A 113,466-nucleotide genomic window follows, 5' to 3' on the forward strand; every position below is an offset into this window, starting at 1 on the left:
CTGTTCACCTCCGGTTCCACCGGCAAGCCCAAGGGCGTCGAGGTGCCGCACCGCGCCGCCATGAACACCATCGACGACCTCAACGAGCGTTTCGACCTCGGCCCGGCCGACCGCGCGCTGGCCCTGTCGGCCCTCGAGTTCGACCTCTCCGTCTACGACATCTTCGGCCTGCTCGCCGTGGGTGGTGCGGTGGTCACCGTCGACGACGCGCAGCGCACAGACCCTGCCGTGTGGGTGGAACTCATTCGCCGCCACCAGATTTCGATGCTCAACTGCGTTCCGAGCTTGCTGGACATGCTGCTCACCGCCGCGTCGACCACCGCCACCGTGTCCGAGCCGCTGACATCGCTTCGTGCGGTGATCCTCGGCGGCGACTGGGTAGATGTCGCGCTCCCCGCACGCCTGGCCGCAGTGGCCCCGAACAGCCGTTTCGCCGGGCTCGGTGGCGCCACCGAGACCGCGATCCACTCCACCATCTGCGAGGTCGTCGACGCGCGGGTCCCCGCCGAGTGGACCGCCGTGCCCTATGGCACCCCCTTGCGCAATGTGCGGTGCCGCGTTGTCGGCCCGGCGGGCAACGACTGTCCCGATTGGGTGAGCGGCGAACTCTGGATCGGCGGTGACGGCGTGGCCGCCGGCTACCGCAACGACCCGGAGCGCACCGCCGACCGTTTCGTCGCCCACGAGGGTCTGCGCTGGTACCGCACCGGTGACCTGGCCCGCTACCTGCCCGACGGCGGTCTGGAATTCCTCGGACGCGCCGACCATCAGGTCAAGATCCGTGGCTACCGCGTCGAACTCGGCGAGGTGGAGAGCGCCCTGCGCGCGGTCCCCGGTGTCCGCCACGCCGTGGCCGCGGTGGTCGGGACGGCGGCGCCGAAGCTGGTCGCCCTGGTGGTGCCGAGCCCGGGCGAAACCCTGCACGTGGAGGCGGTGCTCGCCGCGACCGCTGACCTCGTCCCGTCCTACATGGTGCCGACGCGCCTGGAACTGCTCCCCGAACTGCCCCTCACCCCGAATGCCAAGCCGGACCGCAAGGCCATCCGCGCGGTGCTCGAAAAGCACGAGGGCGCGGATGAATTCGTCGAGCCGCGAACCGATCTCGAACGGGCGCTCGTCGCGGTCGTCGCGGAGGTGCTCGCCACCGAGCGGATCGGTGTCACCGACGACTTCTTCGCCCTCGGCGGCGATTCGGTGCTCGCCACCACCGCCGTGGCCCGCATCCGCGAATGGCTCGACGCCCCCGACACCGTCGTGGCCGACCTGTTCACCGCCCGCACCATCGAGGGGCTCGCGGCGCGCATGTCGGAGCGGGAAAAGGACTCCGGCGACACCGGCCGACTCGAACTGGTCGCCGCGATGTATCTCGAAGTCGCCGCGATGACCGACGAAGAGGTACTGGCCCAGTCGTGACGACGGCAGCCGCGAACTACGCACCGGCTCTTGCCGATTCGCGTATTTCCCCTGCGTCGCTAGACTTTCGCCAGTGAGTAAGTGGACTGTCGCCGACCTGCCCGACCAGACCGGTCGCACGATCATCGTCACCGGTGCCAACAGCGGTCTCGGCGCCGCCACCGCGCGGGCGTTGGCGGCGGCGGGTGCGCGAGTGATCCTGGCCTGTCGTGATACGGCCAAGGCCGAGCAGGTAGCCACGGGGATGCGCGGCGTGACCGAAGTCCGTGAACTCGACTTGGCGAACCTCAATTCGGTGCGCGCCTTCACTGATTCGATCGAACGCGTCGACGTGCTGATCAACAACGCGGGTGTGATGGCGCTACCGCTGCGCCGCACCGCCGACGGCTTCGAGATGCAGTTCGGCACCAACCATCTCGGTCACTTCGCGCTCACCAATCTGCTACTCGACCGCATCACCGATCGTGTGGTGACGGTGTCGAGCGTGGCGCACCGCATCGGCAAGATCGATCTGATCGACCCCAACTGGGAACAGCGTCACTACGACCGCTGGCTCGCCTACTGTCAATCCAAACTGGCCAACCTGATGTTCGCCTTCGAGCTGCAACGTCGCCTGGCCGGTGAGGGCGCCTCGGTGATCTCGGTGGCCGCCCACCCCGGCTACGCCGCGACCGAACTCATGTCGCACACCGAGACCGTCCAGGACGCGGTGATGTGGCTGGGCAATCGGATGCTCGCCCAGGATGTCGACCAGGGCGCGCTGCCCACTCTGTTCGCCGCCACCGCCGAGGTGAAGGCGGGCACGTTCTACGGCCCCGACGGTTTCCTCGGCCTGCGCGGCTACCCCGCCCGTGCGGGCAGCGCGCCTACGGCGCGCGATCGCAAGGTGGCGGCCGAACTGTGGGAGCTCTCCGAGAAGCTCTGCGGCCTCCTCTGATTGCGTGATCGTCGTCACAACACGTCACACCGCGAACGGCTACCTCGTCCACTGAAGTGAACCCACGACGAAGGAGTCATCATGGAAGCGCGCTTCAACCTCTACGGCAACGCCATCGCCGCGAGCTTCAGCAAGCGAATGATCATGGCGGGCAAGGTCATCGACGATTCGCCGCTGCCCGAGTCCACGCATGAACTGGTGAAGATCCGGGCCTCGCAGATCAACGGGTGCAGCTACTGCGTCGACATGCACACCAAGGACGCCGCCCACGCGGGCGAAACCGCGGTGCGGATCAACCTGGTCGCCGCCTGGCGGGAGGCCAATGTCTTCACCGAGCCGGAACGGGCCGCCCTCGCCCTCACCGAGGAAGCGACCCGCACCGCCGACGGCGGCCACGTCAGCGACGACACCTTCGCCCAGGTCCGCAAGCACTACGACGACGACCAGATCGCCGCCCTGATCGCCGCCATCGCGTTGATCAACGCCTGGAACCGCCTCAACGCCATCGCCCACACCCCCGCCGGTGACTATGTCCCCGGTCAGTGGGGCTGATCAGCCGAATCGGTGCCCGTGCTCGGCCGCCCACTGCGCGAAGGTCCGCGCGGGTCGGCCGAGCACCTGCTCCGCCGTCGGCTCGGCGGGCGCCGCGATGTGACGGTCCACACTCCCGGTAACCGTGGCAGACCTTTCGGCGTTTTACCGGTGGTACAGTCCACGGCATGCAGCGCGCATATTTCTGGTTTAGCTATCCGGCCCTGGGTGGGCCGGTCTGCGACCCTGCGCGCTGACTTCTTCCACCTCGAGCCGGATAACGCCCGGCTCGACGGTAGCGATTTCCGTGGGTCGGCCTCTTAACGCAAAGGACCCACATCCATGACCACCGCAGCCGATGTTGACTCGCGGCATTCTGACCTCGACGACCAGCGCACCCTCAGCGTGAGCCCCCTGCGCTCGCCCGCCGAGGTCCGCATGGTTCACCAGATCACCGATGCCCTCGCCGACGTCGTACGTTCGGGCCGCAAGGCCACCGTCGACGTGCTCAACGGCGACGACGACCGCCTCATGGTGATCGTCGGCCCGTGCTCGGTGCACGACCCCGCCGCCGCGCTGGAATACGCTCGCAAGCTGGCCGAGAAGGCCGCCGAGCTCAGTGACCGGCTGCACATCGTGATGCGCGTGTACTTCGAGAAGCCGCGCACCACGCTGGGCTGGAAGGGTCTGATCAACGATCCGCACCTGGACGGCTCGTTCGACGTGAACACCGGCCTCGGCATCGGCCGCAAGGTGCTCGTCGACATCACCGCCCTCGGCCTGCCGGTCGCGTGCGAGTTCCTCGACCCCATCACCCCGCAGTACATCGCCGACCTGGTCTCCTACGGCGCGATCGGTGCCCGCACCGCCGCCAGCCAGGTGCACCGGCAGCTGTCCTCGGCGCTGTCGATGCCGGTGGGCATCAAGAACGGCACCGACGGTGACGTGCAGGTCGCGGTCGACGGTGTGCGTGCCGCCGCCGCCAGCCACGTCTTCCCCGGCACCGATCTCGACGGCCGCTCCGCGCTGATCCGCACCTCGGGCAACCCCGACTGCCACGTCATCCTGCGCGGCGGCAGCAACGGCACCAACTTCGACGCCACCTCCTGCGCCGAGGCCAAGTTGCGGCTGGAGAAGTCCTCGCTGGCTCAGCGCCTGGTCGTCGACGCCAGCCACGGCAACAGCAACAAGGACCACAACAAGCAGGTCGACGTCGTCACCGATATCGCCGACCGGATCGCCGCGGGCGAGCAGGGCGTGGTCGGCGTGATGCTGGAGTCGTTCCTCGTCGCGGGCCGCCAGGATCTGACCCTCGGCAAGGCCGACGAGCTGACCTACGGCCAGTCCATCACCGACGCGTGCATCGACTGGAACACCACCGCCACCCAGCTCGACCGGTTGGCCGACGCGGTGGCCGCGCGCCGCGGCTAGTTCTTTCGATCGACAGTGCGGGCCTCGAATTCGGGGCCCGCACTGCTGTTTCTACTGGTTCTGCACCGCGAGTCGCCCCGCGAGAGCGACGAAGGAGACACCGAACACCCGCCGCATCCACCGGACCACCACCGGGCGTGACAGCACATAGGTGCGCATCGCGGCGGCGACCGCTCCGTAGCCCGCGAACACCACGAAGGTCGCCAGCATGAACAGCCCGCTGAGCTCGAGCATGCGGCCCAGCGCGTTCGGTGCTCCGGTCGGCACGAACTGCGGTAGGAACGCGAAGAAGAAGATCGTCAGCTTCGGGTTCAGGATGTTCAGCAGCACCGCCGAGGTGACGACCTGTCGCGCCGACGGCTCCACCACGACGCGCTCCTCCGGAATCGCCAGCGCGCCCTTGTCCCGCAATGTGTTCCACGCCATGTAGAGCAGATAAGCGACGCCGAGATACTTCAATGTCTGGAACGCGACCGCACTGGTGTTCAACAGCGCGGCCAGCCCCGTAACCGCCGCGACCATGTGCGGAACGATCCCCAACGTGCACCCGAAGGCGGCGATCACACTCGCCCTCGTTCCCCGGGAAAGCCCCGCCGCCAAGGTGAACAAGACCCCGGTCCCCGGCGTGGCGACGATGACAAGCGTGGTCAACGCGAACTCGATGCTCATCTCCCGCAGCGTAACTGCCGATCGACCGCCGGGAAATACCTCGCGGCGTCGGTTCGTCACGGGGCCGTCGTACCGCGTCGCACCTCGATGACATGGTCGGCCGCGTGATGACGGGTCGTCAGTCGGTGGAAGCGCCGGGCCGGTGGCGCGGCAGACTGGTCGGTGATGAAGCTTCCCGAACTTCCCGACCTTCCGGTGCGACCGGAGCTGGAGCGGATCACCGCGACGTTGGCTGATCGCGGGGTCGCGGTGCTGGTCGCGCCGCCGGGTACCGGTAAGACCACGTTGGTGCCGTTGGCGCTGGCGGCGGGGTCGTCGGGGCGCATCGTGGTGGCAGAGCCTCGGCGGTTGGCGGCGCGAGCGGCGGCGGCGCGGATGGCGGCGTTGTTGGGGGAGCGGGTGGGGGAGACCGTGGGGTACGCGGTGCGGGGGGATCGGAAGGTGGGGGCGCGGACGCGGGTCGAGGTGGTGACCTCGGGGTTGTTGGTGCGGCGGTTGCAGCAGGATCCCGAGTTGGGTGGGGTGGGGACGGTGGTGCTCGACGAGTGTCACGAGCGGCATCTGGACGCGGATCTGTTGTTGGCGCTGTTGCTCGACGCGCGGTCGGGGTTGCGGCCGGATCTGCGGGTACTCGCCACTTCGGCGACCGTCGCGGCTGATCGGCTCGCGGACCTGCTCGGCGGGGACGAGGAGCCCGCGCCGGTGGTCGAGGTTCGTGGCCGCGTGTATCCCGTGGAGATCGGGTACGTGCCGTCGCTGCCACGTGAGCGGATCGAGGGGCAGGTGGCGCGGGCGACGCGTGGTGCGCTGGCCGGAACAGACGGTGACGTCCTGGTTTTCCTGCCCGGCGTCGGCGAGATCAATCGGACGGCGGGTTTACTGCGTGACCTCGATGGGGTCGATGTGGTCCCGCTGCATGGCAGGCTCGCCGGCGCTGCCCAAGACCTCGCGCTGCGGCCGGGATCGCGGCAACGGGTCGTCTTGTCCACCGCGGTAGCCGAATCCAGCCTCACCGTCCCTGGCGTGCGCGCGGTCGTCGACTCCGGCCTGTCCCGCGTCTCCCGTGTCGATCACCGCCGTGGCCTGTCCGGCCTTGCGACAGTGCGTGTTTCGGCCGCGGTCGCCGAACAGCGCGCGGGCCGCGCCGGCCGCGAAGCCCCCGGCCACGCCTGGCGCTGCTGGCCCGAATACGAGCATCAAACCCTGCCCGCCTATCCCGAACCGGAGATCCGCACCGCCGAACTCACCCGTCTCGCACTGGAGTTGGCCTGCTGGGGCACGCCCGACGGAACCGGCCTCGCCTGGTGGGACGCCCCGCCGGAAGGCGGCCTCGCCGCAGCTCGATCCGTTCTACGCGCGCTCGGCGCTCTCGATGATTCCGACCGCATCACCGCACGCGGCAAGGCCATGGCCACCCTCGGCCTGCACCCGCGGCTGGCCCGCGCCCTCCTCGATGGCACCGCCCGAGTCGGCGCGAAAGCCGCCGCCGAAATGGTGGTCCTGATGGACGACGACTCGCTCGCCCACACCGTCGACGCCACGGCAGCCCTGCGCGCCCTGCGCACCGAACGCCCACCCCGTTGGTCCCGCGAAGTCCAACGCCTGACGCGACTCGTCGCGACCACGTCGAGCGATCGTGTCGTCGGCGAGGTCGGAAACGAGAGTGGTGGCTCGGGAACGGATGACGCGGCCCTGTTGATCGCGTTGGCACAGCCGGAGCGGTTGGCTCGTCGGCGGTCGAGTGGGTCGTCGACCTATCTCATGGCCGGCGGCACCGCCGTGACACTGCCGTCGGGTTCCGGGCTGGCAGCGGCGGAATGGCTCGCGGTGGCCATCGCCGATCGTGATCCGGGGCGGGCCGAGGGGCGAATTCGGCTGGCGGCCATCGCCGATGAAGACCTCGCTCGGGAAGCGGCGCCGGGGTTGGTGGTTGTCGCCGATGAGGTGCGATGGGACGGCGGGGAGGTGGTGGCCCGCCGGGTGGAGCGATTGGGCGCGATTCTCCTGTCGGAGAAGGCGATACGCCAGCCGGACCGACTGTTGGTGGAACAGGCTGTGCGGCAGGGACTTCAGTCGGAAGGTCTCGGTCTGCTGCGATGGAGCGATGACGCCCGTGGTCTGCGTCAACGGCTGGACTTCCTGCACCGGACCCTCGGCGCACCGTGGCCCGCTGTCGACGACGACGCGCTCCTCGCCGACCTCGACTCCTGGCTCGGCCCCGAACTGTCCACTGCCCGACGCCGTTCCGACCTCGCCCGCATCGACGCGGGCACCGCGCTACGCCGTCTGCTCCCGTGGCCCACCGCCGCCCGCCTCGACGAGTTGGCCCCCGAACGGCTGGAAGTCCCCTCCGGCAGCCGAGTCCGCCTCGACTACTCCACCGACCAGCCCGTCCTCGCGGTCAAAGTTCAGGAGATCTTCGGCTGGACCGACCCGCCCACTCTCGCCGACGGCCGCGCCCCCATCCTGCTGCACCTACTCTCGCCGGCCCAGCGGCCCGTCGCCGTCACCGCGGACCTGCCCTCCTTCTGGAAGAACGGCTGGCCCCAGGTCCGCGCCGACCTGCGCGGGCGCTACCCCAAGCACGCCTGGCCCGAAGACCCCACCACCGTCGTCGCCCACCGAGGCACCGCGCGCCGAGCCCCCCACCGCCCGAACTGACGCCTAAGCCGGCCACCCGTTTACCGGCCCTGCCGGGTCGGTGGGGAGGCGGGCCGCGAGCCACTCGTCGACCCGGGCGCCGCGCTGCACCCCGCCCGAGCGGGCCAGTCCTTCGTAGTGGAAGCCGTTGCGTCGGACGACGGTGGCCGAAGGAACGTTGCCGACTATCGCGCGCCAGGTGATCCGGTCCAGCGCGAGACCGTCGGGGGCGAAACCGAAATCACACACCAGGGTGATGGTGCGTGACATCAGGCCGCGCCCGCGGTGGTCCGGGGTGAGCCAGAAGCCGATCTCGCAGGTGCCCGGCCCGCGCGTGTGCAGGCCGACCATCCCCTCGACCTGCCCGTCCTCGGCGGTACGGATCGCCCAGACCGGCACATTGCCCGCCCAGCCGGGAGCGACGACGCGGTCGAGGAACTCCTCGGCGTCGCCGCGCTGATACGGCACGGGAACAGTGGTCCAGCGCTGCACGTCAGGGTCCTGACAGCACTCCACGATGCGGTCGATATCGGCCCCGGTCGGACGGGTGAGCCAGACGGTGCCGTCGGTGAGCGTGTGCTCGTACATTCGGCCATCTTGACAGTCGGCGCCGAAATTCTCGCCGGATTTTCACGGCCTTCCCGCGCCCGGTGCGGGGGCGGGAAAGGCAACGACCTGTCCCGTCGGTCCGGTCGTCTCGGCGTCGCCCCAGGACTGTCCGACGACGTACAACCGCGGATCCGCGCCTCGGCTGAGCGTGCACGAGAACGCACCACGGTCGAGCCGGACCCGCGCCGACACCTCGCCGCCTTCCCCGACCCGGACGCAATGCTGGTTGCCCACATCCGCGTACCAGATCTGACCGTCGGCATCGAGGCAGATGCCGTCGGGGTGATCGCCCGGGGTCGCCGCCCACACGCGCCGATCGCTCAGTCCACCGTCGGTCGCGATGTCGTAGGCGGTGAGCTGCTCGGCGTAGGACTCGGCCACGATCAGCGTCGAACCGTCGGGGGTGATCGCCATGCCGTTCGGAAACGCCAGTCCGTCGGCCACGCGGCGCACCGCACCGGTGGGCGTGATGCACGCGATGAAGCCGGGCACGAACTCCCCACCGGGGAAATCGAAGCCGATGCTGTTGACATAGGCATTGCCGCGCTCGTCGATGACGATGTCGTTCCACGGCTTGTCCGACAAGGGCGAGAGGTCGGCGTAGGCCACCAGCGACCCGTCGGGGTCGCGCCGAAGCAGCCGCTTGGCGGCGGAGTCGACGATCACCAAGCGTCCATCGGGGAGAAAGTCGATGCACATCGGAAACGACGGAACCTGGGCGACGACCTCTGGACGGTGATCGTCGTCGAGAACGATCACCTGGTTCGCGCCCCAGTCCGAGAACCACAGTCGACCGTCGTGCCAGCGCGGTGACTCGCCGAACACGATTCCCTCCAGCACGATCTCGGGTGTACTCATCAGCGCCGTCCTCCGTAGTTGGCAGTAGTAGTACAGACGAGATGAAGTGTGCGGAATCACCGGTGTCCGACCCATGAGGCCGCGCGCGGAGGGGTACTCCGTAGGATCTTCCTCGATGGTTTCCCCGTTTCTCGCAGACTTGTTCGAATCGCATCGAACGCACTTGCTTTCGGTCGCCTATCGGCTCACCGGAAGCGTCGGCGACGCCGAGGACGCGGTCCAGGAGAGCTGGCTGCGCATGGCCGGGGTGCACCAGTCCGAGATCGACGATCTGCGCGCCTGGCTGACGACGGTAGTCAGCCGAATCTGTCTCGACCACTTGCGCAGTGCCGCGGCGCGCCGTGAAAACTATGTGGGGCAATGGCTTCCGGAGCCGATCGTGTCGGCGGCGATGTCGTCACGCACCCCGGATCCCCTGGATGTCGTGGTGCGCGATCAGGACAGCCGGATGGCAGCGATGGTGGTGCTCGACGCGTTGACGCCGCAGCAGCGGGTCGCGTTGGTGCTGCACGAGGGACTTGGTGTGCCGTTCGACGAGATCGCCGAGATCCTCGGCGTCTCCGGCGATGCCGCACGGCAATTGGCGGTGCGTGCGCGCCGCGCGGTGGCAAAGGCGCCGGAACCGGTCGCCGACGATGTGCACGATCAGGCGGTGCAACGGTTCCTGGCCGCGCTGGCCACCGGCGATGTCGCCGCGGTAGCCGCCACGCTGCACCCGGACACGACCTTCACGGCCGATGCCGGTGGTACCACCAAGACGGCGCTGAATATCGTTGCCGGACAGGACAAGGTCGCCCGGCTTGCGCTCGGCCTGTGGCGCAAACATCAGGAAGAACCCGGCCTGGAGATGAGCGCAGCCGCGGTGAACGGGCAATCGGGCCTGGTATTCACCGACCCGAACTCGCCGTTCGGGCGCCCGGTGCGAGTACTCGCGTTTTCGGTACGAGACGGAAAGATTTGGGCGACTTACGATTTCGCCAACGTGGTCAAACTATCCGGCGCCCGTCCCCGCTGACCCCACAGCACCGTAAAGGCCTGCGGGGGTCAGCGGTTCGCTTCACAGCGCCGGGCTGATCTGCACAGCGACACGGACTAATTGCATCTCTGATGGTTAGGGGTAGGTGGAGCCCCAGTTGTGATCGCCGGTAGACGATCCGAGGTTGAAGTCCCCGGTCGAGGAACCCATGTTGTTGTCCGGCGTCGCCGAACCCGTGAACCAGTCGACGATAGGACTGGCGACGTGGTCGTGGATGAATCGCAGGGCCGAACCGGCTACCTCCGACGCAGCCGGTTGCAGGATGAAGTCGAGCAGAGGTGAGGCCATGTGAGCCCCTTTCGATATACCACCACGCAGTGGTGTGTGAGGTAGAACACGGCGAGGCTAGCTGAGGTTGGGGAAACGCACAATAGCCCAGGTCAACCCAGGAAAACGTTTGTGAAACATGCGTGTTCGCTATCGTTCGGCAACGTGGCGGATTGGTGGGATACGCTGCGAAGATGCCGCCTGTGCCGCCCACCGTCGCCCGCCTGCGCCCCTTCGGATCGACCATCTTCGCCGAAATGACCGAGCTGGCCGTCCGTCACGACGCGGTGAATCTGGGCCAAGGCTTTCCCGATACCGACGGGCCTGCGGGCATGCTCGACGTCGCGCGCGCGGCCATCGCCGACGGGCTCAATCAGTACCCGCCCGGCCGCGGAATGCCGGTGCTGCGCCAAGCGATCGCCGACGACCGAGCCCGCCGCTACGGCACCGCCTACGACCCGGCAACCGAGATCCTGGTGACTGTCGGCGCGACCGAGGCGATCAGCGCCGCCGTGCTCGGTCTGGTGGAGCCCGGCCAGGAGGTGGTGCTGATCGAGCCGTATTACGACTCCTACGCCGCCGCGATCGCCCTCGCCGGCGCGCAGCGACGGACCGCTCGGCTGGTGCCCGACGGCGACCGATTCGTGCTCGACCTGGACAGTCTGCGGGCCGCGATCACACCGGAAACCCGCATGCTGGTGGTCAATTCGCCGCACAACCCCACCGGTGCCGTGCTCGACCGAGCCGACCTCACCGCGATCGCCGAACTGGCTGTCGAACACGATCTGCTGGTGCTGACCGACGAGGTGTACGAGCATCTCGTCTACGACGGCGCCGAGCACATCAGCATCTCCACGCTGCCCGGGATGCGCGAGCGGACCATCGTGGTGTCCAGCGCGGCGAAGACTTTCAATGTCACCGGGTGGAAGATCGGTTGGGCGTGCGCGCCCGCACCACTGCTCGACGGCGTACTCGCGGCAAAGCAGTTCATGACCTTCGTCGGTGGAGGGCCGTTCCAGCCTGCCGTCGCGCACGCGATCAACGAGGAATCGGACTGGGTGCTCGCCCAGCGTGACGGGCTGGGCGACAAGCGAACGCGGCTTTCGCAGGCGTTGCGCGACACCGGTTTCACGGTCTCGGCCAGCGACGGCGGCTACTTCGTCTGCGCCGATATCCGGCCGCTCGGCGCCGAGGACGGACTGGCGTTCTGCCGTGAACTCCCCGCGCGACTCGGCGTCGCCGCCGTACCGGTCAGCGCCTTCGCCGACCATCCAGCGGAGTGGAAACACCTGGTGCGCTTCACCTTCAGCAAGCGCGACGAGACGATCGACGAAGGAATCCGCCGACTCCGAACCGGCACCACAGTGCACTGACCCGAGCCGGATGCCCCCGACGCGAATCAGTCACGCGCGTGGCGAGCCAGCGGCGCATGCCACTGATAGTGCCGAGCCAGCAGCCGGAACCCCACCGCCCCCGCAGCGGCGAGTAGTCCCGTCCAGGCTTGGTACAGGTCGAACGACAGCAGCGCGGCGGTAGCGGCAGCCCCGAACAGGGCCGGGATCGCGTAGAGGTCCTGGTCCGGGCGTAGGACGGTGGGCACCTCGCCACTGAGTACATCGCGAATCACCCCGCCGCCGATGGCGGTCGTCATGCCGAGCAGGGCGGCGGTGGGTGCTCCGAGCCCGGCCGAGTCGGCGATCACGGTCCCGGTGACACAGAACAGCCCGAGCCCGATCGCGTCGGCGATTTCGAGCGGCCCCTTGGTGAGGCGGCGCGACGGCGCGATGAAGTACAGGACCAGCGCGGTCAGTATCGACGCGGACAGATAGGTCAGGTCGGTGAACGCGGCCGGGGGCGTTCGCCCGATCAGCAGGTCACGCACGATGCCGCCGCCGAGCGCGGTCGCGCACGCCATCACCACCATCCCGAACAGATCGAGCCGCTTGCGTACCGCGACCAGCGCCCCCGACGCGGCGAAGGAGATGACCCCCATCATCTCGCCGCCCCGATGCACCGCGTTCACCGCCGAATCCAGCTCGCTGACCGAAGGCCCGGCCAACGCCGCCACCAGCACACCCACGCTCACCACGCACTCCATTCGCCTCGCTGCTCCGAAGCAGCGTGACACGCAGGAGCGAGGCGACGGCGACCGGTCCCCGGCGACGGAGACATGAATCTCAGGCGGGGGTGGGACGGGCCTTGTCGGTGGCGAGCAGGACGGCGATGGCGCCGAGGGCGGTGCCCATGAGGTAGCGCTGGGTGCGCAGCCACAGCGGGCGTGCGGCGAGGAAGGTGGCCAGGCCCGCGGCGCCGAGGACGATCATGGCGTTCACCGTGAGGGCCACCGTGATCTGGATCGCTCCCAGCGACAGGCTCTGCAACCAGAGAGCCCCACGAGCGGGGTCGATGAACTGGGGGATCAGCGCCATGTACATGATCGCGATCTTCGGATTGAGCAGGTTGGTGGCCAATCCCATCGTGAACAGTCGCCGCGCGGGGTCGTGTGGCAGGTCGGCCGGCGCGAACACCGAGACCCCGCCCGGCCGGATCGCCTGCCAGGCCAGCCACAGCAGGTATGCCGCCCCCGCCAGCTTCACCGCCAGATACAACCCGGGAACAACCGCGAACACCGCCGTGATCCCCGCCGCGGCCGCCATCAGATAGACCCCGAACCCCGCCGCGACTCCCATCAGCGAGATCATCCCCGCCCGACGCCCCTGCGCGACGGTGCGCGAGACCAGATACATCATGTTCGGCCCCGGCGTCAGCACCATGCCGAGCGCCGCCGCCGCAACCCCGAGAACCGCCGTTGTCTGAAGCATGCACTGAGTTTGACCTGGTCAGGCCTCGGTTGTCGCGGTCCAGTCGGCACCCGCTGGACCGGTGCTCACCGCTCGCACGCCATCGCCGCACGAGCCATGTCGGACCAGGTCAGTACAATCGAACGAGCCGCCCACCAGGGCATGGCACATCAACTCAGAGCATCTAGGCCGAACGCAACCCCGCACAGGGCGAGTCTTACGAACCCGCGGCCCCGGCCGCAAAGGAGCCCAGTGACCGACGGTCCGCTGATCGTGCAAAGCGACAAGACCCTGCTGCTCGAGGTCGACCACGAGCTGGCAGGCAACGCTCGGCAGGCCATTGCCCCGTTCGCGGAGCTGGAGCGTGCGCCCGAGCATGTGCACACCTATCGGATCACGCCGCTGGCGCTCTGGAATGCCCGCGCGGCAGGCCACGATGCCGAGCAGGTCGTGGACGCGCTGGTGAACTTCTCGCGCTACGCCGTGCCGCAGCCGCTGCTCGTCGACATCGTCGACACGATGGGTCGCTACGGGCGATTGCAACTGGTCAAGCATCCCACGCACGGCCTGTGCCTGATCAGCCTGGATCGCGCGGTGCTCGCGGAAGTGTTGCGGCACAAGAAGATCGCACCGATGCTGGGCGCTCGCATCGATGACGACACCGTGATCGTGCACCCGTCCGAGCGCGGTCACATCAAGCAGATGCTGTTGAAGATCGGCTGGCCCGCGGAGGACCTGGCCGGTTATGTCGACGGCGAGGCGCACGACATCGGCCTCGACTACACCGAGGGCAAGTGGCACCTGCGCGACTACCAGGAGATGGCCGCCGACTCCTTCTGGGCGGGCGGTTCCGGTGTGGTCGTGCTGCCGTGTGGCGCGGGCAAGACAATGGTCGGCGCGGCCGCGATGGCCAAGGCGAAGGCGACCACCTTGATCCTGGTCACCAATACCGTGGCGGGCAGGCAGTGGCGGCGCGAACTGCTGGCGCGCACCACGCTCACCGAGGAGGAGATCGGCGAATACTCCGGCGAGCGCAAGGAGATCCGCCCGGTCACCATCGCCACCTACCAGGTCATCACGCGTAAATCGAAGGGTGAGTACAAGCACCTCGAGCTGTTCGACAGCCGCGACTGGGGCCTGGTGATCTACGACGAGGTGCACCTGCTGCCCGCGCCGGTCTTCCGGATGACCGCCGACCTCCAGTCGCGCCGCAGGCTCGGTCTCACCGCCACGCTGGTGCGTGAGGACGGCCGCGAGGGCGACGTGTTCTCGCTGATCGGCCCGAAGCGCTACGACGCCCCGTGGAAGGACATCGAGGCGCAGGGCTGGATCGCGCCTGCCGACTGTGTCGAGGTGCGGGTGACGCTCACCGACGCGGAGCGGATGGCCTACGCCGTCGCCGAGCCGGAGGAACGCTACAAGCTGTGCTCCACCGCGCGCACCAAGATCCCGGTGGTCGAGTCCATTCTCGCCCGCCACAAGGGCGCACCGACCCTGGTGATCGGCGCCTACCTGGATCAGCTCGACGAGCTGGGAGTCGACCTGAACGCTCCGGTCATCACCGGCGCGACCAAGAACCGGGAACGCGAGGCGCTGTTCGACGCCTTCCGCTCCGGCGAGGTCCCGGTGCTGGTGGTGAGCAAGGTCGCCAACTTCTCCATCGACCTACCGGAAGCGTCTGTGGCGGTGCAGGTTTCGGGTACCTTCGGCTCCCGTCAGGAAGAGGCCCAGCGCCTCGGTCGACTGCTGCGGCCGAAACAGGATGGGGGGCAGGCGCATTTCTATTCGGTGGTCGCGCGCGACACGCTCGACGCCGAATACGCCGCACACCGGCAGCGCTTCCTCGCCGAGCAGGGCTACGCCTACCGCATCGTCGACGCCGACGACCTGCTCGGTCCGCCCATCGGTGACGGCGTGTAGCACTGTTCGCCAGGTCAAAGGGGGGTAACGTGCGATGTGCGAACCCTCGGCAGATAAGTGGAGGCAATTCCTCCGCAGCTTGTGCTAGGAAGGAAGGCGTGCGCCGCTTCGAATTCGTGGTCGACCGTGAACACGCTCATGCGGTCAATGAGACGTTCACCGGGTTGCGTAGGTTGCGCCTGGTAGCACTGCTGGTCGCCGGTCTCGCCGTGGCGGCCACGGTGGCGCTGGTGTGGAGCGGGCAGGCGTGGGGTTTTCTGCTCGCGGTGGTGTGCGTGCTCGTCGCGGGCATCGCGCTGTGGGTGGCCTTGTGGACGCCGCACCGTTCCAGCATCGAAAAGCTCTACCACGACGGTGTTCTCGTACCCGCCGTCGTCAGCGATGCCGAGCCGGGTGGCATCGTGTTGCTCGCCCTGGTCGATATCGCCGAACCCGCCGCCTCGGAGCGCAGTTGGGCGCTGATCACCCGCAAGGTGCGCGCGCTGCCCGGCCACACGCCGCAGCGGGGTGAGCGAGTGCCCGCCGTCGCGGTGCGCACCGATCGCGCCCCTCGCCAGGTCGGCGAACGTTGGCAGCTGGTCACGGCCATGCCGATCGCCTGGGGCACGCGTGACGACGCGGTGATCGAGCGGGCCTGCGACGCCATCAACGAGGTCGAATGGCGGCTGCTCACGCAGAACCTGGCGCTGGCCGCACGGGTGAAGCGCACGGCGACCAAACGCCTGCTGCTCGACCCGCAGCAACTGCCCACCGACCTCGGCTAGGCGTACCTCGGCCTATTAGGGTCCGTGGCGTGCGCCTGCGACGATGGTCGGGTCCGCGCGATCCGCCTCGGCGAAAGGTGTCTTCGGCATGCGTTGGTCGGCCGGGTTGTGCGTGGTGTTCGCGCTGGTGGCGCTGGGAATTCCGCCGGTAGCGGCGGATTCGGCGTTGATCGGGGCGCCCGGGCTCGGTGATCCGTATTATCCGCTCGACGGGAACGGTGGCTACGACGTCACCCACTACGACGTGTCGATCGACTACGAACCAAGTGATCACCACCTGCGCGGCACGGCCCGCGTCGATGCTCGCGCGACCCAACCGCTGGCTCAGTTCAACCTCGACTACAGCGGGCCCGAGATACTGATGGTGACGGTCAACGGTCAGCCCGCGGGCTTCGCGCACGACGGCGAGCACGAACTGGTGGTCACGCCACTGCTTCCCCTGCCACCCGGACTTCCGATGCGGATCATCGTCGACTACGCGGGCGAAGCCGCCGATACCGAGGGCGAAGGCTGGACCTACGCGCCCAGCGGTGGCGCGTTCGCCGTCGGCGAGCCGCACAGCGCGAGCACCTGGTACCCGCTCAACGACACCCCCATGGACAAGGCGACTTTCACCCTGCACGCCACGGTGCCCGCCGAGTGGGAGGTCATGTCGACCGGTGAGCGCACCGAGCATGTGGTGCGCGACGGTCGACTGGTCACCACATGGGAGACGCGACAGCCCACGATCGGCTACCTGACCACGGTCGCGGTGGACCATTTCACCTTTCTCGAGCAGCGGCGGGCGAACGGGACCGCGGTGCTGAGCGCGTTCGCGCCGGAATCGGAGGGCAATCGCGAGGACGAACAGCGGCTGCCCGAGATCCTCGACTTCCTCGAAAATCTCTACGGTCCTTACCCGTTCGACGTGGCCGGTGGGATCTATGTGGACACGGAGCTGCCGTTCTCACTGGAGACCCAGACCCGGCCGATCTACGCGCCGTGGACCGACCTGAACACGGTGGTGCACGAGCTGGCCCATCAGTGGTGGGGCGACACGATGTCGGTGCGGCAGTGGTCCGATATCTGCCTCAATGAATGCTTCGCCAGCTATACCGCCGACTATCTGTGGCCGGAACGGGTCGACCACGCCGATGTCGACACCGAGTACCGCGAGACGATCGCGAAATACCTCGACGAGCCCAAGTTCTGGAAGATCGCGCTGGCCGCTCCCGGTGTCGGCGACGAGTTCACCTCCGTCTACTACCGGGGCCCACTGTTCCTGCACGCGCTGCGCAAATTGATCGGTGAGGACGTGTTCTTCACGGCGATCAAGGATTTCGTGAACGCGCATCGCGACGGCCACGCCTCGATGCCGGAGTTCCGGCAGTTCTTGCAGAGCCGGACCTCGATGCCGCTGGGTGAGTTCCTGGCCGAATGGCTCGATGGGACAAGGGCACCGCGTGACGCGTTCCTCTACCCGGGAACCTTGGGTCGCTAGTCCTCGCTCAGTCGAGCTCGGGCTCGCTCGACCCAGCGCTGCATCCGGTCGAATTGACTACGCGCGGCAGTGAATTCACCACGCGCGCGATGTTCGGCGGTGTGGGCGAAATGGCGTTGCTGTTCGGCGTGTTCGAGCTCGTCGCGGAGGTCGGCGATGCGGGTTTCGATCTCGTCGAGGTCGGATTTCGCTTGTGCGGCAGCGGCTTCGGCTTCCTCTCGATCGACGCGGGCCGCTGCCAACCCGGATTCGGCGTCGTCGAGTTCCTGTTGGGCCTCGGCTCGCCGATCGGCGTCGGTGTTCTTCGGGGTGGGTTTGCTCGCGCGCTTCGGCGTGGCTTTCCCGCCGGTGATCGCGACCAGACCGGCCGGGCCGAAACCGTCGTAGGTGACGGTGCTCGGCAGCACACCGGCACGAACCAGGTCGGCGACATCGGGGTCGGCCAGTGCCGCGGTGAGGGTCTGGCCGACCTCGCGCAGTACCTGTTCGCTCGCCGGACGGTCGTGTTCGGCGGCCAGTTCGGCGGCGCGCTTGGTCATCGCGTTCACGACCTGTTGGCGCTGGGTGCCGAGGGCGCGCAGCTTGTCGCCGGAGAGTTGTCGTTGGGCCGACCGGAGGGCATCGCCGAGATCGAGGAGGGTGGCGATCTCCCGCGGTGCGTGGTGGGCCAGCAGGTTGACCGTCCAGGCGGCGACCGTGGGTTTGCGCAGGGCGGTGATGGCCTTGGCCAGGTCGCGGTCGCCGTCGGTGCGGGCCTGGGCGGCGCGCTCGGCGCGGGTCGACACGAAGTCGCCGGGGTCGAGGGTGTACAGCTCGCCTGCGACGTCGTCGAGGGTCATCTTGTGATGGTAGACAGGTTGCTCGACGGGGGAGCGCGGGCTCGGGGCACTTGGGTATCGTCACCGACGTCGTGTTCACCCTGAACCGTTCGGTGAGTGAGGTTTTCAGTGATTTTCCCGGAAAAGCGGCTGTTGGCGCGGATCGTGCTCGGACCGGTGGCCGCGATTGCCCTGGTCGGTGCGGTGGTTTCGTGCTCGTCCGATGATTCGTCGTCGGCCGGTGCTGTCGCGGTGGGGTCGTGCGTGGAGGTCAGTGACAACGCCGCCGACGCGATGAAGGCGACGGTGGGCGACTGCTCGTCGGCGAAGTCCGGCTACCGGATCGTGAAGGTCGGCACGGCGGACTGCGCGGCCGACAACGTCGCCTTCAACGGCACGGTCGGGGACGCGAAGAACACCCTGTGCCTGGCGCCCAACTTCGCCGAGGGCAGCTGCTACGCGGATGCGGGCAAGCGGCCGGCGAAGTCTGTCGCCTGTACCGTGCCCGAGGCCACGTTCAAGGTGGTCAAGCGGATCGACGGGCAGACCGATGAACTGCTGTGCGGGGTGGACGCCACGCAGTTCCGGACGGTTCCCGATCCGAAGACGACCTTCTGCATGGCCAAGCCCTAATCGAGCAGGGCCACCGACGCGATTCGGTGGAGGGTGAAGTGGCGGGTGGCCCCGCTGACCGGGTCCACCGCGTCCAGTTGGCCGTTGCCTACGCGCAGCGGCTCGACCACGCGTTGGGTGGCTACGCCCTGGGCGTCCACGTAGCCGATGTTCACCGGGCGGCCCACCCTCGCTGCCAGTTGGAGCAGGGCGAGGGTGGCCGCGGTGCCGGTGCGGCTGCCGTCGGTGCGGACCGAGCGGCCGGTGCGGGCGCCCGCCGCGCGTTCGCCCGCGCGGAGTTCGGTGACCAGTTGGGAGAGTTGGTCGTCGTTCGGCGGGGTCGGGCGGTACGGCCTGCGGGCCAGCGGGCGGACCGAAATCCTCGCGCCTCGGGGGCGAAGGTCGACGATGGTGCCGCCGGAATCCTCTCCCGCGGGAGCGAAGCCCGCTTTGCGGAGTTGGTCGAGCATTTCGCTCAGCGGAGCCAGGGCTATCGCCACGGTGGGGGCGATCGCGCGTAGCGCCAGGGTTTCGGCTACCGGGGCGGCGAGGACCTGGGCCAGCAGCGCGGGGTCGTCGCTGCGGAGGAAGGACTGGGCCATGCCGACCCGGAGTTGGCCGTGGCGGCGGGCCACATCGTCGATGAGATAGGTCAGCGACTGCGGCACGGGGGTGCGGGAGTGGGTGGCGAACAGGGCGTGGAGTTCGGCGGCGGTGAGACCGGCGTCGAGGGCGCGCCGGACCGTGGCGTCGCTGACCCGGTACACCGTCGCGGCGCCCGCCGATTCGACGTTTGCCACCAGGGCGATCTTGCCGCGGAGTTCCGGGACCAGCGGGCCGGGCGCGATCACGGTCAGGTCGGCCTGGACCAGGACGTGGTCGACCGGTTTCGGCAACGCCGCGGCCATCTCCGATTCGGCGTCGGCGACGGAACCGTGCAGCAGGGCCCTGGCGGCGGAGTCGAGAGCGCCGCGGCCCAGCAGTCCGACGACCGCTGCCTCGGCGAGCGTCGCGGTGACGGCTTCGAGGCGGAAATGCCTGCGGCGGCGCGGCATTCGCCAGGCCAGCAGCTTGCCGATGTCGGCGGGCGTCACGGCGGTGCCGGTCGGGTACTCGGCGAGCAGGCCGAGGATCGCCGCGCGGTCACGCACCGCGTGGGGGACGCGCAGCTCCGCCGACAGGGCCGCGATCGGCTTGTCGGCGGCGTCGCGCAGGCCGATCATCCACGGCATCCGATCCAATTCCAGCCACGCTTGCGCCAGCGTCACCCAGCGGGTCGAGGGCGGGGCGTCGAGCCAGGCATCCGCGGCGGGCGTCGGTGCCCAGAAGTCATCGGTGGAGTCGTGGTCGGGCGTCGGCTCCGGCAGGCCCTTTTCGACGAGTTTCGCGGCGGCCAGCAATTCGAGCAGCAGGCCGGTGCGTTGTTCGTCGATGCCGGTCTGTTTGGCCAGTCTGCGCAATTCGCGCACGCCGAGTCCGCCTGCGCGCAGGGAAGGGGCGGGCAGGTTGCCGAGGGCATCGATCAGGTCGCCTGCGTCGCGCAGCAGTTCGCCGACCTCGCCCGCGCCCACGGCATTCACCTCGGTGGCGGCGTTCTTGACGAGTGCGGGTTTGGGCGGGGCGAGTGCGTGCGGGTCGGTGACGGGTTCGCCGCGCAGGACCTGACCGACGGTGACGGGCAACTCCACGGTCTCGTCGTCGATCCAGTGCAGCAGCCGCGCGGCGAGCAGGCGCGGCACCGGACGATCGGGGTCGGTGCCCGACGCGGCATCCCTGGTGCGACCGCGCGGGCCGGTGGTCGCGAGTTTGTCCAGCAGCGCGCGTTCGGGCGGGCTCGCCGTGGCCAGCGCGGCGGTGATCTCTGGCTCGGTGAGGGCGTCTGGGAGCGCTGTCGTCGCGCCGAGCGGCCAGGGGAGGGCTTCGGCGGCGCTGGGGGTGAGGTCGAGGTCGTCGCCGACCTGCCAGACGAGTGCGCGGTCCAACAGACGGGTCAGCGCGGCGGTGAGCGCGGTCTTGGTGACGCGATCTTTGAGTTGCGCGTGCAGGGTGGTGCGGTTCAGCGGGGCGAGTTCGGCACCGATGGTGCGGGCGTCCTCATTGGCCGTGAGCGCCTCGATGATCGCGAACTCGAGGGTGTCGAGGTCGTCGGCGGCCCGCAACACCGACGCGCGCTGCTGGGCGCGCACCGCGAGCACCGACATCGACGCGGGCAGCGGCACCGCCAGGTCGGGCCGCAACTGCAGCAATTTCACCAGCTGGGCATCGGTGCGCGCACCGAGCCAATCGGCGAGAGAGTCTGTCGCGATCACCGATCGAGCCTACAGTTCTCGGCCGCCTTGATCTGGACTGAGCCGAGGGTGCGACGAAGGAGTGTCCGGAGGGAGGAAGATCGAGGCCTCGGGGCCGAGAACTGCGGCGCCAGCCGCTGATGGGCACTGTGTTGGGTATGCCAGAATGAGCCGGTGGTGAACAAATCGAAGAAACCCTACGTCGACAACGGCTGGCCCGAGGTGGCCGACGGCGAGCACGCCGTGACCGAATTGTCGTCGACCCGTGCCGGTAATCTCTCGCCTTTCGGTGAGGACACCGAGTTTCCCGTCCCGGCCGCAACGCTGCCGTACGTGCACCCCCAGACCACCATCAACCGGGTGTAATACGGACGAGAAAGACAAGAGCCCGCATCCTCGAGGATGCGGGCTCTTGTTATGTGTGCGGGCGATCAGGAGGGCAGCAGACCCTTGTTCGCCTGGAAGAAGTCGATCACGGCCGGGTCCAGCGGAGCACCCTTGGCGGAATTGACGAAGTCGAGAGCCTGCTGCGGCACGGCGATGCCCTGCTGCTGCACGACGGTGAGTGCGCGGTCGACGGCCGAGAACACTTCCTGGCTCGGATCCTGGACCTGCGGCACGTTGACCTGCGGGGCCCAGCTCGGCGCCGAGGGAGCGACACGCTCGGACGGTCCGCTGCTCAGACCCAGCTGCGAGGAGCACGAGGGCCAAGCACCCCAACCCTGGGAAGCGAGAACCTTTTCGGCTACCACGATCTGCTGTTCGCGGGTGGCGTTGTTGGCGGAGGCGGCGTATTCGCCACCACCGTGCGCGGTCCAGGTGGAGGGCGAGAACTGCAGCCCACCCTGGTAACCGTTGCCGGTGTTGATGCCCCAGTTGCCGCCGGCTTCACACTGTGCGAGGCGATCCCAGTCGGAGTCAGGGGCCGCGCTGGCGTTTCCGGCGAGGGCTGCGGCTGCGGTGCCGAAGATCGCGCCGGTGACGGCGACCTTGGCAGCAGCGCGCCCGGTGGAAGTCGGCTTGCGGTGGCGTCCACTCATATCGGGTTTCTTCCTCTCGTTCGCACCTGCATGTGGCCCGGACTGAGAGGTCTCCCGGTCCGCCCTCACCCCTTGTTTCCAATCGGGGTCCGGTACCCGCGGGGTGAGGTTCGATGCGGCGGGCCGGTGGTTCCGGGGGTTACCCCGGCTGAGAGAAACGGTACGACGGTCAGCGGCGAATGTCACTATTTGGTAACCGGCGGGTCCCGGTGGGTCTCGGGGTCGTCTCAGGGTGATCCCTGATGCGTCCGCGCAGGTAATCGCCGTGGCGAATGTGCGCAACGGCTGTGCTCTCACTTCGTAACCGGACCGTTATGTGATGAAGATCACATGTTTGGCCTGGAAGGTATCTGGCGGGGTAATCGGTTGACGCATCAGCGTGCGCGTCGGCCCGACCACAGCGCGAATATCAGCGCGAGCAGGAAGCCGACCGGCGCGAGCATCGCCAGGCCGTACAGCCACAGACCCGGATCGCTGTCGGACACGATCGGCGTCACGAAGATCCCGATCACCGCCAGGATTCCGATGCCGAACAGTGCGAGAGCCACGTGCAGGAGGCGATCGCCGGAGCGTCGCGGACCGGGCGAGGCCGGATCTGGTGAGTTCGTCACCGGTGAACCGTAAAACTGGTGTGCTCGCGTTATAGCCACCGGGGTAGACTCGCACCACATCGCGTCCCGCCTTGTTGGGGGGCGCGTTCTTTTCGCGACAAGCAAAAGTGTGTAACCCGGGCCACAAGGGTTCGGGTGCCGAATGATGAACGGGTGAGCGCAGTGCCGACCGGCCGGGTGAAGTGGTACGACGTCGAGAAGGGCTTCGGCTTCCTGTCTCAAGACGAGGGCGAGGACGTTTATGTGCGCTCGTCCGCACTGCCCGAGGGCGTCGAGGGACTCAAGCCCGGACAGCGTGTCGAATTCGGCATGGCCGCCGGTCGCCGTGGGCCGCAGGCCCTCAGCGTGACGGTGCTCGAGGCGCCGCCGACCGTCGCGCGCGATCGTGACCGTGGGCAGATGCCCGCGCGCAAGGACGCCGGGCCGCGCAAGTCGCCCGACGAACTGCACGGCCTGGTCGAGGACATGATCACGCTGCTCGAGAGCACCGTGCAGCCGGACCTGCGGCGGGGCAAGTACCCGGATCGCAAGATGTCCCAGCGGATTTCCGAGGTTGTGCGAGCCGTGGCTCGCGAACTCGATCACTGAGTCTCGACGAGAACGGCCCCGAACGTCATGCGTTCGGGGCCGTTCTCGTTTTCCGGCTCAGGGTTCGCGCGGCTCCGGTTCAGGAGTGACGATCGACCAGGCGGCGTGTGGGACATAGGTTTCCCGGCCGGTGGCGATATCGCGGGCCAGGATCGGCAGCTGTACTTCGATGCCGATCAGGCGAAGGCCCGGTTCCGGATTCGACTCGATGGTCAATGCCCTTGCGCGGTCGGGGTAATCGGCGAAACTGAGTACCCGGTCCAGCTGTTCGCCGCTGGGGCGCTGGTAGATCAGCTGGATGAGCCAGGGCGATTCGGAGACCGCGTCGGGCAGCGAGAGCTGCACGGGTTCACCGGCGGGGACGACGAGCGGCGCGGTTTCGCCGTAGCGGCAGTCCTCCATCCTGACCGTGCAGTACATGAACGGGTCGACGGTGACGGTCGTGCCGTGCGCGTACGCGGTGAGCTGCGGATTGTGCGCGGGCGCCTTCGACACCGCGAAGGCAACCAGCCCCGCGGTCACCGCGACGACGGCGAACAGTCCGGCCGCGACCAGCGCGACGATCGTTCGAGCGTTGAGCTTGCTCACCTGGTGGGGTCTCCTGTCCCTCTCGGATGGGTGTTGGGCACTTCCTGCTCGACGTGCTGGGGGCGATTGCCGCCCAGACCCGGCAGCAGCGAGTGCCCGGTATAGCTGACGAACGTCTGCAGCAGACCGGCCAGCAGGATCACGCTGATCAAGGCGAAACCCTTCCAGTATTCGATCGGCATCAACACACCGGCCGCCCCGCCGATGACCCAGCTCAGTTGCAGCACGGTCTCCGAGCGGCCGAAGCCGGATGCGATCGACTCCGGTGGGAGGTCGTCCTGGATGGCGGCGTCGAGGGATACCTTCGCGAGCGCGCTGGCCGCCGAGGCCACCAGCGCGGCCACGGCGGCGCCGAACAGGTTCCCGGTGAACGCCGCGAACAGCGCCACCACCGCGCACGCGCCGGTGCAGCCGAGTACCACCGGTGACGGTCTGCCCAGTTGCAGTCGGGCGCCGGTCGCATTGCCGCTGAAGTTGCCGAGGGCCGCCGCAGCGCCGACCAGGCCGAGCATCGCCGCCTGCTCGGTGGGGCTGCCGCCGGAACCCTTGGCCACGAAGGCGATGTAGAAGGTGAGGAATCCGGTGAGCACACGAATCGAACTGTTGCCCCACAGGCCGGTGACCACGGCTCGGCCCAGCGGCTGACGCCGTTTCCGGGCAGGCACCGAGGAATCCTGGCCGCGTTCGATGACCTCGGTGTGGGCATCGGGGCCGTGATAGGTCAGCGTCGCGGGGACCTCGCCCTCGGTCACCTCGACCCAGCTCGGAATGCGCAGACTGAGATACGCGCCCGCGATGGCGATGCCGGTGGCGAAGAGCAACGCACCGGTGGAACCGGCGATCAGGGCGGCGAGGGCGGCCAACGCACCCGCGCCGATGGTGCCGCCGACCAGGCCGAAGACGGTGAGCCGGGAATTGGTGCGGACCAGGTCGATATCCGGTGGCAGCACGCGCGGAGTCACCGCGCTCTTGAGGACCGCGAAGGATTTCGAGCCGACCATCATGCACAGGGCGAGGGGATACAGGCCCCAGGTGTCGATGTTGAAAATCAACAGCAGCGCGAAACCCGCGCGCAGGCCGAAGGTCGTCGCCAGCGCCAGCCTGCGACCGCGTTGCAGGCGGTCGAGCAGCGGACCGATCAGGGGCGCGATCAGCGCGAACGGGGCGATGGTGATCAGCAGGTACAGGGCCACCTTGGTTTTGGATTCGGCGGTGGCGCTGGCGAAGAACAGGGTGTTGGCCAGGGCGACGGCGATCGCGGCGTCGAGCGCGAAGTTCGCCATGGTGGCGTAGGTGAGCGCGGTCAGGCCGGACTGATCGGCGCCGTCGGCCTTCGCGGCGCGCTGGAAGGTGGCGATGCCGCGTTCGGTGAGTTCACGGCTGCGCATGGCGGCGACGCGGGTGACGGTGAGTTTGCGCGGGACGCGCTGGTTGACCGGGTCGTCGACGCCTTCGTCGCGGGGGAAGGGACGGGTGCCGTCCGGGCCGGTGTCCTCGTGATCCGGGATCGGCCGACGCTGCTCGTCACGCGGCGGGTCGGCGTGCCAACGATCGTCGCGCGGTGCGGCCGGTCGGCCCCGCTCGTCGGCAGGCGGACTCGGATGCTCGCTGCGCGGCGGAGCTGGTCGGCTCTTCGGATACTCCGCTGGTGCGCGTGCGGCTTTTCCCGCTGTCGGCACAGGGGTGGTCGGGGCGGCGGGGTCGACGGGGCGGTTGCGGCGGAACAGGCTCTTCGACCGGACCGTGGGCGGCTCGGCGGGCAGCGGCCGTTCGGGCCGGGGGAAGACCTTGCGCGGTGCGCGCGGCGGGTACTGCCCGTAGCCGGGGTGCGGGTCGGCGGCGGTACCGTCCCGGCGACCACGGTCGGGACCGGATGGATCGCGGGGAGTAGTCACAAGTCCAATTCTGTCGCACTCGGGCTGTGCGTGTTCACTCGCGCCGCGGCAATGTCGGCCACATCGGTTTGATTCGCCCGGTTACACAGCCGATCCTCAGCCTGCGCATGGCCGAGGTTTGTCTATTTTTCGACGAAACGTACTTCGAACATGCGCGGCCAGTACTTCCCGGTCAGCAGGAAACGATCGGTGCCGGGCAGGTGAGCGATGCCGTTGAGCACATCGGTGCCCGCTCGTTCGGTGGGGGTGAGCAGCCCGGCCGCCTCGATGACGGCGAGAATCCGGCCGGTCTCGGGATCGATGTGCAGTATTTCGTCCGACGGGTAGTTGTTCGCGTAGACCGTGCCGTCTTCGGCGCAGTCCAACTCGTTCGGCTTCGGATCGCGATAGCCGGACAGGGTCACCGAACCGGTCTGCGCGAAGGTCACCGGGTCGCGGAAGGTGAGCGTGCCGGTGCCGTCGCTCATCACCAGCCGGTGTGGCTGCGCGCACAGTCCCCAGCCCTCACCCTCGTAGTCGGCGCGACCGGTTTCGGCGAGGGTCACCGGGTCGCGGGCGATGGCGAAGCCGTCCTGCCAGGTCAACTGCCAGACGATCGCGCCCGCCCGGGTCATGCCCTCGCCGAACACCCGGCCGGGCAGGTCGACGCGGGCTGTTTCGGTGCCCGTGCGCTGGTCGGTGGCCCGCGCGGTCGACACGCCCCACATGCCGGTGCTCTCGTAGCGAATGCCGTCGACCACTTCCAGGCCCTGGGTGAAGGCCTGTGGATCGTGCGGTGACGAGCCGATCACCTCGACGCGCAACCGCGCCGGACCTGGCTCCTCAGGTCCGCCACAAGCCCCCGCGCCGAGCACACTGACCAGCACTGCGACGGCCAACGAACTGCGATTGCACTTCATACGGCAAAATGTATGCCGTGAGCGCAGTATCTGTTTCGGAGTCCGGCGTGCGTCCCGTTCTGGCCGACGCGGCCGAGGTCGCACGTCGTGCGCTCGTCGCGTTGGAACCTGACGGGGTAGGAGTCCATCTGGGGGTGAGCGCCGAGGACGACACCGCGGCTACCCACCGGTTCGAGGCGACCCTGCCCGGCTACCGCGGCTGGCAGTGGGCCGTCGTTGTCGCCGCGCCCCCCGGGGCCGACCACGCGACGGTGAGCGAGTCCGCGTTGTTGCCTGCCCTCGATGCCCTGATCGCCCCCGATTTCATCCCGTGGGACCAGCGTGTGCGCCCCGGCGACCTCGGCCCCGGCGACCTGCTCGCCACGTCCGCCGACGACCCCCGCCTCGTCCCCGGCTACGTGGCCACCGGTGATCCGGTGATCGACGAGGTGGCCCGCGAGGTCGGTCTCGGCCGCGTGCAGGTTCTCAGCGTCGAAGGACGCGCCGATGCCGCCGAGCGGTGGTTCACCGAGTTCGGCCCCGATACCGAGATGGCCAAGGCCGCTCCGGCGACCTGCGGCATGTGCGGCTTCTACCTGCCGCTGGCCGGCGCCCTGCGCGAGTCCTTCGGCGTCTGTGGCAATGCGATGGGCGCCGACGGCCACGTCGTCCACATCGCCTACGGCTGTGGCGCCCACTCCGACGTGGTCGCCCCCAGCGGCAACGGATCGCCGCTGTACGAGGCGTTCGACGACCACGCGGTGGACTTCGTCGAGATCGTCCGCCCGGCTGTGGAGAAGGCGATCGACGAGGCCGAGGCTCAGGTGGCTGCCGAAGACCCGGCAACGACGGTCGAGGATGCCGTGCCCGCCGACGCCGCGACCGCGGTAGTGGAGGTTGTCGCCGAGACGACCGCCGACCCGGCGATCGAGGTAGTCGAGATCGCGGCTGAAACGATTACCGCCGACCCGGCAACCCCGGTCTCCGCGGCTGACCAGAGTTCCGCTGACGCGTTGACCGCGGTCGGCGAGGCCGCGGCCGAGCAGGCGGGCGATCAGCAGGAAACCGCCGAGGCCGCGGCAGTGGCCGCGGTGGACGCCGAGCGTTCGGCCCTCGCCGAGGGTGCGCTGCCGGAGTCGGCCGAAGAGGTCATCACGGCCGAGGCCGCACCGGTCACCGAGGTCGCGGAGTCTGCTGACGCCAGTGAGCACGGATCGTCGGTGTCGCGCTGAACGGAGCGGGGGACCCGTTCGGTACTGCGCAGCTGCGGGCCGGAGTACTCGCGGCGTGGCGGGATTCGCCGACGCGGTTGCGGGAGGACAGTGCCAGTGAGGCGGATCTGGTGGCCGCGGGCTACCGGGATCGGTTGCTCACCGAGCTCGCGCAGAACGCGGCCGACGCCGCGGCGAAGGCCGGAGTCGCGGGCGCGCTGACCGTGCGGGTGCTCGACGGCCGTTTGCACGTCGCGAATACCGGTGCGCCGTTGAGCGTTGCCGGTGTGCACGCGCTGACGGCACTGCGTGCCTCCGGAAAGGCCGACACCACCCAGGTGGGCCGCTTCGGCGTCGGCTTCACCGCCGTGCGGTCCGTCGGCGACGAGATCGAGGTCCGGTCGACGACCGGATCCATCCGCTTCTCCCGCGTCGCGACGCTGAACGCCTTGCACGACACCGGCATCGGCATCCCCGACGACCTGGCGGCCATCGCGCCCCCGGTCCTCCGGCTCGCCTGGCCGGTGCCGACCACCCCACTCGCGGGCGCCGACACCGAGATCGTCGTCCACCTCCGCGACGACATCGACGCCACGGCCCTTCTCGACGCCATGCGAGCCGAGGCCCCCGACCTCCTCCTGGAACTGCCCGCCCTACAGCGCATCCGAATCGAATCCGACGAATTCACCAGCGCAATAACAATTCTCGCCACCAACCCCCGACCCGCTGATGTCATCCGCTCCGACGCCACACGGTCGAGCGTCACCGCCACCATCGCCGCTACGACTAGCACTACCGCCGCCTCGGCTGGCACTACCACCGGTCCGGCTAGCACTAGCGCCTCCTCGGCTGGCACCGCCGCCGCTACGGTCGGCACAGCCGCTGCCACGGATGACGCCGCCATGGTCGACGCCACCACCGTCGCCGACGAGACCGGCACCCTCTCCCAGCTGACGATCACCCTCCCGTCCGGCAAGCGCCGAACATGGTGGCAGTACCGCACTCCCAGGGCCCGCTGGCTGCTCCCACTGCGCGAGGGCCGCCCCGTCGCGACCGCCCCGGACGTCCTGCGCGCCCCCACCCGCTCCGACGAGGAACTCTCCCTCCCCGCGATCCTGGTCGCCGACATCCCCATGCAACCCGACCGCCGCCGCCTCCTCCCCGGCGCCCGCGTCACCGAATTGGCAATGGGCTACGCGGATTTCGCCCGCGCGCTCCCGCCACGAGACCGCCTCGTCCTGGTCCCCACCCCCGGCTTCGCCCGCAGTGAAGCCGACGCTCTCCTCCGCGAAGCCGTGATCACAGAGCTTCGCACCAACCCCTGGCTCCCGGTCTGTGCCGCCCGCACCGTGGAACCGGCGGACTCGTGGGACCCCATGGATCCCGCACCGGACCTTGCCGAAACCAGCGGCACGACTGGCGAATCGGCAGCGCCCGGCGGCATCGCAGCCTCCATCGGTCCCGATGAATCCACGCCGGTCGGCAAGGCTGTTCCAGACCTCATGGATCTGTTCGCGGCTGACGAAGACGGAGCCGTCGGTAGCGACGGCTATCACCTCACAACGACGTTCGGACCGGGCGAATCCGCACCGTACAGCGACCCTTTCGCGTCGGCGGAGTCGTCCACGTACCGCCCGGCCGCAGCGGACTCGCCGTGTAGCACGCCCACCCGGGCGAGTGTATTTCCCGATCTCACAACGGAATTGGCCGCGATCCTGGCCGAGATCACCGGTCCGCTGGTGATTCCGGAGCTGTCCGGCCGCGCCGGACAGGACAAGCTGGCGGTCCTCGACGTCCATCGGCTCGGGCCTGCCGCGCTGGCCGAGCTGTCTAGCGGTTTGCACCGTGAACCACGCTGGTGGCGGCGGTTTTACGCGACCCTCGAACCGTTCGTGGTCGATACCAGGACCGCCGAGGAATTCGGCGCGCTGGCCGTGCCGCTGACCGACGGACGGTTGGTCACCGGCCCGCGGACCGTCGTGCTCGATGATCAGCTCACGGTGGCCGTGCCGGTGCACTGGGCTCGCCTTGTCCACCCGGACGCCACGCACCCGCTCCTCGGTCGCCTGGGTGCCCGCAGTGCGAGTTCGGACGACCTGCTCACCGATCCCGCTCTGCACGACCTGCTCGAGCACGATCCGGCCGACCCGGACACGGTCGCCGCCGTGCTCCAGCTGGCGCCCTACGCTTCTGCCGGCTCGCTGCCGGACTGGCTCGGCCTGCTCGAATTGCCCGACGACACAGGCGAACTGAGCCCCGCCGACGAGCTGCTGCTCCCCGGTGCGCCGCTCGCCGAAGTCCTGACCCCCGACGCCCCTTTCGGCACCATCGCCGACACCGTCGTCGCCGAGTACGGCGAACAAGCGTTGCGCGCGATCGGTGTCGGCTGGGGCTTCGCGGTACTCACCGATCCCGAGCCGATCGGCCCCGACCACGACCTCGACGACGAACAGTCCTGGTGGAACAGCCTTTCCGAAGACCCCCGTGAGCTCACCGCGGTACGCGACCTCGACCTGGTCGACGAAGACCGCTGGCCGCAAGCCCTGCGCCACTTGCTGTCCGAGCCACGCACCCGCGCGCTGCTCGCCGATCGTGACGGCTACACCACCTGGTGGCTGCACCGCCACGCCCACATCGACGGCATCCCGCTCGGCCGACTCCACCACCCCGACGACAACGAATTCGCCGGGCTCCTACCGGTGTTCGCGGCAATCGGCATCGACGGCACCGACCTCGACGCGCTGCGCCCCGCGCTCGTCCGCCCCGACGTCATGTCCGCCGAGCTGGCCGAGGAACTTCTCGACGCACTCGCCGATCCGTCGAAATCCCCTGCCCCCGAGGTGATCGCCCGAACCAACGCCCGCCTTGCCGCGGCGGTTGCGGCCGGGGTCCTCGATCCGCGCGAACTCGATCTCCCCGAGCAGATCCGCGCCCTGTCCGGCGACGTCGTCGACGCGAGCACCGCCATGGTTCTCGACCAGCCCTGCTTCGGCTTGGTCGTCCCGCCGCAACGCCTCGTCGTCGGCGACACGGCACACGCCGAAGCGCTGGCCACCTTGCTCGATCTGCCGCTGGTCTCGGAGGAGATCAGCGCCGAGGTGCTCGGGACCGGCCGCCGGAGCACCTGGGCCGCAGAACCTTTGGGCGTAGTGCTGCGCCAACTGTGGTCCCCGCGCGACACCACCGGCGAACTGGTCCTGCACGAGACTCTCGAAGTGCATCTGCGCGGCGCGCTCTCGGGCACCGTTCGCGTCCCGTGGTGGTGCGAAGGCGATGTCGTCCACGTGCAGGTGCAGGTGCCGCGAGGATAGCTCCGCGTCGACCTATGCCGCGTGGGCGGTGATCATCTCGGCGAGCAGATCGAGCTGAACCTGCACGGATTCGCTGTCGTCATCGACCAGCCACCGCAGCACGATCCCGTCGATCACATTGAGCATGAACCGGCTCAGCGTCGGCACCGGTGTGTTCCATCGCGTTTCGGTCGTCTCGCTGCAATGGTTGATGATATCGGCGATGGTGCTGTCGTTGAACCCGTACTGCTCGCGGGCGATCGCCAGCTTGGCCGGTGTCGACTCACCCTCGCGCAGCGCGTAGGTGGTGGTCTCGTAGGTCAGCAACTGTCGTTCGGGAGTGGCTTCGATGTTGCGCCACATCAGTTCCAAACCGCGGCGCACCAATTTCTGAAGTGCTTCTTTTCCTGTTCCGGCGTCTTCCCATACCGATTCATCGGCATCGACGGAATCGCGCAATTCCATTGCGAGCGCTTTGACCAGCTCGGTCATCAGCGCGTCCTTGTTTTCGAAACAGTAATGCACCACACCTAACGAGACGCCGGCCGCTTGGGCGACATCGCGCGTGGTCACGCCCGCTACGCCCTTTTTCTCGGCGAGACCGATCGCTGCCTCGATCAGGTGGGCTCGTCGTTCTTCGACGCTCAATCGGGAGGACACTGTGCGAGTTAAGCGCCCACGCCACGAACAGTCAATTCGCCGGTCCGCCAGAAATTTCTGGACATTTGACCAGTTGATGTGGTTGTCTCCGAAATGGAAGTTGTGAAGGAGTCGCCCGATGTCCCTGTCCCGCCGCACGATGCTTGCCGCCTCGGCACTGAGTGCCACCGCCCTGCCCGTCATCTCCACCATGGGAATGCCGGTCGCACACGCGAATCCGGATGGATTCGAATTCGGACTCGGTATCGCCGACCTCACGGGCCCGGCCGCGGAATGCGGCATGATGGGCTACTCACAGTTCGAACAGGCCACAGCGGGAATTCATCTGCGCCCGCGCGCTCGCGCGTTCGTGATCGGGGCGCGCGGAAATCGGATCGCACTCGTCGCGGTGGAGAACGGTGCGGTGTTCGGCTCGGTCCACGGCGCGGTGCTACTGGCGCTCGCACGCCGTTTCGGTGATCGATATTCCGAACGAAATGTCGTCCTCACCTCCACGCACACCCACGCCAGTTGTGGTGGTTCCGCACACGACTACGCCTACACGCTGGCGACGATGGGATTTCAGCAGCAGGTCTTCGATGCCGAGGTCGACGGGATCGTGGAGGCGATCGTCGCGGCCGACGCGGATTTCGCGCCGGGTTCCATCACCCTGGGTCGCGCACAGTTGCACGACGCCAGCGTGAACCGCTCGCGCGTGGCCTTCGACCGCAATCCGGCCGCCGATCGCGCGGCCTTCCCCGACGCGATCGACCCGGCGGTGACCACGTTGGAGTTCGCCAGAAATGGTCGTCAGGTCGGTGCGCTCACCTGGTTCGCCACCCATAACACCTCGATGACCAACGCGAACCGCCTGATCAGCTCCGACAACAAGGGCTACGCCAGCTACGCCGCCGAACACCTCGAACACGGCGTCCGCCACCTCGACGGCGCCGACTTCATCGCCGCCTTCGCGCAGACCAATGCCGGTGACATGTCGCCCAACCTCGGCCTCACGCCCGGCAACGGACCGACCACCGACGAGTTCGCCAACACCAGGATCCTCGGCGAACGCCAGCATCACGCGGCGAAACAGGCCGCGGCGCGGGGCACCGCGCAGCAGGCCGAGGTCGCCTCGATGCTCTGCTACATCGACCTCGCCGCGCTCACGATCGACGGCCGCTTCACCCCCGACGGCGCCCCGCGGCGCACCTCCCCGGCCGCGGCGGGCGTCTCCCTGGCGGCGGGCAGTGTCGAGGACGGCCCCGGCCTGCCCGGCGGCCCGATTCCCGAAGGCGTGCGCAACCCGATGGTCGACTTCCTCGGCGGCATCGACCATCCGCACCCCGCCTGGCTCGCCGACGCCCAGGCCCCCAAAGCGATCTTCGCCCCACTCGGGTTGATGCCGCCGGTACCGTGGGTGCCCAATGTGGTGCCGATCCAGCTGGTTCGCATCGGCGACCTGTATCTGGCCGCGGCCGGCGGGGAATTCACGATCGTCGCGGGGTTGCGCGTGCGGCGCGCGGTGGCGGCGGTACTCGGCGTCGAGCTGGAACAGGTGCTGCTACAGGGCTATTCGAACAGCTACCACGAATATGTCACCACGCCGGAGGAGTACGACGCGCAACAGTACGAGGGCGCCTCCACACTGTTCGGCCGCTACACGCTGTGCGGGTATGTGCAGGAATTCACGAGACTGGCAGAGGCGTTCGCGGCGGGGCAGACGGTCGGCCGCGGCCCGGCGCCGCGCGATGTCTCCGCGCTGCAGCCGAACTTCGCCAGCGTGCCGGGCCCCGACGCGACCCCGCAGGGTCGTGGTTTCGGCGACGTTCTGGTCCAGCCCGCGTCCTGTCGACGGGGCGAACAGGCGGTGGTCGAATTCGTCTCGGCCCACCCGAAGCACAATCCGCGCCGGGGCGACACCTTCCTGCACGTGCAGCGACAGACCGCGGCGGGCTGGGCGCGGGTAGCCAACGAGGGCGAGTGGGACGTCCGTTTCCACTGGCGCAAAGAGGGCGCCGCGGTCTCGATCGCCCGCTTCACCTGGGATATCCCCGCGGCGGCCGAACCGGGCACGCACCGATTCGTGCACTATGCCGACGTATTGGGCGCCGACGGCACGCTCCGTCCCCTCACCGGTACCAGTGACGAATTCGAGGTGGCCTAGTCGGTGTCGAGTCCCACCTGGGCGCCCTTGTCACCGCGTCGCGCGGAACGCCGCTGCGCGAGGAAGATCGATGACCCCAGCACGCCCACCACGAGCCCCATGAGGCACACCGGGAGGGCATCGGCCCAGCTCGCGTTCATCCATACGACCACCGTCGCGATGGCCCACAGGGCGAAGCCACCCAGCACAACGGGGCGCGGGTCGACCAGGATTCGGGGCAGTTGAGGTATCTCGGGACTGACAGGTCCGGCATCCATACCCAAACAGTAGCGGTGTGAAACCCGTCAGCCCAGCCGGATTTACCGTAGAGTTCTGCACTGTGACAACGCCATCGGACGTCCGCTCCCTGGCCGGTGACCTTTCACTGGCTGTCGTGCGGCTCACGAGACATCTGCGCGGACGCCGTTCCGACGCGCAGATCTCGCTTACTCAGCTGTCGGCTTTGGCGACGCTGGCTCGCGATGGCGCGATGACGCCCGGCGCGCTGGCAGGCAAAGAACGCGTGCAACCACCCTCGATGACCCGCGTCATCGCCTCGCTTTCCGACCTCGACCTGGTCCAACGCCGCCCGCATCCGACCGACGGCAGGCAGATCATCGTCTCGCTCTCGCCCGCCGGCCGCGCGCTGATCGCCGACGAGACCAATGCCCGCGAGGTATGGATGACCGGTCAGCTCGCCGGACTGCGCCCCGAGCAGATCGCGGTGCTCGGGGAAGCCGTCGGCATCATGAACCAGATCGTCGCCGAATCGGAGTGATCAGTTCGCCTACCGCACCGCGTCGGCCGACACCACGTCATGGCCGAGCGGGAACAATGACAGCGGCACCAGCTTGAGATTCGCCCAGGCGAACGGCAGCCCGATGATCGTCACCGCGAGCGCGATGCTGGTGAACACATGGCCCAACGCGAGCCACCAGCCCGCGAAGATGAACCAGATCACATTGCCGATCAGCGAGCCCGCACCCGCGCTCGGTTTGTCGACCACCGTGCGTCCGAACGGCCACAGCACGTACCCGGCCAGGCGTAGCGAGGCGATCCCGAACGGGATGGTGATGATCAGGATGAAACAGATCAGTGCCGCGAGCAGGTACCCCAGTGCCATCCAGAATCCGCACAGCACCACCCAGAGCACGTTCAAGATCAACTGGACAATCTTCATGCTTCCAGCATGCCAGGATTAGTCGGTGGCCGAAGTGATCGATATCGACGACCCCACCGACCCGCGCGTCGACGACTTCCGTGACCTGTCCGATGCCGACCGCAGGCCGGACCTGCCGGGCCGCAAAGGCCTGGTCATCGCCGAGGGCGTCGTGGTCGTGCAGCGGATGCTCGACTCGCGTTTCACGCCGAACGCGCTGCTCGGGGTCGGGAAACGCTTCGAGACCCTCGCCGATGATCTCGCCGATCGGGATCTGCCGTACTACCGCGCGAGTGCGGAGGTGATGGCCGAGGTGGTCGGATTCCATCTCAATCGCGGTGTGCTCGCCGTCGCGCCGCGTCCAGCGGACTTGACGGTTGACGAGGTGCTCGACGGTGCGCGGACGGTGGCGGTGCTGGAAGGCGTCAACGATCACGAGAACCTGGGTTCGATGTTCCGCAATGCCGCGGGCCTCGGCGCGGATGCGGTGCTGTTCGGCGACCGGTGCGCCGACCCGCTCTATCGACGGGCGGTCCGGGTATCGATGGGGCATGTGCTCCGGGTGCCGTTCGCGCGATTGCCGCAGTGGCCCGAAGGTCTCGACCTCGTGCGGAACAAGGGTTTCCAGATCATCGCTTTGACGCCGAATCCCGAAGCGGTGAATCTGGCGACGGCGATGACGGGGGAGCGGGTGGCGCTACTGCTCGGCGCCGAAGGCCCCGGCTTGACCGAAGAGGCCATGCGCGCCACCGATATTCGTGCGCGGATCCCGATGTCACCCGGCACCGATTCGCTCAATGTCGCGACCGCGGCGGCGATGGCGTTCTACGAACGAGTGCGCAGGTCATGAGCCAGGAATGCGACGGCCCGTATCGGGCGCAAGCGGATTCGGTGCCGTGGGTGGCGGGCGGCACCGTTGTCGTGCTGGTCGCGTTGCTCGGCGGGGTCGCGGTGTATGCCTTCGGCTGTGCGCTCGCCGCGGTCAATCCGCTGCTGGCGATCGGGGTGAATGTGGTGGCGGCGGGTGGGGTGGCACCCACGGCGTGGCGATGGCGGTTCACGCCGGTGGTGCGGTGGGTGCTGGCCGGTGCGGCCGCGGCGGTGGTGCTGGGCTGGATCGCCGCGATCGTCGCTGTGACCAGCTGAGGTTCACACCACTCGATCGGCGCCGTGCAGCCACCCGAAGATTCCGCGCTTACGCCGCGTCGCCGCACCGGGGCGACCCATCGGCAATTGCTTCTGTTCGGGCGCCTGGCCTTTCGGGTACAGCGTGAAACCGCAGACCGCCAGGTCGACGGGGGAGGGCTGCCCGGGAGCCGCCGGGGCAAGGTAGCGGAAACCGAGCCATTCGTCATTGGCGGCGTCGGCGAAATCCGGCGGATCGAACGGCAGCGACTGCGGTTCGGGATGGTCCTCACCCCGCCATGGCACCGGATGCTCACCCGCCCAGAACGTTCGCTCCCACACCATCGGGAGCCCTTCGTTCTCGAGGATGTCCACCCGGGTGGAACTGAACGACCGCCGGAATTCGCCGCGCTCCCAATGCGCGAACGCGCCCCAGTGCAGTTTCGCGTCGTAGGACACGAGATAGGTGTGCTCGGAAGCGAGCGGTCGCACCAGCAGATCAGGCAGTTTCGTCGGCCGAACCAGCGCGGCCTCGGCCGTGCACACCACGGTCAGTCCCGGATAACACCCGATGTAGACCTCGTCCCGATCCGGTGCGGCGCACCCGGCCAGCGTCCCGACCATGTGCGGCCGAACATCGTGGTCGGCATACAACTGCCCGGCCAGCGCCGCTGCCGCGACAGGATCCGCCTCGGCCTGACCTTTCAGGACGGCAACAGGATCAGCGGTATCGACGTACCAGAGCGTAGAAGCCACTGTGCCGCCTCCTTGTCCGCCACTGGGCGTAGTCGAAGCCAGACCGAGGTGGGTAGCACGACGGCGTCGGCGGCTGACGGAGGTGCGCGTGTTACGTCAGCTCGTACCCGATGAGAGTTCGTTAGTTTCCGGAGCTGCGGACGCCCAGCAGGACGTCCTCCCACGACGGCATGGGCGCCTTACCGCGCTTGGTGCGTGCGGGCTTCGGGGCGGGCTTCTCGGCCGCAGGCTCCTCAGCGGGCTTCTCCTGTTGTGCCGCGGGCTGACTCGGCGCGGCGGGCACGGCAGGAATCGGGGCAGCGGGCTTCGGAGTGGCAGCGGGAATCGGCGCCGTGGGGATGGGTGCGGCCGGAATCGCCGCCGTCCCACCGCCTGCCGCGACCTGACGCTGCTCGTAGTACTCGTCCACGTTCGGCGCGGGCCGACTCTGCGGCCGGGCCGCCGGTGCGGCGATCTGCTCGCGCGGACGCGGCTCCACCGCAGTCGGCGGCTCCGGCACCGGCGAGGCGGCCGGAACCGGCGTTGGCAGGATCGTCGCCAGCCCACGCAGCGCGCGGCCGAAGTCGGGATCGATCAGATCGTTGGCCGGATCGTCGAGCGGGGACACCGAGCCACCGTGCGCGTCGGGCTGGTAGCGCCAGTGCGCGGCGATCTCGGAGTGACCGTGGCGCCACTGCAATTGGGCGACCCAGAACCCCTTTTCGTCTTTCCAGGCATCCCACTCGGCCTGTTCGATGGTGTGCCCGCGCTCGGTGAAGGCCGCGGTGACGATCTCGTGCAGCGTTTCCACCGCGGGGCCGTCGGGGCGCACCGGGTGCGCCTTCTGCGCCAGTTCGGCGGCGCGGGCGCGCTCGAGCAGTACGGGGTAGGCGAATCGTTCGACTTTGGATTCCGGCATCCCGGACTCCGCCGTGACCTGCTCGACGGACGCTCCAGCGCGAATACGGGCCTGAATATCTTTAGGACGCATAGTCGCCTCCGTTTCGATCTCGATCTGGCCGAATCGTGCGAGGTCGCCGCGCGCCGCCGCGCGGAGCTTGTCGTCGGCGGGCAACCGGAACTTGGTACCGGACTCGGTGTCGCTGCACACGATGTGCGTGGAGTCGGGCGTCACCCCGATCACTCGAAGTTCACGCACCGTTACCTCCCTATCGCGTCGGCTACGACACCGCCCACTTTCCTAGACAGTAGTGCACATTACTTGGCCGTGGCAGCAGACACGCACGACTTAAATCGCGCGCCAAGGCTGCCCAGGGGGCTAATCTGAGCGGCTCACCGTACGAATTCGGCTTGTGTACAGGGGTTTTGGTGATAGATCAACATCAAATCTCGGTACCGAGATCTGTCGAAACTCGGCGAATATTGCGAATGTGTGCAGTCATGACAAAGAAGGGCCGGTGCGCTGCGAACCGAAAGAGTTCGCCGCACACCGGCCCGATGTCGGTCTTATCTCAGAGCTGACCGACGACCCAGTCGATCGAACGGGTCAGCTGCGAAACATCTTCCGGGTCGATAGCCGGGAACATGCCCACACGCAGCTGGTTACGGCCCAGCTTGCGGTAGGGCTCGGTGTCGACGATGCCGTTGGCGCGCAGGATCTTGGCGACCTGGGCCGCGTCGACCGCGTCGTCGAAGTCGATGGTGCCCACGACCTGCGAGCGGTGCGCCGGGTTCGACACGTACGGGGTGGCGAACGAGCTCGACTCGGCCCACGAGTACAGGCGCGAGGACGAATCCAGGGTGCGCTTCACGGTCCAGTCGAGGCCGCCGTTGGCGTTCATCCACTCGATCTGATCGGCGAACAGCAGCAGGGTGGCCAGCGCCGGGGTGTTATAGGTCTGGTCCTTGGAGGAGTTGTCGACCGCGATCGGCAGCGACAGGAACTCCGGGGTCCAGCGACCCGATTCCTTGATCTCGGCGACGCGGGCCAGCGCGGCCGGGCTCATGATCGCGATCCACAGGCCACCGTCGGCGGCGAAGCACTTCTGCGGGGCGAAGTAGTACACGTCGGAGTCGGCGATGTTCACCGGCAGACCGCCCGCGCCGGAGGTGGCGTCGATGGCGATCAGGGCGTTCTCCGAGCCGACCGGACGCGACACCGGGATGGACACACCGGTGGAGGTCTCGTTGTGGGCCCAGCCGATGAGGTCGACCGAGGGGTCGGACACGGGCTCGGGCGCGCTGCCCGGCTCGGCCTTGACGACGATCGGGTCGCCGATGAAGGGGTTGCCCTTGGCCACCGAGGCGAACTTCGAGGAGAACTCGCCGTTGGTCAGGTGCAGCGAACGCTCGCGGATGAGGCCGAAGGCGGCGGCATCCCAGAACGCGGTGGTGCCGCCGTTGCCCAGCACGACCTCGTAGCCGTCGGGCAGGGAGAACAGCTCACGCAGGCCGTTGCGAACGCGGGCGACCACGTCCTTGACCGGCTTCTGGCGATGCGAGGTGCCGAAGACCGAGGCGCCGACAGTCACCAGGGACTGCAGCTGCTCCGGGCGGACCTTGGAGGGGCCGCAGCCGAACCGTCCGTCGGCGGGCTTGAGGTCAGCGGGAATTGTCGGGAACGCACTGGTCATGGGGGCGAGTTTAGTGGTCCGCCGAAGCTCGTACGCGCACGGGGGCGGGTCGGGAAGAGGCTGTGAGGCGGCCCACTCGCGTTCGTCACGGTTGTTCAGGAAACGCCGGTCATGAAGTCGACCAATCCGAACGGCGCGCTGTCGCCGACGCACAGGTCGAGGATCTGGTGCGCGTCCTCGGCCGCCCTCGCGCTACGGGGGAACAGCGCCGCTTCGTAGGCGGTGAGCGCGGCTTCGACGTCACCGGGGTGCGCGGCGATCGCCATGGCGAGTTCGGCGCCGTCGAGCATGGCGAGGTTGGCGCCCTCGCCGGCCGGGGGCGCCAGGTGCGCGGCGTCGCCGAGCAGGGTCACGCCGGGGACGCGATCCCAGCGGTGGCCGGTGGGCAGCGTGTTGATCGTGCGCGGGACCGGCGGGGTGTCGCCGTCGGTGAGCAGCGCGGTGAGTTCGCGCGCCCACCCGGCGAATTCGGCTGCCACCCGGGCGAGCGCGGCGGTGGGGTCGGTGAAGTCGATGCCGTCGAGCCAGTCGGCGGGGCGGGCGAGCTCGGCATAGGTGTGGATGACATCGCCCGCCTCGCGGTGCGCGGAGATGCCATTGCCCGGTGCGAGCGCGAACATGCCACCGTCGCCTACCACCGCTGCCGCCATCGGGTGCCGGCTGTCGACGTCGTAGAGGTAGGTCTCGACGAAGACGGCGCCCGCGTATTCGGGTCGCGCCGCCGAGAGCAGTGGGCGGATCCGCGACCAGGCGCCGTCGGCGCCGACGAGGAGCTCGGTGCGCACGATCGAACCGTCGGCGAACGTCAACTCGTGATGACCGTCGCCGACGGCGGTGACTTCGTTCAGTTTCTTGCCCCACTGGACCGTGCCCGCGGGCAGGGCGTCGAGCAGGATGCGTCGCAGGTCGCCACGCAGGACTTCGGGCCGCCCGGTGCTGCCGTCGTCGGGCTCGTCGAGGAGCAGCTCGCCGTGCCGGTCGAGGATCCGGGAGGCCGCGCCGCCCTCGTGGATGATCGCGTGGAACTCGGCGGTGAGGCCCGCCGCGGCGAGGGCGAATTGGCCGTCGTGTTCGTGGATGTCGAGCTGGCCGCCCTGGGTGCGAGCGCCCGCTGACGGCTCGGCTTCGTAGACCGTCGCGGCGATGCCGTGCACATGGAGGACTCGGGCGAGCGTGAGGCCGCCGAGGCCGGCGCCGATGATCGTGACCGCTGTCGTCATAGCGATTCCCTTTCCGCATTCTGGAACGGCGTTCCATTGATCTAGTTTGGAACGGTGTTCCAGAAGTGTCAAGATGGTGTGCATGGTGACACGTCCCCCACGGACCACTCGACGCTCCGACGCGCTGTCGAAGCAGCGGATCGTGGACGCCGCGATCGAGATCCTCGACGCCGACGGCGAGCGCGCGCTCACGTTCCGCGCCCTGGCTTCGCGTCTGGAGACCGGCAGCGGGGCGATCTACTGGCATGTCGAGAACAAGGGCGATCTGCTCGTCGCCGCGTCCGACGACGTCATCGCCCGCGTCCTCGCCAGCTCGGACGACACTGCGGAGCCCTTCGCCGCGATCCGTGCCGTCGCGCTCGGGATGTTCGACGCGATCGACGCCCATCCGTGGGTGGGCGCCCAGCTCGTCCGGGTGCCGTGGCAGCTGGCGATGCTGCGGATCTACGAGCGCGTCGGCGCGCAGTTGCGGATACTCGATGTCCCCGAGCGGTCCCTGTTCTATGCCGCGTCCGCGCTGGTGAACTACATCCTCGGCGTCGCGGGGCAGAACGCGGCGAACGCTCGACTCGATGTGCCCGAGGGTGACCGCTCGGCCTTCCTCGCGGCCGTGGCCGCCCGCTGGACTCAGCACGATCCGGCGGAATTCCCGTTCGCCCATCAGATCGCCGAGCAGCTGCGCGAGCACGACGACCGCGAACAATTCCTCGCCGGAATCGATTTCATCCTCGCCGGAATCGCCGCCCTCGGCTGACCGCGCGGGTGCGGGGGATTTGCCCTTGCGCGAAGGGCGTTCGCATTACTCTTCTGCCATGAGCCTCGTTGTGGCCGACTCGGGTCGGACCCTGCTCGACCGGTGTGCCTGGGCGTTCGGGAGGCGGCCGGGGTTGCTGTCGGAGAGCGGCAGGCGGGAACTGCTGATCAGGGGGCTGCCCGCGATGGCGAGTGTGTTGTCGGTGCGGACTCGGCGCGGGGAGGGCGGGTACCGATTCAGCGTGCGGGTTTCGGTGTCGGGGGAGTTGGCCTACGACGCGCGGGTCCGGCAGCGGGTGCGTAGCCAGGATCTGGAGTGGATGCAGACCGGCGACGTGGTCGGCTGTCGAGTAGACCCCGGGGACCGGGAGCGAGTGGTGCTGTTCGTGCCCGAGGTGCCGGAGTCGGGGCGTAAGGCGGCGGCCAAGATCTTGGCGAATGGGCGGCGGGCCGAGGCGACGGTGCTCGCGGTGGCGCCGATCGCGGCCGATTACACGGGGCGCGATGATCCGGTGCTCCGGCTCGATCTGGAGATGCGGGCCTGGGACGAGCCGCTGCCGTGGCGGGTGCGGTTGATTCAGCCGGTGCCGCTGTCGGTGGTCGGGCAGATCGAACTCGGGACCCGGTTGGCGGCCGCGTTTTTCACCGTCGATCGGGGAGCTTCGGTCGCGCTCGACTTCGAGGCGCTGACTCGCTAGCGCCTCGCCCGGTGGAGGCGTGCCGACTCGTCAGAGGTGGACGAAGGTGAAGCCCGCGGCGCGCAGGGCCGGGAGTGCGGCGGCCATGCCCGCGGCGGTACCCGAGCGCGGGCGGTGCATGTGGGCCAGGGCGATACCACCGGGAGCTGCCGCGCTCATGGCGCGCGTGACCTGGGCTGATGACGCAGTCGCGCCGAAGTCGACATTCACGGTGAAACCCAGTGGGATCTCACCCAATTCGTTGACGATCGCGACCGCCACCTCGTCGTAGTGGGCGGTGCCCGCGCGGAAGAATCGGGGCGCGCGGCCGGTGAGTTCGGTGAGCCGCTGATGGTTGTCCCACACCTCGTACGCGGCCTCCTCGGCCGAACCCGTGCCCGCGATCCTGTAGGCCGAGCGCCCCGAAACCGACAGTGGTTTGTGCGCGGACCCATGATTGGCCAGCTCGAACAGTGGATTCGCGGCGAGCCGCTGCACCCGACCCGGATCGGCATCGACCCACCGTTTGTTGAGGAACAGGGTGGCAGGCACCTGCTCGGCGATCAGCAGGTCGATCAGCGCCTGGTCGATATCACTGTTGCCGGGCCCGCCGCACGCGTCGAGAGTGAGCGCGAACTGTTTGCCGCCCGCGGGGAAGCTGCTGGTGATGCCAGGCAGGTCGACGCCCCACTGATGCGGGATCGTGCCTGCGTGCCGGGCCGCTACCTGGGCAGGAGAATGAGGCAGCACAGCCTGGGGAGTGGCGATCGCGTGTGCGGCAGGCGGTGGAACGGTGCGGCTCGTCACCTCGGAAGCAACGGAATCGCCTTGTGCGACAGCGCATCCCGTGGCGAAACCGGCGGTCAGAGCGGCGCAGGCGCCGAACAGTCGACGCCGCGACAAACCGTTGCTGTCCACAATCCACCCCTAACGAACATATTCGCTGGGATGTTATCGCTGACCCGACCCCTGCGCGCGTTGGGTGCATGTGCGCAGGTCAATCGTTAGATATAGCAAGTAGCTGAGAGTGAACCGGGCGTCGATGATCCGGCGCCCGGTTCAGCCGACTCAGTGCTGCGAGATGGTGGACCAGCCCGGAACTTCGTTCGGGGTGCGCGGGCCGGGCCCGGTGTAGATCGCTGCGGGGCGGACCAGCTTGCCCAGCTGCTTCTGCTCGAGGATGTGCGCGCACCAGCCAGCGGTCCGACCACAGGTGAACATCGCGGGCATCATGTGCGCCGGGACCTCGGCGAAGTCGAGGATCACCGCGGCCCAGAATTCGACGTTGGTCTCGATGGCGCGATCCGGGCGACGCTCACGCAGCTCGGCCAGTGCGGCCTGCTCCAGCGCGGCGGCCACCTCGAAGCGGGGAGCGTCGAGGCGCTGGGCGGTGGCGCGGAGCACGCGGGCGCGCGGGTCTTCGGCGCGGTACACGCGGTGGCCGAAGCCCATCAGCTTCTCTTTGCGGTCGAGGATGCCCTTGACCAGCGCACGCGCGTCACCGGACTTCTCGACGGCCTCGATCATCGGCAGCACGCGAGCCGGGGCGCCGCCGTGCAGCGGGCCGGACATGGCGCCGATCGCACCGGACAGCGACGCCGCCACGTCGGCGCCGGTGGAGGCGATCACGCGGGCGGTGAAGGTAGAGGCGTTCATGCCGTGCTCGGCCGCCGACACCCAGTAGGCGTCGATCGCCTCGGTGTGGCGTGGGTCCGGGTCACCCTTCCAGCGAGTCATGAACCGCTCGGTGACGGTGTCGCACTCGTCGATCTTGCGCTGCGGAACGGCGGGCTGATAGATGCCGCGGGCGGACTGCGCCACATACGACAGCGCCATCACCGAGGCGCGGGCGAGGTTCTCGCGGGCGGTCTCGTCGTCGATGTCGAGCAGCGGCTCGTAGCCCCAGATCGGGGCGAGCATGGCCAGGCCGGCCTGCACGTCGACGCGCACATCGCCGGTGTGCACCGGCAGCGGGAACGGCTCGGCGGGCGGCAGGCCGCGGCCGAACTCACCGTCGACGAGCAAGGCCCACACATCGCCGAAAGTCACCTGGTCAGTGACCAGATCCTGGATGTCGACGCCGCGATATCGCAGCGCGCCGCCGTCCTTGTCCGGCTCGGCGATGTCGGTGGTGAAGGCCACCACGCCTTCCAATCCGCTGACGAAATCCTGTGGTACCGAGCTGGTAGTCATGGTGACTCTCCTTGCAGGGGCATGCCGATATTTCTGAACCCTAGACCCGGACGTACCGCGGAGTAATCTCGCCCCTATGCGTGACCTGGACCCCGCCGCGACCACCGCGCCCGACCTCGCCGCGATGCGTGTCGACTACGGCAATCCCCTGATCGTCGCGGCCACCGAACCCGATCTCGACGAGACCTGGGTGGCCGGTGGCTGGGAACCGTTGCTGCGCAGCTGGATCGAGCAGGCGCGAGGCGCCGGAGTCGCCGAACCCAACGCGATGGTGCTGGCCACCGTCTCGCTGACCGGTCCCGCGCCGCGACCGGTGGCGCGCACGGTCCTGTGCAAAGGACTCTCGCCCGAGGGCGTCACCTTCTATACGAACTACGACTCGGCCAAGGGCGCCCAGCTCGCCGCCGATCCGTACGCGGCGGCGAGCTTCGTCTGGCCCGCGCTGGCCAGGCAGGTGCATGTGCGCGGCGTGACCGAGCGAGTGTCGGCCGAGGTGACCGCGGCCTATTGGGCGGCGCGGCCACGGGAGTCACGGCTGGGTGCGTGGGCTTCACAGCAGTCGCGGCCGGTGTCCTCGCGGGCCGAACTCGATCGCGTGCTGGCCGAGACGACGGCGCGTTTCGCCGAGGTCGACGACATCCCCGTGCCCCCGTTCTGGGGCGGTTACCTGCTGCGCCCCGACGAGGTGGAGTTCTGGCAGGGCAGGCACGGCAGATTGCACAACCGGATCGTCGTGCGGATCGACGGGCAGACCACAACGATCGAACGCTTGCAGCCGTAACCGGTGGTGGCCGATGTCACTGCGCGCAAACATGGGATGACCGTGTCGCAGTAGCTAATCTGCGCCGAGTGAAGCTGCTCGCCGACACCGAACCCCTGCGTAATCGCGACTATCGCAGGTTGTGGACGACCAATATCGTCACCGTCATCGGCGCGCAGCTCTCGGTGGTCGCGGTACCGCAGCAGCTGTTCCAGATCACCGGCAGCTCCGGCTACGTGGGCCTGGCCGGTTTGTTCGGCCTGGTCCCGCTGGTGGTGTTCGGACTCTGGGGTGGTGCGCTCGCTGATGTGATGGACCGGCGCACCCTGCTCGTCTTCACCACAGCGGGCACCGGTCTGACCGCGGTCGCGTTCTGGGTGCAGGCCGCGCTCGGCCTGAACAATGTGTGGCTGGTGCTCGGGTTGTTCGCCACCCAGCAGGCGTTCTTCGCGGTCAACCAGCCCACCCGCAGCGCCCTCATCGCCCGATTGCTGCCGCCGGAGCAGATGGCCTCGGCCAGTTCGCTGAGCATGACCGTGCAGAACGTCGGCATGATCGCGGGACCGGTGCTGGCCGGTGTACTGATCCCCGTGATCGGCCTGCCGATGCTGTATCTCATCGACTCGATCGCCCTGCTCGCGACGCTGTGGGCGGTGTGGCGGCTGCCCGCCTTCCCGCCGACCGGTGAGCAGCGCCGGGCCGGGCTGCGCGCCGTACTCGACGGTTTCCGCTATCTCGGGGGCCAGCGGATCCTGCTCGCGTCGTTCGTCGTCGACATCATCGCCATGGTGTTCGGCATGCCGCGCGCGCTGTTCCCGCAGATCGCGCACGAGACCTTCCACGATCCGGCCGAGGGCGGGGTGGCGCTCGGCCTGCTGTTCGCGGCCATCGCGGCGGGTTCGGTGATCGGCGGCGTGTTCTCCGGGTGGATACCCCGGGTGCGCAGGCAGGGGCTGGCGGTGATCGTGTGCATCGCGCTGTGGGGTGTGGCGATGGTCGGCTTCGGGCTCGCGGTGGGTTTGGCCGGGCACTGGTTCGGACTGGGCGTGTGGCTGTGGATCGCGGTGGCCTTCCTGGCGTTCGGCGGCGCGGTCGACATGGTCTCGGCGGCGTTCCGCACGGCCATGTTGCTCACTGTGTCCACCGACGAGATGCGCGGGCGACTGCAGGGCGTGTTCATCGTGGTCGTCGCAGGTGGGCCGCGGATCGGTGACGTTGCCCACGGTTTCGCCGCAGCCAGCATGGGTACTGCTGTAGCGGCTGCCGGCGGCGGCGTCCTGGTGGTGATCGGAGTAGTGCTCGCCGCGCTGGCGTTCCCCGCCTTCGTTCGCTACCGCGTCACTCGTGCACCGTCGACCGTGGCCGCGAATTGACTTGTGCGGCAATCGGATTCAAGCATCGGCTCCGCACGCCGGGCAATCGTTCGACACCGCCGCGTCGAGGGTGCGGAAAACGGGATCGGCGCAGGTCCCCGGCCCTGCGTCGACCTCACCGCCACACGTGGCCGGTGTGAGAACAGGACAGGGCAACCCTGATTGCTCGTCCTGACCGAACAACAGCTAGCGTTAGCGCAAGCGCACCTGTGCCGACCGCATCGGTGCCTACGGTTCTAGCCTGAGAGGGATCCTTCCGTGCCCGCTGAGAACATCACCAACGTCACCGAAGACGCCAAGGCGGTACTCCAGTACCCCGGTGGCGAGTTCCCGATCTCGGTCACCAAGGCCGCGGAGGGTAACGACGGGCTCGACTTGGGCAAGCTGCTGGCCAGCACCGGTTACGTCACCTATGACCCCGGTTTCATGAACACCGCGTCGACCAAGTCGGCCATCACCTACATCGACGGTGAAGCGGGCATCCTGCGCTACCGCGGTTACCCGATCGACCAGCTGGCGGGCCGCTCGACCTTCATCGAGGTCAGCTACCTGCTCATCTACGGCGAGCTGCCGACCCAGGCACAGCTCGACGACTTCACCGATCGCATCCGTCGCCACACCCTGCTGCACGAGGACCTGAAGCGGTTCTTCGACGGCTTCCCGCGCAACGCGCACCCCATGCCGGTGCTGTCGTCCGCGGTGAACGCGCTGTCGGCGTACTACCAGGACTCGCTGGATCCGCGCGATCCCGAGCAGGTCGAGCTGTCGACCATCCGCCTGCTGGCGAAGCTGCCGACCATCGCGGCGTACTCGTACAAGAAGTCGGTCGGTCAGCCGTTCCTCTACCCCGACAACTCGCTGTCGCTGGTCGAGAACTTCCTGCGGATGACCTTCGGCTTCCCGGCTGAGCCCTACGAGGTCGACCCCGAGGTCGCCGCCGCGCTCGACATGCTGCTGATCCTGCATGCCGACCACGAGCAGAACTGCTCCACCTCGACCGTGCGCCTCGTCGGCTCCTCCGACGCCAACCTGTTCACCTCGGTGTCCGGTGGCATCAACGCACTCTGGGGCCCGCTGCACGGCGGCGCCAACCAGGCCGTGCTCGAGATGCTCGACGAGATCAAGGCCAGCGGCGGCGACGTCAAGGAATTCATCCGCAAGGTCAAGAACAAGGAAGACGGCGTGAAGCTCATGGGCTTCGGGCACCGCGTCTACCGCAACTACGACCCGCGCGCGACACTGGTCAAGCAGGCCGCCGACAAGATCCTGTCGAAGATCGGTGGCGACGACCAGCTGCTCGATATCGCCAAGCAGCTCGAAGAGGCCGCCCTCACCGACGACTACTTCGTCTCGCGTCGCCTGTACCCGAACGTCGACTTCTACACCGGCGTCATCTACCGCGCCATGGGCTTCCCCACCCGCATGTTCACCGTGCTGTTCGCGATGGGCCGCCTGCCGGGCTGGATCGCGCACTGGCGTGAGATGCACTCCGAGCCGCTGAAGATCGGCCGCCCGCGTCAGATCTACACCGGCTACGGTGAACGCGACTATCGTGCGATCGACAACCGCTAGTTTCGAACCAGCTGTTGTCGTCAAACTTGTTGGGTACAGCAATCTATCGAAGGGGATAGCCCGCATGACCAAGCCGGAGATCGAATTCCAGGAGGGCCCCGCGCCCACCGAGCTCATCATCACCGACCTCATCGAGGGCGAAGGCAAGGAAGCGGTGCCCGGTGGCACCGTTGAGGTGCACTACGTCGGCGTCGAGTTCGATAACGGTGAGCAGTTCGACTCCTCCTGGGATCGCGGCGAATCCATCACCTTCCCGTTGCGCGGCCTGATCCAGGGCTGGCAGGACGGCATCCCCGGCATGAAGGTCGGCGGCCGTCGTCAGCTGGTCATCCCGCCGGAGCTCGCCTACGGCGGCGCCGGCTCGGGCCACGCCCTCTCCGGCAAGACCCTGGTCTTCGTGATCGACCTGCTCAACGCGAACTGATACCGGTTTCTCGGCCCGTGTCTCCCCAGGGAGACACGGGCCGTTGCCGTTTCAGGGGCAAGAGCTCGGCCTCTCGAGCCGCCGGGTAATGTGCCCCGCGTATGACGGAGCCCCTATGGCTCCCGTGTGATTCGTTTCCAATGCGTTGTCCATGACAGTGACTTGTTCGATTCGCCCGGGGCCGGGTTCTTCGGGAGTTTCGGGAGGGAGATTCTCGATCATGTTCCAACACAAGGTTGTTCGCCGCGCGCTGGCTGCGGCGCTGCCCGTCGCGGTGGCGGTGAGTCTGGCCGGCGTCTCGTCTGCGGAGGTCGATCAGCAGACGCAGTACGCGGCGGGATTGTCGAGTGCGGGGGAGGGCTATCGCACCGCGGTCGCGCCGGACCTGCGCACCGTTTCCGCCTCGGTGGACGAGGGCCGGTTCCTGCTCGCACCCGACCGGGGCCGGGTCATCGTCGAGTCGGCGACCGGCGATCCGATCGGGGAGGTCCCCACCTCGTTCACCACGGTCAGCGGCAATGTGATCGCCATGGCGACCGAGATCGCGGCCGACGGGCGAAGCATGACGGTGACACCGCGGCCCACCTCTGAGGCGAGCGACGAACTGAAGAACATCGCGACCACCCCCACCGCGCAATTCCCCGACCCGATCCAGAACGCCGCCGCCGTCGGCGCCGGCGTCGGCGCGCTCATTGCCGCCGTCGTCTGTATCCCGATGATCACCACGATGATCCTCTACCTGCCGTGCGTCGGCCTGGTGGGTCTCCCGAACGCGTTGATCGGCGCGTTGATCGGCGCGGTGGTCGGCATGGCCGCGCCGAACATCATCCCGCAGGTCCTGCCCTAGGCATGAAAACCATTGCGGCCCGGTCAGATCCACCGACCGGGCCGCAGCTTTTTCACTCCCGGACGACTTCGACGGGGTCGGTGAGGGCAAGGGCCAGGGCGGATTGTTGGGACTGGCCTCGTGGGGGGAGGGCTTCGAGGGCCTTGCCGGTTTGGGTGTTGAGGTTGCCGACGATGTTCTGTAGGGCGCCTACGCCGCCGGTGAGTTGTTCCACGGCCGAGAGGAGTTGGGCGCCGCCCTGTTCGGCGAGGGTGGGCAGGCCCTTGGCGAGTTCGGCGCCCTGGGTGAGTTGGTCGCGGGCGCTGTTGAGGCGGGCGACGACGGTGCGCAGGAGGGTGCCCAGGTCGGTGTTGGGATCGACTGCGGCGCCCGTCAATTCGCTGAGGCCGTCCAGTTGTGTGCCTGCCTGGTTCGACACTCCTCGTAGTGCTTCGAGTTTGGTGATGATGTCGGCGAGTTGGGGGTCGCCCGCGAAGGGGAGGGCCTTCAGCAGCGGCAGGATCTGGTCGAGGCCGGAGCCCATGGCCGCCGCGCCGGCTTGGACGCCGGCGATGGTGACGCCGGTGGCGCCGAGGGCATCGGCGAGCTGGGTGGCCTGCTTGGCGGCGCCGTCGACGGTTTGGTTCAGCAGCTCGATGGCCGAAGTGAGTTGGCCCGCGCCCTCTTTCGCGTAGTCGAGGAACCCGAGCATCTGTTCCGCACCGCCGCTGAACTGGCTCGCACCGTCGGCGGCGGCGTTCACGCCCGCACTGAGCAGTTGGGCGGTGAACTGGACGGAGGTCATCTGGTTGCGTGCCTGCGAGACCGCGGCCAGCGCGGCGTCGACGCCGGACGCGCCGATCCGGTGGGTCACCACGTCCACCGCGCCGTTCACGGTGTTCGTGTCGGCATCGTCGTGGGTGGTGACGGTGACCTTGGCGCGCTTGGGTTCCGGGGTGGCGAGGGTGGCCATCGACGCGGTGAGATCGGCGGGCAGGGTGATCACGGCGGCGAAATCGTCTTCGTCGATCTCCCCGGGCTTCGCGACCGTCCATTCGTAGCCGCCCGCGTCCTGCACGGCCTTGGCCACGCGCTCGCCGGTGGGCCCGGAATCGGCGTTGACGAGCGCCATCCCGGTCGGCATCGCCTCCTTGCCCGTGCAGGCGACGGCACCGCCCGCCAGCGCGAGAGTGGTGGCAAGGCAGAGCAGACGCGCACGTTTGTCGATCACATCGGTGAAGGTATCCCCGGATTTCGGTGCCGGAGGTGGGAGATGTCTGAGAGTTCTTTGAGGAAGGGCCGGTCGCGGGTAGCTGTCGGTGTGCTGGCCGAATAGGGTGAGCGGTCGCTCATCGATAGCTGACTTTTCAAACTATGTCTTGTGTCACAACGGGTTACGCAATCCTGTGGTGGTTGGTACAACTCTCGAGTCAATCGACATCGAGATTTTTTCGATTCGTCCGGGGGGTTCGGGGATTCTTCGGAAGCATCGGGAGGGAGCACCGAATATGTTCAACCACAACATCACTCGCGCCGGTCGCCGCGCGGTCTTCGCCGCACTGCCGCTGGCCGTCGCCGCCTCGCTCGTCACCACGGGCACCGCGGCCGCCGACGTCACCGTCGAGCGTCAGGGCGAGATCGCGACCGCGCTCGGTAGCGAGGGCGTTTCCGAGGGCGTCGGCTACAAGACCGTCGTCTCGCCGGACCTGCGCACCATCTCCGCGACCGTCGACAACGGCACCTTCGTGCTCTCGCCCGACTCCACCAACGTCGCCGTCGTCTCCGCCACGGGCGCCAAGGTCAGCGAGTTTCCGCTGACGCTGGCCACCGCGGGCGGCAACAACGTCGCGCTGGCTTCGGTCATCTCCGAGGACGGTCGCACCCTGCAGATCGCCCCGCAGCTGTCCGCCGCCACCACCGACGAGCTGAAGAGCATCGCCACCAACCCCGAGGCCGGCAACCACGACCCCGTCCAGAACGGTGCGGCCGCCGGTGCCACCGTCGGCTTCCTGACCGCGGCGATCCTGTGCATTCCCGCACTGGCCGCGTTCATCATCGGCTACTTCGTCTGCGCGTTCACCTCGGGCGTCTCCATGGCGATCACCGGCGCGGTGCTCGGCGCGGTCATCGGTCTGGTCATCCCGGACGCGATCCCGCAGGTTCTGCCCTGATAACAGCTTCAGTCGCTGCGCGTTAACTGTGCGGTAGTCTCGCGAGTATCTTCACCCGTGCCGATCAGGCGCGGAACTCACGAGAGTGGAGGTTCGATGTCCGACACCGACGATGCCAAAGCCAAGGCCAAGGCCGAGGGCGAGAAGATCGAGGCGGAAGCGAAGAAGGCAGCGGCCAACGTGAAGGCTGCTGCCGAGCGCGCGGCGGGCAGAGTGAAGGACGCTTTCAAGAGCGACAAGTAGTAGCGAGCTCGGCCCCGCACCCACCGTCAGCACGGGTGCGGGGCTTTCGTGTTTCTACCGGGCCGAGCGAGCGGGCAGGTCGATGACGAGGCGGGCGCCGCCGAGCGGACTGTCCTCGAAGTACGCCAGCCCGCCGTGCAACTGGGCCTGTTGGGCGACCAGCGCGAGGCCGAGACCCGAACCGCCCTTGGCGGCGTTGATGCCACGGGCGAACCGCGCGAAGACCGCCGCGCGTTCTCCCGGCGCCACGCCGGTGCCGTTGTCGTCGACGGCGATGACGATCCGACCGTGCGGAGTGCGGTGCGCCGAGACGACGGCGGCGGTGGCGCCGCCGTGCTTCACCGAGTTGGTGAGCGCGTTGTCGACGGCGAGGCGCAGGCCGGCGGGCAGGCCGCGGGTCACCAGTTCGGCGTCGGTGTCGATGCGCACCGACAGGCCGGGGTTGTGGCGCATGGCGTCGTGGGCGGCCTGGTCGCACAGGTCGGCGACATCGGTGGGCACGTGATCGGTTTCGGCGGTGAGATCGCCGCGGGCGAGCCGTTCCAGCGCCGACAGGGTGGTTTCCACCCTGGTCTCGTTGCGGGCGAGGTCGTCGAGGATCTCGCGGCGCTGTTCGTCGGTGAGGTCGAGGGTGCGCAGGACCTCGAGGTCGGTGCGGATCGCGGTGAGTGGGGTACGCAGTTCGTGGGCGGAGACGGCGGCGAAATCGCGGGCCGTCTCCAGCGCGGCGGCGGTCTCGGCCTGCGCCTGGTCGACGCGGGCCAGCATGGTGTTCACCGCGTCGGCCAGCTTCACCGCCTCGTCGACACCGGAACCGTCGACCGGTCGATCGTGCTCGTCCGGCTCGCCGCCTGCGCTGCGGGCCGACACCTGCCTGGTCAGCTTCACGATCGGGCCGACCGCGCGCCCGGCGAGCAACCAGCCCAGCGCCGCCGCGGCCGCCACCGCGATCGCCGCACCCGCGAGGACCCAGCGCTGCTGGTCGTCGGTCGCCTTGGTCGCCTCGGTGGTCGGAATCGCCAGCGAGACAGTGCGGCCCGCGGGCTGGTTCTCGGTGGTGGTGAGCACCCGGTAGGGCTGGTCGTGCAGCTCGACGGTCTGCGAGCCGGGGGGCAGGTCCGGCAGTTGGGTCGAACTCGACGCGGTCACCTGGCCGTCGTCGCGCACCGTGAGCGCCATGGTGTTCTGCAGGCCGGTCAGGTTGACGAAACCGGTTGCCAGTACAGGCTCGATCAGCACGATGCGCGAAGCGATTTCCAGTTGCTGATCGGTTTGGGTGACATTATTGCGTTCGATTGCTTGAAAACCCACGAAAGCGGCGATCGTGACGATGATGACCGCACCTGCCGCAGCCGCTCCCGCGACTCTTGTCCGGAGCGAAAACGATTGTCTGCGACGATGTTTCAGCGTTGGATCGGGGATCATTTCGATTCCCGGAGTACGAAACCCACCCCGCGAATCGTGTGCAAAATCCTTGGCGTGTCATCTATTTCGAGTTTCCTGCGCAGGTATCCGACGAACACATCGACCACATTCGTATCTGCTATGAAATCGTAACCCCACACCAATTCCAGCAGTCGCTCGCGCGTCAACACCACACCGGCATTCCGGGCGAGCGTGGACAGCAATTCGAATTCCCTTTTGGTGAGCTCGATTTCGCGTCCGTGCAGGAGCGCGCGATAACCCGCGACATCGACCAGCAACGGGCCGACGGTCAGCGCACCGGGCGCCACCGGGTCGGGTGTGTCGGTGCGACGGCGCAGCAGGGCCTTGATCCTGGCCACCAGTTCGGCGAGCTCGAACGGCTTCACCAGATAGTCGTCGGCGCCCGATTCGAGGCCCGCGATCCGGTCGTCCACCGAGGCGCGGGCACTGAGCACGCAGATGGGCACGTCGTTGCCCATCGCCCGCAGGGCGGTGACGACGCCCGCACCGTCGAGGACCGGCATGTTCATGTCGAGGACCACCGCGTCGGGTGCCTGCTCGGCGACGGCGCGCAGCGCGGCACCGCCGTCGCGCGCGACCAGCACCCGGAACCCGGACAATCGCAGGCCACGTTCGACCGAGGCGAGAACGTCCTCGTCGTCATCGACGACGAGGACCGTAGAGGAAGTCACGAGGGTGATCTTAGGTGGTCACGGGGCCGGGGAAACCGGGTCGTTGTCCTGTTCAGGGGTGGCGGTCGTGGTGATGCTGCCGAGTGGGGGGTTGGCGAGGATGCGGTCGGCGAGGGCCGTCAGGACGTGGGGATCCTCGATGGTCGCCGGGGTTTCGACGTGTTCGCCCGCGGTGAGCTGACGGATCGTCTTGCGCAGGATCTTGCCGGAACGGGTCTTGGGCAGGCCGGTGACGATGATCGAGTCGTGCAGGGTGGCGATCGCACCGATCTGGGCGCGCACCCGGTCGTCGAGCTCGGCGCGCAGTTGCTGCTGGTCGATGTCGACGCCCTGCTTGAGCACCACATACGCCAGCGGCAGGCTGCCTTTGAGCTCGTCGGGCATGCCGATCACCGCGCATTCGGCGACGGCCTCGTGCCCGGCGATGGCGGCCTCGATGCTGCCCGCCGAGAGGCGGTGCCCGGCGATGTTGATCACGTCGTCGCTGCGGCCGAGGACGTAGAGGTAGCCGTCCTCGTCGAAGTAGCCGGAGTCGCCGGTGAGGTAGTGGCCGGGGAAGGCCGACAGGTACGAGCGGATGAAGCGTTCCCGGTCGCGCCACAATCCGGTCAGGCAGCCAGGGGGAAGCGGCAGTCCGATGACGATGTTGCCCTCGGTGCCGGTGGGCACCGCGTTGCCGTTCGCGTCGAGTACCCGCAGCCGATAGCCGGGCACCGGCACACTCGCCGAACCGGGCTTGACGGGCAGTTCCTGCAGGCCGAGCGGGTCGGCGCAGATCGGCCAGCCGGTCTCGGTCTGCCACCAGTGATCGATCACCGGGGTGTCGGGATGCTCGGCGAGCAGGGTGTTCGTCGCCCACTCGAGGGTGGTCGGATCGAGGCGCTCGCCCGCGCAGAACAGCGCGCGCAGCCGGGACAGGTCGGAGCGGTTGGCCGCGGTGGCTTCGGGGTCGGCACGGCGGATCGCGCGCAACGCGGTCGGCGCGGTGAACAGCACCCGCACGTCGTGCTCGTCGACGATCCGCCAGAACGCGCCCGCGTCGGGGGTGCCGACGGGCTTGCCCTCGTAGAGCACCGTCGTCGCGCCGACCAGCAAGGGCGCGTAGACGATGTAGGAGTGGCCGACCACCCAGCCCACATCGGAGGCGGCCCAGAACACCTGACCAGGGCCGACGTCGTAGATATTGCGCATCGACCAGGCCAGCGCCACCGCGTGTCCGCCGTTGTCGCGCACCACGCCCTTCGGCTTTCCGGTGGTGCCCGAGGTGTAGAGGATGTAGAGCGGATCGGTGGCGGCCACCGAGACCGGATCGGCGGGCGCGACGCCGTCGACGCAGGCATTCCAATCGACCCAGCGGGCGGCGACGGTCTGCTCCGAGGACGGCAGCACGTCGGTGGCTGGCAGGGCGGCGGGGAACTCGATCGTCGTGAACTCGGGTCGCTGCTTGACGATCACCGTGCGCACCGACGCGGTCTCGGCGAGGTCGAGCGCGGCCATCACGATCGGCGGGTAGTCGATGCGGCGATGGGGTTCGAGCCCGCCCGAGGCGGTGACGATCAGGACCGGCTCGGCGTCGTCGATGCGGGCGGCCAGTTCGGGCGCGGCGAACCCGCCGAACACCACCGAGTGCACCGCGCCGATGCGGGCACACGCCAGCATCGAGATCACCGCTTCGGGGATCATCGGCAGATAGATCACCACTCGATCACCGGCCACCACACCGAGATCGCGCATGGCCCCGGCGAACTCGGCCACTTTGTCGAGCAATTCGGCGTAGGTGTAAATCGTGGTGGTGTCCGTCATAGCGGAGACATATATGAGGGCGGGTCGATCAGCGTGTCCACCCTCGTCGACAGTGCCCGCTCGGACGTGGCGGTCGAGGGCGTTCACACAGGTATTGAGGCGGGCGTCGGGGAACCATCGGGACGATCGCTTATCGGCGGCATCGACGATCTGCTGGGGTTCGACATCCCACTCGATGCTCTGAGCTGCGGCGGACCAGAAGTCGGCTGGGTCGACCAGGCTGGTCTGATAGACCGGCCGGTACTCGTGTTCGGTGTCCAACCCCGTGACTCCCTAGCCTCGCTTCGATGCCCGCTCGATAGATCCAGATGATTGTGGCAGACTTCACGCGACACCCGAGGGGGTGCCGCGACCTTTGGTTTTGCCTACAACAGGCTGGTCATGGAGCGGACCTCGACCGGGAGTCAGCCAAGAAGTTATTGATCCGTTAGAATCCGATGTCACTTATTCGGGCAGTCGTAGACGCAATTTCTCGGCCAGCCGTAGTTCTCGGCCAGCAGCCACTGGCGAGCCACCATCGCGCCTGTGGAGGTTCGCCTCAGGCGTACGGTACGAGGCCAGTTTGGAAAGTGAGTGGGAGATGCGTGACGCCGCTAGGTCCGGCAGTAAACGCTGGGCGCTCGGCAACTGGGACCTGCGTTGGAAGGTTACGGCCGTACTTGCCGTGCCACTCGCGGTCGCGGTCGGGCTCGGCGTGTCGAGAATTACCTCGGAGTTCTCGGAAGCCAACCGGCTGTCGAGCATCAATGAGCAGATCGACACGATTCCTTCGGTCACCGCGCTGAGCGCGAGCACCGCGAAGGTCGCCGGCAGCCAGATGGTGCCCGCAGGCCCCGGAGTCAGCCTGGTCACCGAGAAGGACCTCACCGAGCTCGACGCCGCCATCGCTGCGGCCGAAGTCGCCCGCGGCAGGTTGGTCGATCTGCCGAAGGCACACTCCGCGCTGGAGCGGATGGTCACTCAGGCCAAGACGGTGCGTGGGCAGGGCACGGCGTTGACTACGTCGGCAGAGCCCGCGCTGGCCTCGGTCGAGCAGATGCGTAAAGAAAGTGTCGACATCGTCGAGACGACCGTCGCGCAGGTGAGCGATCCGGTGATGGACACGGCCAAGCTGCGCCTGGTCGACTCTCTCAACACCCGCTCGCTCCTCGTAGACGAGCTCGCTGGTCTCTCCGAGATGCTTCGTGGTCTGCCGACCGGATCGCAGAATTTTCTCACCGGCGTCAGCACCGAGAACCACCTGCTCGAAGTGCTCGCCATCCGCTTCCCGGCCGGCGACCGGGTCATCGCCGACCTGAAGGCGCAGGCCGACACCCGGAAGAACCTGATCAGCAGTCCCGAAGTGCAGGCAGGCAAGTTGCCCGTCAGCGACCTGCGCACTTCGCTCTACACCAGCCTCATCGGCTACGAGGGTGTCGTCAACGAGGCCACCAAGGCGATCGAGTCCTCGATGGACGAGCTGGCAGGCGCGGCCGCCACCGGCGCCTGGACCTATACCGCGGTCGTCATCGCGACGATCCTGGCCGCGTTGCTGCTGGCCGTGTTCGTCGCCCGCTCGATGATCGTGCCGCTGCACCGCCTTCGACTTGCCGCGCTGCGCGTCGCCGAGTCCGATCTTCCGCACGAGGTCGCCCAGCTCCGCAACGGTGCCGCGCCCGAAGACGTGCCGCTCGAGCCGATGCCGGTGCGCTCCGACGAGGAGATCGGCCAGCTCGCCCGCGCCGTCGACGATATCCACGGTCAGGCGCTGCGACTGGCCAGTGACCAGGCGCAGATGCGTTCGCAGGTCAACGACATGTTCGAGACCCTGGCCCGGCGCTCCAAGTCGCTCGTCGACCATCAGCTCACCCTCATCGAGGCGATGGAATACGACGAGAAGGACCCGCGCCTGCTCGAGAACCTCTTCCGTCTCGACCACCTCGCCGCGCGCATGCGCCGTAACGGTGACAACCTGCTGATTCTGGCCGGCACCAAGCAGCGCCGCACGAAGTCGGCCCCGGTCGAGATCGCCGACGTGTTGCGCGCCGCGATCTCCGAGGTCGAGGACTACGAGCGGGTCAAGCTCGGCGCCACGCCGCGCGGCTCGCTGGTCGAACCGGCCGCCTCCGACATGGCACACCTGTTCGCCGAGTTGCTCGACAACGCGCTGCGGGCCTCCCCGCCCGAGACCGACGTCAAGTTCACCTTCGCCCAGGCGCACGACCAGGGTCTGCTGATCGAGGTCGCCGACCGCGGCATCGGTATGCCGCCCGCGGAGATGTCGGAGATCAACCACCGGCTCGGGCAGACCGCCGAGCCAGGTCCCGACACCGCGCGCCACATGGGTCTGTTCGTGGTGGGCCGACTAGCCGAGCGCCACGGTCTCACCGTGCGACTGCGCCCGACCTTCGACACCGCCCGCGATCCCGGCGTCACCGTCACCGTGCACGTGCCGGTCGGCCTGATCGTCGCGGTGGCAGGCGGAACGGTGATCCCGCCGCAGCAGTTGCAGAAGCAGCAGCCGAGCCCGCAGACACCGCCGCAGCAGCAACAGCCGAACCCGCAACAGCAGCCGAGCACCATGCAGACCCGCGCGATCACCCGGACCCCGGGTGGCAACGTGATGGTCACCGTGGATCCCGGCGTCAGCGGGCCGACCCCGGCGGGTGCCGGTGGTGGGTTGCCGCAGCGTCAGCCGGGTAACTCGATGGCTTCGGGCGTGGCCCAGGACGCGACCGAGCAGTCGTCGCCGTCGCTGCGTCCGCCCGCGCCGGGACAAGCGAACGTGCCGCAGCGCGGCAAGCTCGCCGCGGCGAATATGCCCAAACGCAATCTGGCACCGGGTGGGCCGCAGCGTCCGCCCGCCGGGCCGGGTCAGCAGGGTCCGGGTGAGCAGAAGCCCGGTGGGTTGCCGCAGGCCGGTGGTGGGTTGCCGCAGCGTCAGCCGGGTGCCAACGGTGCGCCGTCGCGCGATTCCGCGCAGGCTCAGCCGCCGCGTGACTCGGCACCGCCGCAGCGCGACCAGGCACAGACGCAGCGGGGGAGCACCCCCGGTGGTCTGCCGCAGCGTTCGCCGGGCGCCAACGGTGCCCCGCAGCGTGATCCTTCGGTCGGCCTGCCGCAGCGCGACCAGGCACCGCGGCCGCCGCAGCGTGAGCAGACCGGTGGTCTGCCCCAACGTGACCCGTCGACCGGCCTCCCGCAGCGTGAGCAGACCGGTGGTCTGCCGCAGCGTGATCCGGCAACGGGTCTGCCGCAGCGTGACCCCGCGAGTGCGCAGCGTGATCCGTCGCAGTCGACCGGACTGCCGCAGCGTGGTCAGGCAAGCGCCGCACCGCAGCGTGATTCCACGCCGCCGCAGCGTGATCCGTCGACCGGCCTTCCGCAGCGAGGCAATCCCGCGGGCGGTCTGCCGCAGCGCGATCCCGCGCCGCGTCTGCCGAGTCGGGATCAGTCCGGTGGGTTGCCCAGGCTCGATCAGACCGGTGGTCTGCCCCAACGTGATCCGGCCGGCGGACTCCCGCAACGTGAGCCGACCGGTGGTCTCCCGCAGCGTGATCCGGCCAATGGCCTGCCGCAGCGTGAGCAGACCGGTGGTCTGCCCCAACGCGATCCGGCCAACGGACTCCCGCAGCGGGCTCAGCCCGCCCGTCCGGCCAACGGCCTGCCGCAGCGCGCAGCCCCTGCGCCGCAGCAGGATCCGGCCGACAACGGTCTGCCGCAGCGCGCCCCGGCCGCGGGTCAACCGCAGCGGGACGCGCCCAACGGACTGCCTCAACGTGCGGCTGCGCCGATTGGGCTGCCGCAGCGCGATCCCGGGGCTAGTGTTGTACCGCAGGCGAACGCTGGGCCAGGAGTGGCTCTGCCGCAACGGGATCGGGACCCTGCGGGGCCGGATAACGCTGCGTCGGCAGGGCGTGATCCGGGTCGGCACAGCTTCCGGTCCAATCCGGTCAAGGCTGCGTCGTTCTTCCAGACCAGGTTGCAGCCGGCGCCGGAAGGTGATTCCGTGATGGGCGGAACACCGATCTTCGCGGAGATGATGTCGTCGTGGCTTACGGACGAGAATTCCGACCGGAACCAGATGGCCGCGTCCTTCGAATCACCCGGTGATGACGGCTGGGAGGCTGCTCGCGCGGCGAGCGAGGCCCAGTCCGAGGTGCGTACCGCCGCCGGCTTGCCTCAGCGCAGTCCGGGCGGGAGGCTTGTGCCGGGTGGTGTGAGCGGCACCGCCGATCGCACTCCGCAGCAACGCGATCCCGCCACGATCCGCAACAGCCTGAGTCGTCACCAGCAGGGCGTCCGGGATGGCCGCGCAATGAAGGCAATGAACCTAACCGGAGATAAAGGAGACCGATGAACCCCGATCTAGGTGGTACGAACCGTCAGCTGGATTGGCTGGTTTCGAACTTCGCCAACGAGGTTCCTGGCGTAGCCCATGCCGTCCTGGTCTCGGCTGACGGACTGTTGATGGCCGCGAGCGCTCAGCTCCCGGTCGACCGAGCCGAGCAGCTCTCCGCTGTGACCGCCGGACTGGCAAGCCTTTCCGTCGGCGTGTCGAATCTGTTCGAAGGCGGTACGGTACTCCAGTCCGTCGTCGAGATGGAGCACGGATACCTGCTGCTCATGGCAGTCGGCGACGGCTCATATCTGGCGGTCCTGACCAACACCTCGTGTGACATCGGTCAGGTCGGCTACGAAATGGCACTTCTGGTCGAGCGCGTTGGCCAGACGGTCCAGGCCACGCCTCGCGTCACGATGGGTTCCTGATGGTGGGATGGACATAGACGATCACCGCATGGGGAGCGCCGAGCCCAGCCTCGTTCGCCCGTACTCCTTGACTGCCGGCCGCACCAGGCCGGCGGTCGAGTTGGCGCTGGAGGCACTCGTCGCATCGCATCCGGTCGCCATGGAGCGGCAGTACGAACTGAACAACCTCGAAACGTCCATCGTGGAGTTGTGCAGGCAATCGCCGTCCGTTGCCGAGATAGCTGCCCAGCTGTACATCCCGATCGGGGTGGCCCGGGTACTCGTAGCCGACCTGATCGAGGCCGGTCATGTCCGGGTTTCGGCAACTTTGAAAGACGATTCCAGCGACGATGAACGTCGCGAGCTGATCGAAAGGGTTCTCAGTGGACTCCGGCGTATATGATTCGACGGCGCAGGTCGACACCCGCACGGCCAAGCCGACTTCGGCGAAGATTGTGGTCGCCGGCGGCTTCGGCGTGGGTAAGACCACGATGGTCGGCGCGGTGTCGGAGATCGTTCCGCTGCGCACCGAGGCGTTGGTCACCAACGCCAGTACCGGAATCGACAACCTGACCGGTATTCCGCAGAAATCGACCACCACGGTGGCGATGGACTTCGGTCGCATCAGCCTCGCCGACGACCTGGTCCTGTACCTGTTCGGTACGCCGGGCCAGTACCGGTTCTGGTTCATGTGGGACGACCTGATCCGCGGCGCCATCGGCGCCGTGGTGTTGGTCGACACCCGCAGGCTCGAAGACAGCTTCGCCGCTGTCGACTACTTCGAGGCCCGCGGGCTGCCGTTCCTGGTGGCGCTCAACGAGTTCGACGACGCGCCGAAGTACCCGCTCGAGGACATCCGCCAGGCCCTCGCGGTTCCCGCCGACGTGCCGATCATGTCGATCGACGCCCGTCGCCGGGAACCGGCCAAGCAGGCCCTGGTCGCCTTGACCGAGTACGCGTTGCGCAAGGTCATGCAGGGCTACTGACGTGAGACGGGGCTGCCGCGATGAAGGCAGCAGCCCCGCCCTCGTTCGGGCCGTGCTCGTTCAGGACTCCGGTTCGGGATCGGGCCGGGTCCAGCCGAGGATCATCGCCGGTGCACAGCCGCCTGCCATGATCGTGGCCAGCATCATCAGTCCGCCCGCGTAGGCGATGTTGTCTGCCTCCGGCGCGAATGTGCTGCCGAAGATCAGGTACGCCAGCGGCGGCATGGTCAGCGCCTGGGTGAGCGCGAGCCCCGCCGAACGCGCCTTGTTGCGTTCGGCGATCTCCAGTTCGTCGAGCATCTGGTCGGGTGCGTAGTCTTGCCCGCCCGACGCGATCCGCAACATCGTCCAGCTGGGTAGGAACAGCAGCGCCGAGACGAGCGCGACCACGCGCGCGCCGGACAAGTCCAGCGCGTGGATCACCCCCGCGACCGCGAGTCCGAGCAGTGCGATCGTCACGACGACGACGAGAATCCGCCGCCGACGCTGCGGTCGCCAGTTTTTCAGCATCCCCGCGGTTTGCTGCTCATGGGCCAGCCAGCGCCGGACGCGGTAATTCTGGTAGCGGTCGATGAGTGTGCTGGTCATGGCATCTCGCCTTTCGTGCGTGGGTAGAGCTCGGCCGACAACGCCCCGAATTCCTTGCGGGAGAACACGACTTCGACCGGCAGTGCGAACACATCGCAGATGCGCATCGCCAGATCGAGGCTCGGATAGTGATCGCCACGCTCGAGCGCGCCGATCGTCTGGACATTGACGTTGACGGCCTCGGCAAGCGCCGCCCTGCTCATCCGATGCTCCGCGCGCAACACGGCGATGCGATTGAAGATCGGCAGGGTTTCCCCTCGTCTGACTGGGCTCACCTAACAGAGTGTTGTAAAAACACAACATAAAGTCAAGGTGTTGCAACGCTTCGCCACGATTGTGTGATCCACTCGAACCCGGTCCGGCTACGCTCACAGCGTGCGGATGTCGGCGGATGACCTGCTCGAACAGTTGCTCGACGCGGACTCTTTCGTGAGCTGGGATCGTGCGCCGATCGAGCCCGCGATGTCGCCGCGTTATCGGCAGGAGCTCGTCGCCGCGGCCGAACGGGCGGGTACTGATGAGGCGGTGTTGACGGGGGAGGGGTTGTTGCGGGGGCGCCGGGTCGCGGTGATCGCCTGCGAGTTCGCGTTTCTCGCCGGGTCGATCGGGGTAGCCGCGTCGGAGCGAATCGTGCGTGCGGTCGAGCGCGCTACCGAACTCGGGCTGCCGTTGATCGCCTCGCCGACCTCCGGTGGCACTCGGATGCAGGAGGGGACAGTCGCTTTCGTGCAGATGGTGAAGATCGCGGGTGCGGTGGCCGTGCACAAGGCGGCGGGGCATCCGTATCTGGTGTACCTGCGCGATCCGACGATGGGCGGGGTGTTCGCCTCGTGGGGGTCGTTGGGACACATCACCTTTGCCGCGCCCGGCGCGCTCATCGGGTTTCTCGGGCCGCGCGTGTACGAGGCGTTGTACGGCAGGGCTTTTCCGCCCGGCGTGCAGACCGCGGAGAACCTCTATCGCAACGGTGTGATCGACGGCGTGGTGACGGTGGAGATCTTTCGCCGCATCGCGCACCGGGCGATGAGCGTCGCGGGGGGAGCCGTTGTTCCGGTGACTACCGAGCCGGGTTGGGCTGCGCCGGTGCGTAGTCCGGCAACGTCGGCGAATCCGACTGCGAGCGCCTGGGATTCGGTGCTCAGCTCGCGCAGGCCCGGAAGGCCCGGTATTCGGGACCTGCTTCGCCATACGACGCAACGGGTTCCACTCAGCGGCACCGGTCGGGGCGAGTCCGATCGCACGGTGCTGCTGGCCCTCGCCCGCTTCGCCGGACAACCGTGCGTCGTCTTCGGACACGACCGGTCCGGCCAGGAGGGCGAGCACACTATGGGCCCGGCCGCCCTGCGCGAGGCCCGGCGCGCGATGGTCTTGGCGCGTGAATTGCGGTTGCCGCTGGTGCTTGTCATCGACACCGTCGGCGCTGCCCTGTCCAAAGAAGCCGAGGAACGCGGCCTCGCTCCCGAAATCGCCCGCTGCCTGGCCGATCTCGTCACCCTCGACACTCCGACGGTCTCCGTGCTGCTCGGTCAGGGCACCGGCGGCGGCGCGCTCGCGCTGTTGCCCGCCGACCGGGTGCTCGCCGCCAGGCACGGCTGGCTCGCCCCGCTGCCGCCCGAAGGCGCCAGCGCCATCGTGTTCCGTGACACCACGCACGCGCCGGAAATGGCTGCGGCGCAAGGCATCAGATCGGCGGACCTGCTCGAAGACGGTGTGGTGGACCAGATCGTCGAGGAGTACCCCGACGCCGCCGACGAACCCGTCGCCTTCGCCCGCCGCACGGTCCTCGCGATCGCCGCCGAACTGGCAGCGCTGCGCACCTACGAGCCCGCCGAACTGCGCACGATGCGGCAGGCCCGATACCGGCGAATCGGACTTGCCGGAGCCGTGTACTGAACCGGGGGCGATCCCCTGACCAGCGCCCTGCTTCGAACAAAGGGGGAAACACGCGACGCGCCGTCGTTGACGCCACACCGAACCACTTCTACCTTCGAGGGGGTGACCTTCCGCAGCGAGAGCAGCCCAGTCCCCACCATCGTGCTCAATGACGGGAACGTGATCCCACAGCTCGGCTTCGGTGTGTTCCAGGTGCCCGCGGAAGACGTCACCGGGGTGGTGGCCGAGGCGTTGAAGGTCGGCTACCGCAGCATCGATACGGCCGCGGTCTACGGAAACGAGGAAGGCGTAGGCCGCGCCGTCGGTGAATCGGGGATTCCCCGCGACGAACTCTTCATCACCACCAAGCTATGGAACGCCGACCAGGGCTACGACAGCACCCTGCGCGCCTTCGATACCAGCATGCAGCGCCTCGGCCTGGACTATCTCGACCTGTATCTGATCCACTGGCCGGTTCCGTCCGCCGGCCGCTACGTCGACACGTTCCGCGCGTTCCAGGCACTGAAGGCGCAGGGCCGGATCGGTTCGATCGGTGTCTCCAACTTCCGGGTGATCGACCTGGAGACCCTGATCGCCGACGCGGGCGAGGTCCCCACGGTGAACCAGATCGAATTGCATCCCACGCTTTCCCAGCGTGACCTGCGTAAGTACCACGCCAATCACGCGATCGCCACCGAGGCGTGGAGCCCGCTCGGGCAGGGCACGCTGCTCGACAACCCGACCATCGTCGGCATCGCCAAGGAACTCGACCGCACGCCCGCACAGGTCATCATCCGGTGGCACCTACAGCTGGGCAATATCGTCATCCCGAAGTCGGTCACGCCGTCGCGGATCGCCGAGAACTTCGACGTGTTCACCTTCGAGCTCGATGCCGAGGCGATGGAGTCGATCAGCCGCCTCGACACGGGCAAGCGGGTCGGCGGCGATCCGGCGACGTTCAGCGTCGGTCTGGACTGATCCCGAGGTAGTCGGTCAGTTCGCGCGCCGCTGCCCGGCCCGCCCGGTTGGCGCCGATCGTGCTGGCCGACGGTCCGTAGCCGATGAGATGGATGCGCGGGTCGACGGCCACCTGGGTCGCCAATCGCCCGGTCATGGTGATCCCGCCGCCGGGTCCGCGCAGCCGCAGCGGTGCCAAGTGATCCAGTGAGCTGCGGAAACCGGTCGCCCACAGGATGACGTCGGCGGCCTGGAAACTGCCGTCGGCCCATCGCACGCCGGTGGGCTCGATCCGCTCGAACATCGGCAACCGCCGCAGCGCACCCCGCTCGCGCGCGGCCCGTAATCGCTCGTCGAGCGGCAGTCCGGTCACCGACACGACCGAGCCGGGCGGTAGGCCCGCGCGCACACGGTCCTCCACCAGGGCAACCGCGTCGCGCCCGTCCTGCTCGGCGAACGGCGTCTCCCGCCACCGAGGCTCCGACCTGGTCACCCATGTGGTGGAACTCACGAGCGAGATTTCGTCGAGCAACTGCACCGCTGAGATCCCCCCACCGACGACGACCACATGTTTGCCCGCGAACTCGTCGGCCGTGCGGTAATCGCGGGTGTGCAGTTGGCGGCCCGCGAAGGTATCGGCGCCCGGATAGCGGGGGATGAACGGATGCTCCCAGGTGCCGGTGCCGTTGATCAGCCCCCGCACGCGCAGGGTGCCCGCCCCCTCGGTTTCGACCTGTAGTACCTCGCCGCGGCCCGCGCAGCTCTCGCCGTCAGCGGTCCGATCGCACACGACTTTCACCGTCACCTGTCGTTGAACCCGCAGGTCGAAGCGCTTTTCGTAGAGCTCGTAATAGTGCGGCACCGCTGTGGCCGCTCGCGCCGACTCCGACCCGGCGGGCAGTGTCTCGGCGAACGACATCCCCGGCAGATCGTGCACTCGGTTCACCGTCGTCAGGGTCAGCGACGGCCACCGGAACTGCCAGGCGCCCCCTGGTCCCGGTGCGTGGTCGACGATGCGGAAATCGCGTTCGGGCGCCAGCCCCAGCTTGCGCAGGTGGTAACCGGCGGACAGTCCCGCCTGACCCGCACCGATCACCAGGATGCCTGGGGCAGAATAGTCATCGACCACAGCGTTCGATGCTATCGCCTTGCGGGGCGTTGTCGGCGGGCTGTGGCAGAGTGTGAACATCCACGAAATCCGGTGATTCTGGGGAGGACGCATGCTCGGCGTGACTCGCGATGGTGATGTGATCACCATCGAACTACAGCGCGAGGAACGGCGCAACGCGCTCAACGAGGACCTGGTCGGCCAGTTGCGCGCCGCGGTACTCGACGCGGTGGCCCAAGGTGCGCGCGCCATCGTGCTCACCGGCCGCGGGCCGATCTTCAGCGCGGGCGCCGATCTGTCGGGGGTGTACTCGGAGTCGTTCCTCGGCGGCCTGCTCGACATGCTGCACACCATCGAATCCGTTCCGGTTCCGGTGATCTCGGCGATCAACGGCGGCGCGCTCGGCGCGGGTGTGCAGCTGGCGCTGGCCTCGGACCTGCGGGTGATCGAGCCCGACGCGTACATCGCGGTGCCCGCGGCCAAGCTCGGCATCTCGGTGGATCGCTGGACGGTGTCGCGGCTGGCCGCCCTGATCGGTGGCGGCCCCGCCCGCACCATCCTGCTCGGCGCCGAATCCGTCTCCGCCGCAGACGCTTACGCCTACGGCTTCGCCAATAAGCTCGGCACGCTCGCCGATGCCAAGGACTGGGCCAAGTCCATCGCGGCGCTCGCGCCGCTGTCGCTGCAAGCCATGAAACTGATGCTCAACGACGATGGCACCGGCGATCCGGCGAGCGATCAGCAGCGGGCCGCGTTGGAAGCCGCGTGGAGCAGCGACGATGCCAAAGAGGGCCGCCTGGCCCGACAAGAGAAGCGTCCGGCGAAGTTCGTGGGCCGCTGATGCGCATCACACGCCTGGCGGGTTCGGTGGCGAGCACCTTCGGTCTCGCCTGGGTGGCACGCGCGGTCTGGGGTCTGCCCACCTCGATCGGTGCGGGTCCGTCGGCGATCGCGCCGACCGCGATCGGCAAGTCCTCCTACCGCGACGGCCGTTTCCACAACACCGAGCCGAGCTCCATGCTCGCCGCGGGCGCCGCGCCGTCGCTGATCTGGTCGGGGCTCACCAAGGGCAGTATCGGTCGCCCGGCGAACCCTGTCCCGCTGGTCACCCCCGCCGTTCCGGAGCAGGCCGCCGACCTCGCGGTCACCTGGTACGGGCACGCGAGTGCGCTGGTCGAACTCGACGGCTATCGCGTGCTGGCCGACCCGGTGTGGAGCGAACGGGTCTCCCCGTCCCCGGTGGTCGGCCCAGCCCGTCTGCACCCGGTCCCCGGCGAGTTGTCGCAGGTGCCACAGGTCGACGCGGTGATCATCTCCCACGATCACTACGACCACCTCGACAAAGCCACCGTCGACGAACTCGTCCGCACCCAGCTCGCGCCGTTCGTCGTGCCCACCGGCATCGGCGCGCACCTGCGCCAGTGGGGCGTGCCCGAGTACCGGATCATCGAGCTCGACTGGGGTGGCTCGGTCTCGCTCGGCCATGACGCCGACGACCGCGGGCTCACCATCACCTGCGCCGAGGCCAGGCATTTCTCCGGCCGCGGCCTGGTCCGCAACACCACGCTGTGGGCATCGTGGGCGCTGTCGGGCCCGACCAAGCGGGTCTACTTCGGCGGCGACACCGGCTACACGAAGGCGTTTTCCCAGGCGGGCGCGGTACTCGGCCCCTTCGATCTCACACTGCTGCCCATCGGCGCCTACGACGAGCGCTGGACCGATGTGCACATGAACCCCGAAGAGGCGGTGCGCGCGCACGCCGACCTGTGCCTGGGCGACGCTTCCTACGGACTGCTGGTCCCGATCCACTGGGCCACGTTCAATCTGGCTTTCCACGGTTGGTCCGAACCGGTCCGGCGCTTTGTGTCGGCTGCCGCCGATGCGGGTACTCCGGTGGTAGTGCCCAAGCCGGGCCAGAGGGTGGTTCCGAATGACCTCCCACCACGGGATTCCTGGTGGGAAGATGTGGAGTGACTGTTGCCCGTGGTGAGCGACGTGAGTGATGCTCCATCAGGCAGCCTCACCTTGCGGTGAAGCGGTCCCCGCCGAACCCGGCTCACGCGGCGTCGGGGTTGACGTTTCACAGCCTCCTGCCTCGCCCGCTGGCGCAGGCTCGGACTTGCGGATGGCTCCACGTCCTGGCACCGACCCACTGTCGGCACAACCCTGTTTACCCACCGTCAAGGGGTGGGTCTCGCCGAGTCGGGCGAGGTTGATCGCGGCATTGCGATCACGATCAATCGACAGACCACAAGACTCACAGCGATAGACGCGATCGGCGAGGGTCAGGTTTGGCTTTCGCCCACCGCACCCCGAACACGTCTTCGAACTCGGAAACCACCGGTCAGCTTCGATCAGAACCGACCCGTACCAGCGAGTTTTATAGGCCAGCATCTGCCGGACCTGCGCTAGGGCCGCGTCAGCGAGTGCCCGGTTCAATCCCTTCCGAGCACCGCCCGTGGACCGCATCCCGGCCGCGTTCAGAGTTTCCACGGTGATCACCTGGTACTGCTGGGCCAGTTCAGTGGTGGTCTTGTGGATAACATCGCGGCGAACTGCGGCGGCCCTCCCATGCGTGCGGGCGATCTGTGCCGTGGGCCCGCCACCGCTTCGATGGCTTCCGTCGGGTTTTCGAAATCGGATCATAAGAGCCCTGCTGACGCGCCGCCCGCCGTTGCAATACCCGCAGCCGGGCCTGCGCGGCAGTCAGGGGTTTCGGCGCTCGAACACGAGCGACCTCACAACAGTCAGGGGTCGCGATCACCAGCAGTGCGTCCGCTTTGACCCCGACATCGACCCCGACTACTGGGTGCGGTGACCGGCGGGCATGCCCGGGACGGGTTTTGGTCGTGACGAGGGTTTGGAATGAGACGTACCAGCGGCGACGCGAATCCTGGGCGAGGGTGGCGGAGAGAATGCGTGCGGTTCCCGTCTCGACCCGGCGTGCGAGTTTGCGGGTCGACTCATGTGTTTTGAGCCGCCCGACCCGGGGGAGGACGATGTGATGGCGGTCGGGCTCGACTCGGATCGTCCCCGTGGTGAATCGAACGGACAGCCGAGACCGGGTTACGGTTTTGAATCTCGGGAATCCGACCGGTTTACCGGCTCGCAGACCGGCCCGGGCGGCAGCCCAGTTATCCAGCGACCGGGCGAGGCCATCGAGTCCGGTGTTAGGCCTCCTTCGAGTTCTCCGCCCACCACGGCGCGTGCTCGTGCTTACGCCTATTCCAGATTTTGCGGAGCCCGGGTAGTGACCAGCCGATCGACGGGGTCAGTTCCGTCTCCGAGATCCCGTAGCTGCGTTCAGCGGTGCGTTGATCGATCACCGCTTTGACGAAGGCGAGCATGTGGTTGAACGCGAACCTGGATGCACCGCAATGTGATCGGAGTCCCGGTTGTTGTTGCGGGGTGGGGTCGAGCGCGAATCGGTAGGCCTGCATCGTCCATCCGTCAGGGATGTCGAACCTCGACATCAGCGATCAACTCCTTCCCGCGGGGTCTCGTTGCTGCTCACCTATAGCGGTTACGATGTCATAGCGGTGAGACATATTTCGATCCATGTCGGCGGTCGGGCCGCGACAGTGCTGATGTGTGCTTACGTTCGATCAGATTTGCTGATGAAACACCGAGCGGCACAGAATCTCCTCTTGAAAGGAACACGGTCAGATGAGTCTCGTGGATACGCTGAAGGGCTTGCTCGGTAAGGGCAAGGTAGCGGTCGAACAGAACGCCGACAAGATCAATGAGGCGGTCGACAAGGCCGGCACCTTCATCGATGACAAAACCAAGGGCAAGTACAGCGACAAGATCGAGAAGGGCAAGGACGCGGCCAAGAAGGTCGTGCCCCCGCAGGCAGGCCCCGGCACTACCAACGGCGGCCCCGCTCCGACAGATCCCGGACCCAAGGCCTGATTCGGTGCGCGGGGACCGGTAGCGGTCCCCGCCACTGGCGATCACGTCGATGGTCCGCCGCGAATTTCGGGGTGCACCGGGTGAACCGGACATCGAGGTTGAGCTCAGCAACCTCGACAAGGTGCTGTACCCGGAGACCGGGACCACGAAAGGCGAAGTGATCGCCTACTATTCGGCGATCACCGAGGCGGCGCTGCCCCATCTCGTGGGACGTCCGGTCACCAGGAAACGGTGGCCGAACGGCGTCGACCATTCCGATTTCTTCGAGAAGAACCTGCCCGAGCACGCGCCCGCGTGGATCCACCGCGCCGCGATCGAGCATTCCAGCCGCCGGGTGGTGTACCCGCTGATCGATTCCGAGGCGGGCATGGCCTGGCTCGCACAGCAGGCGGCGCTGGAAATCCATGTGCCGCAATGGCGTTTCGACGCGAACGACCGTGGTCCGGCCACCAGGATCGTGTTCGATCTCGACCCTGGTTCCGGCGCCGGGCTGGCCGAATGCGCGCGGGTCGCGCTGGCCGTGCGTGAGATGGTCGCCGATATCGGCATGCGGGCGTTCCCGGTGACCAGCGGTAGCAAGGGCATTCACGTCTATGTGCCGCTGGATCGGCCGCTGAGTTCGCGTGGCGCGTCCACCGTCGCCAAGCAGGTGGCCGCCAATCTCGAAGCGCTGCACCCGGATCTGGTGACGGCGACCATGGCGAAGGTGGCCCGTCGAGGCAAGGTGTTCCTGGACTGGAGCCAGAACAACGCCGCCAAGACCACGATCGCCCCCTACTCGCTACGCGGTCGCGCCGAACCCAATGCCGCCGCCCCGCGCGCCTGGGCCGAGATCGAAGACGCGGATACATTGCGTCAGTTACGTTTCGACGAGGTACTCGCCCGCTGGAAAGTCGACGGTGACCTGCTGGCTGATCTCGATCCGCCACTGCCCGCCCGCCCTGACTCGCTGACCAAGTACCGCAGCATGCGCGACCCGAAGCGCACGCCCGAGCCGGTCCCCGAGGCCACGCCGGAACCCGGCCCCGGCAATCGCTTCGTCATCCAGGAACATCACGCCCGTCGCCTGCACTGGGATGTGCGCCTCGAGCACGACGGCGTCCTCGCCTCCTGGGCGGTGCCGAAGGGCCCGCCGACCGAACCGAAACACAATCGCCTGGCCGTGCGTACCGAGGACCATCCGCTCGAGTACCTGCACTTCCACGGCGCGATTCCCCGAGGTGAATACGGCGCGGGGGAGATGACGATCTGGGATTCGGGCACCTATGTCACCGAGAAGTGGCGCACCGACGAGGTGATCGTCGAACTCGACGGAGAGCGTGTGTCCGGCCGCTACGCGTTCATCCAGACCAAGGGCGACCAGTGGCTCATGCACCTGATGCGCGATCAAGTACGTCGGGAACCCCTGGTGGACAAAGGTTTCCCACGCGGCTTGTCGCCGATGCTGGCCACCGCGGGGGATGTCGAATCGCTGACCCCCAAGGACTGGGCCTTCGAAACCAAGTGGGACGGCTTCCGGGTGATCGTCGAGATCGACGACGGCACGGTCACTGTCCGCAGTCGCGCGGGCAATACGGTGACCGCTCGGTATCCGCGCCTGGCCGTTCTCGGCGAGGAACTGGCCGGGCACCAGGTGGTGCTGGACGGCGAAGCGGTGGTGCTCGATGACGCCGGACTCTCGGATATCGCGGCGCTGCAAGCGGATTCGGCCCGTGCGGTGTTCGTCGCGTTCGACGTGCTCTACCTCGACGGCACCTCCCTGCTACGCAAGAAGTACACCGACCGCCGCGCCGTGCTCGAGGCGCTGGGCAGGCTGTCGCCGTCGATGAATGTCAGTGCGCTGCTCGGTGGTTCGGGGGCAGAGGCGATTAAGGCCAGTCGCGAGCAGGGGCAGGAAGGGGTCGTCGCCAAGCGGCTGGAATCGGTGTACCAGCCGGGCAAGCGCAGCCAGACCTGGCTCAAACAGCGTAACTGGCGCTCGCGCGAGGTGGTGGTCGGTGGGTGGCGGCGTAGCGACAAGCGGCCGTTCAAGTCGCTGCTGCTCGGTATGCCGCACGAGGACGGCCTCATCTACGTCGGCCGGGTGGGTACCGGATTCGGTGACGAACAGGCGCGTCGGATCGCCGCCGAGCTGGCCGGGCTGCGGTGCGCGACTTCACCGTTCATCAACGAGATGACCGCCGACGAACGGCATGACGCGCAATGGGTCACCCCCGAGCTCACCGGCACGGTCCGCTTCCAAGCTTGGACCGACACCGGACGCCTGTGGCACCCCGTGTGGGACGGTGTGACGAGTTCGCCACGATGATGCTCACCGCGAAATCTGCGATGTTGCTACGGTGATCGCGTTGTACCCGGTGTCGAATCAACGAGGAGTACGCGGTGGATTTCAAGAACCTGGCCGGCAAGGCGATGGACCTGGCCGCCCAGCATGCGGACAAGGTCGACGGCGTGATCGACAAGGCCGGTGACGTGGTGGACGAGAAGACCGGCGGCAAGTTCAGCGGCCAGGTGGATTCCGCCCAGGACGCGGCCAAGAACGCCCTGCGCGAGAAGGCCTGATCGTCTCGGCGGGCCGATGATCACCGGCCCGCCGAATCCGCGCGCTGACTATTTGCCGTGCTGTCAGTTCCCGGTCATCAGGCCGGAGATCGTGTCGATATCGGTGACCAGAGCGTTGCCCTGGAACGCGAAGTCGTCGTAGGCCCGCGCTATCGCTTCCTTGTCGCGACCGCCGCAGGCGTCAGCGATCACCACGGGCACGAAGCCCAGATCGGTGGAGTGGGTGACGGTGGGCGCGATCCCGATTTCGAGCGCGACACCGGCGATGGCGTAGGAGCCGATCTTCAGATCGCGTAGCAGAGTGGCAAGCGGTGTGCCCTCGAACGCCGACATCGACATCTTGTCGAAGACCAGCTCGTCCTCGCGCGGCACCAGCTCGGGCACCAGCTCGAACGCGGGCGTATCGCGTTGCAGAATGAAGGCCACATCGTCGACGGATTCGGCGTTCTGCCAGCTCATCAGTAGCCGCATCCCGTACACGCCGGTCAGTCGCCGCGGCGGGAAGAAGTGCCGCAGGAAGATCACCGGATAGCCGCCGCGCCGGGCGGCTTCGACTACTCGCACGACTCGATCGGTGATCTCCTGCCCGTCAGGCAGCTGGCCGAGGACACCGACCTGCATGTCGTAGACGATCAGCGCCATCCGGTCGGGCGCGCACAGATCGCCGAGGGTTTCGGGAATGTCGAGTCCGTTTCCTTGTCGCACCGACGCCAGTGTAGGCGTCGGTGCGACGGAGGAATCAGACTGTTGCGCAGACTATTTGGTCTGCGTTGCCCACTGGGTGGTGCCTGCCGGCGCCTGGAGGGTGTTGATCAGATCCATACCGGCGATGACCAGCGCGGGTCCACCGACAACGAGCGTGCCGATGATGCCGCCGACGGAGGCGCCGGTGACGAAGCCCGGAATCGCGCCGACACCGGGGATGAGAACACCGCCGACGACCAGGCCGATCACCGCGCCGAGGCCCATACCGACGAAGCTGCCGACGGCGGTGGCCAGGCCGAAGGTCGACGCGAAATTCGACTGAGCCGCGTAGTTCTCGGCGGGCGAGGCGACCGGCGTGAGGTTGGGCTTCGCCGCGGCGACGTCCTTCACCGCGGTCAGCTCGAGTACGCGGCCTTCTTCGCGAACTGTATGCGGCAGTGGATATTCGAACTTGCCGTCGCGGACCGACAGCGGCATCGAGACCAGGGTGGCGCCTGCTTCGTCGCGGATGTCGACCGCACCGCCGGTGACGGTGAAGGTGCCGTGCGTCAAGGTGGTGATGAGGGTGTTGCCGACGACCTCGGTGCGGTACTCGACGTTCGGCGTCACCGGGTCGGCACCGGCTACTCCGGTTCCCACCAGAGCGGCAGCGAGCATCGGGATGGCGGCCGCAGCGATCTTGCGGATGATCATATGAACATTTCCCATCTGGAGTTCATCAGGTGTGAGTGTTCGAACGAGCGCCGTGGCGGTGATTTTCCCCGAGAAAGCTCGTGACCGGCGCGTGAAGCTGCCTAGCTCGATTTTCGTGACGAACCATATCTCGCCATAGGGTTTCGGGGCAGTGAATTCGGGGTATTGCGAATGGCCTCAGCCGATTACGTTGCTGAGCAGCACCGCGCCCGCGCAGACCGCGACCACGACCGTGAGGGCGATCGCGTCCCGACGGTGCGGTGCGCTCGGGTGCGCTGTCAGCATCCCCGTGCCGCCCCGTGCGGTGATCGCCTCGCCGAGTTCGCCCGCGCGCCGCGACGACACCGCCATGCACGCGGTGAGGATGTCGATGAGCGGGTTGTCGGCGGCGCGGTGCAGCAGGTTGTCCTTGGGCCGCAGCTTGCGTGCGGCGCGTAGTACCCGGATCTCGTCGAGCAGCAGCGGCAATCCGCGCAGCGTCAGTGCCACCACGACGGCCCACTCGTCGATAGGTAGCCGCAATCTACGCAGCGGCGCACCGAGTTTCGCGAGTGCGGGGGCGATCTCGCCCATCGGGGTGGTGAAGGCGATCAGGAACGAGGCGGCCACCAGGACCAGTCCGAACACGAAGATCTGTATGTAGCCGAGCACCGCCTTCATTCCGATCGGCGCGTTGATCAGACCGCCCAGCACGACAAGTCCCCAGAACCACCACGGCAGTCGGGGAATCGCGCCGAGCGGCAGCCGCGCGAGCACCCAGATGAGTACCAGGAAAGCCGTGATCACGCCGAGTACCGGCCAGGACGGCAGGAACATCAGCAGCAGGCTGATCAGGAACGCCGCGATCATCTTCGTGCCTGCCCACAGGCGGTGCACGACGCTGTCGACCGGTACTTCGCGCAGCAGCACTGTGCTCATGGGGTCGTGCCTTTCGGTGCGCTGGTGTGTGCCGTCGCGCCTTCGTCGCCGCGACGGCCAAGGGGCAGACCGGCCACGAAAGCCGATTTCTCCAGTGTGCGTTCGGTTCTCGGGATCGCGTGGCCGTCCGGCGAGACCACGACGCCGCCGTCCAGGTGCACCGTGCGGTCGCAGACCATGGCCATCTCGGCGACGTCGTGGGAGATGATGACCAACGTCAGACCCGAATCCCGCAGTCGGGCAAGCAGTTCCACGATCTCGGCGCGACCCTGTGGATCCAGGCCCGCCAGTGGTTCGTCGAGGACGACCACCTGCGGACGACTCGCCACCATGGCGGCCAGGACCACCCGCTTGGCCTGCCCGCCGCTGAGTTCCTCGACGGAACGAGCGGCGAGGCGGCGATCCAGGCCCACCGCGTCCAGCGCCTGCCCGACCGCGCCCGATCCGGTCGCCCGTCCACCCCAGTCGGCGATCTCTGCGCCGACGGTCTGCTTCTGTAGTTGCAACCGGGAGTGCTGGAAGGCCAGCGCGACCCCGCCGACCTGCTTGTCGACCGCGGTGCCGCGCAGTTCACAGCGTCCCGAGCTCGGTGCGATCAGCCCCGCGATGATCCAGGCCAGCGTCGACTTGCCCGATCCGTTGCCGCCGACGATCAGGAGTGCCTCGCCCTTGTGGACCGACAGGTCGACGCCGTGCAGGGCCGGTGCCTCCCACGGCGTGCCGCGGTTGTAGGTGTGGTGCACGTCGGCGAGTTCGAGCACGGGGGCGCCCATCGGCCTGCGGCGCTGGTCGCGGACGGGGTGTGGCCAGCTCGCGAGGTGGTCGACCATGCGCCCGTCGGCGAGGTGGATCACCCGGTCGGCGGCGGTCGCGTCGGCTTCGTGATGGGTCACCAGGACCACGGCGGTGCCGTGTCGGCGCGGGAGTTCGGCCAGCAACGCGACGAGTTCGCGGCGGCCGTCGGGGTCGATCATCGAGGTGGCTTCGTCGGCGATGAGCAGGGCCGGGCGGCGGGCGAGCGCGGCGGCCACGGCCAGACGCTGTTGCTGACCGCCGGAGAGGGTGGCGGTTTCGCGGGCGCCCATGTCGGCGAGGCCGACCTCGGCGAGCAGCGCGTCGACGTCGACCTCGGCGGCCGATTCCGCCGACAGTCCCCACACGACATCGTCGGCGACCGAGACGCCGAGAGTTTGGCTTTCGGGACGTTGCAGGACCAGCGCGGTCCCACCGAGCGCGCCGAGGCCCGCCGAACCCGGACGGTCCACCGCGCCCGATGTCGGCGGCCTGCCTGCCAGGACTCTGGTCAGAGTCGACTTGCCGGATCCGTTGTGACCGACGACGGCGACGAACTCGGCCGGCCGGATGGTGAGATCGATATCGGCCAACGCATCGATGTTGGTGCCCTCGTACCGGTAGCCGACCCCGTGCAGCGACACCGGCAGCGGTCCCACCGGCCGATCGTCCGGCGGCGCGTCGAGCCGATCGCTGCCCGGCAGCCATGCGAGTCGATCGAGTACTGCCCCGAGAACGAACCAGGAGATCACCGTGCTGACCAGCACGCCGAGCGCCACCGTGGTACCGATGTAGATCCACCACCAGCGCAGCACCACGTCGACGGCCTCGGCGGCCATGCGGCCGAGCGGCTCCAGCGCAGACGTCCGGCCCGCCAAATTCTCGATGCCCTTGGCGGTGTTGCGGAACGCGTCGAAGAACAGGTCCCTGGTTCGCGAGAAGACCAGGAGGCTGCCGACGGAGAACACTCCCCAGCCCACGCCCGCGACGACTCCGAGAGCGAGCACCGCGGGGAATCCGCCGCCACGACGTTTCACCGTTCCGATGATTCCGGCCATGGTGGCCGCGCCCATGACGCCGAGTGCCGGCATCACGCCTGCGGCCACGAAGGTGACCAGCGTCGCCGCGATAGTGGCGGTGACCAGCGCTCGCAATCGATACCGCTGGGCGAGCAGGCCCAAGGGCACTGCCGCGACGAGTTGGAGGGCGGCAGCCATGGGAACCAGTGAGCCGACGGTGATGAGGCCGACGGTGAGTCCGGCCATCACCGCGCCGCTTGCCAGTTCGATCGGGCGCAGGGGACCGCTGGGCAGACCCGCGGGCTTGTCTCTCACGTGTCCAGTCTGCCAGGGGGTTGTGGTTGCGGGTGTGGGGCTGATGTGGAGATTGTGTGGGTTTGCCGGTAGATGGCAGCGGTGGCTAGCGATATACCGGGGCCGCGCCGTCGGGGTTCATCGGTGCGGTCTGTGGGCGTCGGTGGAACATACTCGGCCGCAAACGGGCGATCGCGACGCCGGTCAGGCACAGTGTGCCACCGAGCAGTGCGGTGAGGGTGGGGACCTCGGCGAGGAAGATCCACGACATCACGATGGCGAGCGCGGGGACGGCGTAGCTCGATGAAGCAGTCACTCCGGCAGGGGTATGGGCCAGGGCGTAGGCCCACAGCAGGAAGGCGAGGGCGGTCGAAACCAGGCCCAGGTAGACCACGCCGACGGTGGCGGAGAGGGGCGCTTCGGCCAGTTCGTGTGCCATTTGCGGTGCCCACGGCAGCAAGACGACGGCACCGGCCACCGCGCCGAGGGCCGTCGCGGTCAGCGGGTCGGTGGAGCGCAGCACGAGTTTTTGCGCCACCACGCTGATCCCGTAGAGCAGGGCGGCCGCCACCGCGAGCAGCACGCCGACGCGGTCGCGCTGCCCCGGTCCGGTGAACGCGATGATCGCGGCGCCGCTGAAGCTGACGGCGATTCCCACGACGAGCAGCGGCGGGAAGCCTTCGTTCAAGAACAACCCCGCAAGCACCGCGACCACGATGGGCGCGATATTCACCAGGAGTGCGGTGGTGCCCGCGTCGAGATGCTGTTCGGCGGCGTTCACCAGCACCGTGTACAGCCCGAACCACAGTGCGCCGTAGGCCATCGTGAGCCACAGCGCCAGGCCGCGCGGCATCCGGCCGCCGCGAAACACCAGCACCAGCACCAGCACGATCGCACCGACGAGCAGTCGCCCCGACGCCATCGCCGCGGGCGAGACATAGGGCGCGATGCCGCGGATGATCACGAACGACGATGCCCAGGCCAGCATCACAGCGACCAGGGCGAGAGCGGGCAGGCGTGACTTCATGCCTCTACGGTGGACTCATAAAGAGGTAAGCACAAGCGGGTATTCGCCATCTAATATTCAGTAGAACTGAATCGAGGAGTTCCCATGATCGACACGCACCGCTTGATGATCTTCCGCTCGGTGGTCGCGACCGGCTCGGTGGCCGCGGCGGCGGCCACGCTGGGCTATTCCCCGTCGGCGATCTCCCAGCACCTCACCGCGCTCCAGCGGGAAACCGGTTTGCGGTTGCTGGAACGAGTGGGTCGCGGCGTGGAACCGACCCCGGCGGGGCGGGTGATCGCGGGCGAGGCCGCCAAGGTGCTCGACGAGTTGACCGCGCTCGGGTCGACGGTGTCGGACCTGCGGGCGGGCAAGGCCGGCCGAATCACCATCAACACGTTCAGCTCGGCAGGTACCAACTGGATGCCGGACGTGGTGGCCACGCTCACCCACGAATTCCCAGATACCCGAGTTCGGCTTCGGATCGTCGACGAGCTGGCCGAGGTGTCGGTCAACCGCCCCGATATCGCCCTCACGGTGCGTCTCGACCAACCGATTCAGGTCTCCGGCTATACCCACCACGACCTGATGACCGAGCCGTATGTCGCTGTGGTGCCTGTCGGTCACGAGCTCGCGGGGCGCGCCACGGTGGACATGGCCGAGCTGGAGCGCTATCGGTGGATCGACAGTGACATCAGTCGCGGGCCTTGTCGGCAGGCGATGCTGAATGCCTGTGCGGCAGCGGGTTTCACGCCGCGGTTCGAGGTGGAAACCACCGACTATCCGTCGGCGTTGCGCTTCGTGGCTCGTGGGATCGGCATCACGGTGATCCCACGCCTCGGCGCCACCGAGCTGCCGCCCGGCGCCTGCGCGCTCGATCTCACCAATCCGACGCCGCGGCGCACCGTCTGCGCGTACATCAGAAACTACGAGTCCTACAATCCAGTCGTCATCCGAACGATGGAGTTGCTCGATGAACTCGCTGTTCAACCTCATGGCGGCCACGTGACACCGTCGGCCGACAGGGGTGAATCCCCGATCGCCTCCCCGCCCCGGCGCGCGGCCGAGGGCGCACAGTCGAGCTCCCGGACGACGCGCTGAAGTCGCGGAAAGGCGGAACAGTGTCCGGTGGTGTTCGGTCCGAGCGGTATCGGTGCACTGTGCTCGGGCCGTTGCGAGTGTGGGGGCCCGATGGCGGCGAGGTGACGCCCAGTGGGGTGCTGCCTCGACGGTTGCTCTCGTTGTTGGTGTTGCGCCGTGGGGCGGTGGTGTCGGTGGATGCGGCGATCGAGTTGTTGTGGCCGGAAGGTAGGCCGAACAATCCGTCGGCGGCATTGCACAGTCATATGTCGCGCCTGCGTCGGGTGATGCCGGAGGTGATCGGGTCGGCGGGGAACGGGTACCGGCTGGATCCGGATCGGATCGTGGTCGACGTCGACGAGTTGGGGGAGATTCTCGACGGTGGCGGGTCGCCCGTGACGATCCTGCGGCGTTGGGTCGGACCCGCGTATCCGGAACTCGACATGGTGGACGAGGCACGGGCAGAATCGGCGCGGCTGGAAGAACTTCGGGTCAGAGCGGGGCAGGTCGAGGCGGCTCAGCGGCTCGCCGACGGTCGGACCGATGGGTTGGCCGCTGAGCTGCGTGCGGTGGTCGATGAGTATCCGTTGCGAGAACACCCGCGCGCCTTGCTGATCGAGGCGTTGGTCGCGACCGGCCGACCGGCCGACGCGCTCCGGGTCTACGACGAGTTCCGCCGGCTCCTCGCCGACGAACTCGGCACCGAACCCTCGGAATTGCTCCAGCGGCGCTACCAGCAGCTGCTCGCCGGTGACCGGGGTACCGAAGCGTCCCAGCAACTTCCGATGTCGGTGACCTCCCTGGTCGGGCGCGACGAACTGCTGGCCGAGACCGAGGCCCTGCTCACTGATACCCGCCTGGTGACCCTCGTCGGTCCCGGTGGCGTCGGCAAGACGCGGATGTTGCTCGAACTGGGACGTCGGCACACCGATACCTCGGTGGTGTGGTGTGAACTGGCCGGGACCGATGCCGAAGGAGCCGTCGGAGCGGTCGCCGCCGCACTGGCCATCGACGTACGCCCTGGAATCCCACTCGGCGAGCGCATCGTAGGCGTCATCAGCACCACGGAAATGCTTGTGCTCCTGGACAATTGCGAGCACGTTATCGAACCGATCGCCGCACTCGTCGACCTGCTGCTGAGCCGCTGCCCCCGTGTGCGGGTGGCCGCCACCAGCCGTGAACGCCTCCGCGTAGCCGGCGAACAAGTGCGCCGAGTGCCCCCGCTCCAGGTCGGAGGCGATACGTCCCCCGCGGTCGAACTCTTCCTCGAACGTGCCGCATCGGCGACCGGCGAACTCGCCCTCGACCCCGCTGCTGTCGACCAGGTCCGCGCGATCGTCTCCCGCCTGGACGGACTGCCGCTCGCTATCGAATTGGCTGCGGCACGGATGTATTCGCACGAAGTCGACGAGATAGCGGCAGGGCTGGACCGCCAATTCGACTTCCTGTCAGCCGGTTATCGCACCGCGACCCGACACGGTTCGCTCGCCGCTGCGGTGGCCTGGTCGGTAGATCTGCTCGACCCGCCTCTGCGGGAAGCTTTTACGAGCCTGTCGGTATTTTCCGGACCTTTCGATGTCGCCGCCGCGGCAGCGGTCTGTGGCACCGACCTGGGCCCGACCGCCGACCGCCTGACCGAACTCACCGAACGATCACTGGTCTCGCGCGCGCCCGGCCGCCGCTATGCCCTGCTCGAAACTCTGCGCACGTTCGGCCGAACCGAACGCGCGACCGCCGATGACCACCCCGGTGCCCGGCACGCTCACTACTTCGTCGACTGGGTCGAGCGCACCGGTGGCGAACTCGCGCATTCGGCTACCGTCATCCCCCGAATCGACGACGCGATCGCCGAGCTCCAACGCGCCCTGCACTGGTTACTCGAACACGGCGACACCGCGAACGCCGCCCGTCTCGTCGCGGCCCTGATGGACTACGGCCTGCTCAGACTGCGTCCTGATGTTCTCGGCTGGGCCGAACTCGTGATCGCGGCCGATCCCGACGCCACTGGCCGCCTCGCCGCCGAGGTCTCGGCGGCGGCGGCGTACGCGCGTTGGATGGCAGGCGACCTGTCGGGTGCCTACGAACGAGCGGGTCACGCGCTCACGGTCTGCGACGACCCGCCCTACAACGCCTACGGCGCCTATGGCGTCTGTGATCTATTCTCGGGCCGCTTCGACGAATCCGCCGACTGGTATCGCCGCGCCGGGGTCATCCCGGATCGGCCGTCGCCGAACATGGATATGGCGACCTGGATCATGCTGCTCGGCTACGCGGGTGATCCGACAGCAGAACGACGCTCGGCCGAGCTGGTCGCCGAAATCGGCCCCGTCACGTCCCCTTACGCGGCTTACGTGCTCTATTGCGCAGGCGAGGCCGTTTTGGATATCGACCAGGACCGGGCGCGCGAATTGCTCGACCGGGCACTACGGATGGCAGAAGCCACCGGCACCACCTTCGTGACCGGTGTCGCCGGGGCCTCGCGCGCTTCCCTGGATGTCCGTTCGGGCCGAACGGCCGAGGCCGCAGCGGCCTATCCCGCACTGATTCGCGGCTGGCAGCGCGCCGGAATGTGGTCCACCCAGTGGGTGATGCTGCGCTCGATCGCGCTGCTGCTCGACCAGCTGGGCCGGGCGGAACAGGCGGCGGTCCTCGACGGCGCCATCCGCGCTGCCACCGCCGATCAGCCCCTCGGATCCGATCGCGAGGTTCTCGACCAGTTGTCACACCGCTTGCGAACAGCTCTGGGCGCCAACGATTTCGACCGCGCTCGGCGTCGCGGAACCGACCTCGACAACGACGAGATCCTCGACTACACCCTCACAGCCCTCGGCCCGCAGGCGTGAATCCGCCTGCGGGCCAACGGTGTCACCAGCGCGGCTGCTCGCCCAGAATCCCGAGCACCGCCTTGCCGACCATCTCATGGGTCAGCGCGTCGTTGCCAGGATGGAAACCGCCGCACCGCACATCGCGGTAGAGCCGCTCTAGCTCGTTGCCGGAGAGCATCGCCGCTCCGCCCACCACATCGAGTGCGATATCGACCACCCGCTTGGCGGCTTCCACGGCCCGCCACTTCATCGAATACACCTTCGGTGCCCAGTCGGCCCCGTGATCGGCACCGGTCACCCAGTCCGTTGTGAACTTGGTCAGCACCGCGTCGGCGGCATCGAGTTCCAGATACATCGACGCGATCTGGTGCTGCACGAACGGGTTGTAGGCGTACGCGCCACGCTCGATCGCCATCGACTTCTTGCGCCGCGCGTTCTCGACCGCCAATTCCAGTGCCCGGTCGCCGATTCCGAGGTACACGGCCCCGATCAGCGACAGCGGCCACATCGTCATCCCCATCAGGAACGGATGTTCGGCATCACCGGCAGGCATCACGCAGCCGACTCGAACGTCGGGCACGAATACGTCGGTGAGTTGGGTGTCGTGACTCTGGGTCGGACGCATGCCGAGCGTGTCCCAGTTCTCGACCACCGTCGCACCTTCGGATCCGCGTTTCACGAAGGCATGCACCACCCTCGGTCCGCCCTCGGCGTCGGCATCGAGAGCGTGCGCGCCCAACCACTTCCACGCGGGCCCGTTGGACCCGAACTGCTTGCGCCCGGTGAGCCGGTACCCGCCGTCGACGCGACGGGCCCGGCAGGTCGAGAGCAGTACCGGAATGTCGTTGCCCGGCTCGGCATGGCCTGCCGCGAAGACTTCACCCGCCAGCGCCTCGTCGTAGATCCAGTCGAGCGAATCGTCACCGGCCCGTGCCATTTCGTTGGCGATGCCGATCCAGTACGAATGCATCGACATCGCCAGCGCGGTGGCGGGGGCGTAGGCGGCCAGGCGGCGCTGACTTGCGGCGAGCTGGGCCAGGTCCAGACCCCAGCCACCACGCTCGGCGGAAACAGCGGCGGCCAGATAGCCGATGCCGCGCAGCTCTGCGAGGTCCTCGGTGAAGTAGGTGTTGTCACGGTCGTGTGCGGCCGCGCGAGACCGGAACCGTTCCAGCATGTCGGTCGGGATGGTGCGGGATGCGATGATCGTCTGAGTCATGGGAGTCACTGTTCGGTGGCGTGCTGTTACGGCGCTGTCGTGCGCTGTCACAGACCGCGCGGCGCCTGACAGCCCGCTGACAGGGCGTCCTCGCACGCTGAACCCATGATCGCAATCGAAGAACTGGGCACGATCCTGTCGATCTGGGCCCACCCCGACGACGAAACCTACCTGGCCGCCGGAATCATGGCGGCCGCGCGCGACAACGGTCAACGAGTGGTGTGCGCCACCGCGTCGGCCGGCGAGAAGGGCACCGAAGACTCGGTGAACTGGCCGCCACAACGCCTCGGCCGGGTTCGTCGCTGGGAAGCCGCTGCCGCGATGGCGGTGCTCGGCGTCACCGAACACCGCGTCGACGACTTCCCCGACGGGGAGTTTCCGATGCACGATCTTGCCGGAAAGGCTTGGGCCGCTGACCTGCTCGCCGAAGTCAGGCCCGACACCGTTCTCACCTTCGGACCGGAGGGCATGACCTTCCACCTCGACCACATCGCCGTCCATCGCTGGGTGACCCGCGCCTGGCAATCCGCAGGGCGCCCCGGCCGACTGCTGTACGCGGTGCCGTCCACCGAGAAACTCGCGCGCTTCATGCCGCTCTACGAGGAGTGGAACATGTATATGAGCCCGCTTCGCCCCCTCGGCGTGCCCCAGGCCGAGATCCCGCTGAACCACACGCTGAGCGGCGCCGCGCTCGACCGCAAGATCGCCGCCCTGCGTGCGATGTCCACCCAGACCGGCGCGCTCACCGCCTCGGTCGACGAAGCGCTGCTGCACGAGCTGGTCGCCGAGGAGACCTTCGTTGTCGCCGCCGAAGTGCGTGAATCCGTGGCGGTGGACCATGGTTGCTGATCGGTGTGGCCGCGCGCGAGCGTCACCGACCTCGGCTGGGTGAGCCACCGGGTCGTCGTGCACGCCGCGTGCCCGAGACCGTCGATGCTCAGCCGGGCGGTGGCTCGGCCAGCCAGCCGCCCATCGCCACGGTGCGGAAATGTGTGGTGAGTCCGAAGTTCTCGTCGATCACATGCAGCGCGATGCCGGGGTCGGGGGCGTAGTCCATGATGCGGTGGGGTGGCGTCAGTTCCCATTCGCCGCCGAGGACCGAGGCGGTGCTGGGGCCGGTGATCATGGGCTTGCCCGCGAAAATCGTGGCGATGGGGGAGTGAGCGTGGCCGGTGAGGATGCCGACGACGCGTGGGTCGCCCGCGACGACGGCGGCCAGCCTGCCGGGGTCGGCGAGCGCGATGACGTCGACGACGGGACTGAAGACTCGTTTCGGCGGGTGGTGCAGCGCCACCAGAATCGGCCCGTCGGCCGGCGCTTCGGCGAGCCTCGCGCGCAGCCAGTCGAAGGTGTCCTCGCCCAGCAGACCAGCCGGTTCACCGGGGATGCTCGAGTCGAGCATGATGACGGTGAGCGGGCCGACACGGTGGACGCTGTTGACGGGAGTGGTCGAGGCGGGCTCGCCGAGCAAGACGGTGCGGAAGTTCACGCGGTCGTCGTGGTTGCCCGGCAGCAGGTACACAGGGATGTCACCGCCCTGCAGCGCCAGGTGTGCTTGCGCGTACTGCTCCGGCGTGCCGGAATCGGTGATATCGCCGGTCACGAGGATGACGTCGGGCCTGCGTGGCAGGTCCGCCAGATAGCCCATCACCGCCTCCACCCGTTCGGTGTTACGCGCGCTGAGGTCGAAGTGGGTGTCGCTGAGCTGAGCCGCCAGGATCATCGGCAGTCGCTTTCTTCTCCGGGATCGCTCCGTTGCGTCAGAGTGCGCCGGTATGACTCATCGGCACCTCTCCAGGCTAGATGACCTGCGCTTTTTCGTCTTCATGAGCCGTACCACGGCCGAAAACCTGTTCAGTGGTCTGTGTCACCTTTCACGCCCGCGGATCCGGCCGTTCCGGCGTGCGTCGCGCGCCGGTGTACTAGCGGAAAACCCGCGCGAGCATTCTCGTACTCTCGAGGCTCGATGTTGCGTAACTTTGTCTATGTGTCCAACACTGATGCTGTGCGTCGTCCCAGTACCCGAGTCGTACTGTGTGCCTTGTCGATTCCGTTGACGCTCGCGCTATTCGGGTGCAACGCGTCGGTCTCGATCGGCGGCCCGGATTACGGGGAGCTGGAGAAGAACATCACCACCGAGCTGGACAACGCCTACGCGTCGATGTCGCGCAAGGTCTCCTCGGTCAAATGTCCACGACTGGCCGACGATCCGAAGGCAGGCGACACCTTCGTCTGCGTCGCCGACCTCAACGGCAACGACGTGCGCGTCGATGTGACGGTCGAAAACGACGAGGGCGCGGTGAAGTTCACGACCCGTGACGTCGTGTTCGACCTCGCCGCGACCGCGAACGGACTCACCACCGATGTCGCGAGCCAGGTGGGCTTTCCGGTGACGGTGGACTGTGGGCAGGGACTGAAGATCGTCGAGGTCGGCAGCACCTTCACCTGTACTGCGCTCGATGCGCAGGGCGACTCGGGGACGATCGAAGTGACCGCCCGCAACGCGGGTGACAGCGACTGGCGACTCGTGGAATAGCACCCGGTGGCCGCCGATCGCGGTCAGCCGCCGATGAGCTGCCGCGCGGTGTCGAGTAGTCGCGCGGCCTCGTCGGGGTCGCACGTCACCGGCTCCCAGAAGTCGGGTCCGGGTGTGGCCTCGAGGTCGAGGACCGGTGGGGTCAGCCAGGCGGCGTCGAGGCCGAGTCTCCAGGAATGCAGGTGGGTGCGGGGGAGCGCGGCGGTGCGGTCGAACAGCGGGTCACCCAGGATCGAATGACCGATCCAGGCCAGCTGCACGCGAATCTGATGGCGTCGCCCGGTCACCGGCCGCACGGCGAGCAGCGCGTGATCGCCGCTTCGGGCGACGGTACTGAACAAGGTCCGCGACGGATAGTTCTTCGCCGGCAGCAGGTCGGCCTCCTCGACGAACCACCGATCACCCTCGCGCTGGATCGCCTCCCTCGGCGCCGCGATCCGCACCCGGTTCTTGCGCCCCACGCTCAACGGCAGATCGATCTCGCCGCGATCGGGCAGTTCGGCGCCCGACACGATCGCCAGATACGCCTTACGCGCGGTCTGATTGTTGAACTGCCTGGTCAGCGGTCCGTGGGCAGCCAGATCGGTAGCCAGCAGCACCAGCCCGGAGGTCACCTTGTCGATCCGGTGCACCGGATACAACTGCGTTCCCGCCGCCTGCGCCAACTCCACCAGATCGGTGTCGTGGCGCTCGCCGGTCACCGAGATCCCCGACGGCTTGTTCAACGCGAGCACCGCGTCATCGGCGAACACGGTGTAGTTCTCGCGCACGCTGCGCCAATCCAAGTCCACTACGACACCCTAGGCAATGGTGTGCCCGCTCTGCTCGACGGCTGGTCAGCGAGCCGCGGCGCAACGTCGCACGGGCCGATCATGCCTGCCGCAGGCGGTGGGGGCGTAGGCGGTTGAAGCCGCGCACGCGCACGCTGCGCAGGTGGCGGATGGCGAAATCGGGGTGGTCGCCGAGGGCATCTGCGGCGGCGTCGTCGATGAGGATGTTGCCCGGTCGGGCGACGCCGGTGAGCCGGGCGGCGATATTGACCACCGAGCCGTAGAGGTCGCCGAAGCGTTGCAGCACCTCGCCGTAGGCGAAGGCGACGCGCAGTTCCGGGGTACCGCCGACGAGCATGGTCGATTCCTGAATGGCCAGCGCGATGTGGCCGGCGGCGATCGCGGTCTCGGCCGCGAACATCACCTCGTCGCCGACGTTCTTGATCACCCAGCCGCCGTTGTCCGTGATCGCCGATGTGGTGGTCGACTCGAAAGCTTCGAGGAGCGTGGATAATTCGTCGTGGTGCAGGTGTCTGGTGAGCCTTGTGTAGCCGACCATGTCGGCGAATCCCACCGCCAGCGTCCGCAACGAGCCTTCGCCCTGCGTCTCGTTCGACCTGGCGACCGCTGCCGCCAGGTGCCTGCGCCACACATACGACTGCAACTGATCGATGCTCGCCATGGTGGATTCCGTTGCGGCACTGACCCGTTCCGCCAGTGGAATCGCGGGATCGCCCGCGACGACGCGCGCCTTGATCTCGGCCAGCACCAGGTCGGCCTGCCACTCCGCCAGCCGCGCCATGCCCTGACCGATGGTCCGAGCAGCCGCGGCCTGCTGCCGAATATTCGACGCGGGAACAACTTTCATGCTCCGAAAGTTGGTGACCGCCGTGATGTCGAGCTGCGTGAAGTCGACCTGATCGTCCTCATTGGCCGGAAATCCCAGCGCCGTCCACAGCCGCCGCGACTCCGCCTCCGGCACCCCCGACTGCTCGGCCACCTGCGTGCGCGTATACCGCCGCGGTCCACCGAGCAGCGCCTCTTCGACGCTGCGCTGCACCAACTCGGTCATCTCGGGGTCCGACATACCCAGACTCTACGACTGTGCGGCGCGAGCGACAGGCATCCTCGTCTTCGCCTTGGCAACGTTCATAAATCCGGACACCGCTTCCCCGCCGGTGACACCAGGCACAGTGCCGCTGACCCCGATACCTGTCACCTGGTCGCTTACCTGCCGGTGCGCAACTGATGGCGAAAGTGCGTACTTGTCCGAGTGAGGGCCCGAATCGACACTCGGTCCGGGGAGATCGTCCGATCGCTCCGCCAGGACAGGAGTCGAGATGATCAAGGAATCGGTGACGGTGCTCGGCACCGGATCGATGGGCAGCGCGCTGGCCGGCGCCTTCCTCGCCGCGGGCTACCGCACCCAGGTCTGGAACCGCAGCCACGAACGAACGGCGGCCCTGGCGACCGCGGGCGCGACCGCGCACCCCGACATCGCCGATGCCGTCGCCGCGAGCCCGGTGATCATCTCCTGCCTCACCACCTTTGCCGCCACGCGCGACAGTCTGCTCGGCGTCGACGGGCTGGCCGGTCGCGATCTCATCACCCTGAACAGCGGAACACCCGACCAAGCACGGGGATTCGCCCGGTTCGCACGATGCGAGGGCGCCCGCTTCCTCGGCGGCGCGATAAAGAACGTGCCCGCGGCCGTCGGCGATCCGAACACGCTGCTGTATTTCGGTGGTGATCGCGACGTGTTCGACACCCACGCCGCCACCTTGCGCGTTCTCGGTGGCGAACTCGAATTCCTCGGCGCCGAACCGGATCTGGCCGCGCTCTACGAATCCGCTGTCGGCGCGACCCTGCTCCCGGCGCTACTCGGCTTCTTCGAGGGCGCGGCGGTGCTGGCTTCCCGCGGGCTGCCCGCCTCGACGATGGTGCCCTATTCGGTGAAGTGGTTGCAGATGATCGAGTCGCTACTGCCGGTCCTGGCGGGCGAAATCGACGACGAGGACTACACCCGTCTCGGCTCGTCGGTCGAGCTGTTCCACACCGCCGCCGCCGACGATGTGCGGCTCGGCGCCGAAACGGGCGTCGACCTGTCCTGGCACGCCCCGATGCACGAGCTGCTGAGCCGTGCGGTCGCGGCCGGGCACGGTGCGCAGAGCATCACCGCGGTGATCGAGCAGTTGAAGACGGGTCAGCGCAGCACGCTGTAGGTAGCCGACAGGGTGAAGCCGTGCTCGCCGACCTCGCAGCTCACCGTCCCCTGGTACCCGATGCCGCAGGTGGTGTTCTCCCGTGTGATGCGGTGACCTTCGGGGAGCACCTTCGCGGCCGGGTGGGTGAAGATCGGGCTGTCGGCGTCGACGAAGTGCGCCGCTTCGAGGATTCCCACCCGGAGCTGGTCGGTGCCCGCGGGCGCGTCGATCGGGACGGCGTCACACCCGGCCGGGCCGTTGTTCCAGTAGATGGCGCAGTGCCGTCCGTCGGGGGTGGTGAAGAAGACGCTGCCCGCGTATTCGGGCTCGCTGACCTGGTACTCGACGGGGTCGACCGGCGTGTAATCGCCGAGTCCCGATTGGGCGGCAGCCTGCCCGCCTGCCAGGAATCCGGCTGCCAGCGCGGCCCCGGAGATGATGGTGAGTGCGGATCGAATCAACACTTCGGCGTCCTCCCTCGACGTGGTGTACCTGGTATTCGTCACCCCGACGCACCTCGTTAACCGGTCGAACAAGATCCCTTCGCATGACGCGATGCACACGAGCCCACATCTACCTTCTACGCTGGCTGCCATGTCGTCACCCGCTCTCGGCGAGTTCCTTCGCACCCGGCGCGCCCGCATCCAACCCGCCGCCGTCGGACTGAGCGAATACGGTCGCCGCAGGATGGTCGGACTACGACGCGAGGAAGTCGCCCAGCTGGCCGGGATGAGCGTGGATTACTACACCCGGCTGGAGCGGGGTCGCGGCGAGGATTTCCCCGATTCGGTGCTCGACTCCGTCGCCCGCGCCCTGCGTCTCGACGCTGCCGAGCGCGACCACCTCTACACGCTGGTCCGCCCCGCCGACCCCGACTACAACTACGCCCCGACGATTCGCCCCGGCACCCGACTGCTGCTCGACTCGATCACGACGCCCGCCTTCGTGCTCGGCCGCCACATGGAAGCACTGGCCTGGAATGCCATGGGCGACAAGGTATTCGGTTTCACGGCCGCCGAATCCGAACGTAATCTGGCTCGCTTCACGGTCCTGCACCCCGCCGCGGGCATCTTCTATCCCGACTGGGAGCCGGTCGCCGCAGAGACCGCCGCCTATCTGCGTCGCCAGGTGACCCGCTGCCCGCGTGATCGCCGACTGACCTCGCTCATCGACGAACTCACCGCGGGTAACCCGGTGTTCCACCGCATCTGGTCGATCCAACCCCCGGCGGGTAATTCGCACGGCAACAGGCTGATTCAACATCCTGTGGTCGGCCGGATCGAATTCGGATACGAGACATTGAACCTGCCAGGTGATGAGGATCAGATGTTGGTGGTGTACACGGTGGATCCGGAATCGGCCGCCCGCGACGCCGTCGATGCGCTGTCCGCGCGGGAGCTGGTCGGCGTTCGCTGATCGGTTCTTGGAGCCGGCCGCGTCTGGATGAGACGCTCGAAGCATGACAATCGAGGAAATCATCGAGTACGTGACCGGCCTCGGCGGCGTGCTGGCCATGCAGCCGACCGAGGGGAGTGATGTCCCCGAGATCGCCTGGGGCGACACTTTCTTCTACTACGCCCCCGACGGCGTCGTCCCCGCCGGTCAGCCCTTTGCCACCATCGTGACCAAGGACTACCCCGGCGACGAGACCTCCGACCTCAACCGGCCCGGCAGCTTCCGCGTCAACATCGCCGTGAGCAAGACGACCTTCACCGAAGTAGCCGCCCCGACCGACGCGAGCGTCGAAGACACCGTGGTCGCCCACCCTCTCTACGCCGCCGCGAACTGGCTCGCGGTGGTGAATCCGGGTGCCGCTACCGAAGCGTCGGTCCGTGAGATGTTGCGTGAAGCCCATGACCGGGCGCGCACACGATCCGAGCGTCGCGCGGCCGAATAGCACCGTCGACCGCTGACACTTTTGAGTCGCTATTAATTTGCTGATATCGAATTACGCAACGGCGGGTCTTATGGCGGCGGTTATTACATTCGGCGCGGTACCTTTCAGATACCAACGAAAGGGGAGGTCATGTCAGTACCTATCAGGCCGACGCGGTCATTGGTCGATGCCAGACTCGACTCCGTCGATTTGGTCACCGGTGGATTGCTGTCGATAGCCGCGGCGCTGGCAATGATCGGCCCGCTGATCGCCGCGCTGCTGATCCGCCGCAGCGGCGCGGGCCGAACCGACGCCATGGCCACCGTCCCCCTGATCCTGCTGACCCTCGCCGTAACCCTGGCCCTCGCCGCCGGCCTCGCCATGTTCGCCGTCGCTCGCCGTCGTAGGGGTTCGGAAACCGATGGGGGATAACCGGATCGGCTATCCTGGTGGCGATCAGGGAGGCCACTCATGCCCATCAAGTTCCGTCAACGCAAATCCTTCGGTCCGCTGAAGTTCAACTTCACCCAATCGGGCCTGTCGTCCTGGGGCATCAAAATCGGCCCATGGTCCTGGAACTCCCGCACCAAAAAGAACAGCGTCGACCTCCCCGGCCCTCTCAGCTGGCGCCAACGCTGACCCAGCCCGACCGGTGACACTCACCGCGACCCGCACGGTCGCGGTTATGTCCCGTCGGCTGTAACATTCGCCAGTTGTCATCAGCGCGGCACGGCCGCACATGCGTGGGGGAACTGGTTCTGTGTGGAAGTTTTTGATAGAGAGCGCATTCGGGCCCGTGTTCGCGATCGCGGGCGCGGGTCTGATCCTGCTCGTTGTCGCGGCGTATCTCTGGGACGTGGTTGCCGTTGCGGTGAACCGGGTTCGTGATCGTTTCGGGGGAGGCGATCGAGCGGAGGTCGCCGAGCCGATCCGCGAACACGAGTCGACCAACCCTCGTCGCACCGCTGAAAGCCGCGATCGCCGTTCGGCCCGTGCCGCCGCACGCCGCAGCGCCATCCATGCAAAGCACGCGACAGCTGTAGACGTCGACGGCTAGCGACGTGCGGGGTGGGGCGAACCGGCGACGGTTCAAGGCTCCAACTCGGCGCGCAGGCGATCGAATGCTCGGTTCGTCCTACTTCGGGCGAGGAACACCCGTGTCGGTTTCGTCCAAGACAGGGTGGGGGAGGGTTCCCTAGGCTGATCGCAGGCAGTTTCCGACGCTTGTATTCAGGAGGATTGTGATGGCACGCGAACTGGTTTACACGGGGTTCATGTCGCTCGATGGTGTGGTGGATTCGCCCGGCGGGAAGGTCGAGGGGCATCGCAGTGGCGGGTGGGTGATGGAGACCGAGTTCGTGCCGGAGGCGTTTTCGCTCAAGGGAGAGGAGCTCGCCGATACCACCGCGCTGATGTTCGGCCGTCGCAGCTACGAGGCGTTCGCCCCGATCTGGCGCGATTCCGAGGATCACGCCGCCTACAAGGATCTGCCCAAATACGTTGTCTCCTCGTCGCTTACCGACGACGCGCTGATCGACGGCTGGGGCGAGATCACCATCCTGCGCTCGACAGAGGACATCGAAAAGCTCAAGCAGACCGAGGGTGGTCCGATCTACATCCACGGCAGCGCCGCACTGGCGGAGAGTCTTTCGGACGCCGACCTGATCGATCGATACAACCTGCTCGTGTTCCCGGTGCTGCTCGGCGCGGGCAAGAGCCTGTTCGGTCGGGCCGATCGGCCCAAACAGCAATTGCACCTGCGTGACTCGGCAACCTACTCCAACGGTGTCGCCAAGCTCGTCTACGACGTCGTGCGCTGAGTGAGATCCAGCGCGATCACACCACTGCCGCCCTCGCGCAGCTGCCGCGCCGTCCGGCCGACGAATCGGCGCAGCGCGCGGGCGAGGTGGGGCTCGTCGTAGTAGCCGAGCTTGTCGACGACATCGCCCGGCGTCTCACCCGCACTCAGCAGCAGCGCCGCGGTGCGCGCCCGCTCGATCTGACGTACCGCGCCCTGGGTGAGACCCGTCGCCGCCCGGAAGCGACGTTCGAGCGTGCGTTCGGTGATCGCGGGCGCCATGCCACGCAGTGTGTCGGCGACCAGGGCATCGCGCACCACGACCTCATGGTCGACGAGCCGCTGGACCAGCGCTTCCGCGTCGTCGACGTGCGGAGTCTCCCAGTGGGCGCCGTCCAGCCAGAAACCCCGGTCGGTGACGTCGGGCAGGACGATCCCGCTGTCGACCAGCGTCGTGGCGGTCACCGCGCGCAGCGAGGTGCCGACCGCGAACTGGATACCGACGAAGTCCGCCCCCTCGGGAACGGGCGCGGTGCTGGTGGCGACTTCGGGCCCGGTGACCGCCGCGCAGGGCACTCCCTCCTGCTCCCAGAACACCAATCCCCAGGTCTCGGTCGCCACAGAGGTCATCTCCGCGACCTGTTCACTGCGGCAAGTCCAGACCGACTCCACCCACGACGAATCCGACCGTCGGGTCTCGAACACCAATCCCACCGCCACCATCCTAATCGCCATTCGAGCTGATACCAGGGGCGGTCGAAATCGGTACCTAAGGGACTGAGATGCAGTACCGCTGGGTGATGTCGCGCAGCGTGGGCCGTCGATAGGTTGCCGCTTGTGCGAAAGGGGTGCCCGATGCGATCTGTGATGACGGCCGTAGTGCTTGCTCTGGTCTTGGTAGTCAGTGGCTGTGGTGTCGAGCCCGACACCCTGCAACGCGACGTCGATGCGATCGCGGCGCTCGGCACCACTGGAGTGCAGGTCAGAGTTGTGGATGTCGCCGCGGGCATCGATCGGTCCGCGGTGGCCGGGCAGTCGGATACCGGCGCCCCGGGCCGGGTGTCACCAGAAGGCCTTTTCCGGATCGGCAGTCTGACCAAGACGATGGTCGCGACCGTGGTCCTCCTGCTGGTCGGTGAGGGGCGTCTCGCGCTCGATGACACCGTTCAGCAGTGGATCCCGGATACGGTGCACGGCAACGGGAACGACGGAGCCGGGATCACGGTTCGTCAACTTCTGCAGCACACCAGCGGTATTCATGAAATCGCGCCCGAAATGGATACCGCCGAAGACTATTACCGGCTTCGCTATCAGGTGCGCGACCCACGCGAGACCGTGGCATCGGCCATGCGGCACGCGCCCGATTTCGCACCGGGCACCGGGTGGTCCTACTCCAATGTCGGCTACGTTCTGTTGGGCATGATCATCGAGCGGGCGGTCGACCGTTCCTGGTACGACGAGGTCCGTGCGCGAATCCTCGAGCCGCTCGGGCTGCGAGATACCCACTGGCCCGGTGACACGGCCGTACTGCCCACCCCGCACGCGAGGGGCTACCAGCAATTCGAGGTCGACGGGCCGCTGATCGACGTCACCGAGTTGGTGGACGCCGACGCCTCCGCGGGCTATCTCTCCACCACCGCCGATGTGGGCACGTTCTATCGAAGCCTCCTCGGCGGCACGCTGTTACGACCCGAGGAACTGGCGCAGATGCGGAAAACTGTGCCGGTCGACGGCGTGATCGGGCAGGTCTGGCCGGGTGCGGGCTACGGACTCGGCCTGTTCTCGGTGCCGCTGTCCTGTGGCGGCACCTATTGGATGCACAACGGCGGCCAGACGGGCTTTCTCACCAACGTCGGAGTGACCGAGGACGGTAACCGCAGCGCTGTCGTCTCGTTGTCGGCCACCCTCGCGGTCGGTGAGGATGTCACGCACAGCAAGGGATTCGCGCAACTGCGCGCGGCGGGAGAATTGGTGGAGCGCGCGCTCTGCGAAAACCGAGGCGGGTCTGGCGCCGGGCGGTGATCGGGAGCACAGTGGATGCAAACGAGAGGATCGCCAATGAACGTCCGTACTCGCAGATTCGGCCTTGCCGTGGTGTTCGGTGCCGTACCGACCATGATCATGTCCGCTCCGAACGCGACCGCCGCGGTCACCGGAGTGAGCGTGGAACAGCCGGCCGAAGGACTACGTACCGGCTGCGCTTATACGGTGACCGTCGGGGTCGACGCACCGGTCTCCGAGGCGGGTGAGGTGACTGTCGGCATCAGCGGTGGTTCGGTCCCCGGCAACGGTGAGCGGCTCGGGGTTGCCGTCTATCACCCGGAGAACGGCACCGCGACCTTCGAGTGGACCCCGGTGTACTCCGGTAGTCAAAACGTCTTCGCCCAGCAGTTCAAACCCGGGCAGGTTACCTCTACGCAGTACGTGACGGTCGAGGTCGTTGGGCGGGGCCTGAATACCGGAAGCTCCTGCCTGCCGATCCCGTAGGCGGGCGTCGATCGCTTGTGGTGCCCTCGGCGGGGCGTGTCGAACATGGGAACGGGTACGACCTGCGGTTTTCGGGTGGGCGGCTGGTGATCGAGGCTGAGTTTGCCCTGAGCCCTTTCTTGTGGGATCGCCCATGATGCCTGACTACTCGGCGGCGCGACTGGTGAAGTCGAAGGATCCGCTGTCGATGCCCCAGGAGATGACCCGTTCGGGGTGAATTCGGATGACCGCGCGTTCCTGGGGCCGGAACGGTGGCTCTTCGTCATCGAGCGCCTCGGCCGTGCCGCGTACCTCGATGCCGCGAATCACGTAGGGCTCCAAGGAAACCTGTTGGTCGATGACGAACGACGCCCGGCTGCCCACCTCGACATTGCGGTACTTTCGACTGGCACGCATCCGCATGCCCCCGATGTCGATCGTGCCGTCGGTGTTCACCCGATAGCTGGTCGGGTTGTTCTGCACAACGCCGTCGGGCGACACCGTGGCCAGCCGGCCGATCCCGGCCTCCGCGAGGAACTGCTGTTCATTGATAGTGAAGGTCATGTCGGTTACTCCTCGGTGAATTCGATATCAGGTGTGCGCCCGGCGATCAGCCGGAAGTTGTCGGGTGCGGGAAGCGCAATCAGAACAGGATCAGCGCGGCGCACAGTCCGGCAATGGCAATGAACTGCAGGGGGACACGGTACTTCAGAATGCTGTCCCACTTGTCTTGCAGCGCACGGGCATCGGCCGGAATGATGCCGCTCTGCGCGGCGGCGGTCTGCTGGGAATTGATCGGCTTGGCGATGCGGATGTAGAAGGCGAGCCAGGTCAGCAGCGCCGCCACCGTGATCCCTGCCGCCACCGCGGCACCGATCTGCCCGGCCGACAACGCGATCAGCAGCGTGAGCACGGCGGTGACCACACCGCCCGCACCGACAATCGGCATACGCTTATCGGCGTAGTAGTGGCCCCATCCCGCGCTCATGGTTACGGTCGCGTCATCGAGCTTGCGGTTTACGGACCGGGTGATCACGGCCGCGCAGACATCGGTGCCATAGACGATGGCATTGGCGAGAACGGCGACGGCGGCAATGATCTGGCCGGTGACAATGAGCATTTTCGGCTTCCCTTCCTGAAATTTCGCGTTGTACGTCAGGCCGCGCGGATGCGGCGGATGTGGCGGGCGTAGCGGGGGCGACCGAGCACGTGCCAGATGGCGCGTACCGGTGCGGGGAGGCCGCCGAGGAGCGCGGCGCGTTCCGCCTGGTCGGCTTCCTCCAGGACGAAGCCGAAGAGCGTGAACAGGGTGAGCTTGGGCGTGTTGGCCACCAGGTGGTCGCCCAGGGAAGCCCATTCCTTTTCGGTGATGTACTCGGCCGCGAGGGGAAGAAGCGTGGTCTCCTCGTCGTCGAGGTGTTCGAGCAGGACCGCCCGGTGATCGACGAGGACCGCTACGACGGTGTCGCGTTCGTCGGCTCCGGCCGTGGTCTCCCACGCCGGGATCGCGGCGTCCAGCCTGTTCAGCGTGGCTTCGACGCGTTCGTGCTGTGCCTGCATGCGCAGGACGATGTCGGCCTCCAGATCGACCCGGGACAGCAGCGGTGGCCACAGCAGCTCGTCCTCGCCCTCGTGGTGGTTCTTCAGTCCCAGCCGGTAGTCGCGGAAGTGGTCGGCGATCACCGCGGCGCGAGCGGTGTCACCGGGGGCGACCGCCGCGACGAGCTCCATCAGCAACCGCGACTCGCGGCGGAAGGCGCGGTGGACGACCTCCATGTCCTGTGTGTTGACGCTCATCTGTTCCAGCCCTTCATCTTTGGTCTGTTCGATGTGCTCGAGACTGCTCCCTGGGGTTTGGAAGGCACTTGGAGCCGACTTGGAAAACCTGACGTGGCCGTGCGTACGATGTGCACGTCATGGTCTTGATCCGGGTATTGGGCTCGTTCGCGGCGGAGGCGGGCGGCGAACCCCTTCCCCTCGGCGGACCGCGGCAGCGCGGCGTACTGGCCTTGCTGGTGGCCGCGCGCGGGCAGGTCGTATCGGTCGACCGGATGGTCGAGGACCTGTGGCGCGGCGAACCGCCGTCACGCGCTCTGGCGTCGTTGCAGGCGTACGTGTCCAATCTGCGCCGTCTCCTGGAACCCGCCCGCCCGCCGAGGACCCCGGCCCGCCTGCTGGTGAGCGTTTCGCCCGGCTACGCATTGCGGTTGCCGCAGGAGGCGGTGGACGCATGGCGCTTCGAGCAGCTGCTCGACGAGGCCCGCACGCTCGCCGATCCCCGTGACGCTCGCGTCCGGCTGGACGAGGCGCTGGCGCTGTGGCGGGGACCTGCGTTCGCCGAGGTCGCCGACGAGCCGTGGGTCGTCGGCGAGACCGTCCGGCTCAACGAACTGCGCCTGGTCGCTCGCGAACTGCACATCGCGGCGGGACTGCGGCTCGGCCATCCCGCGACGGTGGTCCCCCAGACGGAGATCCTCACTCACGACAATCCCCTGCGCGAGGAGGGCTGGCGCCTGCACGCCCTCGCGTTGTGGAGTAGTGGCCGCCAGGCCGACGCCCTGAGCGCGCTCCGCCGCGCCCGCGCCACCTTCGCCGACGAGCTGGGCCTCGACCCCGGCCCGGACCTGGTGGAATTGGAAGAGGCGATCCTCGCCCAGCGCATGGATTTCCTGCGCGCGGCGGTCCCGCCGTCCAGCCTTGTGCAGTCTCGACCATGGACGACCCCCGACGGTGCGCCGGGTGCGGTGGCGCGTGATGCGGTGCCGCAGAATCTCGTCAATACTTCCGGCACAAGGGCTTTCGAACCGAGCACCATGCCGTCGGTGCTGAATGACGGACCGACTACGACAGCGTTCGTGGGTCGGCAGGGTGAGCTCGAGGCGCTGCTGGCGGCCGCTGGGGAGGCAGTCGCTGATGGGGCACGTGTCGCGCTGGTCACCGGGGAGGCGGGGCTCGGCAAGTCGACGCTGCTGCAGCATCTCGGTGCGCGGCTCGGGCAGGACGGGTGGCTCGTGGCTGCCGGGCGCTGTCCCGACGTGGAAAGCGCCCCGCCCGCGTGGGCGTGGGTCGAGGCCCTGCGGACAGTGGCCGAGAGCGTTCCTCCGGGGGAGTTCGCCGACGCCCTGGCGCCGTTGCTCTGCGACTCCGCGCCGGTGAACGGTGACGCGGCGGCTGGGCGGTTCCGGCTGCGGCAGGCTGTGTGGAACTGGCTCTCGACGGCCGCTGCCGACCGTCCGGTCGTCGTCGTCCTGGACGACCTGCACTGGGCTGACGCCGCCACGCTGGAACTGCTCGCCGGCGGCGGCGGTACGCGGGCCCCGATCTTGGTCGTCGCGGCATACCGCGCGGACGAAAGCGAGCGCCTCATCGAAACACTCGGGTCCCTCGCCCGCACCGCGCCCCTCCGGCTGGACCTGCCCGGACTCGATCGCGACACCGTCGCCGAGCTCGTACGCGCCGAGTGCGAGGCCGACGACGCGACAGTGGCGGGGATCGCCGAGCGGACCGGCGGCAACCCGTTCTATGTGCGGGAGAGCGCGCGGCTGCTCAACGGCGAGGGCGCGCTGATCGCGCTCTCGCAGGTCCCCGAGGGCGTACGGGACGTGCTGCGGCGCCGGTTCGCAAGGCTGCCCGAGAGCGGCGTGTCCGTCCTGCGGCTGGCGGCTGTGGTCGGCAGGGAAAGCTCGGTGGATGTGCTCGTGCAGGCCGCCGACACCGACGAGGACGGCGTGCTGGACGCGCTGGACGCGGGCGTCATCGCCGGATTGCTCGACGAGCCCGGGCCCGGGCGCGTCCGGTTCGTTCACGCGCTGGTCAGGGACACGCTGGTCACCGATGTCAGCCGGCTGCGAATCACCAGGATGCACGCCCGGATCGCCGCGGCCCTGGAGGGCTCCGGCGACGTCGCGGCCCTGGCCCATCACTATGCGCGAGCGGGATCACCAAAGGCCGTCGGCTATTGCGTGCGGGCCGCCGAGCTGGCCGAGGCCCGCTATGCCCACGACGTGGCGGTCGCGCTCCTCACCGACGCCGTCACCAACTCCAGCGACCCGGACGAGCGCGTCGGCCTGCTCGGCAGGCTGCTGCGCGTGCAGGTCAGGTCCGGGGCCTTCGCTGCGGCCAGGGACACGCGCGCGCAGGCCTTGGAGTACGCCGAGTCGATCGGGCGCGAGGACCTGATGATCGCCGCGTTCACCGCCTGGACCGAGCCCACCCCCTGGCAGGCCCGCATGTACGGCACGGTCGACCGGCCGATCGTCGACCGCCTCAACCGCCTGCTCGAGCGGACCGGCCTCGCCCCCGACGTGCGGTCCCATCTCCTCATCGCGTACGCCCACGAGCTGGTGGGCGAGGGCGATCCGACGGTCATGGCGGCCGCTCGGGAAGCACTCGACCTGGCCGTTGTTCCTCCTCGCCGGGCCGCGGCGCTGCTGGTCCTCGCGCGCGAGTCCGGGCGGGCGGAGTACTCCCGTGAGCTGGTGGAGATCGGCGTCGAGCACGACCTGCCGGTCTACCGCGTGACAGGCCTGATCGATCAGGCCGCGAACGCCGCCGCGGCCAACGATCCGGCGACCATGCGCCGCCTGGCCGAAGAGGCACTCGACCTCGCCCGCGCGTACCGGATGCCGGAGGCGACCGGCGCCGCCGAGATCGCGCTGGCGTCGCTGGTGCTCATCGAGGGCCGGTTCGCCGAGGCCGAGCGCCTCTACGCCGAGGCCACCGAACGCATGGGACGCGCCGGATCGGTGCACGCCACGGGCTTCCTCCGCCTCGCGTTGGCGGTGACCTGGCTGAACGACGGCACGCTCGGCGACCACCTGGACGACGTGCGATCTCTACACGAGGCGCTCGGCCCGATGGTCGCCGACCTGCTCACGCTCGCTCTCCACGCCGCTGGCCGCAGTGATGAGGCCCGCCGGGCCCGCACGTCACCGACCCCGATCCGGCCCGATTTCTTCTTCACCTTCATGACGAGCCTGCGCGCGATGGCTATTGTCGCCTCGAGCGACCGCGACGCTGCCGAGCAGATCTACGCGGATCTGCTGCCCCACCGAGACGGTCCGCCGGCGGGCGCGGCGAGCCTGTCGCTGGCCGTGCGCCCGGTGGCCCACACACTCGGCGAACTCGCTCTCCTCCTCGGCCGCGACGACGCCGCCGCCCACTTCGCCCGGGCCGCCGTCATCGCCGATCAGTGGAACGCCCCCCACTGGTCCGCCGACGCTCGAACACGCGCAGATTATGTTCTGGGCGTCCATGTTTCGCCTCCGTAGCAACACTGAAAGCAAGATCGGCGTCGGGGCGCTGCGGCCCGCGCCGTCGGGCCGGTAGCGCATCGAGCGCTCCACGTCGTGCCCACTGCGACGATTCATCGCGTGGCGGTTGATCGAAACACTATGTGTAACAGTCGATTGCAGTACGTCACATTGCCGCAGTCCGCCGCGCTGCGTCGAGTGTTCCAAGTCGGCTCCAAGTGCCTTCCAAAACCCCGGGAGCAGTCTCGATCTCGTCAGAACAGACTTGATAGAGGAGCCGAACATGAGTAGCACACCCACCTTCCGGGCCGCCGTCGTCCGCACACCGAGCGGACCCGACTCGATCGAGATCATCGACGTCCCCACCACCGAGCCCGGTCCCGGCGAGGTCCGGGTCGCGGTAGCGGCCGCACCGGTCAACCCCACCGACCTCGGGGTCGTGGGCGGTTTCTTCCACCAAATGGGCATGATCAACCAGCCCGAGCACACCGGCCTGGGCTGGGACTTCGCGGGCACCGTGCTCGCTGCCGGCCCGGGCGTGGACCTGCCTGTCGGGAGTCGGGTTGCCGGTGTCGTCCTCGGTTTCGATCGCGACTTCGGCACCTATGCCGAACAACTCGTCGTGCCCGCCGCTGATCTCGCCGTAGTGCCCGACGGACTCGACCTCCTCGCGGCATCGACGGTGCCGCTCAGCGGCTTGGGTGCGGCGCAGATCGTCGATCTGCTCGGCGACGCGCCCGCCGACGGCAACCGGTTGCTGGTGACCGGTGCGGCCGGTGCGATCGGGGCCAACGTGGCCTCGCTCGCACCCGACCGCGGCTGGCAGGTTACCGGTCTGGCCCGAGCCGCAGACGAGCGGTTCGTCCGCGGTCTCGGCGCGGACTTCGTCACGGAGGCCGCGCCGGGCTGGGACGCGGTGGTCGACACCACGTCGCAGCAGGTGTGGGGCCTGACCCCGGTCCGCGACGGCGGAGCCTTCGTCGGCGTCCGGCCCAATATTGTGCCCGCGGTCGAGCGCGGGATCACGGTGAACGTCCTGATGGCGCAGTCGGACGGTCCGCGATTGGGGCAGCTGTTGGCCCGCGCCGCGTCCGGCCGGTTGTCGACGCGAGTGCATGCGGTCGTTCCGTTGGCCCAAGCCGCTGACGCCCACCGGGCCATGGCCAAGGGCGGGACGCGCGGTCGCTACGTGCTCGAGCCCTGACCGACTCGGCCGCCACGGCACCCGATTCGTCTTGGCCCAGGTCCTGGGCATCCTGCTGGTGACGGGCCACCGCCGGGCGCTGGGCTGGGTGCTGCTGGTGGAGGCCCTCGCCGCGTACGGCGACATGACCAACGTGCTGGCCCACCACCTCGGCTTCTATCGGCGGGTCCGATCAGCACGGGGAGGGCGGCACACTGCCCTCGGCAGGATTCGAGCCTGCGACCTACCCTTTAGGACATCTGGCGGGGCCTCGATTGCCGGTGGTGCCCTCGGCAGGATTCGAACCTGAGGACATCGGGCGGGGCCTCGGTCGCCTGTGGTGCCCTCGGCAGGATTCGAACCTGCGACCTACCCTTTAGGAGAGGGTTGCTCTATCCCCTGAGCTACGAAGGCGCGCCAGCCTCGGCTGGCCGAGCTGAGTATAGCGTGGGGCCGGGCTCGGTGGAGTAGGCCCGTTGGGTGGAGATCAGAAGGCGTCGAAACCGCCGCCGCCGCTGTCGAAGCCGCTACCGGTATCGGAGTTGCCGGGGTCGAATCCGCCCTGGTCGGATCCGGGATCGGCGGCAACTTCGCCGGTGCCGTCCTCGAACGCCTGCGCGCCGTAGCCGACCCCGCCCATTCCGGCGAACATCGTCGTGAACAGCAGTGCCGACCCCGCACCCCAGGCTCCCGCGATCAGCGCGGGCTTCCACCACGGCTCGGAATACCATCCGGCCGGGACGGGGCGACCTGCCACGCGACCGCCCGGGAAGTAGTTCGGGGTGCCGGCGGAGGGGGAGGGCGAAGCGGTGACGGTGCGGCCGTTGTGGGCGACGGTGCGTTTCTCGTCGACCTGGCCGGCGATGTCCTGGCCGACGATGGCCGGTATCGGCGGGCCGGGGTCCATGTCCATCGCGGTGCGGGCGGCGCGAATGTAGTAGAGGCCTTCCAGGGCGGACTGCTTGGCCAGTTGGGCTTGGACGGGCAAGCCCGCGCGGTCGATCTGACCGCCTGCGGCGTTGTACCGCTCGGACGCGTCGGCCAACGCCTGACGGGCCGCTTCGTTGCTCGGCGACAGCTGGTAGACCTGCCCGCCGAGCCGCTCGATAGTCGCCCTCGCGTCGGCCTGCGCCTCCTCGAGCTCGCGCGCATTGCGCTTGTTCTGTTCGGCACGCAGGTACAGCAGAGCGCCCACCGACACGATCACGATCAAGATCAACCACCACAGCATCGCGCGCCTCATTTCGTCGAGGTCTCGAGATGCCGTCCAGTTTACTGATCAGTTGCCCAAACGCGCTAACCTGCAATGATCAGTGCATTACAGATTAGCTACCCTGCCAGATGTCGAGCGATTACCAGGCGCTGGATCTGATTGGTTCCTTCGAAGATCTGCATGACTTTGGCTTCGCGCATGTAGCGCTCGACAGGGAAATCCTGGGTGTAGCCGTAGCCGCCGAAGACCTGAACCGCGTCGGTGGTCACCTTCATGGCCGCATCGGTGGCGACGAGTTTGGCGACCGAGGCCTGCCGAGAGTAGGACAGGCCGGCGTCGCGGCGGCGGGCGGCGTCGAGGTAGGTGGCACGAGCGGTGTCGACGGCGGCGGCCATGTCGGCGAGGACGAAGCCGAGACCCTGATGATCGATGATCTTGCGGCCGAAGGCTTCTCGTTCCTTGGCGTAGGCCACCGCTTCGTCGAGCGCGCGCTGGGCGACGCCGGTGGCGACGGCGGCGATGCCGAGGCGGCCCGCGTCGAGGGCGCTGAAGGCGATCGAAAGGCCCTGTCCCTCTTCGCCGATGCGACGTTCGGCGGGCAGGAAGGTGTCGTCGTAGGCGGCGGTGGTGGTGGGGATGCCGCGCAGGCCCATCTTCTCCTCGGGCTTGCCGAAGCTCAGACCCGCGGTGTCGGCGGGGACCAAGAAGCAGGAGATGCCGCGCGAACCCTCGCCGGTGCGGGCGAACAGGGTATAGAAGTCGGCGCGGCCGCCGTTGGTGATCCAGGCCTTGGTGCCGTTGAGGTTGTAGCCGCCGTCGACGGGGGTGGCGCGGCAGCGCAGCGCGGCCGCGTCGGAACCGGCGTGGGCCTCGGAAAGGCTGTAGGCGCCGATGGTTTCGCCCGAGAGCATGCGGTCGAGCCACTGCTGCTTCTGCTCGTCGGTGCCGTAGGTGAACAGTGGATGGCACGACAGGCCGTGCACGCTCACCGCCACGGCGACGGCGGCCCAGCGGCTCGCGATTTCCTCGAGCACCTGGAGGTACACCTCGTACGGCTGCGCGCCGCCGCCGAATTCCTCCGGATACGGCAGGCTGAGCAACCCGGCCGCGCCGAGCGCCGGGAACACGCCGTCCGGGAAGGCTCCGGTCTTCTCGCTCTCGGCGACGCGCGGCTCGAGCACCTTGTCGGCGATGTCGCGGGTCAGTTCGATCAGCTCGCGTGCCTCGTCGGTGGGCAACATCCGGTCTACAGCCATGCGAATGACAGTACGCTGAGCACTGAATTGCATGCAATGCGACATGTAATTTTGTAGCCCTATACTGGAGTTATGTCTGCGCTGCCACCGAACAAGCATCAGGAGAAGAGTCTGCGGACCCGGACGCTGCTGCTCGATGCCGCCATCGAGAGTCTGGCCGAGGTCGGCTACGCGGGTGCCTCCATCTCCGACATCACTGCCAGGGCCGGGGTGACGCGTGGTGCGCAGCTGCATCAGTTCCACACGCGCGGTGAACTGTTCGCTCAGGCCATCGGCCATCTCACCGATCGTCAGCGAGAAGCCATGCTGCGCAAGGCGAAAGCGGTGCCGGACGGCACGTCGGCGGGCGCTGTGCTGGTGGAGTTGGTTACCGCTACCTTCGCGGGCAAGCTCGGTCGTGCCGCGGTGGAGCTGTATGTGGGAATCGCCAACGACGCGGCGCTGCGCCGCGAAATGCTGCGGGTGCAGCACGAACTCACCGTCGAACTGCTCGACCGCTGTGCCGGGCTGATCGACCCCGCCATCACCGGTGAGCGCTTGGAGAGCACCTTCTGGCTCACTATCAACCTGGTCCGTGGTGCCACTCTCGACGAGATGGTCAAACGTGACCGCGTTCGTCGCAAACAAGTGTTGGCCGACTGGACCGCGCTCGCCGAGATCGCTTTGCGCTGAGCGGATCCGGCCGCGACGGGGCGATCACCGTGGTGCGAATCCGGGCAGGTAACTAATCGCCGGTGGGCAGGGACTCGGCGTAGGTCCTGAGCATGTCTTCGATCAAGGTGAGGATCGAAGCATCAAGGTCCGGGCGGGCATAGACGGGGCGGACGATCGCCTCGCCCGAAAACAAATGCAGGAGCAGGAAGAAGACGGATTCTCGCAGCTTGTCGGGGAACTGGCTCAGTACGCCGGTCTGCTCGACGCCTTCGACCATCGCGGCGTAGTAGCTCGCCACCGTCGGCTCGATGCGGGCGCGCAATTCGGCGTCGGAGCGAGCGGCGAGGTAGATCTCACGCAGCGCGTGGGTGATGTTGGAGGATTGGGCCTCGCGCAGGAATCGCAGGGCGGTGTCGAGCGAATCCTCTTGTGCGCCCAGGTATTCCATCAGCGCTCGGAATGCGGCGAGTTGGCGAGCGAAAACTTCGTCGGCGGTCCGCACGATCAGGTCCAGCCTGCTGTCGAACTGGCGGAACATCGCGCCGACGGACAGTCCGGCGCGCCCGCAGATTTCTTGGACGGTAGTGCGCTGGTATCCCAGCTCGCCGATCGCCGCGATGGTCGCGTCGACGAGTTTGGCCACCGTCGCGGCACGGCGTTGCTCCTGAGTGCGGCGTGGGCGTGGGGTAGCGGCGGTCATGGCCGATCATCCTGCCGTTCCGGCGCCCGCCGGCGATCCCCGGGGGACGTGATCGTTGACACAGTGGCTCTGCTCGTCCTACAGTCGTCACACTTTAGGAAACAATCACTCTCTTTTATGGTCGGCACGCGCTGCCACCTGGGGATTCGAGGAGCCGAATATGAAGATGGCCACCACAGGCAGCACCGGCAGGGTGCTCGCAGGGGCGTGTCTGGCGCTGATCGCCGGGCTCACAGTCGCGACCTGCCCCGCCGTGGCGAGTCCGGCCGTGGCCGATCCGGTGCCGGTGGCCCCGCCGCTGCCGTTCCCGGTGCCGCCCGCACCGCCGTTCCTCGACCCCGCCTTCTACAACCCAGACCCGGCGCGGGTGGCCGCGGCCGCACCCGGCGAGATTCTGTCCGCGCGACAGGTGAACCTGGCCAACTTCTGGTTGATACCGCTCAACGTGCGCGCCTGGCAGTTGTCCTACCGCAGCACCAATACCCGCGGCGAAGCGATTCCCGCCGTCGCGACAGTGATCGTGCCGCATCGGCCCGCGCCGACGGGGGAGCGCAGTCTGGTCTCGTTCCAGTTCGCCGAGGATTCGTTGTCGCAGAACTGCGCGCCGTCCTACGCCCTGCAGATGGGATCGCTGCCGAATCCGCTCAACAGCGTGATCGGGCTGGAATTCATCGAGGTGCAGTCGATGCTGCAACTCGGGCACGCGGTCGTGGTGCCCGATCATCAGGGCCCCGACGCGGCCTACGCCGTCGGTCCGCTCGGTGGCCGGATCACCCTCGACGGAATTCGCGCCGCGCAGAACTTCGATCAAGCGGGGTTGTCCGGCGCGGTGACCCGCACCGCGATGTGGGGATACTCCGGCGGTGCGATTCCCACCGCGCACGCCGCCGAGCTACAGCCGGAGTACGCGCCCGAACTGAACCTGGTCGGCTCGGCGACCGGTGGCCTGCTCGCTGATATCCGGGCGGCCGTGGACTACAACAACGCGACTTCGACCTTCGGCGGCGCCGTGCTCGGCGGACTGTTCGGTGTCGCTCGCGAATATCCCGAAGTCGACCGATTCATCGAGCGGTACATGAACCCGCTGGGCAAGGCGCTCCGGATGGCGCACGAAGAGCAATGTGTCGCAATACAATTCGCGGCATTCCCGTTCGTGAACATCAAGGGCCTTTTCGACTACCCCGGCGACCCGATGCGCGCACCCGAAATGCAGACGGTGCTCGACGAACTGACCCTCGGAAATCGTGGCACTCCGACCGCCCCGCTCTACATCTATCAGGCGCCGCTGGACGAGGCGATGCCGATCAACGCCGTCAACAAGCTCTACGACACCTACTGCCAGGATCCGGCCGCCACGGTCTCCTACACCCGCGACCTGTTCAGCGAACACGGCATCGCGGCCCTCTCCGGCGCCGGCTCGGTCGTTCTCTGGCTCAACGACCGGCTCAACGGCGTACCGGCACCGGCGGGCTGCCATAGCCGCGATGTATACAGCCAGATTCTCGATCCCGGTGCGTTCGACGCGTTAGTCGGCGCCCTCGGCCAGACGCTCGCGTCGGCACTGGGCATGCCGGTCTGACGAACGCCCGGATCGGTGGTTACGGAGGACCGCCGTCGGCGATCTATTATCTGCGCATGAATGCAGATGACCGCTCGCCGCTGGCCGAAGATCAGGTGGGCTTGGTGGTCGAGGTGTTCCGAATGCTGGCCGACCCGACTCGGGTCCAGGTCCTGTGGGCGCTGGCCGACAATGAACTCTCGGTGAACGAACTGGCGAGCCGGGTCGGCAAGCCGGGGCCCTCGGTGTCTCAGCACCTGGCGAAACTGCGTATGGCCCGCCTTGTGCGAACCCGCCGCGAGGGCACCACCATCTTCTACAGCCTCGACAACGATCACGTCCGCAGGCTGGTCGTCGACGCTGTGCACAACGCCGAACACGCGGGCCCCGGCGTGCCGTCGCACCATAGCGGCCCTGATGGTCAGCCGCCCCATGAGACGTCTCTTTATTAATGATGACGAGCCGACCTGCGGGAATGTTGTCGGAGGAAACGATTGCGGGGCTCAAACCTTTCGGTAACATCCGGTGTGACGTGGCTCATGCCACGGCAGGGACTTGAAGGAGCACCGATGCTGAGCACCATGCAGGACGACCAGCTCTCGCTGGCCAAACTGCTCAACTATGCCGCAACTTTCCAGGGCGATTCGACTGTGTCCACATGGACCGGTGACGGTGTTCGCACCATGACCTACCGCGAGCTGGGTGCGGATTCGGCTCGGCTGGCCAACGCGCTGCGTGGGCTCGGCATCGAAGAGGGCGACCGCGTCGGCACCTTCATGTGGAACAACAACGAGCACATGGTCGCTTACATCGCGGTGCCCGCGATGGGCTCGGTGCTGCACGCGCTCAACATCCGGCTGTTCCCCGAGCAGTTGGTCTTCGTCGCCAATCACGCCGAGGACAAGGTGGTGCTCGTCGACGGCACGCTGCTACCGCTGTTCGCGCAGTACCTACCGAACCTGAAGACCGTGCAGCACGTGATCGTCGTCAACGGCGATTCCGCCGCGCTCACCGCGCCCGACGGCGTGACGGTGCACTCCTACCGTGAGCTGCTCGACGCCCAGTCCGCCGACTTCGACTTCCCGATCGTCGACGAACGCTCCGCTGCCGCAATGTGTTACACCTCCGGCACCACGGGTGACCCGAAGGGCGTCGTCTACTCGCACCGCTCCAACTGGCTGCACGCCATGCAGGTGAACTCGCCCAACGGCATGGGTTTCCAGGGCTCGGACTACGTGCTGGCGATCGTGCCGCTGTTCCACGCCAACGCGTGGGGTCTGCCGTACGCGGCGCTGATGTCGGGCGCGAATGTCCTGATGCCGGACCGCTTCCTGCAGCCCGGCCCGCTGCTGGAGATGATGGCGGCCGAGAAGCCGACCTTCGCCGCCGCGGTGCCCACCATCTGGGGTGGCGTGCTGGCCGCGCTGGCCGCCGCGCCGCAGGACATCTCGCATCTTCGCACCGCCGTGGTCGGCGGTTCCGCGGTGCCGCCCGCGATGATGCGCGCGTTCGAGGAGAAGCACGGCGTGCGCATCCTGCACGCGTGGGGCATGACCGAGACCTCCCCGCTGGGCAGCGTCGCGCACGCGCCCTCCGGTATCAGCGAGGACGAGGCCTGGGAGTACCGCTACACCCAGGGCCGCTTCCCGGCCAACGTCGAGGCCCGCCTGGTCGGCGACGACGGCAAGGTCGTGCCGAACGACGGTGAGTCCCTCGGCGAGCTCGAGGTCCGCGGCGCGTGGATCACCGGCTCCTACTACTCGCCCACCGGCGCGGAGATCGACCCGGACAAGTTCGACGACGGCTGGTTGCGCACCGGCGATGTCGGCAAGATCAGCCCCAACGGCTACCTCACCCTGGTCGACCGCTCCAAGGACGTCATCAAGTCCGGCGGCGAGTGGATCTCCTCGGTGGATCTGGAGAACTCGGTGATGGGCCACCCGGCCGTCGCCGAGGCCGCCGTCATCGGTGTGCCCGACGAGAAGTGGGACGAGCGCCCGCTGGTCGCCATCGTGCTCGCCGAAGGCGCTGCCGCCGAGGCCGCCGAGCTGCGTGACTACCTGGCCGACAAGTTCGCCAAGTGGCAGCTGCCCGAGCGCTGGACCTTCATCGCCGAGGTCCCGAAGACCAGCGTCGGCAAGTTCGACAAGAAGCGCCTGCGCGCCCAGTACGCCGAGGGCGAGCTCGACGTCGTCACGGTGTAATTGGAGCGCGGGCGCGCTCGAGTCGCGGGCGGGCCGCGATGACGGAGTAAACGCGAAAAGGGCGGGCGTGGAATTGCGTCCATGCCCGCCCTTTTCGGTTCTACCTCAACAGTTGCGCAGCTCGGGGCTCTGGTTCAAGAGCTGGGCGCGCGGGCTGATGTAGCGGGTGTAGGTCTCCCCGCCGACGGCCGACAGTGGGAACGCCGCGACGCGATGGCAGTTCTGGAAGGCCAGCTTCACACCGAAATGCCGCTCCAAGCCACCACGAATGGCGTCGGAGGCCAAGGCGCGCAGCAGCTGGCCGCGGGCCACCTCGTCCGGCGGCGGCACCCGATTGTCGGCGTATTCATCGGTGCCGGTGCGCAGGTCGTCCGCGACCCGGCTCACCACCTCCCATGCGTAAGGCAGTGACGTACGGACACATTCGACGAATTCGGCGTCGTCGATATCGCCCTGTTCGGCGCGTTCGAGTAGTGCGGCGGGAACATCGAGGGACATGGCGCTCTCCTCCTGCTTGGGGGGTGGTCGGCGGGATGCGATGCCAGGTCCGAGTCTAAACGAAATTCGTTGTCAATAACCCTGAATTCGTTCCGAAAGTGCTTTTCGGAGTGCGCTTTTCGCGTCGGCGGCCAGGTCGGTGACCAGTTCGCTTGCCGGTTGCCCGGTACTCAGTGAATGAGCTTGTCCCGCCCACAGATTCACTTCGTCGGTGTTGCCGCTCGCTCGCGCGGCGGCCCGCAACGGGGCAGTGGCGTAATGAATTTCGGGGTAGGCGGCCGGTGCGTCGGCGGTGTGTTCGACGAGGAAACGGTTGCGGATCCCGCGGGCGCGACGTCCGGTGAACGCGCGCGTCAGCATCGTCGGTTCCGGCGTGCCGATCGCACCGCGGTGCACTGCGTTGGTGCCCGCTTCGGGGCAGCGCAGCAGCGCGGTGCCGATCTGCGCCGCCGACGCCCCGGCCGCCAGCACCCCGGCCACGCCGGCACCCGTGGCGATTCCGCCCGCCGCGACGAGTGGTCGTGAGGTGACGGCGGTGAGCAACTGGATCAGGGTCAGCAGGCCGGGCGGGTCGATGAGGTCGTCGGCGGGGTCGTCGAGGAAGGTCGCGCGATGCCCGCCCGCCTCGGCGCCCTGGGCGATCAACACATCGGCGCCCGCGTCGACGGCGATCAGCGCCTCGGCGGGCGAGGTGACCGTCACCCACACCTCCGAGCCGACCGCGTGCAGCCGGTCCACCTCCACCGCGGTGGGGCAGCCGAAGGTCGTCGAGACCACCGCGACCGGATCGGCCACCAGCAGATCGAGCTTGTCGGCCCAGCCGTCGGTGTCGTGCTCGGGGGTGCCGAGCGGGAATTCGGCGCCGAGTTCGGCGAGGTAGGTGGCATAGACAGCCGGATCGGCCACCACTCCGGGCGCGAACAGATTCACGCCGAACGGCGCCGCGGTGGCAGCTCTCGTCGCCTCGATCTGCGCGGCCACCGCCTCGGTGCCGAGGTATCCGGCGGCGAGCTGTCCGAACCCGCCCGCGGCCGCCACGGCGACCACCAACTCGGGTGTGGACGGGCCGCCGGCCATGGGCGCGGCAACGATGGGGACGGTCAAGGTCTCGATCACCATGGGTCGAGTCTGGTCCGTCAGGGCCGTGTTCAGGCCCGGTGACAACGTGTTTGATGGGGCGGGCACCGTGATTGTTACCGTGCGGCACATCATCTACCTGCGTTTTCGTGACAGAAGGTTGCGGAATGGTCACGGCCGGGTAGAGTTCCCGTCACAACGTATGCCGAACCGTTACACATAGTTCGACAGCGGAGAATGCCCAGGTGGTCTCCGGGCCGGTCGCAGACCGGCTTCGTTTCCTTGTTGTCGGACGCTAGGACGAGATCTTGTCGCAGCACCGTGTGGGTCCCGAATCCATCTCCGTGCAGGCCCTGCTTGCGCACGCGGATGGCCGGAGCCCGAGCAGGAGCAGGCACCGCGCCGAGGCGTCGCGTTCGGATCGTGTGCGGGTCGCCGCGAGTGCCGCGGTCGCCGCTGGCGCGCTGGTCGGCGTCACCGCTCAGATCGCCCCGGCCCTGGCCTTCGCCGCGCCGCTGCTGCCGACCCACGACGACAGTGTCGCGGAATCGGTCGCCCCCGAGTCGGCGCGCCAGGATGTCGACCTGGTCGCCGCGCAGGAAGTCGCCGCGCATGTCGAGACCGCCCCGGTGAGCGCGATCGCCGCGCCGATCGCCGCCCCCGTGGCCGCGCCCTTCGGCATCGGCAACCTGCCTCCCGAGATCTCCGGCCCGCTGTCGCAGGTCGAGGACATCCTTCAGGGCATCCAGCACCAGGTCGCGCCGCCGCAGGCCGCGCGCCCGGTCGCGGGCCCGATCAGCTCCGGCTTCGGCGCCCGCTGGGGCGCCATGCACTACGGCCTCGACTTCGCCGACTCGATCGGCGCCCCGATCAAGTCCGTGTCCAGCGGCACCGTGATCGAGGCGGGCCCGGCGTCGGGCTTCGGCCTGTGGGTGCGGGTGCTGCACGACGACGGCACCACCGGCGTCTACGGACACGTCAACGACATGCTCGTCAGCGAGGGCCAGCGGGTCAACGCGGGCGATGTCATCGCGACCGTCGGCAACCGTGGCCAGTCCACCGGCCCGCACCTGCACCTCGAGATCTGGGATCAGGGCGGCAGCAAGATGGACCCGATTCCGTACCTCGCCGCCAAGGGTGTCCCGCTGGAGTGGGGCCCTTCCGCGCACTGAGCGGTGTGAGCGCGGAATCTTCTCCGCAGAGCGAGTGACGGTGGTTCTTATGAGCCCCGTCACTTTGCTGTTGAAGCGGCAACACGTGCGCGGGTCGGTCCGATACTCCTCTGGGCCCCGAGTACCGGGGGCACGCTGACTCGGCTGACGTGTAGTCGGTCTATATGATGGCTCGATCTGCACGGTGCGGGATCGCCGCGCGTTCAGGCTCGATGAGAGGTGAATGAACCCGAATGGAAACTGCCCGTCGTTCTGCCCGCGGTAACCGCCGTCGCCGATCGAGCAGTCCGACCTTCGGGCAGTTGCTGACGGGAGCCGTCGAATCAGCCGCCGATCGGATTGCGGTTCGGTTCAACCCCTCCGGTGACCCTGCCGATCAGCGTCAGTTCACCTATTCCGAGTTCGACCAGCAGTCCTCGCAGCTGGCACGCGCGCTCATCGGTCGCGGCATCGGGCCCGGCGACGTGGTCGCCATCGGCATCGCCCGCGGCATCGAGTCGGTACTGGCCGTGTGGGCGATCGCCAAGACCGGCGCCGCCTACGTCCCGGTCGACCCGAACTATCCGGCCGACCGCATCGCCCACATCGTCTCCGACTCCGGCGCGGTGCTCGGGCTAACCACCGGCGCGTACCGTGAGGTGCTCGGCACGGCGCTGACCTGGCTCGAGCTCGACGACGCCGAGACGGCCACCCACATCGCGGCCCAGCCCGCGCACCCGATCTCCTACACCGACCGGATCCGCACCCTCGACGAGCGGCATCCGGCCTACGTCATCTACACCTCGGGCTCCACCGGCAAGCCGAAGGGCGTGGTGGTGACCCACACCGGTCTGGCCGGTCTGGTCGCCGCCGAGCGTGCGCACTATCGCGTCACCACCGACTCGCGTGTGCTGCACGTGTGTTCGCCGAACTTCGACGTGTCGGTGCTCGAATTGCTGCTCACCTTCTCCGCGGGCGCCACCCTGGTGATCGCCCCGCCCGGAGTGTTCGGTGGCTTCGAGCTCGCGGATCTGCTGCGCCGCGAACAGGTGTCGCACATGCTCATCACCCCGGGCGCGCTGGAATCGGTCGATCCGGCGGACCTGGACGACCTGCGGGTGGTGGTCGTCGCGGGCGACAAGTTCGGACCGGAGCTGGTCGGTCGCTGGGCCGTCGGCGAGCGAGAGTTCTACAACGGCTACGGCCCCACCGAGGCCACCATCCTGGCCACCAGCACCCCGCCGATGGACCCGGCCGCGCCGGTGACGATCGGCGCCGCGATCGCCGGTGTCGGTGCGTTCGTGCTGGACTCCCGGCTGCGGCCGGTGCCCGCGGGCGTGATCGGCGAGCTGTATCTGTCGGGTCCCGCGCTGGCACAGGGTTATCTGAACCGGCCCGCGCTGACCGCGGAACGTTTCGTCGCCAGCCCCTTCGGCGCCGAATCCGGTGACGCGAACGCGCGGCTGTACCGTACCGGAGACTTGGTGCGCCGCGCCGAATCCGGTGACGGCGTCATCGAATACATGGGGCGCTCGGACTTCCAGGTGAAGATCCGTGGCTTCCGCATCGAGCTCGGTGAGATCGACAACGCGCTCACCTCGCATCCCGATATCGACTTCGCGGCCACCCTCGGAAAGACCTTGCCTTCCGGTGTGACGGCACTGGTTTCGTACGTGATGCCTTCGTCCGGCGCCGCCGTCGACGTGGCCGCGCTCGATGCGTTCCTCGCGAAATCGTTGCCCGGCTACATGATTCCGGCCGCGATCATGGTCCTGGACCGGATTCCGCTGACCCCGGTGGGCAAGCTGGACCGAAAGGCGTTGCCGGAGCCCGTTTTCGCGGTGCGCGAGTTCCGTGCGCCCGCTACTCCGGTACAGCAGGTGGTGGCCGGTATCTTCGCCGAGCTGTTGACCGCCGGTGCGCCGGAAGAGATCCGGGTCGGCGCCGACGACGACTTCTTCGAGCTCGGCGGCAACTCGCTGCTGGCCGCGCAGGCCGCCACGCGCATCGGCGCCGCACTCGACACCAGGATTCCGGTGCAGGTGCTGTTCGAGGTCAGCACGGTCTCGGGGCTGGCCGAACGCGTCGAACGCCACATCGGCAC

At 67.9% G+C, this 113,466-nt stretch carries 109 protein-coding genes, 1 tRNA gene and 2 pseudogenes (2 of these 112 only partly in view); 61 read left to right on the top strand and 51 right to left on the bottom strand.

Annotation, left to right across the window (positions count from 1 at the left end):
- From IBJ82_RS10765 to IBJ82_RS10780, 4 genes are all read left to right on the top strand, one after another.
- Positions 1-1,413: the final stretch of a non-ribosomal peptide synthetase gene (locus IBJ82_RS10765; protein ID WP_194825767.1), read on the top strand. 2,343 nt of this gene lie to the left of the window's left edge; 1,413 of the gene's 3,756 nt are visible here — the last part of the coding sequence; its start codon lies beyond the left edge, outside the window; the stop codon is at positions 1,411-1,413.
- A 73-nt stretch (positions 1,414-1,486) separates the two neighbouring features.
- The gene (locus IBJ82_RS10770) at positions 1,487-2,350 is read left to right on the top strand and encodes an oxidoreductase (protein WP_194825768.1); all 864 of its coding nucleotides are present in this window, start codon (positions 1,487-1,489) and stop codon (positions 2,348-2,350) included.
- An 81-nt stretch (positions 2,351-2,431) separates the two neighbouring features.
- A complete protein-coding gene (locus IBJ82_RS10775; RefSeq protein WP_194825769.1) occupies positions 2,432-2,902 on the top strand; it encodes a carboxymuconolactone decarboxylase family protein in 471 nt (156 codons plus the stop codon).
- Positions 2,903-3,223: 321 nt separating this feature from the next.
- Positions 3,224-4,312 carry a 3-deoxy-7-phosphoheptulonate synthase gene (locus IBJ82_RS10780; RefSeq protein ID WP_194825770.1) on the top strand — a complete coding sequence of 363 codons (1,089 nt, stop codon included), beginning with the start codon at positions 3,224-3,226 and terminating at the stop codon, positions 4,310-4,312.
- 51 nt (positions 4,313-4,363) lie between these two features.
- On the opposite strand, the gene IBJ82_RS10785 is transcribed toward IBJ82_RS10780, so the two are convergent.
- Entirely contained in the window at positions 4,364-4,981 is a 618-nt protein-coding gene (locus IBJ82_RS10785) for a LysE family translocator (protein ID WP_194825771.1), read from the bottom strand.
- A 165-nt stretch (positions 4,982-5,146) separates the two neighbouring features.
- Here IBJ82_RS10785 and hrpB point away from each other — a divergent pair, with 165 nt between their 5' ends.
- Entirely contained in the window at positions 5,147-7,642 is a 2,496-nt protein-coding gene (gene hrpB, locus IBJ82_RS10790; protein ID WP_194825772.1) for an ATP-dependent helicase HrpB, read from the top strand.
- A 3-nt stretch (positions 7,643-7,645) separates the two neighbouring features.
- Here hrpB and IBJ82_RS10795 read toward each other — a convergent pair whose 3' ends face one another.
- Positions 7,646-8,209, bottom strand: coding sequence for a GNAT family N-acetyltransferase (locus IBJ82_RS10795; RefSeq protein ID WP_194825773.1), 564 nt, complete (start codon positions 8,207-8,209; stop codon positions 7,646-7,648).
- A gap of 42 nt (positions 8,210-8,251) precedes the next feature.
- Positions 8,252-9,088, bottom strand: coding sequence for an SMP-30/gluconolactonase/LRE family protein (locus IBJ82_RS10800; RefSeq protein WP_194825774.1), 837 nt, complete (start codon positions 9,086-9,088; stop codon positions 8,252-8,254).
- 115 nt (positions 9,089-9,203) lie between these two features.
- Here IBJ82_RS10800 and sigJ point away from each other — a divergent pair, with 115 nt between their 5' ends.
- Positions 9,204-10,103: an RNA polymerase sigma factor SigJ gene (gene sigJ, locus IBJ82_RS10805; protein ID WP_194825775.1), complete on the top strand. Its 900-nt coding sequence runs from the start codon at positions 9,204-9,206 to the stop codon at positions 10,101-10,103.
- A gap of 96 nt (positions 10,104-10,199) precedes the next feature.
- On the opposite strand, the gene IBJ82_RS10810 is transcribed toward sigJ, so the two are convergent.
- Positions 10,200-10,412: a hypothetical protein gene (locus IBJ82_RS10810; RefSeq protein WP_056818652.1), complete on the bottom strand. Its 213-nt coding sequence runs from the start codon at positions 10,410-10,412 to the stop codon at positions 10,200-10,202.
- Between the two features lie 173 nt (positions 10,413-10,585).
- Between IBJ82_RS10810 and IBJ82_RS10815 the strand changes: the two genes are divergently transcribed.
- On the top strand, positions 10,586-11,764 hold the full coding sequence (locus tag IBJ82_RS10815; RefSeq protein ID WP_194825776.1) for a pyridoxal phosphate-dependent aminotransferase: 1,179 nt from the start codon (positions 10,586-10,588) through the stop codon (positions 11,762-11,764).
- A gap of 26 nt (positions 11,765-11,790) precedes the next feature.
- Here IBJ82_RS10815 and IBJ82_RS10820 read toward each other — a convergent pair whose 3' ends face one another.
- Positions 11,791-12,489 carry a trimeric intracellular cation channel family protein gene (locus IBJ82_RS10820; RefSeq protein ID WP_165610338.1) on the bottom strand — a complete coding sequence of 233 codons (699 nt, stop codon included), beginning with the start codon at positions 12,487-12,489 and terminating at the stop codon, positions 11,791-11,793.
- 79 nt (positions 12,490-12,568) lie between these two features.
- Entirely contained in the window at positions 12,569-13,213 is a 645-nt protein-coding gene (locus IBJ82_RS10825; RefSeq protein WP_194825777.1) for a LysE family translocator, read from the bottom strand.
- Positions 13,214-13,444: 231 nt separating this feature from the next.
- On the opposite strand from IBJ82_RS10825, the gene IBJ82_RS10830 reads away from it, so the two are divergent.
- The 3 genes from IBJ82_RS10830 (at position 13,445) to IBJ82_RS10840 (ending at position 17,356) form a co-directional block, all read left to right on the top strand.
- Entirely contained in the window at positions 13,445-15,112 is a 1,668-nt protein-coding gene (locus IBJ82_RS10830; protein WP_194825778.1) for a DNA repair helicase XPB, read from the top strand.
- Between the two features lie 98 nt (positions 15,113-15,210).
- Positions 15,211-15,876: a DUF3239 domain-containing protein gene (locus IBJ82_RS10835; RefSeq protein ID WP_194825779.1), complete on the top strand. Its 666-nt coding sequence runs from the start codon at positions 15,211-15,213 to the stop codon at positions 15,874-15,876.
- Between the two features lie 88 nt (positions 15,877-15,964).
- Positions 15,965-17,356 (top strand): M1 family metallopeptidase, encoded by a 1,392-nt coding sequence (locus IBJ82_RS10840; RefSeq protein ID WP_194825780.1) that lies wholly within the window; start codon positions 15,965-15,967, stop codon positions 17,354-17,356.
- On the opposite strand, the gene IBJ82_RS10845 is transcribed toward IBJ82_RS10840, so the two are convergent.
- Positions 17,353-18,195, bottom strand: coding sequence for a hypothetical protein (locus IBJ82_RS10845; RefSeq protein ID WP_194825781.1), 843 nt, complete (start codon positions 18,193-18,195; stop codon positions 17,353-17,355). The two genes, IBJ82_RS10840 and IBJ82_RS10845, sit on opposite strands and share 4 nt — an antisense overlap.
- A gap of 108 nt (positions 18,196-18,303) precedes the next feature.
- Between IBJ82_RS10845 and IBJ82_RS10850 the strand changes: the two genes are divergently transcribed.
- A complete protein-coding gene (locus IBJ82_RS10850) occupies positions 18,304-18,807 on the top strand; it encodes a hypothetical protein (RefSeq protein ID WP_194825782.1) in 504 nt (167 codons plus the stop codon).
- Here the strand turns inward: IBJ82_RS10850 and IBJ82_RS10855 are convergent.
- Positions 18,804-21,095 (bottom strand): helicase-associated domain-containing protein, encoded by a 2,292-nt coding sequence (locus IBJ82_RS10855; RefSeq protein ID WP_194825783.1) that lies wholly within the window; start codon positions 21,093-21,095, stop codon positions 18,804-18,806. The two genes, IBJ82_RS10850 and IBJ82_RS10855, sit on opposite strands and share 4 nt — an antisense overlap.
- A gap of 153 nt (positions 21,096-21,248) precedes the next feature.
- Between IBJ82_RS10855 and IBJ82_RS10860 the strand changes: the two genes are divergently transcribed.
- Complete coding sequence (locus IBJ82_RS10860) at positions 21,249-21,440, top strand: hypothetical protein (RefSeq protein ID WP_056818634.1); 192 nt, start codon at positions 21,249-21,251, stop codon at positions 21,438-21,440.
- 65 nt (positions 21,441-21,505) lie between these two features.
- On the opposite strand, the gene IBJ82_RS10865 is transcribed toward IBJ82_RS10860, so the two are convergent.
- Both IBJ82_RS10865 and IBJ82_RS10870 read right to left on the bottom strand, forming a co-directional pair.
- Positions 21,506-22,114: a transglycosylase family protein gene (locus IBJ82_RS10865; protein WP_194825784.1), complete on the bottom strand. Its 609-nt coding sequence runs from the start codon at positions 22,112-22,114 to the stop codon at positions 21,506-21,508.
- Positions 22,115-22,488: 374 nt separating this feature from the next.
- Positions 22,489-22,725 carry a hypothetical protein gene (locus IBJ82_RS10870; protein WP_056818630.1) on the bottom strand — a complete coding sequence of 79 codons (237 nt, stop codon included), beginning with the start codon at positions 22,723-22,725 and terminating at the stop codon, positions 22,489-22,491.
- A gap of 162 nt (positions 22,726-22,887) precedes the next feature.
- On the opposite strand from IBJ82_RS10870, the gene IBJ82_RS10875 reads away from it, so the two are divergent.
- The gene (locus IBJ82_RS10875; protein ID WP_056818628.1) at positions 22,888-23,313 is read left to right on the top strand and encodes a cold-shock protein; all 426 of its coding nucleotides are present in this window, start codon (positions 22,888-22,890) and stop codon (positions 23,311-23,313) included.
- 57 nt (positions 23,314-23,370) lie between these two features.
- Here IBJ82_RS10875 and IBJ82_RS10880 read toward each other — a convergent pair whose 3' ends face one another.
- From IBJ82_RS10880 to IBJ82_RS10890, 3 genes are all read right to left on the bottom strand, one after another.
- A complete protein-coding gene (locus tag IBJ82_RS10880) occupies positions 23,371-23,901 on the bottom strand; it encodes a DUF2771 domain-containing protein (protein ID WP_194825785.1) in 531 nt (176 codons plus the stop codon).
- Positions 23,898-25,796: an MFS transporter gene (locus tag IBJ82_RS10885; protein ID WP_194825786.1), complete on the bottom strand. Its 1,899-nt coding sequence runs from the start codon at positions 25,794-25,796 to the stop codon at positions 23,898-23,900. Before IBJ82_RS10885 ends, IBJ82_RS10880 begins: the two co-directional genes overlap by 4 nt.
- A gap of 122 nt (positions 25,797-25,918) precedes the next feature.
- Positions 25,919-26,695: a glutaminyl-peptide cyclotransferase gene (locus IBJ82_RS10890; protein WP_194825787.1), complete on the bottom strand. Its 777-nt coding sequence runs from the start codon at positions 26,693-26,695 to the stop codon at positions 25,919-25,921.
- An 8-nt stretch (positions 26,696-26,703) separates the two neighbouring features.
- Between IBJ82_RS10890 and IBJ82_RS34620 the strand changes: the two are divergent.
- Positions 26,704-27,525: pseudogene (locus IBJ82_RS34620) on the top strand (DUF3027 domain-containing protein); the annotation flags it as partial.
- 377 nt (positions 27,526-27,902) lie between these two features.
- A complete protein-coding gene (locus tag IBJ82_RS10900; RefSeq protein WP_194826210.1) occupies positions 27,903-31,196 on the top strand; it encodes a sacsin N-terminal ATP-binding-like domain-containing protein in 3,294 nt (1,097 codons plus the stop codon).
- 12 nt (positions 31,197-31,208) lie between these two features.
- Here IBJ82_RS10900 and IBJ82_RS10905 read toward each other — a convergent pair whose 3' ends face one another.
- Entirely contained in the window at positions 31,209-32,003 is a 795-nt protein-coding gene (locus IBJ82_RS10905; RefSeq protein WP_370585258.1) for a TetR/AcrR family transcriptional regulator, read from the bottom strand.
- Between IBJ82_RS10905 and IBJ82_RS10910 the strand changes: the two genes are divergently transcribed.
- Entirely contained in the window at positions 31,954-33,978 is a 2,025-nt protein-coding gene (locus IBJ82_RS10910) for a neutral/alkaline ceramidase (RefSeq protein ID WP_194825789.1), read from the top strand. The genes IBJ82_RS10905 and IBJ82_RS10910 overlap by 50 nt on opposite strands.
- On the opposite strand, the gene IBJ82_RS10915 is transcribed toward IBJ82_RS10910, so the two are convergent.
- Positions 33,975-34,235, bottom strand: coding sequence for a DUF2530 domain-containing protein (locus IBJ82_RS10915; protein ID WP_194825790.1), 261 nt, complete (start codon positions 34,233-34,235; stop codon positions 33,975-33,977). The two genes, IBJ82_RS10910 and IBJ82_RS10915, sit on opposite strands and share 4 nt — an antisense overlap.
- A 62-nt stretch (positions 34,236-34,297) precedes the next feature.
- Between IBJ82_RS10915 and IBJ82_RS10920 the strand changes: the two genes are divergently transcribed.
- On the top strand, positions 34,298-34,735 hold the full coding sequence (locus IBJ82_RS10920; protein WP_194825791.1) for a MarR family transcriptional regulator: 438 nt from the start codon (positions 34,298-34,300) through the stop codon (positions 34,733-34,735).
- 9 nt (positions 34,736-34,744) lie between these two features.
- Here the strand turns inward: IBJ82_RS10920 and IBJ82_RS10925 are convergent, their stop codons facing one another.
- Positions 34,745-35,137 (bottom strand): YccF domain-containing protein, encoded by a 393-nt coding sequence (locus tag IBJ82_RS10925; RefSeq protein ID WP_194825792.1) that lies wholly within the window; start codon positions 35,135-35,137, stop codon positions 34,745-34,747.
- Between the two features lie 25 nt (positions 35,138-35,162).
- Between IBJ82_RS10925 and IBJ82_RS10930 the strand changes: the two genes are divergently transcribed.
- Together IBJ82_RS10930 and IBJ82_RS10935 are read left to right on the top strand one after the other, a co-directional pair.
- On the top strand, positions 35,163-35,966 hold the full coding sequence (locus tag IBJ82_RS10930; protein ID WP_194825793.1) for an RNA methyltransferase: 804 nt from the start codon (positions 35,163-35,165) through the stop codon (positions 35,964-35,966).
- Complete coding sequence (locus tag IBJ82_RS10935) at positions 35,963-36,262, top strand: DUF2537 domain-containing protein (protein ID WP_194825794.1); 300 nt, start codon at positions 35,963-35,965, stop codon at positions 36,260-36,262. The genes IBJ82_RS10930 and IBJ82_RS10935 overlap by 4 nt, the downstream gene beginning before the upstream one ends.
- A gap of 3 nt (positions 36,263-36,265) precedes the next feature.
- Here IBJ82_RS10935 and IBJ82_RS10940 read toward each other — a convergent pair whose 3' ends face one another.
- The 4 genes from IBJ82_RS10940 to IBJ82_RS10955 all read right to left on the bottom strand — a co-directional run bounded on the left by IBJ82_RS10940 (position 36,266) and on the right by IBJ82_RS10955 (position 40,790).
- Positions 36,266-36,997 carry a hypothetical protein gene (locus IBJ82_RS10940; RefSeq protein WP_194825795.1) on the bottom strand — a complete coding sequence of 244 codons (732 nt, stop codon included), beginning with the start codon at positions 36,995-36,997 and terminating at the stop codon, positions 36,266-36,268.
- 121 nt (positions 36,998-37,118) lie between these two features.
- Positions 37,119-38,135, bottom strand: coding sequence for a septation protein SepH (sepH, locus tag IBJ82_RS10945; protein ID WP_194825796.1), 1,017 nt, complete (start codon positions 38,133-38,135; stop codon positions 37,119-37,121).
- 313 nt (positions 38,136-38,448) lie between these two features.
- On the bottom strand, positions 38,449-39,570 hold the full coding sequence (serC, locus tag IBJ82_RS10950; RefSeq protein ID WP_056818606.1) for a phosphoserine transaminase: 1,122 nt from the start codon (positions 39,568-39,570) through the stop codon (positions 38,449-38,451).
- Positions 39,571-39,665: 95 nt separating this feature from the next.
- Entirely contained in the window at positions 39,666-40,790 is a 1,125-nt protein-coding gene (locus tag IBJ82_RS10955; RefSeq protein WP_194825797.1) for an NAD(P)/FAD-dependent oxidoreductase, read from the bottom strand.
- Positions 40,791-40,872: 82 nt separating this feature from the next.
- Between IBJ82_RS10955 and IBJ82_RS10960 the strand changes: the two genes are divergently transcribed.
- Positions 40,873-41,544 (top strand): TetR/AcrR family transcriptional regulator, encoded by a 672-nt coding sequence (locus IBJ82_RS10960; protein WP_228536835.1) that lies wholly within the window; start codon positions 40,873-40,875, stop codon positions 41,542-41,544.
- Between the two features lie 58 nt (positions 41,545-41,602).
- Complete coding sequence (locus tag IBJ82_RS10965; protein WP_194825799.1) at positions 41,603-42,241, top strand: hypothetical protein; 639 nt, start codon at positions 41,603-41,605, stop codon at positions 42,239-42,241.
- A gap of 30 nt (positions 42,242-42,271) precedes the next feature.
- On the opposite strand, the gene IBJ82_RS10970 is transcribed toward IBJ82_RS10965, so the two are convergent.
- Positions 42,272-43,138, bottom strand: coding sequence for a polysaccharide deacetylase family protein (locus IBJ82_RS10970; RefSeq protein WP_370585259.1), 867 nt, complete (start codon positions 43,136-43,138; stop codon positions 42,272-42,274).
- 150 nt (positions 43,139-43,288) lie between these two features.
- Positions 43,289-44,413 (bottom strand): citrate synthase 2, encoded by a 1,125-nt coding sequence (locus tag IBJ82_RS10975; protein WP_194825800.1) that lies wholly within the window; start codon positions 44,411-44,413, stop codon positions 43,289-43,291.
- Between the two features lie 76 nt (positions 44,414-44,489).
- Between IBJ82_RS10975 and pdxH the strand changes: the two genes are divergently transcribed.
- The 5 genes from pdxH (at position 44,490) to IBJ82_RS11000 (ending at position 49,389) form a co-directional block, all read left to right on the top strand.
- Positions 44,490-45,194, top strand: coding sequence for a pyridoxamine 5'-phosphate oxidase (gene pdxH / locus IBJ82_RS10980; protein ID WP_194825801.1), 705 nt, complete (start codon positions 44,490-44,492; stop codon positions 45,192-45,194).
- Positions 45,195-45,262: 68 nt separating this feature from the next.
- A complete protein-coding gene (locus IBJ82_RS10985; protein ID WP_370585260.1) occupies positions 45,263-46,546 on the top strand; it encodes an MFS transporter in 1,284 nt (427 codons plus the stop codon).
- Positions 46,547-46,804: 258 nt separating this feature from the next.
- On the top strand, positions 46,805-48,118 hold the full coding sequence (locus tag IBJ82_RS10990) for a citrate synthase (RefSeq protein WP_082843607.1): 1,314 nt from the start codon (positions 46,805-46,807) through the stop codon (positions 48,116-48,118).
- A gap of 64 nt (positions 48,119-48,182) precedes the next feature.
- Positions 48,183-48,542 carry an FKBP-type peptidyl-prolyl cis-trans isomerase gene (locus IBJ82_RS10995; RefSeq protein WP_194825802.1) on the top strand — a complete coding sequence of 120 codons (360 nt, stop codon included), beginning with the start codon at positions 48,183-48,185 and terminating at the stop codon, positions 48,540-48,542.
- Positions 48,543-48,762: 220 nt separating this feature from the next.
- Positions 48,763-49,389 (top strand): hypothetical protein, encoded by a 627-nt coding sequence (locus IBJ82_RS11000; RefSeq protein ID WP_194825803.1) that lies wholly within the window; start codon positions 48,763-48,765, stop codon positions 49,387-49,389.
- Between the two features lie 52 nt (positions 49,390-49,441).
- Here the strand turns inward: IBJ82_RS11000 and IBJ82_RS11005 are convergent, their stop codons facing one another.
- Positions 49,442-50,599: a hypothetical protein gene (locus tag IBJ82_RS11005; protein WP_228537112.1), complete on the bottom strand. Its 1,158-nt coding sequence runs from the start codon at positions 50,597-50,599 to the stop codon at positions 49,442-49,444.
- 277 nt (positions 50,600-50,876) lie between these two features.
- Between IBJ82_RS11005 and IBJ82_RS11010 the strand changes: the two genes are divergently transcribed.
- Together IBJ82_RS11010 and IBJ82_RS11015 are read left to right on the top strand one after the other, a co-directional pair.
- Entirely contained in the window at positions 50,877-51,539 is a 663-nt protein-coding gene (locus tag IBJ82_RS11010; RefSeq protein ID WP_194825804.1) for a hypothetical protein, read from the top strand.
- Between the two features lie 96 nt (positions 51,540-51,635).
- Complete coding sequence (locus IBJ82_RS11015) at positions 51,636-51,782, top strand: hypothetical protein (RefSeq protein WP_156677508.1); 147 nt, start codon at positions 51,636-51,638, stop codon at positions 51,780-51,782.
- A gap of 54 nt (positions 51,783-51,836) precedes the next feature.
- Here IBJ82_RS11015 and IBJ82_RS11020 read toward each other — a convergent pair whose 3' ends face one another.
- From IBJ82_RS11020 to IBJ82_RS11030, 3 genes are all read right to left on the bottom strand, one after another.
- Positions 51,837-53,093: a sensor histidine kinase gene (locus IBJ82_RS11020; protein WP_370585261.1), complete on the bottom strand. Its 1,257-nt coding sequence runs from the start codon at positions 53,091-53,093 to the stop codon at positions 51,837-51,839.
- 110 nt (positions 53,094-53,203) lie between these two features.
- Entirely contained in the window at positions 53,204-53,899 is a 696-nt protein-coding gene (locus IBJ82_RS11025) for a response regulator transcription factor (RefSeq protein WP_357211792.1), read from the bottom strand.
- An 18-nt stretch (positions 53,900-53,917) separates the two neighbouring features.
- Entirely contained in the window at positions 53,918-55,963 is a 2,046-nt protein-coding gene (locus tag IBJ82_RS11030; RefSeq protein ID WP_194825806.1) for an AMP-binding protein, read from the bottom strand.
- A gap of 319 nt (positions 55,964-56,282) precedes the next feature.
- Between IBJ82_RS11030 and IBJ82_RS11035 the strand changes: the two genes are divergently transcribed.
- From IBJ82_RS11035 to IBJ82_RS11050, 4 genes are read left to right on the top strand one after another with little or no spacing between them, the layout of a single operon-like run.
- A complete protein-coding gene (locus tag IBJ82_RS11035; protein WP_194825807.1) occupies positions 56,283-60,041 on the top strand; it encodes a sensor histidine kinase in 3,759 nt (1,252 codons plus the stop codon).
- Positions 60,038-60,451, top strand: coding sequence for a roadblock/LC7 domain-containing protein (locus tag IBJ82_RS11040; RefSeq protein WP_011207200.1), 414 nt, complete (start codon positions 60,038-60,040; stop codon positions 60,449-60,451). Before IBJ82_RS11035 ends, IBJ82_RS11040 begins: the two co-directional genes overlap by 4 nt.
- A 7-nt stretch (positions 60,452-60,458) precedes the next feature.
- Positions 60,459-60,833, top strand: coding sequence for a DUF742 domain-containing protein (locus tag IBJ82_RS11045; protein WP_056818578.1), 375 nt, complete (start codon positions 60,459-60,461; stop codon positions 60,831-60,833).
- A complete protein-coding gene (locus IBJ82_RS11050) occupies positions 60,814-61,416 on the top strand; it encodes an ATP/GTP-binding protein (protein ID WP_194825808.1) in 603 nt (200 codons plus the stop codon). Before IBJ82_RS11045 ends, IBJ82_RS11050 begins: the two co-directional genes overlap by 20 nt.
- Before the next feature lie 60 nt (positions 61,417-61,476).
- Here the strand turns inward: IBJ82_RS11050 and IBJ82_RS11055 are convergent, their stop codons facing one another.
- A complete protein-coding gene (locus IBJ82_RS11055) occupies positions 61,477-62,004 on the bottom strand; it encodes a hypothetical protein (RefSeq protein ID WP_194825809.1) in 528 nt (175 codons plus the stop codon).
- Positions 62,001-62,279, bottom strand: a complete 279-nt coding sequence (locus tag IBJ82_RS11060; RefSeq protein ID WP_194825810.1) for a helix-turn-helix transcriptional regulator — start codon at positions 62,277-62,279, stop codon at positions 62,001-62,003. Before IBJ82_RS11060 ends, IBJ82_RS11055 begins: the two co-directional genes overlap by 4 nt.
- Positions 62,280-62,385: 106 nt before the next feature.
- On the opposite strand from IBJ82_RS11060, the gene IBJ82_RS11065 reads away from it, so the two are divergent.
- Together IBJ82_RS11065 and IBJ82_RS11070 are read left to right on the top strand one after the other, a co-directional pair.
- The gene (locus IBJ82_RS11065; protein ID WP_194826216.1) at positions 62,386-63,897 is read left to right on the top strand and encodes a carboxyl transferase domain-containing protein; all 1,512 of its coding nucleotides are present in this window, start codon (positions 62,386-62,388) and stop codon (positions 63,895-63,897) included.
- A gap of 102 nt (positions 63,898-63,999) precedes the next feature.
- Positions 64,000-64,854, top strand: a complete 855-nt coding sequence (locus IBJ82_RS11070) for an aldo/keto reductase (protein ID WP_194825811.1) — start codon at positions 64,000-64,002, stop codon at positions 64,852-64,854.
- Here the strand turns inward: IBJ82_RS11070 and IBJ82_RS11075 are convergent.
- A complete protein-coding gene (locus tag IBJ82_RS11075) occupies positions 64,835-65,962 on the bottom strand; it encodes an NAD(P)-binding domain-containing protein (RefSeq protein WP_370585262.1) in 1,128 nt (375 codons plus the stop codon). The two genes, IBJ82_RS11070 and IBJ82_RS11075, sit on opposite strands and share 20 nt — an antisense overlap.
- A gap of 91 nt (positions 65,963-66,053) precedes the next feature.
- Here IBJ82_RS11075 and IBJ82_RS11080 point away from each other — a divergent pair, with 91 nt between their 5' ends.
- Together IBJ82_RS11080 and IBJ82_RS11085 are read left to right on the top strand one after the other, a co-directional pair.
- Complete coding sequence (locus tag IBJ82_RS11080; protein WP_194825813.1) at positions 66,054-66,782, top strand: enoyl-CoA hydratase; 729 nt, start codon at positions 66,054-66,056, stop codon at positions 66,780-66,782.
- Positions 66,782-67,915, top strand: coding sequence for an MBL fold metallo-hydrolase (locus IBJ82_RS11085; protein ID WP_194825814.1), 1,134 nt, complete (start codon positions 66,782-66,784; stop codon positions 67,913-67,915). Before IBJ82_RS11080 ends, IBJ82_RS11085 begins: the two co-directional genes overlap by 1 nt.
- 36 nt (positions 67,916-67,951) lie before the next feature.
- On the opposite strand, the gene IBJ82_RS34625 is transcribed toward IBJ82_RS11085, so the two are convergent.
- On the bottom strand, positions 67,952-68,587 hold the full coding sequence (locus IBJ82_RS34625; protein ID WP_228536837.1) for a transposase: 636 nt from the start codon (positions 68,585-68,587) through the stop codon (positions 67,952-67,954).
- Between the two features lie 524 nt (positions 68,588-69,111).
- Complete coding sequence (locus IBJ82_RS34630; RefSeq protein ID WP_228536838.1) at positions 69,112-69,414, bottom strand: helix-turn-helix domain-containing protein; 303 nt, start codon at positions 69,412-69,414, stop codon at positions 69,112-69,114.
- 193 nt (positions 69,415-69,607) lie between these two features.
- Between IBJ82_RS34630 and IBJ82_RS11095 the strand changes: the two genes are divergently transcribed.
- From IBJ82_RS11095 to IBJ82_RS11105, 3 genes are all read left to right on the top strand, one after another.
- Positions 69,608-69,853, top strand: coding sequence for an antitoxin (locus tag IBJ82_RS11095; RefSeq protein WP_056818564.1), 246 nt, complete (start codon positions 69,608-69,610; stop codon positions 69,851-69,853).
- Positions 69,854-69,902: 49 nt separating this feature from the next.
- On the top strand, positions 69,903-72,161 hold the full coding sequence (locus IBJ82_RS11100; RefSeq protein WP_194825815.1) for an ATP-dependent DNA ligase: 2,259 nt from the start codon (positions 69,903-69,905) through the stop codon (positions 72,159-72,161).
- Between the two features lie 74 nt (positions 72,162-72,235).
- Entirely contained in the window at positions 72,236-72,415 is a 180-nt protein-coding gene (locus IBJ82_RS11105) for an antitoxin (protein WP_056818562.1), read from the top strand.
- A 63-nt stretch (positions 72,416-72,478) separates the two neighbouring features.
- Here IBJ82_RS11105 and IBJ82_RS11110 read toward each other — a convergent pair whose 3' ends face one another.
- The 5 genes from IBJ82_RS11110 to IBJ82_RS11130 all read right to left on the bottom strand — a co-directional run bounded on the left by IBJ82_RS11110 (position 72,479) and on the right by IBJ82_RS11130 (position 77,863).
- Positions 72,479-73,120 carry a cysteine hydrolase family protein gene (locus tag IBJ82_RS11110; RefSeq protein ID WP_370585263.1) on the bottom strand — a complete coding sequence of 214 codons (642 nt, stop codon included), beginning with the start codon at positions 73,118-73,120 and terminating at the stop codon, positions 72,479-72,481.
- 51 nt (positions 73,121-73,171) lie between these two features.
- A complete protein-coding gene (locus IBJ82_RS11115; RefSeq protein WP_228536839.1) occupies positions 73,172-73,828 on the bottom strand; it encodes an ammonium transporter in 657 nt (218 codons plus the stop codon).
- Positions 73,829-73,990: 162 nt separating this feature from the next.
- The gene (locus IBJ82_RS11120) at positions 73,991-74,731 is read right to left on the bottom strand and encodes an energy-coupling factor transporter transmembrane protein EcfT (protein WP_194825816.1); all 741 of its coding nucleotides are present in this window, start codon (positions 74,729-74,731) and stop codon (positions 73,991-73,993) included.
- Positions 74,728-76,857, bottom strand: coding sequence for an ABC transporter ATP-binding protein (locus IBJ82_RS11125; protein ID WP_370585264.1), 2,130 nt, complete (start codon positions 76,855-76,857; stop codon positions 74,728-74,730). The genes IBJ82_RS11120 and IBJ82_RS11125 overlap by 4 nt, the downstream gene beginning before the upstream one ends.
- Before the next feature lie 85 nt (positions 76,858-76,942).
- On the bottom strand, positions 76,943-77,863 hold the full coding sequence (locus IBJ82_RS11130; protein WP_194825817.1) for a DMT family transporter: 921 nt from the start codon (positions 77,861-77,863) through the stop codon (positions 76,943-76,945).
- Between the two features lie 84 nt (positions 77,864-77,947).
- Between IBJ82_RS11130 and IBJ82_RS11135 the strand changes: the two genes are divergently transcribed.
- Both IBJ82_RS11135 and IBJ82_RS11140 read left to right on the top strand, forming a co-directional pair.
- Positions 77,948-78,943 (top strand): LysR family transcriptional regulator, encoded by a 996-nt coding sequence (locus IBJ82_RS11135; RefSeq protein WP_194825818.1) that lies wholly within the window; start codon positions 77,948-77,950, stop codon positions 78,941-78,943.
- 101 nt (positions 78,944-79,044) lie between these two features.
- Complete coding sequence (locus IBJ82_RS11140; protein ID WP_370585265.1) at positions 79,045-81,765, top strand: BTAD domain-containing putative transcriptional regulator; 2,721 nt, start codon at positions 79,045-79,047, stop codon at positions 81,763-81,765.
- Between the two features lie 22 nt (positions 81,766-81,787).
- Here the strand turns inward: IBJ82_RS11140 and IBJ82_RS11145 are convergent, their stop codons facing one another.
- Complete coding sequence (locus IBJ82_RS11145; protein WP_194825820.1) at positions 81,788-82,966, bottom strand: acyl-CoA dehydrogenase family protein; 1,179 nt, start codon at positions 82,964-82,966, stop codon at positions 81,788-81,790.
- A 105-nt stretch (positions 82,967-83,071) separates the two neighbouring features.
- Between IBJ82_RS11145 and IBJ82_RS11150 the strand changes: the two genes are divergently transcribed.
- Positions 83,072-83,815, top strand: a complete 744-nt coding sequence (locus IBJ82_RS11150) for a PIG-L deacetylase family protein (RefSeq protein ID WP_194825821.1) — start codon at positions 83,072-83,074, stop codon at positions 83,813-83,815.
- Between the two features lie 88 nt (positions 83,816-83,903).
- Here the strand turns inward: IBJ82_RS11150 and IBJ82_RS11155 are convergent, their stop codons facing one another.
- The gene (locus IBJ82_RS11155) at positions 83,904-84,689 is read right to left on the bottom strand and encodes a metallophosphoesterase (protein WP_194825822.1); all 786 of its coding nucleotides are present in this window, start codon (positions 84,687-84,689) and stop codon (positions 83,904-83,906) included.
- Between the two features lie 264 nt (positions 84,690-84,953).
- On the opposite strand from IBJ82_RS11155, the gene IBJ82_RS11160 reads away from it, so the two are divergent.
- Positions 84,954-85,502 carry a DUF4333 domain-containing protein gene (locus tag IBJ82_RS11160; protein ID WP_370585266.1) on the top strand — a complete coding sequence of 183 codons (549 nt, stop codon included), beginning with the start codon at positions 84,954-84,956 and terminating at the stop codon, positions 85,500-85,502.
- Positions 85,503-85,525: 23 nt separating this feature from the next.
- Here IBJ82_RS11160 and IBJ82_RS11165 read toward each other — a convergent pair whose 3' ends face one another.
- Both IBJ82_RS11165 and IBJ82_RS11170 read right to left on the bottom strand, forming a co-directional pair.
- Complete coding sequence (locus tag IBJ82_RS11165) at positions 85,526-86,293, bottom strand: RNA pseudouridine synthase (protein WP_194825824.1); 768 nt, start codon at positions 86,291-86,293, stop codon at positions 85,526-85,528.
- 79 nt (positions 86,294-86,372) lie between these two features.
- Positions 86,373-87,359, bottom strand: coding sequence for an adenylate/guanylate cyclase domain-containing protein (locus IBJ82_RS11170; protein WP_370585267.1), 987 nt, complete (start codon positions 87,357-87,359; stop codon positions 86,373-86,375).
- Between the two features lie 238 nt (positions 87,360-87,597).
- Between IBJ82_RS11170 and IBJ82_RS11175 the strand changes: the two are divergent.
- Positions 87,598-88,494: pseudogene (locus tag IBJ82_RS11175) on the top strand (NAD(P)-dependent oxidoreductase); the annotation flags it as partial.
- Here the strand turns inward: IBJ82_RS11175 and IBJ82_RS11180 are convergent.
- Positions 88,476-88,982 carry a hypothetical protein gene (locus IBJ82_RS11180; protein WP_370585268.1) on the bottom strand — a complete coding sequence of 169 codons (507 nt, stop codon included), beginning with the start codon at positions 88,980-88,982 and terminating at the stop codon, positions 88,476-88,478. The pseudogene IBJ82_RS11175 and the gene IBJ82_RS11180 overlap by 19 nt on opposite strands.
- An 88-nt stretch (positions 88,983-89,070) precedes the next feature.
- On the opposite strand from IBJ82_RS11180, the gene IBJ82_RS11185 reads away from it, so the two are divergent.
- The 6 genes from IBJ82_RS11185 to IBJ82_RS11210 all read left to right on the top strand — a co-directional run bounded on the left by IBJ82_RS11185 (position 89,071) and on the right by IBJ82_RS11210 (position 92,172).
- Positions 89,071-89,892 carry a helix-turn-helix transcriptional regulator gene (locus IBJ82_RS11185; protein ID WP_228536840.1) on the top strand — a complete coding sequence of 274 codons (822 nt, stop codon included), beginning with the start codon at positions 89,071-89,073 and terminating at the stop codon, positions 89,890-89,892.
- A gap of 43 nt (positions 89,893-89,935) precedes the next feature.
- Complete coding sequence (locus IBJ82_RS11190) at positions 89,936-90,373, top strand: DUF6194 family protein (protein WP_194825827.1); 438 nt, start codon at positions 89,936-89,938, stop codon at positions 90,371-90,373.
- Between the two features lie 129 nt (positions 90,374-90,502).
- Positions 90,503-90,784: a hypothetical protein gene (locus tag IBJ82_RS11195; RefSeq protein ID WP_194825828.1), complete on the top strand. Its 282-nt coding sequence runs from the start codon at positions 90,503-90,505 to the stop codon at positions 90,782-90,784.
- A gap of 39 nt (positions 90,785-90,823) precedes the next feature.
- Entirely contained in the window at positions 90,824-90,991 is a 168-nt protein-coding gene (locus IBJ82_RS11200) for a DUF4236 domain-containing protein (protein ID WP_194825829.1), read from the top strand.
- 157 nt (positions 90,992-91,148) lie between these two features.
- Positions 91,149-91,409: a hypothetical protein gene (locus IBJ82_RS11205; protein ID WP_194825830.1), complete on the top strand. Its 261-nt coding sequence runs from the start codon at positions 91,149-91,151 to the stop codon at positions 91,407-91,409.
- Between the two features lie 187 nt (positions 91,410-91,596).
- Positions 91,597-92,172 carry a dihydrofolate reductase family protein gene (locus tag IBJ82_RS11210; RefSeq protein WP_194825831.1) on the top strand — a complete coding sequence of 192 codons (576 nt, stop codon included), beginning with the start codon at positions 91,597-91,599 and terminating at the stop codon, positions 92,170-92,172.
- Here IBJ82_RS11210 and IBJ82_RS11215 read toward each other — a convergent pair.
- On the bottom strand, positions 92,154-92,780 hold the full coding sequence (locus IBJ82_RS11215; RefSeq protein WP_228536841.1) for a helix-turn-helix domain-containing protein: 627 nt from the start codon (positions 92,778-92,780) through the stop codon (positions 92,154-92,156). The two genes, IBJ82_RS11210 and IBJ82_RS11215, sit on opposite strands and share 19 nt — an antisense overlap.
- A gap of 225 nt (positions 92,781-93,005) precedes the next feature.
- Between IBJ82_RS11215 and IBJ82_RS11220 the strand changes: the two genes are divergently transcribed.
- Both IBJ82_RS11220 and IBJ82_RS11225 read left to right on the top strand, forming a co-directional pair.
- Positions 93,006-94,172, top strand: a complete 1,167-nt coding sequence (locus tag IBJ82_RS11220) for a serine hydrolase (protein WP_228536842.1) — start codon at positions 93,006-93,008, stop codon at positions 94,170-94,172.
- Between the two features lie 36 nt (positions 94,173-94,208).
- Positions 94,209-94,637, top strand: a complete 429-nt coding sequence (locus IBJ82_RS11225; protein ID WP_194825833.1) for a hypothetical protein — start codon at positions 94,209-94,211, stop codon at positions 94,635-94,637.
- Between the two features lie 144 nt (positions 94,638-94,781).
- Here the strand turns inward: IBJ82_RS11225 and IBJ82_RS11230 are convergent, their stop codons facing one another.
- The 3 genes from IBJ82_RS11230 to IBJ82_RS11240 all read right to left on the bottom strand — a co-directional run bounded on the left by IBJ82_RS11230 (position 94,782) and on the right by IBJ82_RS11240 (position 96,413).
- Positions 94,782-95,180 (bottom strand): PPOX class F420-dependent oxidoreductase, encoded by a 399-nt coding sequence (locus IBJ82_RS11230; protein ID WP_194825834.1) that lies wholly within the window; start codon positions 95,178-95,180, stop codon positions 94,782-94,784.
- Positions 95,181-95,259: 79 nt separating this feature from the next.
- Positions 95,260-95,736, bottom strand: coding sequence for a DUF1772 domain-containing protein (locus IBJ82_RS11235; protein WP_194825835.1), 477 nt, complete (start codon positions 95,734-95,736; stop codon positions 95,260-95,262).
- Between the two features lie 35 nt (positions 95,737-95,771).
- Complete coding sequence (locus IBJ82_RS11240) at positions 95,772-96,413, bottom strand: hemerythrin domain-containing protein (RefSeq protein ID WP_194825836.1); 642 nt, start codon at positions 96,411-96,413, stop codon at positions 95,772-95,774.
- A gap of 119 nt (positions 96,414-96,532) precedes the next feature.
- Between IBJ82_RS11240 and IBJ82_RS11245 the strand changes: the two genes are divergently transcribed.
- From IBJ82_RS11245 to IBJ82_RS34635, 3 genes are all read left to right on the top strand, one after another.
- Complete coding sequence (locus IBJ82_RS11245) at positions 96,533-99,886, top strand: AfsR/SARP family transcriptional regulator (protein WP_194825837.1); 3,354 nt, start codon at positions 96,533-96,535, stop codon at positions 99,884-99,886.
- A gap of 265 nt (positions 99,887-100,151) precedes the next feature.
- Positions 100,152-101,072 (top strand): NADP-dependent oxidoreductase, encoded by a 921-nt coding sequence (locus IBJ82_RS11250; RefSeq protein ID WP_194825838.1) that lies wholly within the window; start codon positions 100,152-100,154, stop codon positions 101,070-101,072.
- 31 nt (positions 101,073-101,103) lie between these two features.
- Complete coding sequence (locus IBJ82_RS34635) at positions 101,104-101,361, top strand: DUF4267 domain-containing protein (protein ID WP_228536843.1); 258 nt, start codon at positions 101,104-101,106, stop codon at positions 101,359-101,361.
- Between the two features lie 28 nt (positions 101,362-101,389).
- Here IBJ82_RS34635 and IBJ82_RS11260 read toward each other — a convergent pair.
- The 3 genes from IBJ82_RS11260 to IBJ82_RS11270 form a co-directional block, all read right to left on the bottom strand.
- A tRNA-Arg gene (locus tag IBJ82_RS11260) sits at positions 101,390-101,465 on the bottom strand.
- Between the two features lie 73 nt (positions 101,466-101,538).
- Positions 101,539-102,282 (bottom strand): DUF1542 domain-containing protein, encoded by a 744-nt coding sequence (locus tag IBJ82_RS11265; RefSeq protein WP_228536844.1) that lies wholly within the window; start codon positions 102,280-102,282, stop codon positions 101,539-101,541.
- Between the two features lie 98 nt (positions 102,283-102,380).
- A complete protein-coding gene (locus tag IBJ82_RS11270; protein ID WP_194825839.1) occupies positions 102,381-103,520 on the bottom strand; it encodes an acyl-CoA dehydrogenase family protein in 1,140 nt (379 codons plus the stop codon).
- Positions 103,521-103,592: 72 nt separating this feature from the next.
- Between IBJ82_RS11270 and IBJ82_RS11275 the strand changes: the two genes are divergently transcribed.
- A complete protein-coding gene (locus IBJ82_RS11275) occupies positions 103,593-104,192 on the top strand; it encodes a TetR/AcrR family transcriptional regulator (protein WP_194825840.1) in 600 nt (199 codons plus the stop codon).
- Positions 104,193-104,244: 52 nt separating this feature from the next.
- Here the strand turns inward: IBJ82_RS11275 and IBJ82_RS11280 are convergent, their stop codons facing one another.
- Positions 104,245-104,874: a TetR/AcrR family transcriptional regulator gene (locus IBJ82_RS11280; protein ID WP_194825841.1), complete on the bottom strand. Its 630-nt coding sequence runs from the start codon at positions 104,872-104,874 to the stop codon at positions 104,245-104,247.
- A gap of 160 nt (positions 104,875-105,034) precedes the next feature.
- Here IBJ82_RS11280 and IBJ82_RS11285 point away from each other — a divergent pair, with 160 nt between their 5' ends.
- From IBJ82_RS11285 to IBJ82_RS11295, 3 genes are all read left to right on the top strand, one after another.
- Positions 105,035-106,453 carry a lipase family protein gene (locus IBJ82_RS11285; protein ID WP_194825842.1) on the top strand — a complete coding sequence of 473 codons (1,419 nt, stop codon included), beginning with the start codon at positions 105,035-105,037 and terminating at the stop codon, positions 106,451-106,453.
- Between the two features lie 56 nt (positions 106,454-106,509).
- Positions 106,510-106,884 carry a metalloregulator ArsR/SmtB family transcription factor gene (locus IBJ82_RS11290; protein WP_194825843.1) on the top strand — a complete coding sequence of 125 codons (375 nt, stop codon included), beginning with the start codon at positions 106,510-106,512 and terminating at the stop codon, positions 106,882-106,884.
- 117 nt (positions 106,885-107,001) lie between these two features.
- Positions 107,002-108,636 carry a long-chain fatty acid--CoA ligase gene (locus IBJ82_RS11295; protein WP_194825844.1) on the top strand — a complete coding sequence of 545 codons (1,635 nt, stop codon included), beginning with the start codon at positions 107,002-107,004 and terminating at the stop codon, positions 108,634-108,636.
- A gap of 105 nt (positions 108,637-108,741) precedes the next feature.
- Here IBJ82_RS11295 and IBJ82_RS11300 read toward each other — a convergent pair whose 3' ends face one another.
- Together IBJ82_RS11300 and IBJ82_RS11305 are read right to left on the bottom strand one after the other, a co-directional pair.
- The gene (locus IBJ82_RS11300; protein ID WP_062982488.1) at positions 108,742-109,134 is read right to left on the bottom strand and encodes an SCO5389 family protein; all 393 of its coding nucleotides are present in this window, start codon (positions 109,132-109,134) and stop codon (positions 108,742-108,744) included.
- Between the two features lie 72 nt (positions 109,135-109,206).
- Positions 109,207-110,253 (bottom strand): nitronate monooxygenase family protein, encoded by a 1,047-nt coding sequence (locus IBJ82_RS11305; protein ID WP_194825845.1) that lies wholly within the window; start codon positions 110,251-110,253, stop codon positions 109,207-109,209.
- A gap of 266 nt (positions 110,254-110,519) precedes the next feature.
- On the opposite strand from IBJ82_RS11305, the gene IBJ82_RS11310 reads away from it, so the two are divergent.
- Together IBJ82_RS11310 and IBJ82_RS11315 are read left to right on the top strand one after the other, a co-directional pair.
- Complete coding sequence (locus tag IBJ82_RS11310) at positions 110,520-111,383, top strand: M23 family metallopeptidase (protein ID WP_228536845.1); 864 nt, start codon at positions 110,520-110,522, stop codon at positions 111,381-111,383.
- Positions 111,384-111,616: 233 nt separating this feature from the next.
- Positions 111,617-113,466, top strand: the start of a protein-coding gene (locus IBJ82_RS11315; protein WP_194825846.1) for a non-ribosomal peptide synthetase. Its footprint extends 5,500 nt past the window's final position; the window shows 1,850 of its 7,350 coding nt (coding positions 1-1,850); it begins with the start codon at positions 111,617-111,619; the stop codon falls past the right edge of the window.

This window comes from Nocardia sp. XZ_19_231, from assembly GCF_015355705.1.
Lineage (GTDB): Bacteria > Actinomycetota > Actinomycetes > Mycobacteriales > Mycobacteriaceae > Nocardia > Nocardia salmonicida.

Coding starts and splice junctions, on each gene's coding strand:
- IBJ82_RS10775 (WP_194825769.1), top strand. CDS start 2,432: ATGGAAGCGCGCTTCAACCTCTACGGCAACGCCATCGCCGCGAGCTTC.
- IBJ82_RS10780 (WP_194825770.1), top strand. CDS start 3,224: ATGACCACCGCAGCCGATGTTGACTCGCGGCATTCTGACCTCGACGAC.
- IBJ82_RS10785 (WP_194825771.1), bottom strand. CDS start 4,981: ATGAGCATCGAGTTCGCGTTGACCACGCTTGTCATCGTCGCCACGCCG.
- hrpB (WP_194825772.1), top strand. CDS start 5,147: ATGAAGCTTCCCGAACTTCCCGACCTTCCGGTGCGACCGGAGCTGGAG.
- IBJ82_RS10795 (WP_194825773.1), bottom strand. CDS start 8,209: ATGTACGAGCACACGCTCACCGACGGCACCGTCTGGCTCACCCGTCCG.
- IBJ82_RS10800 (WP_194825774.1), bottom strand. CDS start 9,088: ATGAGTACACCCGAGATCGTGCTGGAGGGAATCGTGTTCGGCGAGTCA.
- sigJ (WP_194825775.1), top strand. CDS start 9,204: ATGGTTTCCCCGTTTCTCGCAGACTTGTTCGAATCGCATCGAACGCAC.
- IBJ82_RS10810 (WP_056818652.1), bottom strand. CDS start 10,412: ATGGCCTCACCTCTGCTCGACTTCATCCTGCAACCGGCTGCGTCGGAG.
- IBJ82_RS10815 (WP_194825776.1), top strand. CDS start 10,586: ATGCCGCCTGTGCCGCCCACCGTCGCCCGCCTGCGCCCCTTCGGATCG.
- IBJ82_RS10820 (WP_165610338.1), bottom strand. CDS start 12,489: ATGGAGTGCGTGGTGAGCGTGGGTGTGCTGGTGGCGGCGTTGGCCGGG.
- IBJ82_RS10825 (WP_194825777.1), bottom strand. CDS start 13,213: ATGCTTCAGACAACGGCGGTTCTCGGGGTTGCGGCGGCGGCGCTCGGC.
- IBJ82_RS10840 (WP_194825780.1), top strand. CDS start 15,965: ATGCGTTGGTCGGCCGGGTTGTGCGTGGTGTTCGCGCTGGTGGCGCTG.
- IBJ82_RS10845 (WP_194825781.1), bottom strand. CDS start 18,195: ATGACCCTCGACGACGTCGCAGGCGAGCTGTACACCCTCGACCCCGGC.
- IBJ82_RS10865 (WP_194825784.1), bottom strand. CDS start 22,114: ATGAGTGGACGCCACCGCAAGCCGACTTCCACCGGGCGCGCTGCTGCC.
- IBJ82_RS10890 (WP_194825787.1), bottom strand. CDS start 26,695: ATGAAGTGCAATCGCAGTTCGTTGGCCGTCGCAGTGCTGGTCAGTGTG.
- IBJ82_RS10910 (WP_194825789.1), top strand. CDS start 31,954: ATGTCCCTGTCCCGCCGCACGATGCTTGCCGCCTCGGCACTGAGTGCC.
- IBJ82_RS10915 (WP_194825790.1), bottom strand. CDS start 34,235: ATGGATGCCGGACCTGTCAGTCCCGAGATACCTCAACTGCCCCGAATC.
- IBJ82_RS10925 (WP_194825792.1), bottom strand. CDS start 35,137: ATGAAGATTGTCCAGTTGATCTTGAACGTGCTCTGGGTGGTGCTGTGC.
- IBJ82_RS10935 (WP_194825794.1), top strand. CDS start 35,963: ATGAGCCAGGAATGCGACGGCCCGTATCGGGCGCAAGCGGATTCGGTG.
- serC (WP_056818606.1), bottom strand. CDS start 39,570: ATGACCAGTGCGTTCCCGACAATTCCCGCTGACCTCAAGCCCGCCGAC.
- IBJ82_RS10955 (WP_194825797.1), bottom strand. CDS start 40,790: ATGACGACAGCGGTCACGATCATCGGCGCCGGCCTCGGCGGCCTCACG.
- IBJ82_RS10960 (WP_228536835.1), top strand. CDS start 40,873: ATGGTGACACGTCCCCCACGGACCACTCGACGCTCCGACGCGCTGTCG.
- IBJ82_RS10965 (WP_194825799.1), top strand. CDS start 41,603: ATGAGCCTCGTTGTGGCCGACTCGGGTCGGACCCTGCTCGACCGGTGT.
- IBJ82_RS10975 (WP_194825800.1), bottom strand. CDS start 44,413: ATGACTACCAGCTCGGTACCACAGGATTTCGTCAGCGGATTGGAAGGC.
- pdxH (WP_194825801.1), top strand. CDS start 44,490: ATGCGTGACCTGGACCCCGCCGCGACCACCGCGCCCGACCTCGCCGCG.
- IBJ82_RS10995 (WP_194825802.1), top strand. CDS start 48,183: ATGACCAAGCCGGAGATCGAATTCCAGGAGGGCCCCGCGCCCACCGAG.
- IBJ82_RS11000 (WP_194825803.1), top strand. CDS start 48,763: ATGTTCCAACACAAGGTTGTTCGCCGCGCGCTGGCTGCGGCGCTGCCC.
- IBJ82_RS11010 (WP_194825804.1), top strand. CDS start 50,877: ATGTTCAACCACAACATCACTCGCGCCGGTCGCCGCGCGGTCTTCGCC.
- IBJ82_RS11015 (WP_156677508.1), top strand. CDS start 51,636: ATGTCCGACACCGACGATGCCAAAGCCAAGGCCAAGGCCGAGGGCGAG.
- IBJ82_RS11035 (WP_194825807.1), top strand. CDS start 56,283: ATGCGTGACGCCGCTAGGTCCGGCAGTAAACGCTGGGCGCTCGGCAAC.
- IBJ82_RS11040 (WP_011207200.1), top strand. CDS start 60,038: ATGAACCCCGATCTAGGTGGTACGAACCGTCAGCTGGATTGGCTGGTT.
- IBJ82_RS11045 (WP_056818578.1), top strand. CDS start 60,459: ATGGACATAGACGATCACCGCATGGGGAGCGCCGAGCCCAGCCTCGTT.
- IBJ82_RS11055 (WP_194825809.1), bottom strand. CDS start 62,004: ATGACCAGCACACTCATCGACCGCTACCAGAATTACCGCGTCCGGCGC.
- IBJ82_RS11065 (WP_194826216.1), top strand. CDS start 62,386: ATGTCGGCGGATGACCTGCTCGAACAGTTGCTCGACGCGGACTCTTTC.
- IBJ82_RS11080 (WP_194825813.1), top strand. CDS start 66,054: ATGCTCGGCGTGACTCGCGATGGTGATGTGATCACCATCGAACTACAG.
- IBJ82_RS11085 (WP_194825814.1), top strand. CDS start 66,782: ATGCGCATCACACGCCTGGCGGGTTCGGTGGCGAGCACCTTCGGTCTC.
- IBJ82_RS34625 (WP_228536837.1), bottom strand. CDS start 68,587: ATGATCCGATTTCGAAAACCCGACGGAAGCCATCGAAGCGGTGGCGGG.
- IBJ82_RS34630 (WP_228536838.1), bottom strand. CDS start 69,414: ATGTCGAGGTTCGACATCCCTGACGGATGGACGATGCAGGCCTACCGA.
- IBJ82_RS11095 (WP_056818564.1), top strand. CDS start 69,608: ATGAGTCTCGTGGATACGCTGAAGGGCTTGCTCGGTAAGGGCAAGGTA.
- IBJ82_RS11100 (WP_194825815.1), top strand. CDS start 69,903: ATGGTCCGCCGCGAATTTCGGGGTGCACCGGGTGAACCGGACATCGAG.
- IBJ82_RS11115 (WP_228536839.1), bottom strand. CDS start 73,828: ATGGGAAATGTTCATATGATCATCCGCAAGATCGCTGCGGCCGCCATC.
- IBJ82_RS11120 (WP_194825816.1), bottom strand. CDS start 74,731: ATGAGCACAGTGCTGCTGCGCGAAGTACCGGTCGACAGCGTCGTGCAC.
- IBJ82_RS11130 (WP_194825817.1), bottom strand. CDS start 77,863: ATGAAGTCACGCCTGCCCGCTCTCGCCCTGGTCGCTGTGATGCTGGCC.
- IBJ82_RS11135 (WP_194825818.1), top strand. CDS start 77,948: ATGATCGACACGCACCGCTTGATGATCTTCCGCTCGGTGGTCGCGACC.
- IBJ82_RS11145 (WP_194825820.1), bottom strand. CDS start 82,966: ATGACTCAGACGATCATCGCATCCCGCACCATCCCGACCGACATGCTG.
- IBJ82_RS11150 (WP_194825821.1), top strand. CDS start 83,072: ATGATCGCAATCGAAGAACTGGGCACGATCCTGTCGATCTGGGCCCAC.
- IBJ82_RS11155 (WP_194825822.1), bottom strand. CDS start 84,689: ATGATCCTGGCGGCTCAGCTCAGCGACACCCACTTCGACCTCAGCGCG.
- IBJ82_RS11170 (WP_370585267.1), bottom strand. CDS start 87,359: ATGTCGGACCCCGAGATGACCGAGTTGGTGCAGCGCAGCGTCGAAGAG.
- IBJ82_RS11185 (WP_228536840.1), top strand. CDS start 89,071: ATGTCGTCACCCGCTCTCGGCGAGTTCCTTCGCACCCGGCGCGCCCGC.
- IBJ82_RS11190 (WP_194825827.1), top strand. CDS start 89,936: ATGACAATCGAGGAAATCATCGAGTACGTGACCGGCCTCGGCGGCGTG.
- IBJ82_RS11195 (WP_194825828.1), top strand. CDS start 90,503: ATGTCAGTACCTATCAGGCCGACGCGGTCATTGGTCGATGCCAGACTC.
- IBJ82_RS11200 (WP_194825829.1), top strand. CDS start 90,824: ATGCCCATCAAGTTCCGTCAACGCAAATCCTTCGGTCCGCTGAAGTTC.
- IBJ82_RS11210 (WP_194825831.1), top strand. CDS start 91,597: ATGGCACGCGAACTGGTTTACACGGGGTTCATGTCGCTCGATGGTGTG.
- IBJ82_RS11215 (WP_228536841.1), bottom strand. CDS start 92,780: ATGACCTCTGTGGCGACCGAGACCTGGGGATTGGTGTTCTGGGAGCAG.
- IBJ82_RS11220 (WP_228536842.1), top strand. CDS start 93,006: ATGCGATCTGTGATGACGGCCGTAGTGCTTGCTCTGGTCTTGGTAGTC.
- IBJ82_RS11225 (WP_194825833.1), top strand. CDS start 94,209: ATGAACGTCCGTACTCGCAGATTCGGCCTTGCCGTGGTGTTCGGTGCC.
- IBJ82_RS11230 (WP_194825834.1), bottom strand. CDS start 95,180: ATGACCTTCACTATCAATGAACAGCAGTTCCTCGCGGAGGCCGGGATC.
- IBJ82_RS11235 (WP_194825835.1), bottom strand. CDS start 95,736: ATGCTCATTGTCACCGGCCAGATCATTGCCGCCGTCGCCGTTCTCGCC.
- IBJ82_RS11240 (WP_194825836.1), bottom strand. CDS start 96,413: ATGAGCGTCAACACACAGGACATGGAGGTCGTCCACCGCGCCTTCCGC.
- IBJ82_RS11245 (WP_194825837.1), top strand. CDS start 96,533: ATGGTCTTGATCCGGGTATTGGGCTCGTTCGCGGCGGAGGCGGGCGGC.
- IBJ82_RS11250 (WP_194825838.1), top strand. CDS start 100,152: ATGAGTAGCACACCCACCTTCCGGGCCGCCGTCGTCCGCACACCGAGC.
- IBJ82_RS11265 (WP_228536844.1), bottom strand. CDS start 102,282: ATGCTGTGGTGGTTGATCTTGATCGTGATCGTGTCGGTGGGCGCTCTG.
- IBJ82_RS11270 (WP_194825839.1), bottom strand. CDS start 103,520: ATGGCTGTAGACCGGATGTTGCCCACCGACGAGGCACGCGAGCTGATC.
- IBJ82_RS11275 (WP_194825840.1), top strand. CDS start 103,593: ATGTCTGCGCTGCCACCGAACAAGCATCAGGAGAAGAGTCTGCGGACC.
- IBJ82_RS11280 (WP_194825841.1), bottom strand. CDS start 104,874: ATGACCGCCGCTACCCCACGCCCACGCCGCACTCAGGAGCAACGCCGT.
- IBJ82_RS11285 (WP_194825842.1), top strand. CDS start 105,035: ATGAAGATGGCCACCACAGGCAGCACCGGCAGGGTGCTCGCAGGGGCG.
- IBJ82_RS11290 (WP_194825843.1), top strand. CDS start 106,510: ATGAATGCAGATGACCGCTCGCCGCTGGCCGAAGATCAGGTGGGCTTG.
- IBJ82_RS11295 (WP_194825844.1), top strand. CDS start 107,002: ATGCTGAGCACCATGCAGGACGACCAGCTCTCGCTGGCCAAACTGCTC.
- IBJ82_RS11300 (WP_062982488.1), bottom strand. CDS start 109,134: ATGTCCCTCGATGTTCCCGCCGCACTACTCGAACGCGCCGAACAGGGC.
- IBJ82_RS11305 (WP_194825845.1), bottom strand. CDS start 110,253: ATGGTGATCGAGACCTTGACCGTCCCCATCGTTGCCGCGCCCATGGCC.